The organism is Sphingomonas fucosidasi (genome assembly GCF_036663855.1).
Taxonomy (GTDB): domain Bacteria; phylum Pseudomonadota; class Alphaproteobacteria; order Sphingomonadales; family Sphingomonadaceae; genus Sphingomonas; species Sphingomonas faeni_B.
Map to the genome: position 1 here is coordinate 115,343 of NZ_JAXOJR010000003.1, position 115,343 is coordinate 230,685.

Genomic DNA, 115,343 nt, shown 5'->3' on the forward strand with positions numbered 1-115,343 from the left:
GCCCCTGGACATAATCCTTGGCAGCATTGACGCAGTCGAGCGCGATGACCCGGCCATCCTTAAGGTAGACGATTGAGAAGGACCGCCCGACGATATCGCCGCGCACCACGGTTTGGTCATACCCTGTCGACAGACCGACCGTTTGCAGCCGCAGGTCATATTGATTCGACCAGAACCAGGGCACCGCATGATAGGCGGTTGGGTTTCCGACGATCGTCCTGGCGGCAACATTCGCCTGATCATTGGCATTCTGCACCGATTCCACTCGTATGCGCGCGCCATCGGCAAAATGGTTCTCGTGCGCGGCGCAATCGCCGATCGCAAGGATGTCGGACAGCGTGGTCCGGCAATGCGCATCCACGTCCACGCCATTGCCACCCGCCGCGCCCGCCGCCAGCAGCGGCTCGACCGCGGGGATGATGCCAATGCCGACTATGACCATCTGCGCCGGTAGAATTTCGCCGCCGGCCAGCCGGACACCCGTCACATGGTCACCGGCTTCCTCAATACATTCGACCGTCACGCCCAACCGCACGTCAACGCCATGGGCCCGGTGCTCCGCTTCGTAGAAGCGCGACAACGGCTCGCCGGCGACGCGAGCCAGGACGCGCGGCAGCGCTTCCAACACAGTCACGCGCTTGCCGAGCTTGGTCAGGACGGCAGCCGCCTCCAGGCCGATATAGCCGCCGCCGACGACGACGACCGTCGTCACGCCGTCGAGTTCCCCGATCATCCGATCGACATCGGTCCGCGTGCGTACGCCATGCACGCCAATCAGATTATGGCCCGGACAGGTCAGCCCGCGCGGCGCGCCGCCCGCCGCCCAAATCAGCGAACCATAGCCGATCAGCGTCCCGTCCACGCATGTCACGCTATGCCCGGCCGGATCGACAGTGGCGACGCGACGGCCGAGCAGCATGTCGATTTTTCGATCAACCCAGAAGGCGCGCGGCCGGATCAGTATCCGTTCGAACGGCTTGTTACCCGACAGATAGTCCTTCGATAGCGGGGGCCGCTCGTAAGGCAGTTCGGTTTCGTCGCCGAGCAGGCCGATGGTGCCATTGAAACCCAGCTGGCGCAGCGCGATAGCCGCCTGCGCGCCGGCATGGCCAGCGCCGACGATCAGGATGTCGGATCTGGTCATGCTGTCACGATCGCTTCGACAGGGGCAGACAGGCAGCGTCGGCGACGGCAGGCGCCGCCTTGCCGGTGGATGATCACGCCCGCGTCGCCACGACGCCATGCGGATCGAGAATGAATTTCTGTGCCGCACCCTTGTCAAACACATCGTAACCGGCTGGTGCTTCCTCCAATGGTATGACCTTGGCGTTCACGATATCCGCGATGGGCAGGCGGCCATACAGGATCGCCATCATCAGTTGCCGGTTGTATTTGACCACCGGTGTCTGGCCCGTGTGGAAGGACTGGGCCTTCGCCCAGCCCAGACCGAACCGCAACGCCAGGCTCCCCTGCTTTGCCGCGCTATCGACCGCGCCCGGATCCTCGGTAACATAGAGGCCAGGGATGCCGATCGAACCCGCGGCGCGGGTGATCTCCATCATCTGGTTGAGCACCACCGCTGGCTGCTCTGCGCCGGTATGGCCCCGCGCTTCGAACCCGACGGCATCGATCGCGGCGTCCACCTCGTTGCTGCCAGTGATCTCGGCGATGATATCGCCCAGGCGATCGCTTTTCGACAGGTCGACTGGCTCGAAGCCGACCTTTCGGGCATGTTCAAGCCGTTCCTTATTGAAGTCGCCGATCATGACGACGGCCGCACCCAGTATCTGCGCCGACGCCGCGGCAGCAAGGCCCACCGGCCCGGCGCCGGCGACATAGACGACCGAACCCACTCCGACGCCCGCCTTTAACGCACCGTGGAAGCCGGTCGGCAGGATATCCGACAGCATCGTGAGGTCGCGGATCCGCTCCATCGCCCGATCCCGGTCTGGAAACCTGAGCAGATTGAAGTCGGCATAGGGCACCATGACATAGCGGGCCTGGCCGCCGATCCATCCGCCCATGTCGACATAGCCGTAAGCACCGCCCGCACGTGCCGGGTTCACCGTCAGACACACGCCCGTGTCCTGCGTTTTGCACGTTCGGCAGCGTCCGCATGCCACGTTGAACGGTACCGACACGATGTCGCCGATGTCCAGCATCTCGACGTCGGCGCCCTTTTCGATCACCTCGCCAGTGATCTCGTGACCCAACACCAGCCCGGACGGGGCTGTCGTTCGACCGCGCACCATGTGCTGATCCGATCCGCAGATGTTCGTCGTCAGAACCTTCAGAATCACGCCATGCTCGATCCGGCGCCCATCGGGTGCCTGGAACTTCGGATCGTCGATCGTCTGCACCTCGACCTGGTTCGGGCCAAGATACACGACACCCTTGTTGCTATCGCTCATAGTCCATCCTCTCGTTCGTCGGTGGCCAAGTGGTTAGGCGACCGCCTGCGCGTTGTCGGACGCCAATGCGCCGGCCGTTTCCTGGGCGATCACCCGGTTGATCATCAGCCGCGACCGGGCGCCGCCCGCGTCGATGTTCAGCTTCATCAGGCGGCGCTCGGGGTAGCGCTGGATATTGCGCTGCTGCATCTCCAGCATATCGAGGTCCTCGCTGAAGATCTTGCCTTGGCCTTCGCGGATAGAGTCGGTCAGCGCCTCGTCCGTGACGGCGAACTGGCGCGCCATGCCCCAGAAATACCAGTGCGAGGTCTCGGTTTCGGGCGTGATGAAATCGACCACGATGCTCGACGCCTTGTCGGCATTGTCGGCATCATACCCGCCCCGCCCTTCGAGCGCGACGCCCACCTCGATCATGACATGGCTGGGAAGATTGAACCGGCAGACCTGCCAGCGGTCGACGATCGCGTCCTCGGGCAACCCCGCCCCACGCAAGGCCATACGCCAGAATGGTGGCGCGCCGACACGGTCCATGATCCGGCTCGTGATGACCTCCTGATCCTCAACCCGGGTTTTTACCGATGCCTCGTCGATCTCCTTCTGGCCGATGCTGCTGGCGTGGACATAGGTCTCGTGGGTTAGGTCCATCAGATTGTCGATCATCAAGCGATAATCGCATGCGATGTTGAACAGGCCACCGCCATATGCCCAGTGGGGACTTTCCGCCCAGGCCAGGTGAGGCATCTTTGTCAGATCCGCCTGCGCCGGATCACCGGGCCACACCCAGATGAATCCGTAGCGTTCGATCACCGGAAAAGCGCGGATGGCCGGGAAGTTCTTGACGCGCTGGCCCGGCATGTTGTCGGCACGTCCGTCGCAGTTGAGCGCCAGGCCGTGATAACCGCACACCAGCGTTTCGTCGCGGACGAAACCCAGTGACAGGGGTGCGCCACGATGCGGACAGAAATCCTCCAGCGCCTTCGCCGTGCCGGCAGCGGTCCGAAAGAACACCATCCGCTCGCCGCAAATCTGTCGGCCGAGCGGCTTTTCGGTGATCTCCTCGGGCGTGGCGGCGACATACCAAGCGTTGACCGGCCAGGTCGCTGCGGCTTTCGTCGGACCGGGGGACACAGCTGGCTCCGCGACTGATGAAACGGGGTTCATGCGTTGATCCTTTCATCGTGCGATGGCGCGATGCAGGCGGGTTCGCGCTCGGCGCGCATTAGGCGGCGCAGCACCTGTCGAGCCTGGCGGGAACCGACATCGCTGGCGATGTCGACTAGCGGGCGATCAGGATCGGCGTTGAGGCGCAGTTGCTGTAACTCGAGCACCTCCTGATCCTCGCGAAAGGTGTCGGCCGTCTGCTGGAAGACCAGGTCCGATACGCCTTCATCGATCGCGTTCGTCGCGATCGACCAAATATAATGGGTTGTGCGCTCAGTCTCCGGGGTGATGCCGTGGAAGCCGATCATCGAAAAGCCGTGGTCGCGCTGGCCATCATAAGCGCCCGTGCCGGCATCACAGGCCCCGGTATGGATCAGGATGCGACCCGGACGGAATTCGACTTCCTGCCAGCGGTCGATCTTACCCGGAAACGTCATCGCTGCCTGGTACGTCGCCGGCGGTTCGGATTCGGGCATGTGGCGGACCACCCGCACGGTGTCGCCGTCGCGCGAGGCATGCGTCTTGGTGCCGAAATGAAGCGCCGGATTGCCGCCGATCGTGCGGGCATGGATGTAGGGAAGATGCGATAGATCCATCAGGTTCTCGATCAACAACTCCCAATTGCCGTTCACCGCATAATGATGAGGACGCCAGCGAAACTGCGGGTCTGCGTGCCAGCCGTGCCGCGGGATATCCGACGGGTAAGCCAGCGCGGGGTCCCCCATCCATATCCACAGCAGCGCGTCCTGCTCGACCAGCGGATAGCGTCGCACGCGGGCGGTCGACGGGATCTTGTCCTGGGCCGGAATATGTTCGCAGATCCCCTGGGTGTTGAACTCGAGTCCATGATAGCTGCACCGGATCCGCTCCCCGGCCACCATCCCGAAGCTGAGCGGCAGCGCCCGGTGACAGCAACGATCCTCCAGCGCGCACGCCTCGCCTGAGTTGGTGCGGAACAGAACGATCGCCTGGTTGAGGAAGGTCCGCGCAAGTCGGTCGCCTGGAGCAAGCTCTGACGGCCAGCCCGCGACATACCATGAATCGTAGAGGAAGCCGTCCTGTTTGCTGGCAGTCACGTTCGGCATTTCTCTCTCCCGTCTCGCGGTGCCGTTTGCCGGCTAATATTTGGAGATTAGCAGCGATCGTCGCCATAAGCATGACGCGCCAGGTCAATAGTAAGTATAAGCAGACGATATGATGAACCTCGACCTTAACCTGCTTCGCGTAATAGATGCGATGTTCAAGGAGAATACGGTTTCCGGCGCGGCGGCGACTCTGGGCATGTCTCAGCCAGGCGTCAGCCTAGCGCTGCGGCGGCTGCGAATTTATTTCGGCGACGAGCTTTTCATCCGCCAGGCCGGCGTCATGGTCCCGACCGCAGTGGCCGAGCAGCTGCGCGATCCCATCGGCCGCGCCATGGTGACAATCCGCACGGAAGTGATACCCGCGACCCCGTTTGTCGCATCATCGTCGGATCGCTGCTTCGTCCTGAGCCTGTCGGACCTTGGCGACCTGTCGTTCCTGCCCGACCTAGTCGATCGCTTCCGCCAGATCGCACCCGGTACGTCAGTCCGCTCGGTCGCGGTCGACCTGCCCGAGCTGGTCAAGGGCCTCGCGGACGGGACGATCGATCTTGCCCTCGGCCACCTTATCGGTTTCGACAGCCGCAACTACTTCGAGCAGACCTTATTCGAACAGCCGTTCGTCTGCCTCGTGCGTACCACCCATCCCCGGATCCGCGACACCCTTTCGCTCGACCAGTATTTACGGGAAGAACATGCAGTGGTCGCCCAGGACGGGCGCAGCCAAGACGTTTTCGAACGGCGGATCGGTGAATTGGGGCACCATCGGCGCATCGTGTTGCATTCGCCCCATTTCATGAGCGTTCCGTTCCTGGTCGCGCAGTCCGACATGATAACCGTCGTGCCATTGGCCGTGGCGCGTATCTATGCGCGATTGCTGCAGCTCAAAGCCTTGCCGCTCCCGTTCGACGTTCCCGCTGTGGAACTGAAGCAATTCTGGCACAGCCGCGCGCACACCAATCCTGCAAGCGCGTGGTTGCGCCGGCAGGTCGCGAACCTGTTCGTCGGGCGTGATCCGACGCGCAATCCCAACTCGCGGTTCTGGTCGAACTTTCTCCCTAGGGAATAGCCGCTAAGTAAGTACCCGATCGCCGTCACCTCATCTTCGTAAGGGCACCCTCCGATTCAACTCATTGCCCGAGGTGATCCGGCGCGTCGTGACGATGTACGTGCGCTTTCCGCTGTCAGTGCGCGACGTCGAGGACCTGCTGTTCGGGCGCAGCATCGACATCCGCCACGAGACGGTGCGCTTCGGGTGGAACAGGTTCGGACCAATGTTCGTCCGCGACGTCCGCCGTCAGAGATTCAGTCGATGCGCGGCTTTCGCCACTGGCTCTGTTCCCTCGACGGGATGCATTTGAGGCGCAATCGCAAGATGCTCTACCATTGGCGAGCAGTGGATCGCCGGGATTAGTCCTCAAGTCCTTCGTCACCAAATAGCAGCGACACTCACGTGCCCGGGTTTAACCATGCAGATCCGCATGGGGGGTCATTTCCGCATCGCCTCGATCGCAGCTCGAGCGAGCCTCGACAGCGGAATGCCTGCAAGAGTCCGAACACCGATGGATCGGGTGATTGGCGCGTCGATAAGGCGGATCGCACGCAACACCCCGATTGAGATCTCCGCGCCAGCGACATCGTTAGGAAGAATAGTTACGTGGTCGCCGCCGCGCACGATGGCCTTGGTTGTGAGCAGTGAGTCACACCGGACGACTACGTTGGGAAGGGGCACGTTTGCAGCCATGAACAATGCGTTGAGCTGACGTCGGAAGGCCCCGGCCGCGTCGGGTAGAACCCAACGTAGATCGCGGGCTGCGTCTAGCAACATTGCGTCTGGCAATTCATGGTTCGCTGGTCCTACGATCAGGGAAAACGGATCGCTCGCGATCTTGGTTTCTTGGATATCGTCCGGCGGCGCCTCGATCCCGACGGTCACCACAGCGATCTCGATCTCGCCCCGGCGCAGCAGTTCCTGGCATTCGGAATCGGAGCGTTCGAGCACGTGGACGCCGAACGTTCGCCCGGCCCGCGTCAGCCGATTGATCGCGTCTGGAACCAGACTGACCAGAGCGCCCGGTGTTCCCCCCACGCGCAACGGTCCCTCGACGTGATCGCGAGCCAGCGTAACGTCTTCGGCGGCGTTGCGCAGCAATACTTCCAACGCCTCGGCACGATGCAACAGGGCGATACCCGCCGCCGTCAGCATAATCCCCGACCGGCTTCGCTCAAACAAAATGCCGCCGGAAGCGCGTTCGAGTTGGGCGATCGTCACAGACACCGCCGGCTGCGAGATGTTCAGTTGCCGGGCTGCGGCACTGATTGACCCTTCACGACAGACGGCGAGGTAGGTTCGAAGGCCGCGCGGGTCTATCGCCAAGACAAATCATCCATACCGAATAATTGTGGATGTAGAAAGAAACACTATTTTACGTTTTTGATCAAGAGGCCCATTCCCATGTCAAGCTGGCTAACCGGCGTGGAGGGATGGCTTGACCGAGGCAATGGATAAAGACGTAGATTTTGACGTTGCCGTCGTCGGCTGCGGCCCAGTCGGCGCTTTGGCGGCGAACCTGCTTGGACGCTTTGGCCTGAAAACGGTCGCGATCGAGCGAGCGGCCGAGCCCTTCCCCTTGCCGCGTGCCGTTCATCTGGATCATGAGATGATGCGGCTGTTCCAAGCCGCTGGCGTCGCCGAACGCGTGTCCCCGGACGTGCGCGATACCGACGGGCACCTCCATATCGGTGCCGACAACGGCGTCATCCGATACATGGGCACGGTCGGACGGCCCCGCCCGTTCGGCTGGTCCAACGACTATTTCTTCTATCAGCCCGAACTGGAAAACCACCTGCGCGGTGCCCTGGCCGAACTCCCCACGGTATCGCTGCGTCTGGGGACTGAGGTCGTCGGCCTGTCGCAGGACGACGACGGCGTCACGTTGCAGATACGCGATGCGGCCGGCGATGCGGTAGCGCGCGCGCGATGGGTCATCGGTTGCGACGGCGCGCGCAGTACGGTGCGAAAGTTGCTGAACGTCGCGCTCGAGGACCTGGATTTCGAGGAGCCGTGGCTGGTGGTCGATGCAGAGGTCGACGGCGCGGTACGCTTTCCGCCGCTGACCGGCGTTCCCGACGACGCCAATCTTCAAAAGCTGTCGGTCATGATGTGCGATCCGGTTCGCCCGTGCACGGTCGTACCGGGTCGGGGCAATCACCGTCGCTGGGAATTTATGCTGCTGCCGGGAGAAGACGATGCGACGATGATGCAACCGGAATCGGTGTCCCGACTGATCGATCCGTGGCTTTCGGGCGTACCGCACCGGATCGTCCGGGCGACGACGTACCGGTTCCATGGCCTCGTCGCGAAGGCCTGGCACGTCGGCGGCGTATTTCTGGCCGGAGATGCCGCGCACCAGACCCCGCCGTTCTTCGGACAGGGCATGTGTCACGGAATGCGCGACGTCGCCAACCTGGCCTGGAAAATTGATCATGTCGCGCGCGGCGCGGCCCCTCTGGCGTTACTCGACACCTATCAGCAGGAGCGCGATCCGCATGTCCGCGCCGTAATTACCGCTGCGGTCGATGCCGGTCGGTACATCTGCATGCTCGACGCCGCCGCCGCGGCGGATCGCGATGCCGCCATGCGAAAGCGCGAAGCGAATGGGGCAGCGACGTCCACCGCCGCCGACCTGATCCCGCCGATCCGCGACGGCGTGGTCGCCGGACCGTCGGTCGGGGAGCGATTCATTCAGCCGCGGATGGGCGACGGCCGGCTGCTGGACACTGTGACCGGCGGCGGCTGGCGGCTGTTCACGACCGGCTCGCCCGCTGGTGCCGGATTGCCGGATGCTATCCACGCATTCGACGTCACCGCCCTTGATGACGGCGGCGCGGTTCAGGCCTGGCTCTCAGCGCGCAATGCTACCGCCGTGCTGGTGCGGCCCGACTTCTACGTGTTCGGCCTTGCCGCCGGTGACCTTACGGCGTTGATTGGCGAATGGTCCCATCGCGTGATCGGCAGCGTTCCGATCGGGGTCGCGGCATGACCCTTGTGTTATCCCTCGCCGATGCGATCGTGCGCGGCGCGCTGGCGGAGGCGGTGCGGCGCGGGGCACGCCCTATTGCGGTCGTCGTGGTCGATGGCGGCGGGCATATCGTCGCGGCTGCGCGACAGGACGGCGCAAGCTTCCTGCGGATCGATATTGCCTGCGGCAAGGCGCAGGGCGCGATCGGCATGGGCAACGATACCCGCGTGCTCGCCGAGCGCGCCGCGGCCAACCCCGTATTCTTTAACAGCCTGTCAGCGGCGACCGGCGGACGCATCGTTCTCTCGGCGGGCGGGGTGCTGGTGCCCGACGACCGGCCAGACGCTGCGCCAATCGGCGCGATCGGCATCAGCGGCGACACGTCGGACGTCGACGAGGCCTGCGCCTTTGCCGGACTCGACGCGGCGTCGAATATCTTGAGGACTCCAGCATGAGAACATTGTCATGAAATATGCCAGTTTTCGCCGCGCGGACGGGACGGCCAGCTTCGGCATCGTCGACTGGGACGCCATCGTGGACGTCGGCGGTCCGACCGGTGGGTCGCTGTGCGCGGCACTGCGCGCCGGATCGCTGCCGGCCGCAAGTGACGGCGACCGCCTGCCCTTGGCGGAAGTGCAGCTGTTGCCGGTCGTCACCGACCCGGCCAAGATCCTTTGCGTCGGCCATAATTACGAAAGCCATCGGCAGGAAACCGGACGTGCCAAGGTCGATCATCCGTCGATCTTCACTCGCTTTGCCGACACGCTGGTCGCGCACGCCACGCCGATCGTCCGTCCGCGCGCCTCGACCGATCTCGACTATGAAGGCGAGCTTGCGATCGTGATCGGCAAGGGGGGACGTGCGATCGCCGCCGAGGACGCGCTGGCCCATATCGCCGGTTATGCCTGTTTCAACGACGCATCGGTGCGCGACTGGCAGTGGCACACGTCGCAGTTCACGCCGGGCAAGAACTTTCCAGCGACCGGTGGCTTCGGCCCCTGGCTGGTGACCCAAGACGAGGCGGGCGATCTGTCCGACGTCCACGTCGTCACGCGCGTGAACGGTACAGTGATGCAGGATCAGCCGATCCGCGACATGATCTTCTCCATTCCCGCCATCGTTGCCTACGTTTCGTCATTTACCCGACTCGAGCCGGGCGATGTGATCGCGACCGGCACCCCCGGCGGCGTCGGCGCGAAACGCCAGCCGCCAGTTTGGCTCAGGCCCGGCGACATCGTGGATATCGACATCGGACCCGTCGGCACGCTCAGCAACACCATCATCGACGAAAAATAACCGCGGGCCTGAATGGCACCGCAGGCGATGATAAAAAAGGGAGAGGATCATCATGAAGACGTTAGCGATTTTGTTGGCAGGGGCGAGCGTTGCGGCGCTTGCCGCACCGGCCCATGCTCAGACCACGGCACCCGTGACGGACAGCGCCACGACCAAGACAGATCCGGCCCAGATCAATCCGGCTCAGACCGATCCGGCGGCACCGGCCGCGACACCCGAACAGGACGGATTGCAGGACATCGTGGTGACGGCACAGCGCCGTGCCGAGAATCTGCAACGCGCCGCTGTCGCCGTCGCGGTACTGTCGAACGACGCGCTCATCGACAAGAACGTCACCTCGCCTGCCGGCATCAGCCAGCTTGTTCCGGCGGTCAACATCCAGCCTGCCGGGGGCAGCGCGACGACCTTCTTCGTGCGCGGTGTCGGCAACTTCGCGGTGAACGGATACACCGATCCTGCCGTCGCGTTCAATTACGACGGTGTCTACGTCGGACGCGCCAGCTCGACCGGCGGCCTGATCTACGACTTGCAGCGGATCGAAGTGCTGAAGGGCCCGCAGGGCACGCTGTACGGCCGCAACGCCACGTCGGGCGCGATCAACGTTATTCCATCTCGCCCGGAAATTGGCCGTACTGGCGGTGGCCTGTCGGTGTCCTACGGCAATTACGATACGCTGACGGCGCAGGGCAACGTCAACCTCGCAATGGGCGACAGCGGTGCGCTCCGCATCTCGGGTCTTCGGTCGAAGCGTGACGGCTATCTCAGCGACGGAACCTCGGACGAGGATCTGTACGCGGTCAGGATTCAGATGCTCGCCGAACTGACCGACACGCTGACCGTGCGCGTCGCCGGCGACTATTCTCACGCCGGCGGCAAGGGGACCGGGTCCAGCTACGCCTTCGGGTACGCCTACAACGCCCCGACGGGTGTCTTCGTGACGACTCCGTCGGGGTTCGACGTCGGGACTGGCCTGTTCGACCCGGCTGCACAGGCCTACCGCCAGACACGCTTCATCGGCCTGTCCGGTCGTCGCGCCGCGCCGCTCGATCGCGAGCCGTACCTCAACAACAACTTCTACGGTGCCAATGCCGAGGTGACGTGGAAGACCGGCGTCGGCACGCTGACCGTCATCCCCGCCTTCCGGTCCGGCAAGCTCGACCAGATCTTCACCGTGCCCGCGTTCGAGGCCTATCTTCAAGAAGACCAGTCACAGTACAGCGTCGAAGCACGCCTGGCGGGCGAACGGGCTGCCGGTTTGTTCGACTATGTGCTCGGCGGGTTCTTCTACGACGAGCAGGTGAAGGGGAACTACACCTTCAATCAGCAGGGGCTGGCACCGTTCCAGAACTTCGTGTCGTCGACCAAGGCACGCGCGGCGTTCGGCCGGCTTACCGCGCATGTCACCGACACGCTGCGGCTCGTCGGCGGCATCCGGTACACCAGCGAGGACAAGCGGTTCGACGGCACGGCGGATTTGATCCAGGTCGTCTGCACCACCCGCGTCAACGGCGTGCCGAGCTGCCCCAACGCACCGCTGATCCCGACGGTCGACGACCCGTCGCAGGTCGGCTTCGCGAACCCCGCGGTCGGTGGCGGTCCAATCCCGATCGGCACGACGGGTGCTCTAGCGCAGCGCGTCATCACCGAAGTCCACACGCCGCTGTCGACCAACCGGGTCAACTACCGTGCCGCCATCGAGTTCGACGTCGGGCCGCGGTCGCTGCTCTACGCCAGCTACGAGAACGGGTTCCGCTCGGGCGGCTTCTCGCTGTCGGTCGGCAAGGAAACCTACCAGCCCGAATTCATCGACGCCTACACCATCGGCATGAAGAACCGGTTCTTCGACAACAAGCTGCAGCTCAATCTGGAGGCGTTCTACTGGAAATATCGCGACCAGCAGGTGACGCATGCCGGCATCGACGCCCGCGGCATCCAGGGCAATTTCACCGAAAACGTCGGTCGCTCGACCAACAAGGGGTTCGAGGTGGAATCGCAGTTCCTGCCGCTGCGCGACACCCTGCTGGCGGTCAACGTCCAGTATCTCGACGCCAAGTATGACAGCTTCGTCTATCAGGTTCCGGTCGGCACAGCGCCGCCCTATACCAGCTGCGCTGTGTCCCGCGCGACCCCGACCGCGACGCTCTACACGATCGATTGCTCGGGCAAGCAGGCCTATCAGTCGCCCAAATGGACCATCAATCTGGGCGTGCAGCAGTCGTTTCATCTGGGCGAGACCGAGATCACTTTGCGCGGCGATACGCAGTACAAGTCCAGCCGCGTGGTGGGGTTTGAATACCTGCCGTTCCAGACGATCGGTGCCAACTGGCTCAGCAGCGCGCAGCTGACGATCAAGCCTGCCGGCATGCCGTTCTCGGTCGCCGCCTATGTCCAGAACATCGAGGGCGATCAGATCCCCGTCGCCTCGAACGCCTGGGGTCTGGGCGGCGTCTACACCTACAACGTCACGCCGCCGCGGACCTATGGAATGCGCGTCAGTGCGAAATTTTGAGGTGCCGAATGTCCCGCTGGAAGGAGCCCCCGCAATGAACGCGACCATGGTCTTTCGTCGTCGGCCGTCCCGCCTGATGTCGGCGCTGCTGCTTGCCGTGGGCGCATCGGCCTGTGCCACGGCCCAGGTGCCAGCGCGCACCGGGGCCTCCGGGTCGGCCTCGTCCTCGGTATTGTCGTCAGCACCGGCACCGGCACCCGCTCGCGGCACCACCCTGACGCTGCTGGGTACCGGCGGCGGTCCGGGTGGCCTGGTGGATCGTGCGGGTATCGCCAGCCTGCTCACGGTCGACGGCACGAACTATCTGATCGACGCTGGCGAAGGCGTCACCCGCGAACTTGCCCGCGCCGGGGTACCCGAAACGGCAGTGTCGACCGTGTTCCTGACGCATCTGCACGACGATCACACCGCCGGCCTGCCCGCCCTCGCGACGTTCGCCTATACCCTGCGCAGCAAGGGGCTGGCCGTCATCGGCCCGATGTCGACCAAGCGGCTGACCGACGGCATCCTCGCCTATATGCAGCCGAACGCCGACATCCGTCGGGCCGAACGCCGCCTGCCCGATCCGGCTACCATAATATCCGGACGCGACGTCGGGCCGGGGCCGGTATTCGCCGATGCCAAGGTGACGGTCACTGCGGCCGAAAACACCCATTTCACCGCGTCGACCCGTGATAAGGCAGCGGCCCGATCCCTCGCCTACCGGTTCCAGACGCCGGACAAGGTCGTCGTCTTCACCGGCGACACGGGGCCGAGCGACGCGGTCGATGCACTGGCCAATGGTGCCGACATCCTGGTGTGCGAGGTCGTCGGATCCGCGGACATCGCCAGCGTGCCGGTCGACGTGCGCGTGCACATGCTCGAGGAGCATCTGAGCGCCGCCGAAGCGGGCAAGCTGGCTACCCGGGCGGGGGTCAAGACCCTGGTGCTGTCGCACCTGCGCACTATGACCCCGGCGGATTTGGCCGAGGTCAAACGCCATTTTGCCGGTCGGGTCCTTATCGGTGCCGATCTGCAGCGTTTTTGAAAGTGATGATGATGACACGGACATTTTCCCGCCTTCTTACCGCGACCGCCGTACTTCTGGCGCTCACGCCCGGCATCACGGCGGCACAGTCAGCGCCTCCGGTCGCACGCGCCGGCGTCGATCGGCCCCAGGGTGACAAGCGCTACGCCTGGGTCACGCTGGGAACGCAGGGCGGCCCGATGCCGAGCCTGACGCGCAGCGAACCCGCCAACCTGCTGGTCCGTGGCGGCGCGGCGCATCTGATCGATGCCGGGGACAATGCCATGACGCGCGCGATCGGCGCGGGTGCGACGTTCCAGACGTTGCAGACGATCTGGCTGAGCCATCTGCACTTCGATCACATCGGCGGCATGTTCGGCGTCCTGGGCCTGCGGAATCAGACCCGTACGGTTCGTCCGCTTACCATCTATGGCCCGCCCGGCACCCGGCAGCTTGTCGAGGGTCTGTTCGCGGCGATGACGCCAAGCGCCGAGGCAGGATTCGGCATCCCCGGCGAAAGCGAAGTCCTTCCGTCGACCGGAATCACGATCATCGAACTGAACGGCGGCGAAAACATCAAGGTCGGTGACATGACGGTGCGCGCGGTGCGCAATTCGCATTATTCGTTTCCCGCCGGCAGCGACATGGACCGCCGGTTCGCGTCGCTGTCCTACCGATTTGACCTGCCTGACCGATCGATCGTCTACACCGGGGACACCGGCCCGAGCGCGGCGGTCGAGCGGCTGGCCAATGGAGCCGACCTGCTGGTAAGCGAGATGATCGACCTCAAGACCACGCGCGATAGGATTTCCGGCCGTGCTGGCATCACCGATCCACGGACCCTGCAACAGATGGTGGAGCATCTGACGACGCACCACCTGACCACGCAGCAGGTCGGCGAACTGGCCGCAAAGGCCGGGGTCAAGCGGGTCGTGCTGACACACTTCGCGGGCGGCACCTCGGCTGATCCCAACGGACCCGGTGGTTATGCCGAACAGGTCAAGCAGACGTTCAAGGGCCCGGTCGTGGTGGCCGCGGACATGGACCGGTTCTGACGCATGACCCGCAATGAGGGATGCAGCGATGGACGCTAGGACCGGCGGCATGACCGCCGCACCATCCGGATCGTCGGGGTCGCGCGCGGCGGCACCCTTCGCCGTGAACGCGTGGTACGTCGCCGGTTTTTCGACCGAAATCGATGCCGGGGCGCTCGTCGGGCGCAAGATCGTCGGGCTCCCCGTCCTGCTGTTCCGCCAGGTGGATGGCCGCCCCGCGGCGATCGGTAACCGCTGTCCTCACCGGTTTGCGCCGCTGAGCATGGGAACGTTGTGCGGAAACAGCGTGCGCTGCGCCTATCACGGGCTTGCGTTCGACGCATCGGGCCGCTGCGTGCACAATCCGCACGGCTCCGGGGCCCTGCCGGCGTCGCTGTCCGTCCCCGCCTATCCCGTCGAGGAGCGCTGTGGCCTCCTCTGGGTCTGGCCGGGCGACCCCGCCAGTGCCGATCGTACAACGATCCCGGCGTATGACGGGCTCAACCCCGCCGGGTTCCACATCGGTTTTGGCTATATCCACGGCCGCGCCAATTACGAGTTGATGAGCGACAACATCCTCGATCTCAGCCACATCGAGTTCCTGCACCCGAGCCTCGGCACGCCCGAAGTAAGCCGGGCGAAGGTTGAGGTCACGCAAGGCGACGGCACCGTCACGACGACGCGCCACATGAAGGACGAGATGCTGCCCGAGGGCATTGCGCGCGTCTACCGCGTGGGCGGCCGGCGGGTGAACCGCTCGCTTCGCGTAACGTGGTATGCCCCGGCGAACCTGGTGCTTACCGTGACGGTCGACACGGCGGACGACGCCGAACCGTGGCAGTCCGGGTCGCAGACGCTGCACCTATTCACACCGGAAACGACGTCGAGCAGCCATTATTTCTTCGTCGCTAGCGTCGCTCGCGATCGGGTCGACGCCGAAACCGCAAGCCTGTTCTTCGCAAACCTGCAACGCGTGTTCACTACCGAGGACAAGCCGATGATCGATGCGCAACAAGCGATGATCGGCGACGCCGATCTCAGCGACCTCAAACCAGCGTTGCTGCCCGTCGACAAGGCGGCGGTGCTCGCCCGTCGCGAACTGGCCCGACGGATCGCCGCCGAGCAGGCGTTGCCGCGAGCAATGCCGTGAACAGCGGCTACCGCAGCACGCTGGCCGACATGGGCCGCGAAATCGGACCGGCGATGATGCGCGACGTGCATGCGCTGTACGACGAAGCTCAGCGCGACCTGGCCAACAGGTACCCGGCAACCGAGACGGATGTCGCCTATGGGCCCGATCCACGTCAGGTGATGGACCTCTATCGCCCCTCGTCGACGCTCGGGGCCGGCGTCCCAGTGCTAATCTTCGTCCACGGCGGCGGGTTCCGGCGGGGTGCCAAGCGCAACCCATCTCACCCGTTCGAGGCCCATATGGGCAGCTTTGCCGCGACGCACGGAATGCTTGGTGTGGTCGTCAACTACCGGCTCGCGCCCGACCACGTCTTTCCCGCCGGTGGCGAGGATGTCGGGCTGGCGGTCGACTGGCTGCGCGAACACGCGGCTGCCCGCGGTGGGGATCCCGACCGCATCGTCGTAATCGGCACCTCGGCCGGTGCCGCGCACATCGCGACGCTGTTGCAGATACGCGCGTCGGTGCCGATCGCCGGTGCGGTGCTATTGTCGGGACTGTACGGAATCGAGCCCTATGTCGATGCCGAACGCGACCTGCTGTACTACGGGGTCGATCCCGCGGGTCATGCCGCGACCGTCAGTGCCGATGCGCTGGCCCGGACCGACACGCCGCTGTTCGTCCTGTGCGCGGAATATGATCCACCCCGCTTCCAGGCCGAGTTCATCGGCCTGCTGGCGCGCTTCGCGGCGCTGGGCCGGCCGCTTCCCCCCGCGATGGTGGCCGCCGATCACAATCACTTCTCGCTGGCGATGCATATGGGAACGCAGGACACGCGGGTCGCCGACGCCGTCCTTCGTTTCATCGACGACCGCTGCGCTCCCATCACGACTGGACAAACCGCGTGACAGACTTTCCCATCGAAATGCTGCGATCAGTCGATTTCCACGTTCCCGACGTGGATCGTGCCGTCGACTTCTACACGCGGGTCTGGGGCCTCGACCTGGCGGACCGTTCCGGCGGGTCCGCATGGCTCCGTGCAACGGGCAGCGACTGCCATGTCCTCGCACTCCACGGCGGCGACGCCGCCTGCCGGTCGACGACCTACCGCGCCGCCCCCGCCGCCGATCTCGAGGCCCTCGCATGGCACATGGCCGCCGCGACGGGTTCGACGGCGCGGGCCATCGGTCCGATCAACGATCATGGCGGCGGCATCGGCTTCGCCGCGCGGGATCGGGTGGGTCGTACGGTGCGGGTGGTCCAGCACGACGATCGCGCCACGCCTCTACCCGGCGATCAGGGGCGGCCCGAGCGGCTGGCCCACGTCAACATCAACAGCGACGACGTCGCGCGCGACATCGGCTTCTATGTCGAGGGGATGGGCTTCAAGCTCACGGACCGGTCAAAGATGATGGGTTTCGTCCGCACCAACAGCGACCATCACACGGTGGTGATCGCCGACGCGCCGGTCAACACGCTCAACCACGTCGCCTTCCTGCTCCCGAGTTGGGAAGGCGTGATGATCGCCTCGGGGAGGATGGTGGACCGGGGCGACCCGATCGGCTGGGGTCCGGGGCGGCACGGGCCGGGCGACAACGTCTTCGCCTATTTCGTATCGCCCGACGGCTTCGTCGTCGAACATACGGCAGAGGTGCTCCAGGTCGACGACGGCTACCGCGTCGGGGGCCCCGAGGACTGGACATGGCCACCCGGCCGCACCGACCAATGGGGCATCTGCCCGCCAAAGACCGGCGCGTGCAAGGCGGCACAGCTCGCCATTCCGTTTGCCGATACCCATGCTGGAGACAATTGACATGACCGACACCCAGAGCCAGCCGACGACCACAGACCTGACCGGTCGCCTACCCGGCGCGGCCGTGCCCTATGTCGTGCGTTACGGCGAGGGGCTGCGCCATAATGCCGCGGGCCAGATCGTCTATACGCTCGCCGGAACCGACGAGACCGCAGGCGGCTTCGGCGCGATGCTCGGCGAGTTGCCGTCAGATCGCCAGCCGATCCCGCTGCACTATCATGAACGCGAACACGACACGTGGTTCTGCCTGCGCGGCAAGATCCAGGTGTGGTGCAACGAACAGAGCCGCGTGCTTAGTCCGGGCGACTTCGCGTATGTGAAGCCGCGCGATATCCACGCCTACCAGAGCTTGGCACCGCGCAGCAGTTTCTTCGGCATCGTGGCCCCCGGCGGTTGGGAACGCTTCTTCGTAGAGGCTGGCGAAGTGTGGGGCATGACCGCGCTGCCACCCGAAGGCCACCCGTTCGATTTCCGACGCATGGGCCCGGCGATGGCGAACAACGACGTTCACCCGGTGTCCGACGCGACGTACGCCTCGGCGACGCCGATCGGTCCGGACGATCAGGCCCTGCCGAACGGGAACAGTTCGTATTTCCTCGACGCGGGGCATGGGACGCGGCGTCACCTGTTGGGTCATCTGGTGACGTCGATCATGACGGGGGACCAGTGCGCCGAAATCGCCGATTTCCGGCTTGTCGAAGGGCCGTCGGGCACCGCGATGCCGACGATGTCGCATAATACGACGACGACCTTCCTGTTCATGCTGGCGGGCGAAGTCGTCGTCACGCTGGACGGGGTCGAACACCGCGTCCACGCCGGCGACGGGGTGAACATACCGGCGGGCACGCGGTATGCGACCCGCATCACCAGCGGCACGGCGCGTTGGCTCGCCTGTTCGGCCAATGGCAATGGCGGACGGATCTGGGATCACGGCATGCCGACCAGCGCGTTCTGCTTCACCGGCACCTGCGACATCCCGACGGAACGCGAACGGCTCGCTGGTGCTTCAGGTCTCGATTGCACGATCGAGCCATGAGCACCCAGGTGAACGGCAGTGCGGCAGGTCCGGCGCAGCATACCGCGCTGCGTCGCCATGTCGCGAAGGAGACTGCGATCGCCGCGGTCATCAACGCGGCGCTCAGTCTGGCGTTCACCTATCTCATGTTCGGAGGTCAGGCGCGTGTGCCAGTCGGCGGGGCGGCCGGCCTGGTGTTCGATGCCGCACCGCAGACGTTCATGGTAACGCTCATGAGCCTGCTGGTTCCGCGTTTGCTGACCCGCAAGAAACTTCTGGCCGGATGTGGCCTGGTCCCGGTCCTTATCGCACCGCCGGGGAAGGCCGTAATCCTCGGCACGTCGGTCGGCTGGGCGGCGATCGTTACTGTCGTGGCGGTTGGTCTGCAGGCCGTGCTGCTGCCACGGCTGGGGCCGGCGGAATGGTCACTGGGATCGGTTTATGTCTTTAAGACCGGCTATGGCGCCCTACTGGGCGCGCTGGTCGCGGCATTCGCCGTCACGCACCTGATTATGCGCGTCTCCCCGATCGACGCTGTGCATCCTAGGAGCGTACAGTGATGCCGGGAACTGACGCCGGCTACAAGACGGCTGCCCGGCCGCTTTCGATCGGATCCCTCTTTTCCGACCGGGTCGAAGCGTTTCTCGACGGGCGCGTTGGTATACCCGGGTTCGATGCCCACATCTCCATCGTCGAGGCGCAGACGCTGTTCCGAACGGTTCTGCGGGATGGAACCTACGATGTAGCCGAGCTGTCAATGTCCTCGCACATTGCCGCGGTGGCGGCGGGGCGACGCGATTATGTCGGCCTGCCGGTATTTCCATCGCGCAGTTTTCGACATTCCAACCTGTACGTGCGCAGCGATCGGGGAATCACCCGCGCGGCGGACCTAGCGGGACGGACGATCGGCCTAATCGATTTTCAACAGACCGCGGCGCTGTGGATTCGCGGAATTCTCGCCGATGATCACGGCGTGCCGCGCGAGAGCGTGCGCTGGGTTGCGGCGGGATTGCACGCCCCCGTTCTCGACGACCGCGCGCCGGTGACAGTAGGGCACGGCATCCGGCTCGAACGGTCCGCATCCACCCTGGACCAGTTGCTGCGCGACGGCCTTGTCGATGCGGTTATCAGCCCAACCGCCCCACGCTGCCATGCCGATCCCGACGTACCAGTAACTCGTCTTTGGCCCGATTTTAAGAGCGAGGAACTCGCCTGGTGGCACCAAACGGGCATATTCCCGATCATGCATGTCTTGGTCGTCAAGCGTGCGCTGCTGGACGCGCACCCTGGGCTTTCCAACCTGCTGTTCCGCGCATTCGACGAGGCGCGGCGATTGGCGGCGAATGATATCGTAACCCGTGACTTCCCTAAGATTATGCTGCCGTGGATCACGACCCATGCAGCACATGTCCGCGCCGTATTCGATCATGATCCGTGGACCTACGGGATCGAGCCGAACCGGGCCGCGATATCGACGATGCTTCGGTACGCCGTGGCTGACGGCAGCGTACGCGACGGGTTGCGTATCGAACAACTGTTCGAGTGACGTCTGTCTCCTTCGCGGCAGCACTAAGATTGAGGGTACGATGAAGAGCAAGATCTACGACAGCCCCGCCGCCGCGCTCGACGGACTGCTGTTCGATGGCATGACGATAATGTCGGGCGGGTTCGGCCTGTCGGGCAACCCCGAAAGCCTGATCCCTGAGATCCGCGCGAGCGGCGTGCGCGACCTGACCGTCGTCTCGAACAATGCGGGCGCGGACGGCTTCGGCCTGTGGATGCTGCTCGAGACGCGGCAGATTGCCCGGATGATCGCGAGCTATGTCGGTGAGAACAAGCTGTTCGAGCAACAATATCTTTCGGGCGAGCTTGCGCTGGAGCTAAACCCGCAAGGGACGCTGGCCGAACGGATCCGCGCGGGCGGTGCGGGCATCCCCGCCTTCTACACCAAGACGGGCGTCGGCACCGTTGTCGCCGAAAGCAAGCCGATCGAGACGTTCGAGGGCGAGGACTATGTCCGCGAGACATGGCTGCGCGCCGACCTGTCGATCGTCAAGGCGTGGCGTGCGGATCCGGTGGGCAATTTGATGTTCCGCAAGACCGCGCGCAACTTCAACCCCAACATGGCGACCGCGGGCAAGGTGACGGTGGTCGAGGTCGAGGAGATCGTACCCGCCGGGTCGCTCGATCCCGACTGCATCCACACGCCCGGCATATATGTCGACCGCATCGTGCTGAGCACCATCAACGAGAAGCGGATCGAAAAGCTGACACTTCGCGAGGAGGAGACCGTTCGATGAGCTGGAATCGTGAGCAGATGGCGGCGCGTGCCGCGCAGGAGCTGCAGGACGGGTTCTACGTCAATCTGGGCATCGGCATACCTACGCTCGTGGCGAACTACGTCCCCAAGGGGCTAGATGTAACGCTGCAGTCCGAGAACGGGATGCTCGGCATCGGGCCGTTCCCGACGCGCGACGCGGTCGATCCCGATCTCATCAATGCGGGCAAGCAGACGATCACCGCGCTGCCGACGTCTTCCTTCTTCTCCTCGGCGGACAGTTTCGCGATGATCCGCAGCGGCCACATCGACATGGCGGTGCTCGGCGCAATGGAGGTCAGCGAGGGCGGCGACATCGCCAACTGGACAATCCCGGGGAAGATGGTGAAGGGCATGGGCGGCGCGATGGATCTGGTCGCTGGAGTCAAGCGCGTGGTGGTCGTGATGGATCACGCCAACAAGGCGGGCGTGCCCAAGATCCTGCATGCCTGCACGCTGCCGCTGACCGGCAAAGCCTGCGTCGACCTGATCGTCACCGATCTGTGCGTCATGGCCTGCGACAAGCCGGGGCTGCGACTCGTCGAGCTCGCGCCGGGCGTCACGCTCGACGAGGTCCGCGCCAAGACCGGGGCCGACTTTGCGGTTGCCGAAAGCATCGCGGCATGAGCGGCGTCGTCCCCTATTCGCGCGACGATGCGGGCGCACCGCCATCACTTTTCGCGGACTATCGCTCGACCGTCCTGCGCGCGCCGAGCCAGCCGCCGATCCGCACGCCGCAGACGCTGACCGAGACGACCGGGCCCAGCGGCGCCTGGGATCGGCTGATGGGGTCCGCGCTCGCCGACCTCACCACCCAGCATCGCGGCACGCCGATCGGCCAGCGCATCGTCGTGTCGGGTCGCGTGCTCAACGAACAGGGCCGGCCGGTGCCCGACACCGTCATGGAGATCTGGCAGGCGAACGCGGCGGGACGCTACGTCCACGTCCGCGATCAATGGGATGCGCCGCTCGATCCTAACTTCACGGGTGCGGGCCGGGTGGTGACCGACGCGGAGGGGCGCTATCGCTTCGTCACGGTCCGCCCCGGCGCCTATCCTTGGGGCAACCACCGCAATGCCTGGCGCCCCGCGCATATCCATCTGTCGCTGCTCGGCCCTGCGTTCGCGACCCGGCTGGTGACGCAACTCTATTTCCCGGATGATCCGCTGATCGAGATCGATCCGATCGCCAATGCGGTGCCGATGCCCTATCGCCAGCGGCTCGTCAGCCGGTTCGACATCGCGACGACGATGCCCAACTGGGCGCTCGGCTATCTGTTCGACGTCGTCCTGAAAGGGCGCGAGCAAACTCCGTTCGAAGATGATCATCATGACTGATCTCGAGGCGCTGCAACCCGGGTCGCGCCGGGACAATCAGGATCCGGCTATCTTCGGCCAGACCCCCAGCCAGACGGTCGGCCCGTTCTTCCATTACGGCCTGCCCTGGAAGGGCGGCGCGGATCTGGTCGGCAAGTCGGAGATGGGCGCACGTGCCGATCTGTTCGACGAGCAGCACTGGGTGCTCAACCTGTCCTCTCCGACCGGCACGCCGCAGGGCGAGGTAATCGAGGTCGCGGGCCGAATCCTCGATACCGAGGACATGCCGGTGGTCGATGCGATGGTCGAAATCTGGCAGGCCAACGCGGCGGGACGCTACAACAGTCGGGACGATGGGCGCGACGATGTGGCCATCGATCCGCACTTCATCGGTTTCGGCCGGGCCTCCACCGATGCGGAGGGCGTGTATCGCTTTTGCACGATCCTGCCGGGTCGCGTGCCCGGCCCGGGCAACGCGCTCCAGGCGCCGCATCTCGCGGTCTCGCTGTTCGGGCGTGGGATCATCAAGCGGCTCGCGACTCGAATCTATTTCGAGGGTGCCTCGGGCAACGACGACGATCCGATCCTCGCCTGCGTGCCCGTCGATCGCCGCGGCACGCTGATCTCGAAACGCCGCGACGACCGCGTCTGGTGGCTCGACTTGCGGCTCGGCGGCGACGACGAGACGGTGTTCTTCGACCTGTGAGCCTGTTGCGCACCCGCCCGGTCGCGACGCCTGCGATGATCGCGGTGTTCGACGACGCCGCCACGATCGCCGAAGCTCTCGGCTTCGAAGCGGCGCTGGCGGCTGCGCAGGCGGCGGAGGGGGTGATCTCGACGGAGGCGGCGCAGGCAATCGCGTCCGCGGTCCACGGCTTCGTGATTGATCCGGCCGAACTGGCGGAGGCGGCGGCGCTTGCGGGCACCCTGGCGATCCCGTTGATCGCGCGATTGCGCGCCTCGTTGCACGGCGACGCCGCCGAGGCGCTTCATCGTGGCGCGACCAGCCAGGACGTCGCGGAGACCGCCTTGATGCGCCAGGTACGGCAGGCCACGCGATTGCTGCTCGACGATGTAACGCGGATCACGGCAGCTCTGACCCCGCTCGCGCAGGATTGGGCGCAGACGCCTGCGATCGGTCGCACCTTGTTGCAGGATGCGCAGCCGATCGGCTTTGGCCTTCGGATCGCGCAGTGGCACGCGGGCATCGCCGCCGCTGCGCGCCGGGTCGAGCGCGAAGTCGCGTCGAGCGCGGCGCTGCAATGGGGCGGCGCGGCGGGCACGCGTCCAGGTCAAACAGACAGCGCGGCAGCGGTCGCGCGGCGGCTGGCGGCGGCGCTCGAACTGGCGGATGCGCCGCCTTGGCACGCCCGCCGCGAAGGCATCGCCGGGATCGCCGCCGCGCTCGGCATCCTGATCGGCGCGCTCGCCAAGATGGCGCGCGACGTCGCGCTGCTGTCGCAGAATGCGATCGGCGAGGCGCGCGAGCCGGCGGTGGCTGGTCGCGGTGGATCGTCGGCAATGGCGCACAAGCGCAACCCGACCGGATGTCAGGTCGCGCTGTCAGCCGCGATCCGCGCGCCGGGGCTGGTCGCGGGCATCCTCGCCGCGATGTCCGCCGAGGAGGAGCGCGGCATCGGCGGCTGGCAGGCGGAGGGGCCGATGCTGGTCGACCTGTTCCTGCTCGCGTCGGGAGCGGCGGAGGCGATGGCGGTGGTCGCGCAAGGTCTGAAGATCGACGACGCGGCAATCGGGCGCAATCTGGCCGCGGCGGGGCAGGGCAATGATATCGCGGACAGTGTTGCGCTCGTCGTTGCGCTGCTATCGGAAAAGGATTGACGTCGTGCCTTTCATAACGCGTGACGGCGTGCGCCTGTACTGGAAGCTGGACGGCGGCGATGCCGCGCCGCCGCTCGTGCTGCTCAACTCGATCGGCACCGACATGGCGCTGTGGGACGGGTGCGTGCCTGCGCTCACCGGCCGGTTCCGCGTGCTCCGGTTCGATACCCGCGGACACGGTGCGTCGGACGCGCCGGCCGGCGATTACGACTTGCCCATGCTGGCCGCCGATGTCGTCGCGGCGATGGACGCCGCCGGGATTGCGAGCGCGGCGGTGGCAGGCGTGTCGCTCGGCGGCATGATCGCGATGCAGATGGCGCTGGATTTTCCTGGGCGGGTCACCGCAATTGCGCTAATCTGCACCTCGGCGACGATGGATGCGGCGGTGTGGACGGATCGGGTCGCGGCCGTGCGCGCTGGCGGCACTGCCGCAATCGCGGATCTCGCGATTGGGCGGTTCTTGTCGCCGGGCTTTGTGCGGACGCATCCCGCGACTGCGGCCGGCCTGCGCCGTGGCCTGACGACGATGGCCGCGGACGGCTATGCCGGCGCCGGCGCGGCGATCCGCGACATGGCGGTGATCGATCGCCTGTCCGGGCTGTCGCTGCCGGTGCTCGTGGTGGCGGGCGACCGCGATACGTCGACACCGTTCGCGGGGCATGGCGAGCGGATCGCCGCCGCGATCCGCCACGCGCAGGTCGTCCATCTCGACGCCGCGCATCTCGCGCCGGTCGAGGCGCCGGGCGCGCTGGCGGCGGCGCTGATCGCTTACCTCCAGCCCGATGCGAACGCCGATGCGTCCGGCATGCTGTTCGAGGCGGGGCTGCGTAATCGCCGTCGCGTGCTCGGCGATGCCTGGGTCGACACGTCGCTCGCGGCGCGAACGCCGTTCAATGCCGATTTCCAGGCTATGATCACCCGGATCGCCTGGCACGAGATCTGGGGTCGCCCCGGGCTCGACGATCGCACCCGCCGGTTGATGGTGGTTGCGATCACCGCGAGCCTTGGTCGCTGGGAGGAGTTTGCGCTGCACGTCCGCACCGGGCTCGTGCGCGACGGCTTCACGCGCGACGAACTGAAGGAAGTGCTGATGCAGACTGCCATCTATGCCGGCGTGCCCGCGGCCAACACCGGTTTCGCGGAGGCCGGCCGCATCATCGCCGACCTCGACTCTTCCTCCGATGGGAATTCCTGATGCCCGACGCTTTCATCTGCGATGCGATCCGCACCCCGATCGGTCGGCTGAACGGCGCGTTGTCGACGATCCGCGCGGATGATCTCGCCGCGCTACCGATCAAGGCGCTGGTCGAGCGCAATGCCGGGGTCGACTGGGCGGCGGTGGAGGATTGCATCCTTGGCTGCGCGAACCAGGCGGGCGAGGACAATCGCAACGTCGCGCGGATGGCGACACTGCTCGCCGGGCTGCCCGTCGACGTGCCCGGCGCGACGGTCAACCGACTCTGCGGGTCCGGCCTCAACGCGGTCGGTATCGCCGCGCAGGCGATCCGCAGCGGCGACGCGGCTCTGATGATCGCAGGCGGTGTCGAGCAGATGACTCGCGCGCCGTATGTGCTCGGGAAGGCTGCGGGCGCGTTCGACCGCACGCAGAAGATCGAGGACACGACGCTAGGCTGGCGCTTCGTCAACCCTGCGATGCGCCACGCGCATGGCGTCGATTCGATGCCCGAGACCGCTGAGAACGTCGCCAAGGAATGGCAGGTCAGCCGCGAGAAGCAGGACGCGTTCGCGCTCGCCAGCCAGCAAAAGGCGGCCGCCGCACAAGCATCCGGCCGCTTCGCCGCAGAGATCGTGCCCGTCAGCCTGCCCCAGAAGAAGGGCGAGCCGGTCGTCGTTTCGAAGGACGAGCATCCGCGCGCGACGAGCCTCGAGGCGCTGGCCAGGCTCAAGCCGGTCGTCCATGCCGACGGCACCGTCACCGCGGGCAATGCATCGGGGCTCAACGACGGCGCCGCGGCGATGCTCGTCGCGTCGGAGGCGGCCGCCGCGCGGCACGGGCTGACCCCGCGCGCGCGGATCGTGGCGATGGCGGTGGCGGGCGTGGCGCCGCGGGTAATGGGCGTCGGCCCGATCCAGGCGGTGCGCAAAGCATTGGCGGTCGGCGGGATCGGCATCGACCAGCTCGACCTGATCGAACTGAACGAGGCGTTCGCCGCGCAGGCGATCGCGGTGCTGCGCGATCTGGCCGTCGACCCCGCCGACTCGCGCGTCAATCCCAATGGCGGCGCGATCGCGCTGGGCCATCCGCTTGGCATGTCGGGCGCGCGCATCGTGATGACCGCGACCGAGCAGCTTCACCGCAGCGGTGGCCACTATGCGATGGCGTGCATGTGCATCGGCGTGGGACAGGGGATCGCGATGTTGATCGAGCGGGTCTAATCAGGCCGCGAACGCTACGATATCCCGATCGACGCCTGTTAAAGCCCGATGTCGATGCGGGGAGCGCGCGACCCCGGCTGCTGATTGACCGGACGATCGCCTAGAACGAGGTGCCCGTCCTATTGCGCGACACCGATCACAAGGAGATTGAGATCATTGACTGACTATCCGAAAGACGATCGCATCCCAGACGTACCTGTGAGCGACCGTTTCGACACTCTAATCGTCGGAGCCGGCCATGGCGGCGCACAGGCGGCGATCGCGCTGCGCCAGATCAAGTTCGAAGGCAGCGTCGCGCTGCTCGGCGAAGATTTCGATCTTCCCTACGAACGCCCGCCCTTGTCGAAGGATTATCTTGTCGGAGCGAAGACGTTCGAGCGGATCCTTATCCGTCCGCTCGGCTTCTGGCCCGAACGTCGGATCGACCTGCTGCTCGGCCGCCGCATCGATGCGGTCGATGCCAACGGGCATATCGTCACCCGCGCCGACGGAACCATGATCGGCTATAGCACGCTGATCTGGGCGGCGGGCGGCCACCCGCGTCGGCTGGCGTGCGAAGGCGGCGATCTCGAGGGGTCCACGCGGTGCGCACCCGCGTCGACGTGGATCAATTGCTGAACGAGCTAGACTATGCCGCCCGCATCGTCGTCATCGGCGGAGACTATATCGGCCTGGAAGCCGCCGCCGCTCTGCCCGAGTTCAGTAAGCAGGTGGCCGTCGTCGAGGCGCTCGACCGCGTCCTGGCACGGGTCGCCGGTGAACAACTGTCGTGTTTCTACAAGGCGGCACATCGCGCGCATGGGATAGATATCCTCCTGGCGACGGCGGTTTCCTCCCTCGAAGGCAACGGGCGCGTCACCGGCGTTCGGCTTACCAACGGCGACGTACTGCCGGCCGATATTGCGCTCGTAGGCATTGGCATCTTCATCGGCGCAGATCAGGCTGAGTTGGAGCGTGCGGACGTTGTGGATGCGCGCCAGCGTCTTGCTGCGGGCGTCCGCCATGTCAGCCGCCCAACACGCCGGTCAGTTCGGCGACCGTGTCATTCAGCAAGACGTTTTCGTCAGCGCCCTGGCGGATATATTCCATCACCGTGGGGTGGCCCGGTAAGGTACAGCTTTCAGCAGATGGTCGAGGAACTCCCAAGCCGTCCGCCTGTCAGCCTTATCGACCGCGAACTTGCTGGGACGGTCAATGCCGACGAATAAGTAGAGCGCGCCTTCGGCGGTCTGAACCTCGGCGATATTCATGTAGAAGAGGCCGATGGGGTAGCGCTTAAAGCGCTGACGCTTTGGTTTGTCGCTCTCGATGTCCGGCAGGCGGAAGATGACGTGCCGCGGCAAGCAGCGGTGCAGCGCTGACCGTGTCAGATGCAGGATCGTCGGCTGCAACGCATAGAGGCGATCGTCGAGCGGCAGTAATATGTGACGCCGGAATGCAATGACCCCTGCCTCCTTCGGTTAGGGTCGTGGAGTGAGGGCCTTCGGCCCGGTCTTCAGCTCCTCAACCGTTGCCCGCTTGCGCCATTTCGCCACCGTCTTCGGGTAAATCCACACCTCTCGGCTCAGCGCCGAGAGCGAAGTTTGCGATCAAGGTATTGCTGCTCGGACGGCGTTGCTTGGTCGTGGCGCTCCCGTGACGTACTTGTGCCATACGGCTTCCTTCCGTTCCAACGAAAAAATCGCACCATCAAACCGTGGGATAAAACACCTATGCCGCTATTGAGTGAGGTTCGGACTTTATAATATCTGCGACCGCACCTTCCAACGAACTGACATATCGGTCCGCGCCCAATACTTGCTGGATCGAAGTATCGCTGAGGGCTGCCTCCCCTTGTGGCCACAGGCCGACAACAATACGCGCGGTCGGAGCACGCGCGCGCAACCGTCGAACGAGGTAACGGAGCTTTGCCGGTGAGCCGGATACCTCCAGGTAGGAGACTGCGATCACATCGACTCCGGCAAGGTCCAACGTCTGAACGTTATCCCTTGAGACCGCGCTATTGGGGACACGCCGTGCTTGCACCCCCTGTTGGCCAAGCAACTGCGCAAGCATTGCGGTCACGGCGTCATCGAACGGACCATGCCCGGCAACGCAGGCAACCGTTTGGGCCGGTATCGTCCTATCAGATTCTGTTACTGCTAGCGTAGGCTGTAGGTCCTCGATCACGGACATCATCGATTTGGTCATCTGATCTGCGCCAGCCTGGTCGATCGTCCCACGCGCCTCATCCTCGACCGCCAGCTTCAATCCCTCGAGCACGACGCCGTCATAGTATTCTGTAAGAGAGCGGTCAGCGAGAAGCATCTCGGCTTGTGCCAAAGCCTCGTCCGGGTTCCGCGCCAGGATGCGCTGGTAGAAGCTTTCAACAGGTGTCAGCGCTGGTCTGTCACCCAGGAGGACGTCGAAGAACTCGAGGCTCTTCACATGGCGCCCCATGACCACCAGACATAGCGTCAGCGGTGTGGACATGATCAGCCCGATCGGCCCCCAAAGCCACGTCCAGAAGATCGCCGATACGATCACCGATACGGGCGAAAGGCCTGTCGAGTGGCCATAGAGCAATGGTTCGACGACGTAACCGGTAAGCGGCTCAATGATTACAAAGAGCGCTACGACTTCCAGCGTCATGCCCCAGCCTGGATCCACGGCCGCACCAAGCGCCGCAGGAGCCACTGCTGCCAGGAACGGCCCGATATAGGGTACGAAGCGCAGCAGCCCCGCCATCACGCCCCACATGGCCGGCGATGGTATGCCGATCAGCCATAGACCAAGGCCGATAACGACACCGAAGCACGTGTTTACGGCCAGCTGGGAAAGGAAGTACTTGCTGAGGCGCTGACCGGCGTCATCGATAGCACGCGTCGTGCGATGCAGGTCGCTCGATCCGAACACACGGATAAAGCGATCGCGTAGATCCTCCTTCTGCATCAGAACGAAGATCGCGACGATGAGTACGATGACCGTCGTTTCCAGCGGGCCTAGGATAGGTTCGAGAACCGTACGTGCGATCGCAAACGGCGACGTGCTGCCTTGGACGACTTCCACCGGAATAGGGCGGCGTTGGTCGGACGCTGTCACAACCGACGGTGTTGCCAGCGTTGGCGGCGCGGCACGTGGCCGGGCAGTTGGTCGCGAGCCCCCCAGTTCCTTCGTGATCGAGGCAAGGCGTGCAACAGCAAACCCCTGAACCCCCTGAACCTTGGCTTCGATGGTGCGGGCATATTGCGGCGCGTTCACAGTCAGCGACGCCGCCTGACTGCCGATGAGCGCGCCGAACAGACCCAGGAGACCCAGAGCTGCCATGACGGTCAAGATCACGGCAGGCGCCCGCCAAAGGCGCAGACGCTGTAACAGGTTCACGACGGGTGACAGAACGAACGAAAGCATCACCGCCAGGGTAATTGGTATGAGTACGTCTTGACCGAAATACAGGGCGGCAATGACAAGCGTACCGACCGCTACGCCGGCCAGCGTCTTGAGCTCTGGCGCTGAGGCTGATCGGATTTGTGCCGCACCAGGATTATCCGCGGGTGACTCGCGACTACCGGTCACTACATCGGTGTAGCCGGCTATGTTGTCAGGACTGCTCATACGAAAACCTTCTTGCCGGAGCTCGCGTATCGGTCACGTCGAGACCCGGCACGAGGTATTGCACAGTATCGCTATCCCGATGTCGGGACAGACAAAACCGAGAGGTTCGCGTCATGACGCACCTCTCGGATGAGAACACTATCGTCCAATGACGGACTTAAGACTTGAGCGCTTTCGCCATGTTGAGATGCGCTGCAACCGTAGGCGCCAAGCTCGCCGCGAACGTTTTCAACTGGGGCACGTCACCGGTTGCGGCATAACCCTTGAGCGTATCGAGCGTCTGTTGATGGCCCGCGACCTGGGCAGCTGCATACGCGGTGTCGAAATCAGCGCCCTGCTTGGTCTTCAGATCAGCAAGCTTCTGCTGCTGCTCGGCATTGAGCGCCGGGTTGGGCGTCAGGGCTGGCGAGAGCGTAGCCGTCAGAGCTTTCAGCTTGGCAGTCGAACCCTCATGGGCCGTGATCATCTGGCCAGCGAACTTCTTCACTGCAGCAGATGCACCGTTGGTTACGGCGAGCTTCGATGTCTCGATCTCGTATGCGTCGCTTGCAGCGGCCATGTTTACGAAAGCCTGGCCACCTGAGGCGGGTGTTGCCATGGCATCATTGGAACCAGCGGCGTTCACGTCCGTGGCGGTCGTGTTGGCATAGGTGCTGTTATCGACGGCGGTCGTATTTTCAGCCTTTTTGCCGCAGGCAGCCAAGGAGAGCGCTGCTACCGATACCAGTGCCAGGGTCTTCATAGTCATTATCGTCTCCATTCGGTCGTTCGTTGCTGCCAAGTCAACGCGTGCCTCGATGGGACCGTTCCACCCTTGCAACGAACTTCGGACCGATCGCAGGGCGTGTTCGTTCAACCTGTCTGCCGGCACCGCTGCCGGCCTTATCGGGACACGGCAATGAGCATCTTCAGCACGATCATGACCAAGGTTTTCCATCATAACGCTGCGCCCGCGGCTGCGCCAACTCAGGCTCCTGCCGCTGCACCCCAGGCGGCGCCACAGGCGGCGCCGGCTGCTGCCGCTCAGCCCGCCCCAGCAGCGCCTCAGCAGTCTGTCGATGTCGGTGCGGTCCTCAACGAGATGGCATCGATGAAAGATGGCGGCGGCAACTACCAGAGCTCGATTGTTGATCTCCTGAAGCTGCTCGACCTGGATTCCAGTCTGACAGCTCGCAAGGAACTTGCCAGCGAACTGAATGTCCATGCTGCAGACGACGGCTCTGCCGAACAGAACATCGCCCTTCATAAGGCTGTGATGCAAAAGCTTGCCGACAACGGCGGTATAGTTCCAGACAGCCTGCGCAATTAAGCGAGTCGGTCCGGAGGGAGCTGTACAAGCTGCAGCCCCCTCCAGATTTAGTTCGCCGTACTTACCCTTTGCGAGAATGATGAACAACATCATTCTCGCCCTTAATGCGCGGGCCCCGTTTCCGGAGGCGAAGTTGCCACCGTTCCCTGAGCAGCCTGTGCCGGAAGTGTCTGGCTACCGCGCGGCGGACCGTTTGGATCTTTTTGCAGGCTCTGAGCGACAAGCCAGCAAATCGTGATCACCAGCGCTACGATCATGATGAAGATGATGATCGCTACGGGGCCAGCCCGCTTGTTTCCTCGTCTCTGCACCGTACGCGTTCCTCAGAAATGTCAGCAGTCTCAATGGCATGCGGGCCGGCGATGCCGCGATCTGTTCCCGTCGTTCAAACCACCCGTTAAGCCAACACGGCAGCCTGATGGCGAACGGCGTTATCGACGCTCCCCAAAGACCGAGCCGAGAATACCGCCCAATCCGCCGCCAAGACCGCCACCGGGCGCTGCGCCCGCGGCTCCAGCACCGCCAAGGTTGCCAAGTACCGATCCAAGAATCCCACCAAGGCCACCCTGCTGTCCGCCGGAGCGCCCGGTCAGATGACCGACCACCAGCATGACCAGAATCGGCAGCATCTGCTTCAGCAGCTCAGGCGCCAGCCCGCTGCCTTGCGCAGCGTTGTTGGCGACTTCACGGCTACCGTCTTTCGATCCGAAGATACCGCCGAGAAGCTGATTACCTTGATCGATTTGCGTCGGCTCGTTGCCCAGCACATTGGAAGCAAGGTCCGCACCACCAAGTTCGTTTGCATGAGCATCCACTTGCGCCGTGTTGTTGCCCATGCCGCTAAGAACGGCGGGCAACAGGGCCGCGGCACCACGCTGAGCTTGATCACGCGGTATGCCAAGCTGAGCAGCAAGGGCATCGATGCCGCCATCTGGCAGTAAGTCGTTGAGGTTCATGTCAGCTTCCTTGTTTGATGGGTACCAACAGATGTCGGCGCCCATGGGTCCGGCTACCACTGCTTGGGCTTAGCCTTGGATTGGCAGGTCTTTTCAAAGGCGCGGCGCTCACTCAGCCATTTCGGTCGTACGAGAGCGGGGCGGTCGTCCCGAGAGCCAACTAAGCCCTCCGCCGATGGCCAGCAGCCCTGCCCCCATGATAGCCTTGTCGCGACGTCGCAGGAGAACGAGCCCGCCCGTAACGATGATGGACGGCACCATGCCGGCTCTGCCGAGACCTGCTATGCGCGCTACGCGCACGGCGATGCGGCTGGCCGCGTATTCCCTTAGTGTAGACGGCGTAGGCGGTGAGGCACGGGATACTTCTTCGTCACTGGACGAAGCCTGCGGGCCCGGTCCTGGCTGCGGCGCTACGTCGGGTCCGGACGCTACCGTGTCGGCCGCGTATGCACCGCGATCCCCCAGCGATTTGCTCGCTCCCTTGGTCGTGTCCTGCGTCGTCTGGCGTTCCAGTTCGCAATTGAACTCGGCGCCGAGCAACAGAATGTAGGCAGACAAATACAGCCAGGTCAGCAGAACGATCGCCGCGCCGAGCGATCCGTAGGTCGCATCGTAGCTGCCGAAGTTTGTCACGTAGAACCCGAAGCCCAGGGTAACGACCAGCCACAACACCGTCGTCAGTACCGAGCCGGGCGTCAGCCACGTCCACTTGGCCTCGTCTCGGTTTGGCGCGTAGCGGTAGAGCGTTGCAGCAGCTGCAGCGCCTATTCCGGCCATGACAATGCACGAGACGACCTTGCCCCCCAGAAGCAGCACGGCAGGCGCTGAGGGAAACAGCGTATCCAGACTTCCCATCGCCGCAATGGCGATGATCGCGAAGATCGCGATGAGGACCGCGCCGGCAGTGATGCCGAGCGCGATGAGGTTCAGCCGAATGAAGCTGCGTGTTTCCTCCTCGTCATAGGCGATGTTCAGCGAGGTGATGAGCGCGGTTGCGCCCTTCATCGCGCCGTACAACGCGATGGCGAGCGCAAGGAGGAGGCCGAACCCCTTCTTGCCGTCCGACGTCGTGACGACGTTGGCCAGCTGTTCACCGATGAGCTTGGCTGCATCGGTCGGCATGACCGAGGTCAGCGACTGGACGTTCTTCATGACCGTCTCAGGCGTCGCAACCAAGCCATAGCTCAGAACTACAGCGCCAAGCATGGGCACCATGGCGAGGACGCCGCAGAAAGCCACACCGGAGGCTACCAGACTGATGTTATCCTGGCCTGCCTCCTTCCATGCTCGAAGCGCAATGTCCTTCCAGCCTTTTGCCGGGATAGCCCAGGGACTGCCGGCATCGTGCCCCCTTGCGTCCGTCTTGCTCGTCTCAGTCATGCCTCGTCCCTTTACGCGTTTCTTGCACCTGGCATGCGATCGCCGTTTTCTCGGTAGACGCCAGTTTCGATACGATCCCTGATACGGGTTGCCTCAAGCCCCCACGGCTGGCGGCGCATCCTTGTCTGGATCTCGCCCATGTTGCTGATCGAGGAGACGCATGACTGGCGTCACCGTCAGCCCGTGCAGAACGATCGAGAACAGCACGACCAGTCCGAGAAGGCCCCAAAGGCGCTCAGCGGCATCCACGTGGATGTGGCTCAGCCCGTACGCCAGATAGTAGATCGATCCGACGCCGCGAATGCCGACGAAAGCGAGAGTCAGCTTCTCAGAGCGATCCGCCCGGTGACCGAACAGACCGATAAGGCCTGTGATCGGCCGGATGACCAGCAGGATCACGAGCGCGATGGCCACATCGGTCAGCGAAACCGACGCCAGGAGCCCGCTGACCAGCGCACCGCCAAACAGCAGCAGCAACACCATCATCGCCAGTCGCTCGATCTGCTCGGTTACGTCGTGCATGTCGTGATGAAAGTCGTGGGTCCGGTGCGTTCCCCGAAACGTCAGTGCTGTCACGAACACGGCAAGGAAGCCGTAGCAATGGATGAGTTCGGTAAAGCCGTAGGAGATGCAGGTCGCCGCCAGCGCGATCAGTCCGTCACCGGTCTGGGCGAGCTTGGTCTGTGCCGGGACATGAAAGGTTACCCACCCAAAGGCGCGGCCGATCAGCCATCCGGCACCCACGCCAGCACCGATCTCCCACAGGACCCGGTAACTCAGCCATTCGCCCAACACCGACTGATGTGTCCCGGCCGCGGCCGCCAGCATGATGGCGAGATGGACGAACGGAAACGCAAACCCATCGTTGAGCCCGGCTTCTGACGTCAGCCCGAACCGTACCTCGTCTTCGTCCTCACTCTTGGGTGGGCCGACCTGGATGTCGGCTGCGAGAACAGGATCCGTCGGCGCGAGGCTTGCCGCAAGCAGCAGCGCGATTGCCCATGGCAGTCCCATTCCCCATGCCGTCACTACGGTAATCGCAAGAATGCCTAGCGGCATTGTGATGGCGAGAAGCCGCCATGTAACCGCCCAGTCGCGCCATCGGAAAACGCGGTCGATCTTCAGGCCAGCGCCCATCAGCGCGATGATGACAACGAACTCTGTAAAACGTTCGGTGATCTCGGGGTGGAGAAGCGGCAGCGGCTTCAGCGTGACTTGCGGGAGCGAAAACAGTGCAGCACCGAGCGCGATGCACACGATTGGCAATGATAGCGGCAGCTTGCGGAGAGCCAGGGGCAACCACACGACAAGCGCGGTAAGCAGGCCAAAGCCGGTAAGAACAAGGATATATGTATCGGGAAACCCGGAAGCGGCGATCATTACGGGTTTTCCCGGTAGGTAACGAAATTTTGCCGCAGCAGCGCGCGCATCAGTCGACGTGAAATATTGCGCGAGAAAGGAGCGATGGCACTGCCACCGCTCCCAATCAGCTTACGAGCGGTCCGGGCCCTTGCCCTGCTCGATCTCGCCGCGACGTTCCTGTTCGACACCGTCGCGCTTCAGGCTCTCATTGCCGAACACGCTGCCAGCAGCCTGCTTGACGTTTCCAAGCGCCTCGTCGGCTATGCCCTTGGCCTTGCTGCCAGTGCCGTGATCGTTGCCGTAAGAACGGACGCGCGAAGAACCGTGGTCGAGATCACGGCGACCGTAGATCGACGACGTATTGGTTGGTGCCATGTCATCGCCAGACGTTGCAAACGCCCGATCCGGCGAAGCATCGAGACCATAGCTGGCAGCGGTTGCCGCAGCCTCGGCCGGCGCATAGTCCCAGCCCGATGACTGCCAGGATTCGGCGCGCTCGTCGATATCGACCGTGTTGGCTTCTTCAAGGATACTGACGGCTTCACCGACCGCATCGTCGTCAACGTCCGCCGTCAGGAGGTAACCGCCACGGCGGACGCCTTCTTCATAAGTATGACGGTCGTGGTCCGGCAAGAACGCGTTCTTGATCGATGCCCAGATACCGCGATCTTCATGCGTCGAGTGTGCGGTGTCGCTGTAACCGTCGCTGGACTTGTCATGAATGCGGATATGATCCGCATCGACGCGCGACTGCTTCAACCGCTCCTGTGCGGCTTCGGCATCGCTACGGTCATCAAATAACGCGGTGATGGTACGGGTCATAGATAGTCTCCAGATATGTCAATTAATTAGCGCGAGGTCACGACCAGCTCGGTGCGACGGTTCTCGGCCTGACCAGCCGTCGTCGCGTTGGTGTCGACGGGGTCTGCCTCACCGCCAGAGACGGTCTCGATGCGCGCGGCATCGATGCCCTGTGCGACCAGGCCGACTTTGACAGCGTCGGCGCGTGCCTTGCCAAAAGCGACATTGGCGGCTGCCGGCCCGCGAGCGTCGGCGTAGCCTGCGATGCGGACATGCGTATTACCGTACTGCTTGAGAACGGTAGCAATGGTCGCCACCTCCTGCGCGTCGCCGGGGCGCAGTGTGCTCTTTGCCGTATCGAAGGTCAGCTGCTCGAACTGGAATGTCCGCGGCGCAGCTTCGGTCCCACCCAGGTAGCTGCCAAGGCCAGGGGTACCGCCAAGTGCTGTTGCAGAGGCTGCACCTGGCGTCGTCGCTACGACTTCGGTCGGCGTCGGACTGGGCGCCGGTGCAACGGCGACGGTCTCGTCATGACCGCAGCGGCTTAGCGCCAAGAGCAACGCCAGGACGCCTGCCGCGAGCGCGATCCAGGCAAGCCAATTGGTTTTCTTCTTTTCGATGTGGATCGATCGCGGAGGCGCTCCGTCGGTTTTTTCTGGATCAGCCATTCTATTTCCCTCCTACCGCTGATGCGGCCCTGATTTGGTACCGACGCGTAACGACCAGAGCCGTTATTCGGGTTCCGCTTTTTCGGACCTATTGCTCCAAATCTATACGATATTGCGTAAGACGATTTTTGATTTTGGAGGGGGCGTCAAACCTTGGCAGTCCAAATCATATATCTCGCACCGGATTATCAGATATACCCAATATCAGAAAACAGATGCCGCATATTGATCTCGCGCAATACTGGCTCCTAAACCATTTTAATCACTTACCTTAGTCGCGAATAGACTTAGAGATTTTATCTCATTCAGTATTGATGCTTAGCAGTACAAAATATTGTCGCTTAAGAATGCATTGCAAAAGGAACGATGACGGCGATGAAATCGCTAATGCCTTCGAAGCACGATCGAAGGATTACGATAATGTTCATGCACAACAAGCGGCTGCAATACACGGTGCGTGTCGCAGAACCCAACCCGGTACTCGCATCGTTGATGCTCGAGCAATTTGGTGGGGCCGATGGCGAATTGGCGGCAGCAATGCGGTATTTTACGCAAGGCCTGGGTGAACTTGACGCGGGACGCAAGGATTTGCTGCTCGACATCGCGACGGAAGAGTTGAGCCATCTTGAAGTCATCGGCTCGATCGTTGCGATGCTCAACAAGGGTGCCAAGGCACAGCTTGCCGAGGCGTCGATGAAAGAGGCCGACCTCTACATGTCGATGACGTCGGGCGGTAACAGCCACACCCAGTCGCTGCTGTATGGCGGCGGTCCATCGCTGACCAACTCGTCCGGTGTTCCCTGGACTGCGGCATACGTCGACAGCCGCGGCGATCCGAGCTGTGATCTGCGCTCCAACATCGCCGCCGAAAGCCGCGCGAAGATCGTCTACGAGCGCCTGATCGCAATCACCGATGATCCCGGCATCAAGGATGCGCTCGGCTTTTTGATGACGCGCGAAGTCGCGCATCAGAAGTCGTTCGAGAAGGCGTTGTATGCGATGGAAGACAACTTCCCGTCGGGCAAGCTGCCTGGGATCGAGAAATATGCGAACCTGTACGTTAACACGTCGCAGGGTGAAGGCGACACGTCAGGCCCGTGGAATTCGGGCGATCAGTGGGAGCGTATCGACGATCTCGAGCAAACCATGCCGATCGACGAAGGTGATGGCACGGCATCAGTAAAGCTTACCAAGGACGATCAGGCGGTTGCCGATAAGCTGGCAGCACGAACTGCTTCTGATCCGTCAAGCGATCCGGAAACGGGCGTTGACCTTGGTGCAGGGCCAGGTGCCGGACTTATCACGGGCGAGGACCTTGGCGGCGCCAAGGACATTGCCGAAGCTACGGCGATGGCAAAGGCAATGTGACGGAGCGGGCCGGCATCGTTCGGTGCCGGCCCGACTGTTTTGCGTAGCGACGTCATTCTAGTTCGGCCGGGGCACGCATATTTTCTCTAGTCGCGAGGCAACACTACAAGCGGGCGATGCAACCAATCCGGCACGAACGCAATGTGAACTAGCGGTGCTCGTGTTATTTATAACGAAACGTGCGGCGGGACAGAAAATTAGCCGATCCGTTACATCTTGGGGGTTCAGCCGATAACGCGAATACGAGCTCTATTTGGTTAGCGTACTTGGCGACTAGAACCCCCTTACCCATAGCAAAGAATTCGTGCCTGCCGCCTATCAACGTATTCTCCCTGACCTTCTCGCCTGAGCTCCATAGGTGCTGCTTGACCTAGGTCATTTACCGATCAGAACCGGCCCGACAATCCACTCCGTCGGTCAGCGTAAGCTTCGTAACCGGTGTTCTATCGCAGAAAAATTTCGATGTGAAAATTGCATGGAACTCCCTCTTCATCTCAAACGGTATGCGGGAGCAATGTGGAGCTGACAGTGACCGACCTATCCCGCCGCAGCTTCACAGCTTGCCTATGGACTGGAAACATCGACCAATGACGGTAACGGACTTGAAGGGTGGCCAATCCCTTCGTCCCGGTGTTCGCCTGCTGCGTTTCAAGATGCCTACCCAGTCGTCTGGTCGGATCGGGCTATGGGCTGCGTTATCGTCCCGAACGGTCCGTAGCGCTTTACGTGACGATTTCGGAATCGCCGCGAGCTCGATCGCGTTTGCTGCCTTTTTGGCGATGATCCCGCTCGCAGGCGTCATTGCGGGTGTTTACGGCATGGTGGTTCCACCGACCGCCGTCGCCGACAATATGAACAGGATCGTCGCCATCCTTCCGGTCAGCGCGCAGCATTTGGTGGCCGCGAACCTAAACCGCGGACTCGTCAGCGGTCGCGGCGGGATCTTGACGCTAATATTGTCGCTCGGCATCGCTTTGTTCAGCGCACGTCGTGCGGGACGGTCGCTGCTTCACGGGATCAACCTTGCCTATCGGATCAAACGCGAGCGTCGCGGACTGCGTCGACAACTGGTGTCGACGATCGTAGTCCTGGGCTGCGCCGCGCTCGTACTGACCGCGCTTATCTCGCTGTCCATCCTCACTTTCCTCCAGAGCTATGTTCCCGACGGACTGCCAGGTGCCCGGTTAGCGTCTGCGATCACGCTGTTCGGTTCGCTGACGCTCGGCGCAGGTGGCGGTCTGATCGTGCTCTATCGCTATGCCCCGGCGTCGGAGGCGGTTCCGTGGCGCAGCGCCCTGCCCGGCACGATCGCCGGCGTCGCCCTGTGGCTGACCGCGACAATGATGTTTCGCGCCTATGTCGCGCGGTTCGCGCGCTTCGACGACACCTATGGCTCGCTGTCCGCAGTCGTGGTGCTGATGCTCTGGCTGATGGTGTCGGCCTGGGCCCTTCTACTCGGTGCGCGGCTTAATGCCGAAGCCATGCGCCATGCCGGCGAACACATAAAGGAACGTGCTGAATGACCGACATCCCCGTGCAGGAACGCTATCGCAACCGCCTGCTCGGCATCATCACGGCGATTCTGCTGATCGCCGCGCTGCGGATCGGCTTTGCGGTCATCATGCCGATCGCGTTTGCTGCAATCATTGTCGCCGCGCTTTGGCCGCTAAAACGCTGGCTGGCGCGGTTCATGCCCTCCTGGATCGCCTATACGCTGACCCTCCTGGCGCTGGTCACGATCCTCGGCGCGTTCGCCGCGGCGGTGTACCTTTCGGTCGGCCAGGTGATCGGCGCGGTTGCGTCGCAATGGGCAGGTCTTGAGCGCGGATATAACCACCTCGCCACTTGGGCGGCGGATCGCAGCGTGCCGATCGCCGGGACGATTAACCGGCAGCGGATCACGATGCTGGTCCAGATGCTGGCGAGCGGCGTCTACGCCTTCGTCACCTATGTCGGCTTTATCGGGATCGTGGTGATGCTCGGCCTGCCCGAAGTACCGCGGCTGCGGCGCAAGCTGTACGAGATGTTCGAAGGCGGTGCGCGACGGGACATGCTCGAAGTCGGCGAGGAGATTTCCGGCCAGATCCGCCGCTATCTCGGCACCACGCTTGCGACCAGCATCCTGACCGGCGTCGCATCGTCCCTATGGTCGTGGATGACGGGGCTCGAGCTGGTACTGGTCTGGGGTATCCTGAACTTCCTGCTCAACTTCGTCCCCGTCATCGGCAACATCGTCGGCATCATCCCTCCTGTGCTCTTTGCGTTCATCCAGTTCGGCGGGTGGCAGATGCCGTTACTGGTGTTCGCAGGATTCGTGGTTCTGCAGATGACGATCAGCAACGTCGTCTACCCGATCCTGCAGGGCAAACAGCTGTCGCTGTCGCCGCTCGCGATCATCGTTGCGATGACGTTCTGGAGCTGGGTATGGGGCATCGCCGGCGCGCTGATCGCGGTGCCGTTGACCGCGGCGATCGTGATGATCTGCGGCCAGTTCGATCGCAGCCGCTGGATCGCCAAGCTGCTGTCGTCATGATGATCAGAGACAACAACCGCTTAGAGGAGGCATCATGAGGCAATGGTCATGGATCCTGAAGCGGATCGTCCGGCAGATCTGGTTCCGCGCAGGAATCATTAGTCTGCTCAGCGTCGCGCTGGCGATCGTCGCTGGCCTTGTCACGCCGTATCTACCCTACACCTTCGATGCCGATATCGGGCAGCGATCGGTCGGTACGATCCTCCAGATCATGGCCTCCAGCATGCTGGCGGTCACGACCTTTTCCCTGACCGCGATGGTCAGCGCCTATTCCTCGGCGACGCAGCTCGCGACACCGCGCGCGACCCAGCTGATGGTCAGCGACCCGACATCGCAGAACGCGCTGTCGACCTTCCTCGGTGCCTTCGTGTTCTCGATGGTTGGTATCGTCGGGCTGAACACCAGCGCCTACGGCCATGACGGCCGGATCATCCTGTTCGCGGCGACGGTACTGATCATCCTGCTGGTGGTCGGCACGTTGTTGCGCTGGATCGGGCATATCACCGCCTTCGGACGAATGGCCGACGTGATCGACCGCGTCGAGGAGGCCGCTACCAACGCCATGCAGGAATTTGCCGCGCATCCGTATCTTGGTGGGCGGGCTCCTGTCGCCATCCCCGCCGACGCCGTGGCGCTGAGTGCTCCACAGACCGGCTATATCACGCATATCGACGTCGCCGCGCTCGGCACCATCGCCGACCGCCACGGTTTGACGGTCTATGTCGACGTCCTGCCCGGCGCGATGATACACCCCGCGCGGACGCTTCTGCGGGTCAAGGGGGAGGGGAACGACGCGATCCGGTCCGCCATGATCAAGACCTTCACGATCGAGCGACATCGCTCGTTCGATCAGGACCCGCGGCTGGGCCTGATCGCCTTGTCCGAGATCGCGAGCCGTGCGCTGGCCCCTGCGACCAACGATCCGGGCACGGGGATCGAAGTCCTCAATGCCTTGCTTCGCGTGTTCCTGACGCTTCGGCCAAGCGCAGCGAACGTCGAGGACGCGGTCGCAACCCATCCGGTCCACATTGGCATGCCGACGATGGACGATATGCTGACGGACGCGTTCGGGCCGATCCTTCGCGAAGGCCTTGAGGAGATCGAAGTATCTTTGCGGCTGACAGCTACGCTGGCGGCGCTGCACGCGAACCTGCCTGATTCGCAGGCTGCGATCGAACGCTGGGCGCACCGCCACGAAAAGCGGGTGACGACCACCATCACGGATCCTGACGATCTGACGGCCTTCGATACGGCTTACAGGAAGCTCTGGCGTGCTTGAGGCTGGGGCATAATCCCCGATTGCCGGGCAACCCCTTCGAAATACGGCGTCACCAGCAGATGCGGCATTGCCAGTGCCGCGATGCCGGCAAACAGCGAACGCATGCCCGAAGGGTCCCATCGCAGCAGCAACCCGCCCACGATCCCCACCAGCGTCACGGCCGCGACGAGGACCGGAGCCGTGGTACGGAGGTACGCGGTGGTCGTGACGCACTGCAAGCGATCACGACGCTCTTTCGTCTGTGGCACCGCGTGCAGCACGAGGAACCCCACCGAAAACCCGACGAGCGGGGGTAGAACCAGAAGTGCCGTCGTTCCAACCAGGAGACGTCGATCGTGACGCGCCATGCCGATGATCGCGAGGCAGCCGGCGGCTATGCCACCGGCAATCGCCAGACTGCTGACTATGGTCGGCAGACTTGACGCTTGAACGCCGGCAGAATGTAGAATGCGGGTCAGGCTCGCCGCATGCAGCGTCGCAGGGGTGGCAACCAGGCTTATGCCGCGGGCCATCCTCTCGAACGGCCGGTTTGCCGGGGCATCCTCAAGGCCGAAATGGACTGCGGATGCCAGCAGGAATGCGGGAAGTGCGATCGCGGGATCGACGATCTACCACCAGAGACAGACCAGTAGCGCAGAGACGTACAGTGCCAGGAATGTCGGGCGTCGCTGGTGCTCGATGATTTCAAGATCGCTGGCGCCGTGCACTATGCCGACGATGCCGACCGCCATGGCTGCGAACCCAAGCTGCACGGTGAGCGAGCACAATGTTGCGATCAATGCCGCCCCGAAAAGGAGGCCCCAGCCAAGGGCCGGGGCGCGTCGTGTCATGCCCGGCAGCCGCGGTCGTCGGCATGCTGCGCCAACGCCTTGTCGAGATTGGCCGCCGCGTAGAACGCGTAGACGACCTTCGCGATGACATCCATGATCAGGAATGCCCAGACCGATGCGGGATCAGTGATCAGCTTTAGACCTTCCGGCCCGACCAGGAAGACGATGGGATAGAGGAACCAGATCACGGTCAGGAAGATGAGCTTCTTGGCGTAAGCCGTGCCCAACGCCGCACCGCGGTTGACGGCCTGTGACCGCAACGGACCCCAGAGCAGATACAGCACGCCGAGAAACGCGACGCAGGACCATCCGTACCAGATCCATTTCGCCAGCGTTGGGGCGGCAAGCGACGATATCAGGCCTGTGACGATCATCAAAACATCGAGGACGATTACCGATGTCAGATACCCGCTGACTTCACCGGTCTTTCCGTGCTCGTGGAACGCCAGCAGCACCAGCCCGGACAATAGTATCGGCGTCGTTACCGACCAATCGACATAGCGTGCGAGATAGGTCGCCGAGCCGTCGCTGTTGATCAGCGTGCCGATCCCAAAGGCCATTGCGAGATACGCGGTTGCCGCGATGAACGGAACGCTGGCGTGCAGGAGCGTATGATGACCCGACGGATGCGTCTTCTTACCCGTCGCGTATATCGCCAGCGCCGCGACCGACATCACGCTGAAGCCGATCAGAAAAGCGGTTTGATCCACGAGGGAGCCCCCTATCATGAGGACGACCCGGCGCCGACCTTAAGCCCCTAACATCGCTCACATGTTTTGGGTCCTAGCTCGCGATAAGTTCATGGATGCGTCATGTTTGGCGACGTCGAGACAGACTGAAGCTTACGCCTTCGGGAAGTGCACAGCCGCACGAAGCCCTGGCGCATTGTCACTCAGCTTCAGCGAGGCGCCATGAACGCGGGCGGCGACCCGCGCGATGCTGAGACCAAGGCCACTGCCTTCGGAATGACGGCTGGTGTCGAGCCGAGCGAAGCGCGTCATGGCATGCTCGCGCTGGTTGGCCGGTATACCCGGTCCCGTATCCGCCACGACGAGCGTGACCCCATCGAGCCCGCGCGAAAGCGTCACCCGGATCGACCCGCCGGGCGGCGTGTACTTGATCGCGTTGTCGAGCAGATTGGCGACGATCTGCCCCAACAGCGAACGAACGCCGCCTACCGTCACCAGCGTGGTTTCGATCGCAAGGTTCAGACCATGATCGTCTGCCAAGGGTTCGAACAACTCGACGGCCTCGATCACAATCGCCGTCAAATCGACCGGAACGAACTCGCTGGCCATCGTCGTCTCCGCCCGGGCCAGTCGAAGCGTATCGTCGATCGTCCGGAGCAAGGCATCGAGATCTCCGCGCATATCCGCTGTCGCATCATTTTGATCCCCGCCAAGGGCCGCAAGCTCGATGCGGGACCGGATTCGCGTCAGCGGCGTCTTCAGATCATGAGCAAGCGCATCGGTCGCGGTTCGCAGCGAATCCACGAGGCGTTCGATCTCCGCAAAGCTATGGTTCAGTGTCGCTGCAAGGCGGTCATATTCATCGCCTCGCCCCGTCACGGGCAAGCGCTCGTCCAGATGCCCGGCGCGAAAACGATCGCCGGCGGTGCTGGCTGCATCGAGGAAGGCAAGCCCGCGCCGGCTGTACCAGAAGCCGAACAGCAGGCCGATCACGCCGGTAGCCATCAGCGACCAGGCAAGTGCGGAGATATAACGATCGCGCAGCAGGCGGCGATCGTCCGAAAGGCTGCCGACGAGCAGTCGATAGTCGTTGCCGAGAAGAACCGTCCGCGCGGAGACCTGTCGCTCGATGACCGTGCCCCGCGTCGTCGCGACCTGCGTATTGAACGTACGATACCCGGTACGGTCGATTTCACTGGGCCATTTTGCCAGGTTTCCCGCGACCGGCTGGCCCGAAGCGTCGGTCATGAGATAAATGAAGTCTGTAACGCGCGGGCGCCCGACCGAACGGGACACGGACTGTGCGACGGCAAATGGCCCCTCGCTCTGATATCGCTCGATAAGCCCTGCCGTCTCGTCGTCGACCGCTGCCTGCGCGCGGGCGTCGAGCAGGCGTACCGTCTGGACATATTGTACGCTCAGGGCGATCCCGGTCGCGATCAACGCGATCAGCGTGATCCAGAGCGCACCGCGCAGAGCGGCTGTCGACGGCCAGCGCATCGTCAGACAGCATCCAGCCTATAGCCCGAGCCGCGGACGGTTCGGATCATCGGACTATCGTCTGGACCGTCGATCTCGGCACGCAGGCGGCTGACATGGACGTCGACGACGTTCGTCCCCGGATCGAAATTGTAATCCCAGATCGCCTCGATCAGCATCGTCCGCGTCACCACCTGCCCGGCATGGCGAGTCAGATAGTCGAGCAGCTGATACTCCTTGTTGAGCAGTTCTATACGTCGGCCGTTGCGCATGGCCGTGCGGCCGAGCAGGTCGAGCGTCAACGAGCCCGTCTGGCGGGTACCTTGCGTCGCGTCGGTGTCGCTGTGGCGACGGACTATCGCCTCCAGGCGCGCAACGAGCTCGCCAAACGAGAAGGGCTTGGCCAGGTAATCGTCGCTACCGGCCTGAAGGCCCGCGATCCTATCGTCCACCTGCCCCAGCGCAGATAGAAGCAGTACCGGCGTCCGATCTCCTTTCGCACGCAATGCCTTCAGCACCGACAGTCCATCGAGCTCGGGCAGGTTCCGGTCGAGAATGATCGCGTCATATCGGCCAACGATTGCCGCGGTGAGGCCATCGACGCCGGTGGTAGCGTGATCGGACACGTGGCCAAGCTCCATCAGCCCGCGGCGAACATAGTCTGCGGTCTGTACATCGTCTTCGATCAGAAGCAGCTTCAAGGTCGGACCGTTCCATTCGAGGTGTCAGGGAGCGGACGCGTGTACCGCCCCCCGGTTCCATGGGCTCAGGACTGGCCTATCGCTTCGCCTGCGATGCGCAGGTTTAGGGAAACCTCGCCACCGTCACGCAGCACCTGCGTCGGAACGATCGAACCTATCCGAGCCTCCGCTACGGCGCGGGCAAGGTCGTGCCCGTTATCGACCGGCTTCGATCCGAAGCGCCGAACGACGTCGCCACGTTGCAGGCCAGACAGCGCTGCTGCTCCGCCCTCTTCGACCTCGGCGATCAACGCGCCCTTGGTGGCGTTCGAACCCATCTCGCTCGCGATCTCCGGTCTCAGGTCCTGTAACGAGACGCCAATCCTGCCGCGCGAGACGTGGCCGGTTTGCGCAATCTGAAGCGCGACCTTCCGCGCCATGGCGGCAGGTATCGCAAACCCAATGCCCACGTTGCCGCCAGTCGGGGAGAAGATCGCGGTGTTCACACCGACGACCCGGCCCGCGCTATCGAACAGCGGACCACCCGAGTTGCCGCTGTTGATCGCAGCATCGACCTGCAGAAAATCGTCATAAGGCCCCGCCCCGATTTCTCGCCCACGTGCCGATACGATGCCTGATGTCACGGTGTTTCCAAGGCCGAACGGACTGCCAACGGCAAACACGCTTTCTCCAACGCGAATATGGTCGCTGTCGCCCCATTTGATTGGGGTGAACTTACCCTGCCCTTCGATCTTCACCACAGCGAAATCGATCTTGGGATCACGCCCCAAGACGCGACCGGCGAACTCGCGGCCGTCCGACATCTGGACGGTGACGCGGTCGGCGCCGTTGACGACATGGTTGTTCGTGATGACGAACCCGGATGCATCGACGATGAACCCCGAGCCTAGCGATCCGCGCTGCGGGGCTTGCTGCTGTTGCGGCGCCTCGGATTGCCCACGGCGATCTTGCATGCCGAACCCGAACAGCTGTCCTAGTCGATCGGCCAGTTCGCTGTCATCCGATCCGAACTGCGTCGGTTCGAATTGCTGCTCCTGCGCCGATGCGGGTTTGACCTGTATCTGAACGACGCTCGGTCCGACGGCTTCGACCATGTCCGCCAGCGAGGCGTGGACACCGGTCGCCGCCACGGCAACGGGGCCGGGTGCGGTGAACCGCTCGGCGATGCTGGTGCGACCGTCGTCCGCGGCGATCGCCCCGCCTGCGACACCGACGAGTGCCGTGGTTCCCAGAGCGACGGCAGCGATCAGCGGGCGTACGGTCAGGCGACGGTTGAGTATCACGGTCTTTGTCCTTGTCCTGTGAGGATATGCTCCCTTTGGAACCGGACGATGAGCGCCGCCTGTTGCGAATATTAAATCGGTGTAACGTTAAAGCGTCCATCGGAGCTGTGACTGGAAGAATTACGGGCTACTCGCTTAGCGCCGCGAACCCCAAGACACTGTTCACCATAAACACCAAACTGCCCTTTAACCGCTACGCTTCTCCGAACAACTCGCGCTGGGACTTGTCCAGCTCCTCGGCATAGCGTCGTCGAACGTGAGATTCCGACAGGACGCCAAGTACATCGCCATCTTCTGTGACAATGGCCATTTCGTCTGCACCCGCTACGTCGAAGGCGGACATAACGGCCTTTATGTCGGCGTCAGGTGACAAAACCTCTTCCCGGTGGATCGCTAGCGTACCGACCAGATCGGACAACGCGACACCTTCGGCAAAGGCGCTGGCGGTCTGGACCACGCCGGCGTAGCGATCCTGCTCATCGACCACGACGACGCGACTGGTCGATCCCAAAGGAAACAGGCGGCGAAACTCGGCGACGGTGATCCGTGCAGAGGTCGGCCGTTCCACCTTTCGCATCATGCGTCCGGCGGTCAGCATCCGGACCCAGCCTACGTCGCGGGCACTCTTGATCGTCTCGCCACGAAGGTGAAGCCGCCAAGTTGAAAACGAGTAGCCGAACGTCTCGCGGACAATGGTGGAAGACACCAGCGACGCGGCAATCGTTGCGCCAGCGAGCGAGAAATCATGCGTCGCCTCCAGCACGAGCATGGCCATCGTCATTGGTCCGCCAACGACCGCGACCGCCAGTGCCGCCATTCCAACCAGCGCGGCATTCTCAGGGCCGACCAGCGTTTGACCGGCAATCCACCCTAAACCGCCTGCATAAATCTGGCCGAGCAGGCTGCCGAGGAATAACGAGGCAAAGAACAGCCCGCCGCGAAAACCAAAGCCGAGCGAGATAACCGAAGCGGTACTCTTCATGATCAGAATAGCGGCAAGGATCGTGAGAGGGACACCATATTCAAGGTCGATGTGCAGGGCACCGTGGCCTGCGGAGAGGACCTGCGGCGTCAGCCATGCGAAAGGGATCAGCAGCACGCCCCCGATGATCGGCCGCCAACCCATGCGGACGGGTATGCGGCGTGTCAGTGCCTCGACCTCGGCAACCGCACGCATCAGGAGGATGCCGAATGCCGCGGCGACGGCGCCAAGACCGGCGTAGATGAGGTAATGGTGCGTCTGCACATGTTCGGCAACAGTCGCGTTGACCAGATACGGCTCGGCGCCGAACGCTTGAGCAACGAGCACGCCAGACAGTGATGCCGCGGCGACGGGCGCGATCGCAGCGGGCGTGTAAGCGCCAATGACGATCTCGAACGCGTAGAACGCGCCGGCCAACGGTGCGCCGAAGGCTCCTGCGATCGCGGCCCCCGTGCCTGCGCCAACCAGTATCCGGAGGTCGGCACGTCGCAGCCGGAACCATCCGCCCGCGATCGAGGCGACGACACCGCCAAGCTGGGCATAAGCCGCCTCAAGCCCCACCGATGCGCCGAAACCATTTGAGATTATCGTCTGACCAGAGATGACGAGGCTGTCGCTCCTCGACATACGACCGCCATGCAATGCATTCGCCTCGACGGCGTCGACCATGTGTCGCGTGCGCGCCTTCGTGATCCAGGAGAAGAGGACCAGCACAATACCGCCGAGTGGCAAAGCGAGCAGCGCAAACAAAGGTATTGCCGGAGTCGCGCTCAATCGCTGACCGCTCGGAAGAGCAAAAAGCAGATGTTGGATCGTCCGTGCTATCGCGCCCTGAACGACGCTCAGCAAACCGGCAGCACCACCGATCGCGACCGCCAGCAGGATCAGGACCGCTTCGCTCGCGCGCAGACGCTGGCGCATCCATGACGTCGCCGAGCGTATGGCTGTAACGTCCACGCTCACGAGCCTCTGGTCCGAAACACCGCGTTGCAATTCACTCGGAGTCACGCAGTAGCGCGGCGAACAGGACCAGAGCGATGGCGCCACTCAGGATCCACAGGAGCAGGGAACCGATCCACGTCGTCGCCCATCCGGCACCGGTGATGCTCGCCAGCAACACAACGATGAGCAACGGTACGAAGAGAGGAGAGCGAGGCAGACGCATGGCACCGGTTAAACCCAAGTCATCGTCCCGGCTAGGCCGATCTCGGCGGTCGAGATCTCGCGGGAGACGGATTCAACATCCTGGGCCCAGCCGAGTGCGTTGCGGGTCGAAGTCAAGCTGATCCGGTTCCGCTTCACGGATTGGCGGTTACAAGACCCGAAAAGGGAAGTGTCGTTGTCATTTGAATTGCTCTGTCGCCGTGCTGGCATCGTTGCCGGTCTATCTGGCCTTGCGGCGTGTGTCTCTGCCGGTCGAGAGCCTGTCTCGCCCGCATCCGTACCAATCACCGTTCAGACGACCACCCCCGCTCGAACATCGCCAAAGCCGGTTCCATTCCAAGCCCAACCATCGGCCGACCTGCTCAACGCTGTCCAGGCGTTGGGCGCCAGCTTCAAGGGTGAGGTTGGCATCAGCGTCCGCGATATCGACGAGGGTTGGGTTGTAGCCTGGGAGGGGGGATAGCCCGCGCCCGCAGCAGAGCGTGAGCAAGTTCTGGATTGCCATCGCGGTCATGGATGCGGTCGACCGGGGCCGGTTGTCACTCGGCGATCCGGTGACGGTCACAAAATCCGATCTTACCGTGTTCCACCAGCCGATCCGGACGCTAGTCGGCCCGGGCGGCTACAGGACGACGATCGGCGAGTTGCTGCGTGGGGTGATGACGCGTAGCGACAACACCTGCAACGACGTACTTTTGTGGCGCGTCGGCGGCCCCGCAGCGATCAACCGCATGCTCGGTGAAGAGCAGATAGCGGGCGTCAAGTTCGGGCCAGGGGAGCGGCAGTTGCAGGCTCGTACGGCGGGACTGGAATAGGCTGGTGGCTGGGGGTTCCTCCAGGCGCGTGCAGCCATGACCTATGTAGTGCGCGACAAGGCGCTGCGCAGGTATCTTGCGGCGCCGCCCGACGGCGCTTCTGCCAACGGCGTGACTCTGGGGCTGTCGCTTTTGACTCAGGGCAAGCTGCTAAGCTCACGCTCGACCGCCGCGTTGCTGACCTTGATGCGCTCCAGCAAGACCGGCCCGCTTCGTCTGAAATCGGGCCTCCGCCCCGGCTGGACGCTCGCACACAAGACGGGGACGGGCCAGGACCTTGGCACCCTGTCGACCGGGTATAACGACGTCGGATTGCTCGTCGCCCCCGACGGGCATCGCTATGCAGTTGCCGTGATGATGCGAACACCCGGCAACCTATACCGGTACGGATGCGGCTGATGGGCGACGTGACACGGGCAGTAGTGGCGGCTGCGGGCCGGTGATCGTGGAATGCTGCTGATTTGCGCGTTCTGGCTCGGCTAATCGCTAGTGATCAGCAGCGCCCACGGTGGTAACGTTCCAGGTCGCGAGCGTCTTACCCGTGCGGGGGTTGTCGATCGCCACCTCGTCCATCGTTACGCCAACAACGCAGATCGGGCGCTGCTCGGCCCCGGCAGGCTGACGACAGAACACCGGCCCCTGCCCCGGTATATTGGCGATCCGACCGGCGATTCGGATCTGAAAACCTTGCTCCGGCTGAAGTTCGTCAGGTTGCATGCGGAAGACCGTTTCATACGGCTTGCCGATCCGCTGCCCCTGTCGCACGCCGTCGCCGTCGCCGTCGAAGAATTGGGCGATCGCCAACGTCTGCCCCGGTAGCGTCACTGCATCCGTTCCAGCTGGTGCGGGATTATCCTGCATTGTTGGACAGGCCTCACTCCCCGTCCAGGGTCGGGGAATCCAGAACCCCTCGACGGCAGCCTGTGGGGTCGCGTGACCCAGAGCGTCGAGGATGTCAGTCCTGGTCCAAACGACCGGAGCGACGTGAACGCGTAGCGCCTTGGCCGTCTCGTCATAATGCCAGCGCATCGCGGCATCGCTTCCCGCATCGGCCGGTCCCCGACAACCGAACGGAAGCCGGAGTTCGAAGCGTTGCCCAGCAGTGTCGGCGATAGCCTTGGGCATGGCTTGCCCCGAGGCGACCGCATCTGCCCCCAGTGCTGCGAGCCCCATGATATCGGCACGGCCCAACACCGGATTGCCAGGCGTCGGGGGCGCGACCGGTTCGCGCGCAACTACAGGAGCGGCGGCCACCGGTTTGGCGGCAACCGGCTCGCCGCTGCGCGGTGACGTTCCGCGCCCAATGAGAAATCCGGTCCCGCCAACAGCTAAAGCGGCAGCAATACCGCCGGCGAGAGCAAGACGACTTTTCCGCAAGGTGGGCTCATCCATGACCGACCGATAGCAAAACCGGTCAAATTCGCATACCCGGTTGCAATGCCTACGACCCACATCGCAATGGCCATATTGCCCTGCCGTTGCAGCGCCTTCGTCTCGCGGAGGCATGCATGACAGTCGATCAGGTCCTGACCCTGGTCGTCCTGGTCGCAGTCGTCGCGGCGCTGATCTGGGACAAGGTGCGCTCCGACGTCGTGGCACTGAGCGGCGCTGCCGTCCTGCTGATCACAGGTGTCGTGCGCCCGATCGAGGTGCAGGGCGCCTTTGCCAGCCCCGCGATCGTCGCGCTCGCCTCATTATTCGTCATCGCCTATGCGCTCGAACTGTCTGGTCTGCTCGATTGCGCGATCGACGCTGCGGTGAAGACGTGCAAACGCCTGGGATCGGCTGGCATCTGGCTGATGCTGGGCGCGATCGGTGTGGTATCCTGCTTCCTCAACAGCACTCCGATCGTCGTTCTGGGGGCACCGGTGGTACGCGACGTCGCCACCGCGTTGAAACTGCCACCCAAACGCTATCTGATGCCGCTATCCTACATCACGGTTCTGACAGGCTGCTGCACGCTCATCGGCACGTCGACCAACCTGCTGGTCGACGACATGGCCCGAGTGGCGGGACAACCGCGCTTCGGCATGTTCGAGATCACGCCGGTCGGGCTACCGATGGCGCTGGCGGGCGGCATCTACCTTTTCCTGTTCTCGGGCAAACTCATGCGCGGCAGCCTCGCTGACCCGGCGACGGTCGCATCAGCGTGCGAGATCGATGTGCCGGGCGCGCAGGTGGGCGACTCGTCGCTGTTCGCGGAGCATCGTCCGTTCCAGCCCGTAAAGGCGACGATCGCTCTCGGAGTCTTCGTCGGTGCGATTGCGATTGCCGCGGCAGGGCTTGCGCCGATCGCCGCTTCCGCCCTTGCAGGTGCTGTGTTGCTGATCCTGTTGCGAGTCATCACCGCGGACGAAGCCTATGGCGGCCTGCGGCCGCAAATCCTGATCCTGATCGCCGGCATGGTCGTGATCGGGATGGCGATGGAGCAGAGCGGTCTCGCCGCCCAAGCGACCGGGGCACTGGTCGGATCGATGCAGGAGTTCGGCCCGCTGACCGCGCTGATCGTGCTCTACGGCATAACCATGGTGCTGACCGAATTGCTGTCCAATGCCACAGTTGCTGTGCTGGTTACACCGATCGCGGTGGCGCTGGCGGAAAGTCTTGGCGTCAATCCGCGCCCTTTCCTTGTCGCGGTGATGATGGCGGGCAGCGCCGCGTTTGCGACGCCGTTCGGTTACCAAACGAACGTCATCGTCTATCAGATGGGCGGATATCGCTACATGGACTTCGTGAAGGTCGGCTTGCCGCTCAACCTCATCACCTATGCCGTTGCGATCACAGCTATCCAGATGTTTTTTCCCTTTTGAGCGGGTGACATGCGGATAGTCCTCGCCATCTTGATCTTTGCCGGTTTGATGATCTTCGTTACTGGACTTGGTATCTTCGGATCCAACAAGAGGTGGATCAGGATCTGAGCTTCTCTGCGAGTCCAGATACTTGCAGGCTGGTGCTGACTGGCGGCCCGCGGCTCCGGTTGAATATTTACGTGGGCCGCAGCATTGTCGTGCTATGCGCGAAAGCCGAAGCGTCCGGTCCGCCGGGGTAAACATTCTTTAATAGAGAAGCGTTCCCGTCCTACGGATCTCGATCAGACTTCATCTCGCCGCTGGATGCTTCATGTATATATTTGAAGCTGATGCCCGATCATGTGCATCTGACGACCGTAATGGATTGCGACACGCTATGAGACAAAGGTTGCAAACGCAAAACGGCTGCCCTCATATCGCTAGCGGAATCCAGTGGACCATCGGTGCTTATTTCAGCCAGGCGAACGCATCGAACTCGCGTGCGAAGACAGTGCGGGCAGCACGCTTGTAAACTTTGTGCCCAGCGTCGCCGTTGGTAAGGACCACGACCGCCGCGCCCGACGCGAGGTCCACGACGAACAGGTTCGCGACGCCGTCGTTGGCACCCCAGTGCCAAGCGAAACGCCGCCCGGCACCACTCTCCATCCCCCAGCCCAGACCCCAGTCGAGCGTTCCCTTCACCCGAATTGTCTTCGTCGAAAGTGCCGGGTAGCGCTGCGCGAAAGCCAGGAATCGCGCATAGTCGCTGGCGGTGGTCCACAATCCGGCGGCCATGTTGGGCGTCATGAATATGGGCATCGCCGGTTTGCCAAGTGCGATGGCCGCCTTCTCCCGTTCGTCTAGCGTCCAACGCTCGACTGGCTTCGGCAGGCCGGCATCGCGACGCATCGCATAGCCCGCTGGGCCTTTGTCGACGAGTACACCACCGCCTCCGTCGTGCGCCCACGCGACTGCCGGCTCGCCGCCCCGCGCCCATCCATAGGTGCTTCGGCCCATTCCTGCGGGTCGCAGGACCCGCGTCTCCACCACACGAGCGGCGGTCTGGCCTGAAACTGCCTCGACCAACCGGCCGAGGAGGACAAAACCCTCGCCTGAGTAGCGGAATCGCGTGCCGGGAGGGAACGCGGCAGTTAATGGCTCGCCCGCTTCGTCGCGCCAATTGGGCAGGCCGCTTGAGTGAGAGAGCAGGTGGCGAGGCGTGATCGACCGCGTCACGCCATCGTCAGTGAACGCGACATGCTTGGCCACCGGTCGATCCAGATCGATCAGGCCCTCCCGCACCATGTCGTGGACCGCGACCGCCAGAACCACCTTTGACAGCGATGCCGCTTCGAACAGAGTATCGGGTGTCGCAAGTACCGCATTTGCCTTTGCATAGCCGACCGTACCGGAAGAGATCGTGCCGGAGTCGTCCAGCATTGCCCAGCTCGCACCCGGTACGGACGCCAAGTCTATCCAGGTCGGCAAGTTGGCAAGAGTGCCGGACGTCGTTGCCGTTGCCGCACCCGCCGCAACGGCCATGGCGAGCGTCCCAAGGCACGGGGCAGCGAGCATTGTCCGCCTGGACACCAAATCCATTCTCAAACTCCCGTCAGCAACCTGCTCATCGGCATACAGGGGCGACGCGCCTAGGCTAGCCAAGACCACCGCCGCGATAAACCTTTGAATGATCCGCGTCGGCGGCGATCCGGAGCAGATGCCGATCCCTAAGTTGCGACTTCAGCAAACCGGCCATCCGTTCATGTTAGCTGGGGCGCTCGCTTACGCGCGGCGATCGAAAACCGCAGCTGAGGCCCGTGAATAGATGTAACCGGTGGTGCAGCGGCAACATGACAAAAATTAAAATTGCTAGTGTTGAAGCACACGTCGATAGAATCCGCAAAGACTAGATAAGGAGATATTATGGCAATCGGTCGGTGCGTAGTGGTGAGTGGCGCGGAGAGCGGAATTGGCGCCGCTTGCGCAATCGCGTTTGGTGCACTGGGCGACCGGGTCGTGGCGCTATTCCACGATGCTAATCATGACGGGAGCGACACAGTCGCCAAGGTAAAGGCGGCCGGCGGCGAGGCCATTGCGGTCCAGTGCAACGTCGGCGACGAGGCATCGGTGGAGGCGGCCTTCGCGGCTGCGGAGCGGGCGTTCGGGCTCGCGACCGTGCTCATCAACTCCGCCGGGATCAACATGGCGGGTGTACCGGTACGGCAAATGACGATGCCACAGTGGCAGCGCATGCTGAACACCGACCTGACCGGCGCATTCCTGACCTCACGCCGATTTGTACGCGCCCGGCCCGCGAACACGCCCGGCTCGATCATACACATCTCGTCGATCCACGCCTATGCGGTGCGAGCCGGCGGCGCCGATTACTGCGCGGCCAAGGGCGGCCTTACCAATCTGATTGAGACCCTCGCGATAGAGGAAGCGCCTAACCGCATCCGCGTCAACGCGATCGAGCCTGGCATGATACTGACACCGATGAACGAGCGCGCCAGCACCGATCCGGTCTATCGCAAGACGCTGGAACGCAACATCCCGATGGATCGGGCGGGAAGACCTGAGGAAGTCGGCGATCTCGCCGTCTTTCTCGCCTCGGACAAGGCGTCTTACATCACTGGCGCGCGGATCGTGATCGACGGTGGACTTTCGTTGATGCAGGCGCTCGGCGCGTGATTGGGGGCAAGCCTACGCAACCATTCTCGATCGCCGGCGCTACTGGCCAGTCGGAGATCGCGCCTGGAGTGCCGATCGTCCGCTCGCGCCTGCCCGCCGACAGCGTGACCGGGGACCGCAAGGTCCTAGTCTATCCGTCGTCGGGATCGGTCGACTTCAACGTGCAGGAACTGCAGGACATTCAGGTCGTAGGCCCGCCGTCGCTGATGGCCCGTGACCTGATGAGCCCGTATGTCTGGTTGGAGCCGGACGGCCAGTTTGGCATTATGGTACGCGCTGTGACGCGTCCGGGCAAGCCGATGACCGACACCGGCATCATCTGGGCCGGCTGGAGCGATGACGGTGTAAATTTCGCTATGCTTGACCAACCTTCCATCCTGCCTGGCAGATCCAGCGAAAAGGATGCGGGCGGCGTTGAAGATCCTACTGTAATTAAATTGGAGGACGGCAGCTACGTCGTCTATTACACCGGCGTCGAGGCCGACATGGCACACGGCGAGATGTTCTACGCCGCCGGGCCGAGCGTCGATAAATTGATTAAGACTGGCGTTGCGCTTGCTTCTACAAAATCGCTCGGCAATACAAAGGAAGCCACGGTAGATCGTGAAAAGGACGGGCGGTGGAGCCTGTTCTATGAATATGCTGCCGACGAGGCCAGCCGCGTCGGCCTGTCAATCGGCCCTAAGGTAGATGGGCCATGGGATGAGCAGCCGACACCGTTCATGCCGCGTGAGGACGGGTGGGACAATTGGCACTTATCGACCGGCCCAATGCTTCTCGACGATCCGGAAACCCCGGTAATGTTCTATAACGGCGCGACGCATGATGCGCGCTGGCGGATCGGTTGGGTGGCGTTCGACCGTAAGCTGACCCGCGTCGTCGACCGGTGCATCGAGCCGTTGATAACCCCACCGCCGGTGGCAGACCGGACGGCGAGTGACATCGCCTTTGCCGCCTCCGTCACCAGTCGCAACGGCGAGATCTGGTTGTACTATTCGCTCGAGGATCGGCGCCTATCGCGAGCCCGGCTCAAGCGGAGCTAAATGCCTATACGCCGAATTGGTCACGGTGAAACGCTGTCCATAGGTGGCGCATAGAGGAGGAAGCTGCTGTGCGGCAGTGGTGGTGATGAGGTAGAGCGCTTGCACTGACGTTTGGTCCACCGACCGCGGGGGCAGACGATGGATGCCTGAAAAAAAGGAACGTTATCATGGCGTCCCTACCCACCGAATAGTCCGTTACCCACTGCGTCAGCGCATGCTCGACGACATGACGATGCGTTCGTACCCAGCACGACTATGTCTGCCACCTTCTCGCCTTTACGGCTTTCCTGCGACGCTCGCCGCTTGACGGCCACCGCGACAGCCCACGAAGTACGGTGCTTCCAGCTTTACCGGCGCGAGCAAGGTGACGGGATATCTGTCATCGGCACCACATTATCGGCGCTACGCTTCCTAGAAGCAGTGACGCTTGAACAAAGGTATTTGTCGCGCAACCTGTTCTTAGCCCCTTCTTCCCCAAGCTGCCCGACGTACTGAGCGTTGAGTAAGGGAAGCGGCTGCTCGAAGCGGCGCCGAGCATCAAGTATTGCCCGGAACTGGGGTGGCGTACGGCACCCATTTGCAAGTGTCGGAGGTCGCGCCTCTTGGGGCTGACGACATCGAAAGCAAACGCATGCTGGTCCGCATCTAGGAGGGGAAAGGGCGAAAGGACCGCGCCACGATGCTATCGCCGCAACCGCTTGAACTGCTCCGGTCTGACGGCGCTGGGGGAAACAGCGCTCCGTCCTGTTGCCGTGCGGCTGGCTATTTCAGGGCGCAGCTCCACCGACTCTATTTTGACGCGCCGATTCCACCGTGTCGTCTGTAAGGTGACCGACCGACGCAGCCGGAGCCCGGAAGCGCGTCAGCCCGTACACGCTACGGCATAGTTTCCACCCACCGCTTGAAGAGGACGTCGTCATCCGCTTCCTTCAGGTTCTGCTCAGGCATAAGCTTGAAACGACCGCGTTTTACAAAAAGTTCGCCATCCGGTCGATACATGCGGTGACCGGTTCGCTCGACGGGTAGATTGCACTGACGAAGGGCAAAATGCCCACGAATACTGCACGGCGGAGGGCACAGAGCAGCAAAGACCTGCAAAAATAATTTAATCTCGGGTAAGCCTTAATAGAGGCTGCTTGAATAGCAGTGTTCGGCTTCAGACACTTGTCACCCCGTCATTCGCCCGCGGAGGTTGAACAGGACTACCAGCGTACCCGACACCATCAGCGCGATGATGAGCGTGGAGAAGAGGATCAGCTGCAGGTCGTGGTGCGACGAGCGCTTGAGACTGATATGGAGGAAACAGCGGAACTGGACCGCCATCTGGACGAGCCCCAGCGCCAGCGCCGTCCCGAAGATCGCGCGCGCGTCGAACGACGGCCAGCGCACCATGGCAAACGCCGCCACCGTCAGCACGAGCGACAGGCCGTAGCCGACCGCATAGGTCCGCAGTTCGCGGGTCCGGTCGCTCATCCGATGTTCCCTTGCAGATAGACGACCGAGAAAATCGCGATCCAGACGATGTCGAGCAGGTGCCAGAACAGCCCAAGCCGTAACAGGTTGATCCTGACCCGCGCATCGAGGCCGTAGGCGCAGACCTGCCCGACCATCACGACCAGCCAGAAGCATGCGACCGCAACATGCAGACCATGCAGCCCGACCAGCGCGAAGAACGCCGACAGGAAGCCGCTGCGCATCGGATACGCACCGTGCGCGAACATCGTCGCGAAGTCGTTCGCTTCGAGCGCGAGGAAGACGAGGCCCAGACCTAGCGTCGCGCCGAGCCAGCCGAACAGCACGCGGCGGGGTTCGTCGTACTTCATCGCGATCGTCGCGCAGCCGAACGTCGCGCTGCTGGTCAGCAACAGCAGCGTCTCGACGAATGCCGGCATCAGCTTGAACTCGGACGCGGGCGTCGGGCCGCCGACGGTGCTCGCGATCATCGTGCCGTAAGTCGCGAACAGCAGCGCAAAGATCACCGCGTCGCTCATCAGGAATATCCAGAAGCCGAAGATCGCGTTCTCCGCCTGGTCCTGCGTCAGCGCGCCGGTGTCGCCGAGGTTGAGACCGGCATGCGCCAGTTCGGGTTCGCTCACGCCACGATCTCCGCAAGGCCGCGATTGACCGCAGCGGTCTGAAGCTGGCGCGGGATCGCGGGCGTCGCCCGGACGCGCTTGAGCCAGGCCTCATGCTCGCGTGCGACCTCTGCGGCGGGAATGGTCCGGTGCTGGTCGCGACCGAAGCTGCGTAGGACGACCGCTGCGACGATCACCTGCAGCGCGACGATGGTCAGCCCCCAGATTTCCCAGATCAGGCCGAACGCTGCAACTGCGGCGGCAAGCCCGATCACGACGCTGGTCGCGCTGCCCTTCGGCACGACGATATCCTCGTACGACGGCGGCGAGGCATATGGGTCCGGTTGGCCCTCGTCATGCTTGTGATCGTAGAATGGGTTGCGCCCGTCGATCAGCGGCAGGACCGCGAAGTTATACTCGGGCGGCGGTGCGCTGACCGACCATTCGAGCCCGCGGCCATCCCACGGGTCGCCCGCCTCGACCTGCGTCTTGGCACGGTCGCGGATGCTTACCCACAACTGAATGCCGAGCGACGTCAGTGCCGCGAGCAGGACGAACGCGCCGACGCCCGCGACATACAGCCACGGCCGGAACGACGGTTCGAAGATCGCCTGCGTCCGCCGCGCCATCCCGCTCGCGCCGAGCACGTAGAGCGGGAAGAAGGCGAGATAGAAACCGACCACCCAGCAGGTGAACGCGATCCGCCCCCAACGCTCGTCGATGCGGAACCCGAACGCCTTGGGGAACCAGTAATGATAGCCCGCCAGCATCCCGTACAGCAGGCCCGGGATCAGCATGTTGTGGAAATGCGCGACCAGGAACAGCGTGTTGTGGACGAGGTAATCGAGCGGCGGCATCGCCAGGATGATCCCGGTGAAGCCGCCCAGCACGAACGTCATCATGAACGCGATCGCGTAGAGCATCGGCACGGTGAAGCGCACCTCGCCGCGGAACATCGTCCAGATCCAGTCGTAGATCTTGACGCCTGTCGGTACGCCGATCGTCATCGTCGCGATCCCGAACGCCGCGTTGACGTTGGCCGACTGCCCCATCGTGAAGAAATGATGGACCCACACGGTGAAGCTCAGCACCGCGATCGCCATCGTCGCGATCACCAGCGAGGTGTAGCCGTACAGATCCTTCGTCGAGAAGGTCGACACGACCTCCGAATACACCCCGAACGCGGGCAGGATCAGGATGTAGACCTCGGGATGACCGAACAGCCAGAACATGTTGGCATAGTTCATCATGTTGCCGCCGAGGTCGTTGGTGAAGAAATGGAACCCCAGATAGCGGTCGAGCGCGAGCAGCAGCGTGGCGACGGTCAGCGGCGGCATCGCGAAGATCATCAGGATCGACGTGCACAGGCTGGTCCACGCGAACATCTGCATCCGCATGAACCGCATGCCGGGCGCGCGCAGCTTGTAGACGGTGCAGGCGATGTTGATCCCCGCCATCGTCGAGCCGATCGACCCCAATGTCACCGCCCATATCCAATAGTCGACACCGACTCCGGGACTGAACGCGCGCTCGGTATAGGGCGGATAGCCGCTCCACCCGCCGGTCGAGAATTCGCCCACGACCAGCGACGCCATCATCAGTCCGGCAGCGCCGATCGTCAGCCACAGCGCGATCGAATTGGCCCAGGGAAACGCCATGTCGCGCGCGCCGATCTGGAGCGGCAGGACGTAGTTGATCATCCCCGTCAGGAACGGCATCGCCATGAAGAAGATCATGATCGAGCCGTGCGTCGAGAATAGCTGACCGAAATGGTCGGGCGACAGGAAACCGGGGTTCTCGATCGCCACCGCCTGCTGCATCCGCATCAGCACCGCCTCGACCAGCGCGCGTGACAGCATCACGAACGCGACGACGATATACATGATGCCGATCTTCTTGTGATCCAGGCTGGTGAGCCACTCGGTCCACAGATACCGCCACTTGCCATAGCGCGTGAGCAGCGCCGCGACGACGACCGCGCCGACCACCACCAGCGCGCCCGCGAACGCGCCGATGATCTCGCTGATCGTCGGGTTCTCCCACGCGCGCACGAACGGCAGGTCCTGCCAGCCGAACCGGCCTAGCACGGCGGGCCATAGGAGAACGGAAACGGTCATCGAACGGCCTTCTGCGAGGAATGGGGCGGAAGGGAGTGGGTCATGCCGCCGGTCGTCGCCACCACGTGCTCGAACAGGTGCGGCGTGACATGCGCGAACTCGACGGGGTGCGTGATGATCGACCGTGCGGACAGCCGCCGCCACGTCTGCGCATCGAGCGTGCGATCGCCGCGACGTGCCGCCGCCGCCCAGCGATCATAGTCGGCCGGCGACACCGCAACGACGTCGAACTTCTGCTGCTGGAACCCGGCGCCGTTATACTGCGTGTTCTCGCCGCGGAACCGCCCGGGCCGGTGCGCCTGGATGTTCAGCTCGGTCGTCATGCCGCCCATTGCATAGATCTGCCCGGCGAGTTGCGGGATCAGCATCGACTGCATCACCGTGCCGCTGGTGAGCTTGATATGCACCGGCCGCCCGGCGGGAATGGTCAGCCGATCGACCGACGCGACGCCTAGGTCGGGATAGACGAACACCCATTTCCAATCGAGCGCGATCGCCTGCACCTCGACCGGCGCCGCGCCCGGCAACCGCCGATACGGATCGTCGATCTGCGTCCAGTGCCACAGCAACAGGGCGAGCCCGATGACGATCCCGGCGGGCGGGATCCAGATCAGCCCTTCCACCCACCACGAGAAATTCCACTTCGGCCGGTATGCGTCGCTGCGGTTGGACAGCCGGTAATGCCACGCGAACAGCGGCGTCAGTAGCAACACCGGCCCGGCGACAAACAGCAGCACGATCGACACGGTAACGAACAGGTCGCGCTCATGCCCGGCAACCGGTCCCTGAGGATTGAAGAACCCGTGCGACAGCGCGGTGCAGCCCCCGAGTCCCGCCAGGATCGAGAGCGGCGCCAGACGCGATGTTCTCCGCTTCAACCGAACGACCACATAGCCCCCTTGTCGCACCGCCGGCCGTCGTTAGCTGCGGAGGCGCTAACGTCCTTAATTGCAGACCAGCCACCCCATGAATAGCCGTAGAAGGCTTTCCCCTAGCTACACGAAGAAGGTTACGCGACTTGCTCGCTTTCGCTGGTCACGTACAGAGTAAGCATAAGCCAACATGTAGTTCCCACACCGCGTCCCGAGCGCACCGTGCGCGCCAACGGTGATGACGCCAGAGCGCTGCCCGTCCCCGCCCCGGAACGCCATTAGCGTCGTTTGCTCTAGAGACCAAAAACCGCGCTTCCGAGACGATCTTGCCAGTCCGCGGGTCGAGCGGGACCAGATACTCGTTGGTAGTCGGGACGATCAAGGCGAGCCTGCCGGCAGAGACAATTGATCTACCAAAATTTTAGAACGCCGATCTTGGTCGGCACGCGCAGATGCGATCCGAACAGACCGGTATTGCGCGCCGTACGGAGTACCTCGCGCCGCAGAGCCTTCTTAGGCTTCTGGTCTACTGCCGCAGATGCCCCCAAGGACGGCGCGTTACACGGCGCTTCGAAGATATCGATCCAAGCCAAAACCACTATGACGTAAGGCGTGTTGCGCTGCGTCTACCCCAGATGTTCTCGTCACGCGCCCCGCCCGTATAGGATTGCATCGGCCGCAAGCCGACATTCGAAAACGCTTTCTGCGTTCTTAACACCGGTAGTTCGTAAGTCTGTATCACCGGGACAAGAGGCGTGATTAGGATATTTACTTGCTGCGGTGGGAACCTATTTTTTCGGAAACTTATTTTCTTTCAGAGTTATCTGCAACTATCACGCCAATTCAGGGATAATTAGAGTATAGTAATGTAGATGGCGCTCCTTTTGTATTATTCAACGCAATAATGTATCGATACAATTCGAACTAAATCTGCAGGCAGATTGAGCACAAAGTGATCAGCCATTATGCCCAATCACTGTCCTTTAAGTACTTGCGCGAGACGTACGTCTAAACGCAACCCTAAAACGATTGCGGACGGGATATCCGTTTCACGGGTCGGTGCGAATATCGGATCTGGATTGATGACATACTGAATGTTGGGAAGTATCCTAACACCGGGCATGGCTGCAAATCCATAGTTTATCTCGCCGATGATCTCGTTCGATTTCGGCGACCCCGTCCCACCGGCCTTCGTACGCAGATCGCGGAGATAATCGATCTGCTGATTGCTGAAATGCGTGTTGGTGACCAGGAAGCCTACCGTGTCCGCATCGCGGTGTTTGAACGTGCCGGTCTTGACGAAACCGGCGGAGGCGAACCAGTCGAGCTGGGCGACGTTGCTGACATTGTAGAAGACCCGCCCGAACAGCGCGAGGTTACGCGTGCTCTTGCCCGCGGCGCGCTGGATCGTCTGGTCCGCCATCGCATACAGACCGACGCGGTTGCCACCTTGTGCGACGCGAGGGAGCCCGGACACTACGGCGGAGGCGCCGTTGCGATCGTAATACGGGCTCTGGCCGCCATCGGTGTTGATATAGACACCCGCCTTGTAACGCCGCGGCAGCCGTTCGTCCGCAAACGTCGTCTGATACCCCACTTCGTTGGCGATGAGCACGCCTGTGCCCTTGCCCAGCGAGAAGTCGAGGCCTCCCTTGCCCTTAAGATTCAGGTCGTTGTCGTATTCGAACACACCGGTCTGAACATACCACCGCTTGTCGATCGCGTACCGCGCCTTGGCGGTCCAGGACGAGTTGGGAAAGGCAGTGATGCCGATGTCGCTGATGCCGCCATACGCCGTGAGGCAGCTGGTGTTGCTCATGAACACGCAATTGAACGGTGAATTGTTGAAATAGCTGTTCACCGCGGCACGCCCGACGAGGATGTTGAGCTTGCCGAAATCATGCTCGATATTGAACTGGGTCAGGCGCGGGCCGGCGACGGGTCGCCAGGTCTGCTGGAAGCTGATCGAGTTGCCGATCGAATCGCGCCCGAGGCTGTCCCCGCTGAACCAGGCGCCCTGGATATGGACCTTGGTATCGGACAGCCCGATCAGCTTTTCGAGATCGATATCCGCCGCGGTCGAGACCCAGTGCGATTCCGCACTGCCTTGGCGAATGCCGCCGACCGGGTTGGCGGCGACGTTGCCGACGACGTCGAGCGCCAAGTCGACGCCCGCGGCCTTGAGTGCCCGCAATTCCTTGCCGACCGTGTTGTCGCGCTGGAACCGCGCGATGCCGGTGAGCGTCGCGGTGTCCGCCGGGATCTGCTTGGTGTTGGGATAGAACACGGGATGACGAGGCGCGTCGGGCTTTGCCTTAGTCGTGTCCGTGTCCGTGTCCGTGTCCGTGTGCGTGCCGGTGCCCGTCGCCCTCGTCGACGCGTCGGCCGGCATGGTCGGGGCCAGAGGCGGTTGAGCCTGCGACGGCTGGTCTTGGGCCATTGCGGCAAGCGCGACTGCGAGAGCGATGGACATTACGGTCTCCTACCCGGCCGCGTACGCCGCGGCCGGCTGTTAACGTAAGACGAGGGGCGCGCGGCGATCTGGGAATCGCCGCGCGGTGTTTCAGGCGGCGACCGGGTATCTCGCCCGCAGCCGCGCATTGCCGATGGTTGCGGCGAGCGTGCGCTCGTCGAGCTTGCCTTCCCACTTGGCGATCACGACCGTGGCGAGCGCGTTGCCGATCAGGTTCACGAACGTCAGCCCCTCGGCGAGGATGCGGTGGATGCCGAGAATGAGCGCGATGCTGGCGACCGGGATTGTACCCGTCGTGTTGAGCGTCGCCGCGAGCACTACGAACGCCGCACCTGCGACCCCCGCCGCGCCCTTCGAGGTGAGCAACAACACCGCGATCAGCCCGAGCTCATGCCATAAGGTAAGATGCGTGTTCGTCGCCTGCGCCAGGAACACCGCGACCGTGGTCAAGTACAGGCAGGTGCCGTCGAGGTTGAAGGAATAACCTGCCGGGATGACGAAGCCGACGACGCTCTCCTCGCAGCCGACCTTGCGCATCTTCTGGATGAGCCGTGGCAGCACGGTTTCGGTCGACGTGGTGGCGGCGACGATCACGATCTCGTCCCACAGATAGCCGAGCAGTCGCCACAGGCTGACTCCGCACCAATGCGCGATCCCGCCCAGCACGACCGCGGTAAACAGGCCGCAGACGACGAAGAACTCGATGATGAGCTCGCCGAGCGACCAGAGCGACGCCGTGCCGAACTGCCCGACCGTGAAGGCGATCGCACCGAACGCCCCGAGCGGCGCGAAGTACATGATGTAGCCGATGATCCGGAAGAACCCCTGCGAGGCGCTGTCGATCAGCGTGTAGACGGGCTTGCCGCGCTCGCCGATTGCCGCGATCGCGATGCCAAACAGCACGGAGACGAACAGCACCTGGAGGACATGGCCTTCGGTCAGCGCGCTGGCGAAGGTGTCGGGAATGATGCCCATGAAATAGCCGGTGATCGACTGGTCATGCGCCGTTGCGACATAGGTTTTGATCGAGGCGGTATCGATCGCTGCGACATCGATGTTCATGCCCGCGCCCGGCTGCCAGAGATCGACCATTACCAAGCCGAAGATCAGTGCCAGGATCGTCACCGCCTCGAAATAGAGGATCGATTTCAGTGCGACGCGCCCAACGCTTTTCATGTCGTTCATGCCGGCGATCCCGTGGACGACGGTGACGAAGATCACGGGCCCGATCATCATGCGAATGAGCTTGATGAAGGCGTCGCCGAACGGCTTCATCGCCACGCCGGTCGCGGGCGCGAAATGGCCGAGCAGGATCCCGAGCACCGTCCCCGCCAGCACCTGGAACCAGAGCTGGCCGAATACGCCGAACCGGCTCGCCTGCTTGGTCGTCTCTCCTAGGTCCGTCATCGATTTTTCTTTCGTTGTGACGTGTCGGCGGTCTCAGCCGAATAGATATCCGTCGAACAGCTTGCGGGCGGTGCGGAGCATGGCCGCCCCGACGACGTTGCCGTTCTCGTCCAGATCGATCACGCAGCCGGTCGCACCGCTGGGATGCTCGACGTCGAGCGATTTCGATTGCCCGTCCGGCACGACCGTGAGGCCATGCGCCGGCGACCCGTCGATCAGGCAGGCGGTCGCGACGCTGACCGCGCCCAGCACGCCGATCGAGGCGTGGCAGCGATGCGGAATGAACGATCGCACGCTAATCGCACCGCCGTTACGCGGCGCGGCGACCAGCATCAGTTTGGGTACCGACTGTTCGGTGACGTCGCCCAAGTTCATCAGCGGCCCGGCCTTCAGTCGGATCGCCTCGATCCTCGCCTTCAGCGTCTCGTCCGCGTCGAGCGTCGCGCGGTCCTCATAACCGGCGATACCGACATCGGCCGCGCGCAGCACGACGCAGGGCATGCCATTGTCGATCAGCGTCACGTCGACGCCATCGATGACATCGACTGCGTTACCCGTCGGCAGCAACGCCCCGCAGCTAGATCCGGCGATATCGGCGAAGGCAAGCGGAATGGGTGCGGCCTTGCCGGGAACCCCGTCGATCCGCGCATCGCCGTCGTAGGTTACGACGCCGCCGGGGGTCTGGACCGTCGCGGTGGCTAGCTTGCCCGTATTGACCATGAAGATCGATACGTCCGTCTTGCCGTCCCTCGCCTCGACCAGACCGCGTTCGATCGCGAACGGGCCGACCCCGGCCAGCATGTTCCCGCAATTCTGCGCATCGCTGACGATCGCCTGGTCGACGAACACCTGGAGGAACAGATAGTCGACATCGGCGCCGACTTCGGTCGAGCGCGACACGATCGCGACCTTCGACGTCAGCGGGTCGGCACCACCCATCCCGTCGATCTGGCGCGGATCGGGCGAACCGAACGCGCGCAGCAGGAACGCGTTGCGCAGGGCCGGATCGGCGGGCAGGTCGGCGGCAAGGAAGAACCCGCCCTTCGATGTGCCGCCACGCATCCACATCGCGGGGACGGCGTTCGGGTGCTCAGACATATTTCAGCCCCTTGGCGGCAAGCCGCTCGCGCATCGCATAGATGTCGAGCCCGAGTTCGCCGCTGGCCATCCGGTCGCGCTTCTCCGTCTCGCGCGCCTCGCGTGCCTGCGCCTCCGCAAGGACCGCTGCCGCATCCCCGCGGCGCACGACGCAGATGCCGTCGTCGTCGGCCACGATCACGTCGCCCGGCTCGATCCGTTCGCCCCCACATACCAGGGTCACGTTGACCGATCCCAGCGTCTCCTTGACGGTGCCTTGCGCAAAGATCGCCTTCGACCAGACCGGGAAACGCATTTCGGTGAGATCGCGGACGTCGCGAACGCCCGCGTCGATGATGAGCCCGCGGCAGCCGCGCGATATCGCCGAGGTGGCGAGCAGGTCGCCGAAATAGCCGTCATCACACGGTGACGTCGGCGCGACCACGAGGATGTCGCCATCCTTCACTTGTTCAATGGCGACGTGCATCATCCAGTTGTCGCCTGGCGGAACCGAGACGGTGACCGCAGACCCGGCGATCCGCGCGCCCGCATAGATCGGACGGAGACGGCTGCCGAGCAGGCCGATCCGGCCCTGTGCCTCGTGCACGGTGGCGACGCCGACCTTGGCGAGGCCGTCGATGACCGACGGTTCAGCACGTTCGATATGAGTGACGACGCTGGGCATCTCTGATCCTCGATCCTTTTTTCGTTACCCTCCCTAGGAACCGTTGATAGCGCAAAGGCAAAACGGATTTGCGCACAGGGCATAAGCTGTGCTGAGGTCTGAGCCATGCCAAATCTTCGCGAACTCAACCTGCGCCATTTCGATGCTGTCGCCACCGCGGCACGCCTGGGAAGCATCAGCGCGGCCTCGCAAGCGATGAACCTGTCGCAGCCTGCGCTCACGCAAGCCGTTGCCAAGGTCGAGGCCGTGCTTGGGCACAGGCTCCTGGACCGGCAACCCGGAGGCGTGGTCGTGACCGAGGCCGGACGCCTGATGACCGGCCGGATCGAGCATGCGCTGGCGTATGTCGCGCAAGGCGGGCGAAGCGTTCGGCGCGGGGCCCGCCTGCCGCCCCTGCCCAACGTCGAACGGCGGATCACGCTCGGCCAGTTGCTTGCGCTGATGGCGGTCGACCACGCGGGCAGTTTCGCGCTGGCAGCCAGGCATACCGGATTGTCGGAGCCCGCCGTTCACCGCGCGGCGCGCGATCTCGAACAGTTGCTCGAGGTGCCTCTCCTGGCGCGGCAGGGACGAACCGTCCAGCCAACCGCGGCGGCGATACGATTACTGAGATTTGCTCGACTGGCACACGCGGAACTGAAATCCGGCTTCGACGAACTCGCGGCACTGCATTCGGAAGGCGCAGGACGGATAACGGTCGGTGTCATGCCGTTGGCGCGCGCGATCCTGCTGCCGCAGGCGCTCGCACGTTTCGCGCGCCTATACCCGCTAGCCTCCGTCGATGTCGTCGAAGGGCCCTATATCGAAGTGCTCTTGGCGCTGCGCGAAGGCGCCATTGACGTGGTCGTCGGGGCGATGCGCGATCCGCTACCCGTGGCCGACGTCGTGCAGGAACCCTTGTTCGACGATGACCCCGTCATCGTCGGCCGCAAGGGGCACCCCCTGCTGGGCGAACCGGGCTTCGTCTTCGAACGCCTATTGGATTTTCCGTGGGTCATCGCCGCGCCGGGGGCTCCCGTACGGCGCCGGTGGGAGCAGATGTTCAAGGAGCAGGGGCTCGAGCCGCCACGGCCGCGGATCGAGTGCGGGTCGGTGATGGTGGTGCGAGGGCTGATGCTCGAGGACGACTGGCTGACGCTCATGTCCCGCGACCAGTTTCTGCTCGAGGACCGCGCTGGACTGCTAAGCGAGATCGCCGGAGCCGGCTCGTCGCTTCGCCGGCAGATCGGGATGACGACGCGCAAGGATTGGCGACCGACCCGCCTTCAGCGGGAATTCCTGAGCATCTTCCGCGCCGTATGTTCCGAATGGACCTCAGGAAAAGCAATGGATGGACAGCCGTTTCGATACGCCTAACAGGCACCGTGCGGTTAGATACCCCGAATCACGTCGCCGACAAGGCGGACGCCAACCCTCGCCATCTGGGACCGCAGCCATGATCATCGACTGCCACGGCCACTACACAACCGCTCCCGCCAGCCACAATGCGTGGCGGGACAAACAGGTCGCGGCTATCGGTACCGGCGGCGACATAGACCCGGCCTACCCCGCCATATCCGACGACGAGATCCGCAAAACGATCGAGGCGAACCAGCTGCGCCTGCTGCGCGAGCGCGGTGCCGACATGACGATTTTCTCGCCGCGCGCCTCGGCGATGGCGCCGCACGTCGGGAGCGAGGCGGTCGCGCACATCTGGGCCCGGCGCTCGAACGACCTGATCAAGCGGGTCATCGACCTGTATCCCGAGACCTTCGCCGGCGTCTGCCAGTTGCCGCAATCGCCCGGCATCTCGATCGCGCATTCGATCGATGAACTCGAGCGTTGCGTGACGGACCTCGGATTCATCGGCTGCAACCTCAATCCCGACCCGTCGGGCGGAAAGTTCGATTCCCCTCCGCTCACCGATCGGGCGTGGTATCCGTTCTTCGAAAAGATGGTTGAGCTCGACGTTCCTGCGATGATCCACGTCTCGGGCAGCTGCAACCCGGCGATGCATGCGACCGGCGCCTACTACATCGCGGCCGATACGATCGCGTTCATGCAGTTTCTCGAAGGCGACCTCTTCCGGGATTTTTCGGACCTGCGCTTCATCATTCCCCATGGCGGCGGCGCGGTCCCCTATCACTGGGGACGCTACCGCGGCCTTGCCGACATGCTGAAACGCCCCCCCCTTGCCGAGCACGTCATGAAGAACGTGTTCTTCGATACCTGCGTTTATCACCAGCCGGGCATCGACCTCCTGTTCAAGGTGATCGACGTCGACAACATCCTGTTCGGGTCCGAGATGGTCGGCGCGGTACGCGGTATCGATCCCGAGACCGGCCAGTATTTCGACGATACCAAGCGTTATGTCGACGCGCTGGACATCTCCGACGCCGACAAGCGCAAGGTTTTTGAGGGCAACGCCCGCCGTGTCTACCCACGGCTCGACGCGCAGCTCGTCGCACGGGGGCTGTGATGTCCGAGTTCACAATGGATCCCGCCTGGATCTGCTACCACCCCGCCCCCAGCCAGCCCACCTTCACCGTGCCTCCAGGCGCGGTCGATGCGCATTGCCACGTGTTCGGGCCAGGCGATGTGTTCCCCTACGCGCCGGAACGGAAATACACGCCGTGCGATGCCGGCAAGGACCGGCTGTTCGTGCTACGAGACCATCTCGGTTTCTCGCGCAACGTGATCGTCCAGGCGACCTGCCACGGAGCGGATAATCGAGCACTTGTCGACGCCCTGCGGACCGCCGGCGACCGCGCTCGCGGCGTCGCGACCGTTCGCGATACGGTAAGCGATGCAGAACTCGCCGACCTTCACGCGGCCGGCGTGCGCGGCGTACGCTTCAACTTCGTCCGTCGTCTCGTCGATCCGAAGCCCGACGCGTATTACCGCGCGATCATCGACCGGATCGCTTCGCTCGGCTGGCACGTCGTGATCTATTTCGAAGCCGCGGATCTCGAAGAGCGCTGGGACTTCTTCACGTCGTTGCCAACGATCGTCGTGGTGGACCACATGGGTCGCCCCGACGTGACGCAGCCCGTCGACGGCCCCGAATTCGGCCGGTTCATCCGGCTGATGGCCGAGCACGACAACGTCTGGACCAAGGTGAGCTGCCCCGAACGCCTGTCGAAGGTCGGTCCGCTTGGCTATGACGACGTCGTGCCCTTCGCACGCACGCTCGTCGAACGTTTTCCCGACCGCGTCCTGTGGGGTACCGACTGGCCCCACCCCAACATGACGACGCACGCACCGGACGATGGTGCGCTGGTCGACATCATACCGCGGATCGCCACCAATGCCGCGCTTCAGCACAAGCTGTTGGTCGATAATCCAGTGTGCCTCTACTGGACTTAGCCGGCCGGCAGGATCAGCTCACGCTTGATGATGTGGTTCGGCATGAGACGCTTCTGGACCTCCGATACCCGCATCACCTGATCCTCCCGCGCCCATTCCGCCACCGCCACCACCACTTGCTTTGGCTCCTTCGCTTCTTCCGCCAGCGTTCTTAGCCCCTCCTCCCGATGACGCCGGCCGTGTCGGGCCTTGCATCGGTATCGCGAGGTCTTTCGGGATGGGATCGAGGTCGAGGGCCTCGCGAACGAAATTGCGGAGCGACACTACGAGATCGTGGGTGTGCAACGGATGCCCGGCTACCAGTTCTCGAACGGCTTTGTCGGCAAGCCTGACATGCTCTTCCGTACCCAGAAGAATGATGTCGGAAAGTGCGGCTTCGACCGCGTCGCGTATTCGCCGCGTGCGGTCCGATTCGACGCTGTCTCGGCGCTGAGGTCGAGCTGTGCCATCGGCTCGGCAGGTGCAGGAGGATCGAAGCTTCTGAGGTCGCGTTTGTGCGTCGGATCGACGGTTAGATCGCCTGTGAACGATCCACCCAAAACCTTGTACGCCGCGATCAAGGTGCGCAAACGCTCGTTGATCTGCCGGTTCATTCGCTCGCGGCGCTGCTGGAACGCCATCTGCGTCAGCAGTCGGATACCGACACCGAGCAGCGTGACCAAGGCAAGTCCGAACAGAGTCGCCAGATGGCTCTGCCAAGAACTAAAGTCCAGATTTTGCAAAACTTTGAATCCTTATTAGCATCCGTTGCGCCGATCCCTGACAGAAAGTGAGATTGCTCGAGCTCTTATAGCTCAGACTGGAATTATAACCCACCGGTAGCTGCGAATGTGTGTTGTTAGTGTGAGCACACATGATTGCTATACGGCTTAGCCTACCATGCGATGTTCGCGGCGCCGGTAGTCCAGCCGGTATACTGTGGTTTTCTGATCCGCAGAGGAGTGTAGGCCAAGGGGATTATACAATATTAATTACCGGTTGGACTCTAAGAGAATGGAGGCAAACAACCTGCGCTCTTGCGCGAGCGCAGAGCCAACATGACGGTCATCTCGCCGCGCGCCGCCATCGCGCCGCATGTCGATAGCGAAGCGGTCACGCATATATGGGCGCGCCGCACTAGACATTACGAACTCGACCAAGCGCAAGGAATTCTAGGGCAACACGCAAGCTTTATCTGCGACTTGACGTGCTACTTGCCGGACGGGCTATAAAGCGCTGTTACGATACATAAGGAGGGCAGTGCAGTCCCCGTGGACTGATGGTGAAGATCTCACATCCGGTTTCGGTAATTCCGACCGCATGTTCGAACTGGGCGGACAGCGAGCGGTCCCGAGTTACCGCCGTCCATCCGTCGTCAAGCAGTTTCACGTCGGGGCGACCCAGATTGATCATCGGCTCGATCGTAAATATCATGCCGGGTCTCAGTTCCGGCCCCGTCCTGGGCTTTGCAGCGTGCACCACATCTGGCGCGTCGTGATAAACCCTACCAACGCCATGCCCGCAAAAATCCCGTACGACGCCGTAACGATGCTTTTCAGCATGGCGTTGAATGGCATGGCCGATGTCGCCTAGGCGGTTGCCCGGGCGCGCCTGTGCGATCCCGAGCATCAGGCATTCATAAGTCACGTCGATCAATCGCCGCGCGCGCAGGGGAACGTCACCTACTAGGTACATACGGCTCGTATCGCCATGCCATCCGTCGATAAGGACGGCCAGGTCGATGTTTACGATGTCACCCGATTTAAGGATTTTGTCGCTTGGAATGCCATGGCAAACCACATGGTTGACCGAAACGCAGGTGGTGTGAGCGTAACCCTTATACCCGATGTTCGCGGGAATCGCGCCAAGGGCAATTGCTGCCTGTCGCGCGGCATCATCCAGTTCGCGGGTACTCACGCCAGGACGGACCAATGCGATCATTTCGTCCAGCACAGACGCAGCGGCGCGGCCGGCCACGCGCATGGCCTCGAACGCCTCGCCACTGTGCAGCTTGATCGTTCCGTCGCGATGATGCTCGGTGTCGGGACTGATCTCAGTATATTTCATCATCGTCCCTCTATCGCCATGGCGGCTCGATGTGCCAGGCAATATCGCTGTCCGCCTGTCCGTCAGGCATTTCTTTAAAAACGCACCGACGAGTACAGCCCGAAATAATTGCCATATGCGCCGCCCCGGGTAGATAGCGAACGGCTGGGCATGAAGTAACTGTCCTGCAAGCCGAATTGCAGATTCTTTGTAGCCTGCCACGACACGTCGACTTCCATCGCCGCGCCGGTGAACTTGCTCCCCGCATAGGGCGCGAACGAGGCCCCGACCGGACCAATGTATACGCCGTCGTCCTCGCGATTGCGCCAATAGAACTGTGCACCGGATACCAACGTGATCGTCTTCGCTGGCTTCAGCGTCAGGCTCGGGTTGATGTTCATCATGTTCGAGTAATTAAACAGGACGCCTGCGTTGAGCATTTGATAGCGCGGGAACGGGGCGACAAATGTCCCAACCGTCCCGTCGCTCCTGTCTCCGTCCCCGCTGAAGATGTTGGCCTTTATCCCGAGACGGGGAGCCATTGCTACCGCGAGGAAAGAGTACCCGGTGTCGAGCATCACCGCCCAGGCGCTGATCTTTTTGGCTCCAAAGGTGCCCGACTGATACGTCCCTTCAAGATCGAAATCGACCGTGCGGGTCCGTTTCCAAGCACGCGCGCCCCAGCTGTTCCGGCTTTCCTTCGCCACCCCTTGCGCGTTAAGCGCGGTGCCCCGGTTCAGCCGGAACCAATAGGCATCGATACCAACGCCAGCCGGTCCTTTGGGTGTGCTAACGTAAACGCCGTTGAACGTCTGATCATGGGCGGGGCCGTTATTGAAGATACGACCGTAAATCTGGACAGGCCTGACCGCGAACGTGTCGACGGAAATCTTCCCAGGCAGGATGTACGTTGCGCGAACGCCCTGCTGCAGTACGCGCTGGTTCACTCCGTCGCGGATCGTCACCAGCTTGCCATTGCCTAGCGGCATTTCGAAACGGCCTGGCCGAACCGTTAATTTACCGTCGCCCAACGGCACGGTCAGGTCAACAAAGGCTTGCTCGATATCCAGCGGTCCACGGTTCGGTGGCGTTATCAACCTCGCACCGAATTCTCGATTGTCTCCCAGTTCAACAAACGCGCGAACGTAGGGGCCGACATGCAGGTCGGCCAGCAACCGAAGTCGTAACTGCAGCGGATCATTGGCATCGTTGGCGCGCAGCCCGGCATTCTGGTGATCCCAGGCAGTATAATAGGTCCGGATCTCTCCCCCCAGTGTCAGGTAGCTCAAGTCCGATCCGAGGGGGATGTGCTTGATTTTGTCGAGCAACGACGCGTTGCTTGCAGGAGGCGCTGACCAATCCTCGGTCCATCGGATCGCCTGTGGAAGGCGTGGCGTGCCGGGCTGGCCACCGGGTGCGGCCACCGCAGCCCTGCCCTGGGACTTGGGAGGGCGAACGCCCGGCTGGGTCTGGCTTCCCAACGGGCCGCCAGCGGCATCCTTCTCGGTGCCGACCGGGGGAACGGACTGGGCAAAGGCAATGTCCGGAAGTGCCACCGCAGCCATCGCGCAGGTCAGGCACACAAGCCGCGACCTGGTCCGGCCAATTTCTTTCTTCGTCATGGGACGTTCCCCGATGTTGTATATAGGCATATCAATCGCTCCGACGCGGGTCAGCTGACCGAGACGCGCGGCACTCGGTAACGAAACTCTCGGCAGGTCTGGCTCTGGCCGGCTATCAGGACGCCGCAGGCATCAGGCGACGGACAGCAAAATTTTTGACAGCTTGTCTGGTATGTCCACCATGACGTCGTGACCACATTCCGACGGTGCGAGCGGGATAGCCTTCCATGACGGATCCTGCTGCGCATGCGCCAGATAGCGATCAAAGGTCGGCATCGCGTATCCGACTGCCCGGACGTAGGTCTTCTTGGCGATCCGTTCGCGTGCGCCCGACAAGACGATCGGCTGCATAGCCACGCCCGTTGGCTGCGGCGTCATTTTGGACTGGACCCATGCCGCCTTGGCCAGATCTTTGATGCCGAAGCCTTTCACCGGCGGAACGGGGCGCCCCGCCTCACCGCGTGCGATCGCCTCTTTCAGAGCCTGCTGAAATTGCGGCGCGTTGAGATCGATCACCCGCTGCCCATTATCGGGCAGAAATGCGTCTAGGAAGACGATCGAGTTGACCTTGTCGCCAATTGTTTCAACCGCACCCGACACCGGCCACCCGCCATAAGAATGGGCCACAAGCACAGCATCATCGATATCCTCCCATTTGAAGAGGTTCACGATATCGTCGATATGCGTCTGCAGGGTCAGCGATGACGACAGCAGGTGCGATCGATCCGCCAGGCCGGTCAGTGACGGGGTGTAGACCCTGTGGCCCTGCGCTCGTAAAAGCGCCGCGACATCCCGCCAGCACCAGCCGCCGTGCCACGCGCCGTGAATAAGAACGAAGGTCCGGGAGCGTGCCAATACTTTCGAGGCAGCCCCCGTAGCCTGCATTGCACCAGTCGTGGCCAAAGCCGCACCCAAGGCGGATTTGATGAGAGTTCGCCGTTCCATGGTCACTGCTTTCCTAGCTTCATGATGTTTGCGCGGGCAGATGGAAGGTTATTTCGCCACGGGCGGACGGATCGTCACCGCCGAACCGACATCGATCTGCATCAGGTCGGTCCCGACGACGACGTTCCCGTTCGGCCAGTGCGACAATGCCCGCTGTTTCAGTGCCGCGTCAGTGTTCGTCGCATCCTGCGGACCAGGCCGGGAAATGTGGGAGAACACGGCCAGCTTGGGCTTCGCCGTCCGGAAGACGTCACCAGCCTCCTCAGCGCTGGTGTGGTGCGCGATGGAAGGACGTGCCCAGACGTCATTAACGTGACTGGCGGCAATGATGCTGACCTCGTGTACCAGCAGGTCTACGCCGGTGGCTTGGCGAATGACTTCCCGATCGTACCGGGTATCACCGGACAGCACGACACTATGGCCGTTGTAATCAATACGATAGCCAACTGCCGGCTTGATCGACTTGCCGTGATCCACGGTAAATGCGGTTACGCGGACGCCGTTTCGCTCGAAGACGACTCCGTCCTTCGTGAACTCGTGAACCGCCAGCTTTTCCGCCTGCTCGGTCACCTCGTTATCGTCGCGACGGATCTTTAGGTCCGGGCCGAACATGGTTTGCATGCCCGAGGCAACTTGCGAGATCCCGACCGGGCCGTAAAGCTGGAACGGGGTCTTGCGATCGTTCTGCGGAGACGGCAGCAAGCTGGTCGTCCAAAGGTCGCCCAATCCGTTGATATGGTCGGAATGGAAGTGGGTGATGAACGTCGCATCGATGCTGCCCAGCTTCACACCGAGTTGCGAAAGGCGGATCGTGTTTCCGCGCCCGGCATCGAAGATCAGATTAAGGCCTCCGGCCTGCACCAGCGTCGAGTAGCCGAAGCGGTTGGGATTGAGCGTGGGCGTGCCGGTGCCCAGCAGCGTGACCAAGATATCGCCGGACTTCGCCGCCGGTGCCTGGAGGGTTGCACCGGGCGCTGCCGAACTCGGCGCGCACAGGAAAAGACAGCAGATCGTGGCCAAGGTGTTGCGCATGTTGATATCCAATCGATATGGAAAGGTTCGCTGGGCTGGCTGGAGGGCCAAACTGTCGAGTAAGCCGCGCCGCGGGCGGTTCGTCGTTCCGCCGTCTCACGCGACGGCACTTTCACGATACTGTACAAAAGCCAGTGCGACGCCGCCAAGCGCCATGCCGCACGCCATCAGTATGGCGACGAAGCTGAGCGGCGACCCGCTCGCGAACAGGAGCCCCGCGACAATCGGTCCGAGTGCCGCACCAGCGCGACCCATGCCGATCACCAGTCCGGTGCCGCCCGCTCGCAGTGACGCGGGAAAGGACTGCGCGATCACCGCATACAGCCCCGCTGTCGCACCGTTTGCGAAGAACCCGCCAAGGCATGCGACGGCCGAGAGGCTGGCCAGCGTCGTGAAGCCCTGTCCAAATGCGCCGATCGCCACTGCACCACAAAACATTGACACGATCACGAGCATGCGAACGCCGAACTTCTGGGTCAGTAAGCTGAGGGTAAACGCCCCGGCAGCACCGCCGACATTGGCCCAAACCAGAACCTTGCCTGCCGCGGCCGCGGGGAAACCCATGTCGACGACGATTTTCGGAATCCATTTCACCAAAAAATAGAAGGTCATCATATGCCCGAAATAGGCGACGGTCAGAAGGATGGTGACGCTGGCGATCTGCGGCGCGAAGAACTGGCCGAAGCTGAAACGGCGCGGCTCCCCATCACGCGGCGGAAGAGCGTCGAGCGCGGGGCGCCCCTGCCGCAACATTGTCCGGTTGATCTTTTCCAACGCACCGGTGGGCCGCTTGTGCAGCAGGAACGCAATCGTTTCGGGCACCAGCCACAGCACGATCGGCACGAACAGCGCCGTCATGGCTGCACCAAACTCGAAGACCGACTGCCAGCGTCCGGTCGTCGCCAGCAACTGTGCCGCGACCAGCCCGCCGAGGATTGCTCCCATGGGATACCCGCCGGCCATGATCGCAACGGACAGGTTGCGTCGGCGAGCGTTGGCGCATTCCGCGACGATTGCGTTCGTCGCCGCCAACATGCCTCCGATACCAAGCCCGGTGAGCAGGCGATACACGGACAGGATACTAACACTCTGTGCAGTCGAGGCCAGGAACATGCCGCTCGCCATAACGACCAAGCAGGAGAGAATAGTCGGTCGACGGCCGATCCGGTCAGCCACCGCGCCCAATACGAAGGCACCAAATCCCATTCCGATCAGTTCGATGGACAGGACAAGACCTAGTGCAGCGCGATCGATACCCCATTCCGCAGCGATGCCGGGCGAGGCGAAGCTGATGGACAAGACGTCGAAGCCGTCCAACGCCGTCAGTGCCGTAGCGACCGCGATCGCGATGACCTGCCGCATGTGCATGGGTTCGTTGGCGATCTGGACCCGGGGATCACGCGGCGATGCAGGATCGGAGCGGTGGCTGGTGTCGGGCTCGGACATTGGTTCAGCCCACCTGCCGTGGCAAAACATTACCATCGTGCACGGGCGTCGACCGAGAAGCTGACCCCATCATGTATCGAACGCATCCTGAAATATCGAAACTGCGCATCGAACCTCTCACTGGTGAAGCCCGCGGTGCTTGCCGCCAGGTCTGTTCCCCTTCGACCTAACGAGCCTGAGGGCATTCGACTTATGCTTTTACCGCCCTGAGCTATAATCCAAGTGGATAGGCCGAGTTGCGAAACGGGTATACCGCTGGCGAGGAGTGTTATACGACAAGCCCTGCCGCGCCGCTTACATAACCTGCATAGGATGGGAGAGCGATGTGACGGAAACACTGGTATTGTTGCCTGGTCTTCTATGTGACTCGGTCATCTGGAAGCATCAGGTCGAGGCTTTGGGTGCGACCTATGACGTGCGGATAGCCGACCTCACCGGTTATTCGTCGATTACCGACATGGCGGCATCGGTTCTGCAGGCAATGCCGCCTATGATATCGGTAGCGGGCCATTCGATGGGCGCACGGGTCGCGATGGAGATGGTCCGGCTCGACCCGACCCGAATTGCCCGGCTTGCTCTGCTCGACACCGGCATCCACCCGATGCGCGGGAGCGAGGTGGAACGGCGCCACGCGCTGGTCGAACTCGGCGCTCGTGAAGGGATGCGGGCCGTGGCACTGGCCTGGCTGCCCCCAATGGTCGCGAAAGGCGCGTTCGATGCCGATCCGTCACTGCAGGACGACTTGTTCGCGATGGTCGAACGCATGACGCCGGCGATTCACCGCGGCCAGATCGAGGCATTACTGCGTCGGCCGGATCCCCGCGCGATCCTGCCCGGGATCCGTTGCCCGGTTCTGGTCGGCGTCGGCGAGTTGGACGCATGGAGCCCGCCGGAACAGCACCGGGAGATCACCAACGCCATTGCCCATGCGCAATATGTCGTTTTTGCAGGCAGCGGACACATGGCGCCGCTGGAAGCACCGGAGCAGGTATCGCGCGCACTCGCGGCATGGATGGAGATGCCCGTAGCAATGGAGATGACGCATGAATGATGCCGCCCGGATGTCGATCGAGCATGCCTGCGAGCGGCTGATTCGTCGCTTCGCCTTACTGAACGATGCGCACGACCACGATGCGATCGCCGCGATGTTCACGGAGGACGGGAGCTTTGCCCGCCCGACCGATCCGGACAATCCGGTACGTGGCCAAGATGCGATCCGAGCCTTCTTCCGTGATCGCCCTAAACGCGAAACTCGGCACGTGATCGCCAATACGGTCGTCGACGTAGAGTCGCCAACCGCTGCCCGGGCTGTGAGCTACGTCGTTCTCTATACCGGCGAGCAGGGCAAAACGACGCTCGTTGGCGAATTTGTCGACACGCTATCGCAGGATATGGCGGGCACTTGGCGGCTCGCAAGCCGCACCGGGTCATTAGCCTTCACCGGCCATACGACCTAAGACTTCAACGAAAGACGGATCCGCCATCGCAAGACTGGCATACCAGAATGAGGATACCATTATGGCAAGAATTATCGGCGGCATCGGTACGTCGCACGTTCCGACCATCGGGGTCGCTTACGACAAGGGCCGGCAGACGGACCCTGTCTGGGCACCGCTGTTCGACGGCTACAAGCCGGTCGCAAAATGGCTCGCGGAGAAGAAGCCGGATGTACTCCTTTTCTTCTACAACGATCACGCCAGCACGATGTTCTTCGACCTCTACCCCACCTTCGCGCTGGGCATCGGCGAGCGTTTTCCGATCGCGGACGAGGGCGCGGGGTTGCGCAACCTGCCGGACATTCGCGGCAACGTCGATTTCCAGGCCCATATCGGTGAAGCGCTCGTAAACGACGAGTTCGACATGGCGTTCTTCCAAGACCGCCCGATTGATCACGGCATCGCATCCCCCCTACCCCTCCTCTGGCCGCATGACCCCGATTGGCCGGGCATCGTCGTGCCCATCGCGATCAACGTCCTGCAATATCCGCTGCCCACCGGACAACGATGCTATCGACTGGGACAGGCGGTACGCCGCGCGGTCGAGAGCTATCCGGAAGACCTGAGCGTCGTCATCGTCGGCACCGGCGGCTTGTCGCATCAGATCCACGGCGAGCGTGCGGGGTATAACGACACCAAATGGGACATGAAGTTCCTCGAACTGCTGCGGGACACGCCCGAGGATCTGCTTGACCTCCGGCATGCGGACTATGTCCGGCTCGGCGGGGCCGAGAGCGTCGAACAGATCATGTGGTTGGCGATGCGCGGTGCCCTGCCTGCCCATCTGGTCGAAGTTCACCGGAACTATTACCTGATGACGACGACCGCGATGACGGTGGTCGCCTACGAGGAAGCAGAGGCGGCACAACAGGCTCCGACCGACATGCTCGCGCAGACAGAAGGCTAACAGCGATGTTCACGCAAAACCCGCAAACGGTCGGCATCGAGGATTTGACGGGCACCTACGTGTTCGACCTGCGCACCTGCAATCGCACGTTGCTGTTCAACCGCTTCTTCTGGAACATGATCCGGCCCGAATTCCGGCAGGCGTTCCTCGACGACGAGGAAGCGGCGCTGACTGCGGCGGGCTTGTCGGAAGCCGAAAAGACGTTGGTCCGTGCCCGAGACTGGCTGGGGATCGTGCAATATGGCGTCAACTTCTTCGTGCTCGAAAAATGGGCACGGGTGGTGAAGCGGACCAACCTCGAGGTCTATGCCATCATGCGCGGGGAGACGTTGGAGGCGTTCATGGAAACGCGCGCGGTACCGCACGCGCGCTGACGTCGCCGCCGCGCCGCCATAGCGGCGCGGTGGTTCCCTTCGCGAGTGGCGGCGTTACAGTCGGGTATGACACGCCATCTCGAACAACGACTAAAGATCCGGCACCTGCGCGTGATCGAAGCGCTGGACCAGCACAAGAGCCTGTTACGTGCGTCGAAGGCGCTGCGCGTCAGCCAGCCGGCCCTCAGCCGCACTTTGCAGGAGGTCGAGGACATCGTGGGGGGGACGATCTTCGAGCGTCATGCGCGCGGTGTACGTGCAAACGCGATGGGCCGGTTGCTGGCGCAGGGCGCGCAGCGGCTGCTCGGCACCATGCGCCAGATGGAAGTGGATCTCGGAGAGCTGTTCCTCGATCGGAAGCGATCGATCCGCGTTGGGGCGCTGCCAGTTGCAGCACACGGTCTGCTGCCCGCCGTCCTGGCGCATGCCAGCAGCGAGGCAGGCCAACTGAGCATCGAAGTGATCGAGGGCCTGACCGACCAACTGATACCATCGCTTTTGTCCGGCGACGTCGATATCATTGTCGGACGTTTGTACGAGCCGCCCACGCCGGACGGGCTGATCCGGCGCGTGCTGTACAGCGAGCCGATCTCGCTCGTCGCACGCTGCGATCACCCGCTGTTCGAGCTGGAAGCGCCGACGAACGAGGACTTGCAACGGTTCAAGATCGTATCACCCGCGGTCAGCACGCGTGTCGAACAGGACGTTCGCGCCACCCTGTCGTCCATTGGCTTGCAGGCGGATGGGTCGATCCGGTCAACCTCAGTCGGTTTTATGCGCGAACTGTTACTGGCAGGAACCTTCGTGTCCGCCATGCCCCGGATACTTGTCGCCGGCGACTTGTCCCGTGGGCTGCTTCGGATCGTGCCGATTGCACTGCCGCCCGGCAGGCGTATCGCTGGCGTGATCTATAGAGACATCTTAGGCGAAGCTGGCACCTTGCTGCTGTCCGAGATCCGGCGCGAGCTAGAGCGCTTGGCGCAGGACGGGATTGTTGATCTTGCTGGGCCGGATTGACGCCCTTTCCTAGAACAAGAGGGTCATTCCATCAACGTTTAAAGGCTTCGTCTGACGTCCTCCCCGTTCGGACGAGCCAGTGGAATTGGTCAGATGTTCGAATGCAACAATGAAAAGGCCTGGTCACTACCGACCGGCGTGCCTGGGTCGCCAAGAACTGGTCCCTCCCATTCAGGCGGCCTATTTCAACGTCGCAAACGGTTACAAATCGCGACCATTCCACGCCCTTCGGGGACAAGTCTGCGACATCCTGGACCTAAATAGGTCATCCACGGCGGCAGGCGTCAGAACTCGAGCTAGGAGAAATTCCATGAAGAAGTTTATCTTGATGGCAGTTGCAGCTTCGCTGGTCCCAGGCAGCGCGATCGCCGCCTCGCAGCAGCATCAACCGGCTCAGCGACATACGACGGTTCAGCAGAAGGTGGTTGCCAAACAGGCACCCCAACGCACGCAGTATCGCAGCGATTGGCGCAAGGGTGAGCGTTTCGACAGCGGTAAGGCGCGCAACTATCGCCAGATCGACTACCGTAAATATCGCGGCTTAAAGGCTCCGCCGCGCGGCTACCGCTATGTCCAGTCGGGCAACGATGCCGTGTTGGTGGGCATCTCTACTGGGATCATCGCCGCTATCTTTGCAAATGCGGTCGGATAACGGCCGAGGAACTCTGTAAGATAAAGCAAAGCACCGTTGACGAACGTTTGCGCCGCGGCACGGCGGCTCATTCCCGAAGCGCGATATCGGGTTGCCGCTAAGCGGCAACATTCGCGACAGCCGGAAGTCGACCGAGACACACTGGCATTCTGCTTTGCCGCCGTCTTGCTACTCGCATCATTCGTTGTCTCATGTGGCCCAGGTATATCTTTAGACGTTCAGTTCCGAAATTCGGTGGCGCGCTAGACTGGAAGGGCCGTACGCTACAGCCCCTTCAAAGCTACTCCGCTTTGTTGGGGCATAGCGAACACTTTGAGGAGGATGCCGGGGTGCTGCAAGCGCGGCAGTGGAAGAGAGCTGCCTTTGCGGGCAAAGTGAGCGACTCTTTGAGATGCCCGTGGGGGCCTCAACGTGCTGCCTGCCTGTGGTGACGCCCTTTCCGGTTTGATGCCCGCATAGCCTTGTGGCCGCCCTGGAACCAGAAGGTCCAGGTTGCCAGCCCCCCGAGCATCGCGAGAGAGAGTCTGGAGATCGTCATGACCAGCCGGTAGAGCACGCCGCCCACTTCCGCCGCATGAAGCGGAAACAGCATGTTGTACGCCCGAGCCTGACCAGGAAGCCCGAGCGTATCGCGTGCCGCGACGATGCGCCCGGTGTCGGGCGCAAACCAGATCCCTGTTCGGCCGCCCGGCACCCATTCGGCCCGCTGCTTCATGCGCAGGACGATCGTCGCGTTGCGCCCGCGGGGAAGCGAAAGACTGCGTATCTCGGCGCGGGGGAAGCGTGAGCGCGCTGTCGAGATCATGCCCGCCCAATCAAGACTGTCCGCTACCGGCCGCTTGGCCACCTTCGGTCCCGCCAGCATCCGTGCGACCTGCTCCGGCGCTCCGGGGCCGAAGGCAACCGCCGTCAGCGGACGAAAGATGAGCAGGGTGCCGGTGATGAACGACAGCAGCAGCAGCGGCATGACGATGATGCCTAAGTCGCGGTGGTGGCGCACGATTGCTGGACGGCTCATGCGCCTGGGCCACAACCTGAATGCAAACGTCCGGCGGTACGCCACCATAGGATCGTTCCCGTCACGACCAACCCGATCCCGACCAGCGCGGCGAACCCCGCCACCGTCTCGCCGCTATCGCCGGCCAGCAGGTGGCGATGCAGGTCGAGCAGCCACAGCTCGGGCCGCTGCCACTCTGCGGACCAGCGCGCGACAATATGACCGGCCTGGTCGGTGTAGGCGCCGGCATCCTCCTTGAACGCCAGCCGATGGAGGCCGAAGTCGCGGGCGGCATAGGTGATGACGCTGGGTCTCGCAGCTGAATCGCTCATCAGGCGAGCGGTCGTCTGTGCGACCCGCGCGGTCGCCTGGTCCTGCGCGTCGCCGACGTGCGGGAGCATTATCCAGAGGCGGCGATGACTCAAAAGTGCGCCAGTAAGCCCGACGACCGTCAGGACCACCCCGATCAGGCCGCTCGCCCACCGATGCAACAGCTCCACGGCGCGTAGCGGCGTGGCCCTCACGGCGCCTTGCGCCCGGTCGCCGTGCGCCCGGGACCGCAGCTGCGCGTGCCCGCGGCGGCCCAGTGCAATGAGGCATCGAACAGGCGCCGGCCATTGTCGGTCATGTGGCCGAACGTGTTGTTCTCCAGCCCGATGAAAACGCGTCGCGCCGGCGCGGTGTAGTCATAATCCATCGTCGCGCCTCGTTCGTACCCAAACAGCATCGCCTTGTCCGGCTCGCCTGGCCGGACCATGACGATATCGGCGCCAAGACCGGGCTTGCCCCATCCGGCAGGCTGACGCGCCTCCGTCCAGGTCGTCATGCCGGCCGGAATGCCACCGGCCAGCGGATGGGGCGCGCGGACGATCCAGGCGTAATGCCCCGTCTCCACCTCGCCGAAATCGGCATCAAGACGCATGCCGGTAAACCGCAGGTCGTCAAGAAGATCGTTTTCCCATGTCAGCAGCGGCACGCCCATATCGCGCCATTGCGAAATGGCCACGCGATCGGCGGTGTAACGGTTCGATTGCACCGTGGAGGACATTACGACGAGATCGAATCCGCAGGGGTCGGGCGCGTTCGCCAATCCGTCGCTCGTCGTGACGATGTAGCCCAGACCGTTAAGGTGGGCGATGACGCCGGGGTCGGCCGAGCCCCCAGGCGGATCGGCGCGCATGAGGAACAGCACCCGCTTGGCGGCGCCCTCGGGTGCCGCGGCGACGGGGGTGCCGGCGCTCAGCATCATGGCAAAAGCGGCAAGGAACGTGCGCAGCATCAGAAACTCCCGCTCAGGCCGGCAAGGAACGTGCGCCCGGCAGCGGGCGTGACCTGCGCGCGCGATACCGTCGACTCGATATAATGATCGTCGTTCAGGTTCTTGACGTTCAGCGTCAGGCGGATCGTTCGGCTCATGCTGTACCAAGCGCTGGCGTCCAGGCGCGTATAGCCGCCGAGCGAAAAGGAATTCTCCAGATCGCCCTGTCGATCGCTGGCGGCGTAGATGCCGCTGCCGATGCCGAACCCCTGCAGGGTGCCGTGGTCCGGCTCGAAGGTCAGCCACAGGCTGCCGCTCCATTTCGGCACGCCGATCAGGCTGTTGCCGGTCGCGTAATCGGTGGACTCGATGACCTTGGCATCGGTGTAGGTCCCATTGGCGATCACCTTCAGGCTGGACGTGAACGATCCGGCAACGTCAAGTTCCACGCCGCGCGACCGCTGCCGCCCGGCATTGATGTTAAAGCCAACGTTGTTGGGATCCTGCTGCGTCACGTTGTTCCGCGTCAGCCGATAGAACGCGAGCGTCGCCGACAGGCGCTTCCCAAACGCGTTGGCCTTGAGGCCCGCCTCATACTGCTCGCCGGACTCGGGAGGAACCGGCTCGCCGGTCAACGTCGGCTCGGGCTTGGATTGGAACGATCGGGTATAGTCCGCGAACAGCGACAGTGTCGGGACGGGCTTCCAGACGATGCCGACACGCGGCGACCAGGCTTTGTCGTCTGACGCATATTGCGTGGTGCCAAGGTCGGACTGGCGGGCATGATCGAAACGGATACCGGCCAACAGGTCGAACCGGTCGCCGATCGCGATCTGGTCCTGTAGATAGGCGGAGTTCGCGCGCGCACGAACGGTTCGGTCGGCGCGGGGCACGAAGGTGCCCGGACGGGCACCATAGACCGGATCATCGATGTCGATCGCCGCCAGCGTCGCCTGCGCAAAGGTGCGGAACCGGTAGGACTGCACCCGTTCGAGGCCGAAGACGACGGTATGGCCGATCGGCCCGGTCGAAACCGTGGCGACTATATCGGCCTGGAAGTCCGAACTATGGTTCTGCTCGTGCTGCTCGACCGCGGTGCGGGTGATCGTCCGGGCGCTCGTAACAGCGTTGGTGGTCACGGTATTGCCGTTGTTGATCCCGAAAAGATCGAGCTGGCCCCGATCGTAATGTCCGATCTGGCGGACGGTCAGCCAATCGGCCAGCTGGTGCTCGAACCGGTAGTTGAATTCGGCGCGATGCGAATCCGTCACCGCGAACGCCTCCCCCAGGAACCGCTTGCGCGGCAGGTCAATCCGGTAGCCTTCCGCGCCATCCGGTGTCGCCACTATCCCCCGGTCCGTCTGGTTGTTCTGGTGGGCATAGGTTGCGCTGGCGATCAGCCGGGTGCGAGCACTCGGCTGCCAAAGGAACGAGGCCGAACCGAACTGTCGCTTGAAGGGCACGAAGCTGTCGCGAAAGCCGTCGCCATATTGCACAGCACCGATCACGCGCACGGCAAGCGTCTGTCCCCGGTCGATCGGACCGGTGACATCCGCCTGTCCACGAACGAAATTGTCGCTGCCGCCCTGTATCGAAAAGTTCATGCCGGGCGTGAACCGCGGCTGCTTGGTGACGATATTGATGAGGCCGCCCGGATCGCCGCGTCCGTACAGTACCGAAGCCGGTCCCTTCAGCACCTCGATCCGCTCCACATTGGCGAGATCGCGGAAGCTGTCGTTCGTTTCCACCGCAGGGCTCAGCATGATGCTGTCGATCGCGTAATAGGACGACCGGAACCCCCGGATCGTGAAACTTTCGGAGCGATTGCCCGCGGTCGTTCCGGCCTGGATACCGCTGACGTTGCGCAGCGCGCTGGTCAGGTCGATGATCTGCTGGTCGTCGATCACGTCGCGTGGAACGAACTGGATCGATTGCGGCACGTCCATCAGGTCCGTGCCCGTGCGTGTTGCGGTCGTCAGTTCGTCGATCCTGTAATCCTTGCCGCGTGTGCCGAGCACGACGATCTCGGACGCGGTGACGTTCTGCGGCTCCTTGTCGTCCGCCTTCGCGAGAGCCGCAGCCGGGGATGCAAGAAGGGCTACAGTGACAGCGAGCGCCGGCGCGCGGCCTCGAAACGAATGCAACGGATTCACAAACTACATGCCCCTTTGATAGGCGAGATTTTGTCAACGGTCACGTTGGTCGATGCCAAGTGATCCGGACCGTACCCGCTGTCGGCCGCCCCCTCCCCGTGAGCTGAACTGTCTGCCTGCTGATGCCACACCGGGTACCGGTACTGATAACGAGTTGCAATAGCTAATTGGATCTCCGTTTGGACCACCATCGGCCGTCTGTCGGAAAAGCGGCAAGGTGCCTCAATCTGCCGGCGGGGTCTTCGTTCACGCTGGGGGAATGAAGACAGCTGTCGGCTTGCGGGATGCAAGTCACTCACGGACATTGAACGGGCGCTTGTCGAACGGCAGCTTCGCAGCCGAAAGCCCGCTTGCTGACCTTCACGGCATGCCCTCGACTACAACGTTCTGCTGTTCAACTCTTGCATGGACGATCTGGTTACGAGCAAACCTTCCGGTGGCAGCTGACAGGAGGCAATTTTTGCGAGGGTTGGATTTTACATCATGGCAGAGCCTGCTGGCGACGCTGGCAAGCCTGGCGTTGGTGGCGCTGGTCGGAGTGGGTATCCGGCTGGTCGCGCAAGTGACGATCCAGCAACGTCGCGAGCGTGCGAACCGGCAGATCAATGAGCGGCTTCGCACCCTGATCGCCGCCTACAAGGCGCTTGGCGGCTCGTTTACCGGCGATCTCGCTGTCGATCCACGGCATCTCCGGGACGTGCGTCAGGCCAATCAGCCTTCGGAGGCGCTTGATCTGTCACAGGCCGCCGTTGCAGGCTCCGATCGGGCGCGTCGTATTCGGGATGCGGTCGAAGCCGCATTGTCCGACATCGTCCTGCTGGGCACCGATGAGCAGGTGCGTCTCGCGAGCACCGCGGCCGGCGAACTTGTCAGTGGTCGTCCGGTCCGCACGCACGAACTCGTCGTGTCACTCAGGGATTTCATTCGCGAAGCGCTCGATCTCGATCCGATCCCCGCCAGCATCGTCATCCCGCCGCAGGGACCGGTACGACCCTCGGCGTCGGGCGGCCGGGGCAAGGCGGAAGGCGCGGGAAGCGAGCGTGGAAACGGCGGTGGCGGTGGCGGCGGGGGCGGCGGGGGCGGCGGGGGCGGGATGGGTAGCGGCGTGCCGCTAGCAACCGATGACCGTGCCCAGCTGTAGCGGAAGGTGTCTGGTCCCAGTGGTTGATGGTACAACAACCACGAGCGAGTGGAAGGAAGCGCTATGGGCCAAGTTTTACACGGAAGCGCCACGACGACAGAGGTCGTTCCCCGGATCAAGTCCGGGGCGGGCTAGCGATACAGCATAGTCAAGAGAGCCTGAGGGCGTTGGCGAGGCGCCAAGGGCGTCAACCAGAAGACTGTCGCCAAGTGGCGTAAGCGGTCCTCCACGGCCGATCTGCGGACCGGGCCCAAGGAGCCTCGGTCCACGACGCTGACGATCGAGGAGGAGGCCGTGGTAGTGGCGTTCCAGCGTCACACGCTGCTGCCACTGGACGACTGTTTGTACGCGCTACAGACGACGATCCCGCATCTGACGCTTTCGCTTTGCTCCTCCGAGACACCACGCTTCCTGCACCGCTTGAGGCTGAACGCGGCATAAAGGTAGCTGCACATCAGCGTGTGTTCGACCTCGGCGGGTTCGGCAAGCAGATGCAGGAGTTGTTCGCACGATCCGACGACGATCTCGGGTTCGTTGGCAGTAGCGTTCATGGCGTGTCACCTAACTGCGCCATACACCCCTGGCGAGGCCTCAGAGTGGCCCTTCAACGCGCCGTAGTCGCCCTCCTACCATTCAGCTGCTGGGTGCTGTGGAGCGACGTGCTAGGCGACTACCCGACAGGCAGCGATTCGGCGCCACCGATCCACGCCGGAGCCCCTTGATGTGCTTGGCGCGATCCGAGAGCCCGTCTTTATGACTTATTGTCGCCGACAATCCCCAACGCCTGATAGTGTTTGTGAAGCAAGTTCAACGCTGGTGTCACGAGCACGCCGTGCATTAGAATCGACGCTGCAATGATGAGCCCGAGCGTACCCACAGGCTGTACTCGGATTGGAAATCGCCGTGGTTGAAGCCGTAGCTGAGGTAGTACACTGAGCCCAGGCCGCGGATCCCGAAAAACGAGATGATCGCCAGCTCCCAGCTTCGGCCGCTTGACGCCGATCAGGCTGATCCAGCCTGCGAGCGGGCGGATAACCAGCAGCATGATCGCCGCGAACGTGACTTCCTCAACGCGCAGACGATCGAGGTTGCGGGCGGCTACATGATCTAGCCGCAGCCTATGGCAGGTGCAGGCATGAAGCACTGCCCCGCTACCGGGACGAGAGGGCGAGCTTCACGCCGAACAGGATGAAATCCCGCCGGTCATCCTGTCCAGCGCCCGGACCACCGCTGGCCGACACAGTTGCCCATTAAAAGGGGCGGTCGCTGCGATCAGCATGGTGAACCACGCTGTTCCGATCGTGACGTGTATGAAGGCAAGGGCGAAGGAGAACGCCGCGACGTTGGAGACGGCAGGCACGAACTGCGGCAGGAAGGTTGCGTAGAACACGCCGATCTTCGGATTGAGCAGGTTCGTGAGAAAGCCTCTCCGCATCGCTTCGCCACGACGGACGGGGATTGGCGGGCTGACAGTGTCGTCCATAATCCCGTTGCGGGGTCGCAGCAGCAGGTTGACCCCAAGCCAGAGCAGATAGGCCGCGCCCGCCCATTTCAGGACGGTGTAGGCCAGCGGCTAGCTAAGTTGACCAAGTAAGTCCCTGCGACACGCGACGTTGTCCCCTAAATCAAATCCTTGAGGACGATCGTCACATTACGCGTTCCCGAAGCGTTTTTAAGAGAGAAGGTAACTTTAGATTCGGTTGGGGAATTCCGCAGGCGCTCGCGCAGCTCGAGAGTCGGTATTGCGGAAGCAGCCGCACCGTCGACGGCGGTGACGTATTCACCGACCTGGATGCCCGCCATCGTTGCAGGCCCCCCGGGCACCAGGCCCGCTACCACGAAGCCCTCGGGTGCTCGCCGGATCGTCATCCCGGAACGATCGTAAGTGCCTATATCTGAAATCCGACCCACGGCAGGCTTGAGGTACATAACGCGCCGCGCATAGTCGAACGTGACGACGAACCGCTTGAGCAGCCTTGAACCCACGTTGCCTTCGAAGTCGGCGACTCCGAACCCTCCCTTGACGGATCGAGACAGCTCGGTAACCACGTGTTTCACCTCGATCTTCCCCAGCGTCATAGCGCGGCCGTCGACGACGGACAGTGCGATCGCGCCGCCGACGCCACTGCCGCCACCGGTCGTATTGACCCGGACTGGATGACTCTCGATCAAGCCCTTCGCATCGACGAAGCGTTTCATGAGTGTCAGTTCCTGACAGGACCCGGTGTCGATCGCGAAGCGTGCGGGGTGGCCCTCGAAGGTACCCCGTACCAAAGGGATATGCCCGTAGAACTCGAATGGTACCGGCGTCCCTGCCGATCTCGGGTCGAACCTTTCAGGTGCGATGAGAGACATGATCTCGGCACCGTAGTCGATCCTGGTGACGAAGCGTCGAGACACCTCATTCCCGATAACACCCACGGGCCTCACGACCTCAAGCGAAGGTTCGGTGACGTCAAGCACGTGGACAGTTTGTCGACGCAAGGACAGTCCGCCGATCCCCAAATTGATCCCGCTTCCATAGCCCGTCTTGACCACGCCGGCGCCCGGACCATGCCCCGGCACACTGCCTACGATCGGTAATTTCAGCTGTTCCATCAGGGTGGGGTCAACGATGTCCGCACCCCCGCCATCGAAGAGGAAGGTGAAAGGCCCGCGGCCATTCACGCTGACATCTCCGTAAATGCAGTTGCGCACCATGCGAATGGGAAAGGTGGTCGAACCTTGATGGGGCGGGAAGCCTGCATCCACATAGCTTGTCCGAGGTGCAGCGTATGCTGCCGCGCCACGACGCTTGACGGTTCTGCCTGATCGCAAGGTATAAACCTGCGCATATTCTGCGCCCGATCCGTCATCCATCGTCATCTTACCGGGAATAATCACGCCGGAAACGCGGCGATAGTCGCCGTAGGTCGTCGTCATGGCGGTGCGGTAAGGCATGGCCTCGACGATGCGGTAGAGCTGGTGCGTACTGCGGTCGAACCATGCCTCGAAGCGATCACCGCCCTTGGGCAGAACCTGTAGCACGTCGTAAGTTGCGCCGTTCTCGATACGCCGGGCGAGCGGCGTCACACGCGCACCGCCGCGATCGGGGCGGTACCACATGCCGGCGCGGCGGTAGGCCGCGTTGACCGCCAGTCGAAACGCTAGGCCGCTCGGCTGCGATACCACGGCGCCAGAAACGTCGCTGTTCCAGGCCAACCGCCCATCGAAGCCCTCTACTTCTCGAACAAGTCCGGCCGCCAGACTATGGACGAAAATACCGCTGGAAAGGTCGAAGCGGTCAACCGCGAGGCCTTTCAGGCCTTGTCCCTCATAATCGTAACGTATCTCAACTGCCCCTGCCCCCTGGCCGCCCTGCGACGACAATCCCGCCTCAACAAGCGTTTTGGTCACATCGGGAAGGTCCATTTCCGCAGGGGCCGCTCCGGTAAGCAGTGGCAGGAATAGCGCCGACCCGAGGCCTAACGAGCGCTTTGTCAACCCAAGAGCGGTGCGATGAAATATGTACTGCAATCCCATCGGTCCTATGAAATGAGAATTCAGGTTTTGGGGGCATGGCGGCGTAAGCCGATATCAGCTCACGCTTAACGGTGTTTCAGGAGGGAAAAAAGCGCGATCGCGCGGGTGTTTCTGTTCGACGAGGCCTACCGCTTTCTAGAAAGCAACCAGCAGACCGGCAAGGTCGTCGTTCGACTGTAGGGCCACGTTCATTGGAGGGCTCGCCCGTTTCCCGCAAACGAACGCAGACTGTGCGAAAACTCGCGGGCCGATTTCGGGGAGCCCGCTGCGTAAGCAGACCTTCGATCAGGTGCCAAGGGAGTGGAAAAAAGCCCTGTTTTGGCCAAAAGTGGGATGGCTGTTTTCGGTTGCGATCCCCTTGCCAAGTTGGAAACAGGAACGAACCTTTTTTTGCGCTCCTGGTCTGCTTGTACGCTGCTTCCGGGAAGCGCACGCTGGTGCCAACGATGGAGAAACAGCTCGCCCTGCCGCGGTGCCAGAGTCAATGAGCCAACCTCCGAAAACACTCGGGGTGGCTGGCCCCCTGGGAAAAGCACTAGCTCTTCTCGCGGTACCGACGCCGGTACCGTCGGCAGGTAACGCCCAATGATTACCCGAGCTCGACAACTCGGTTTCAGGCCTCGGCCTTCATCGCGCGGACGTCGGCGTACAGCGTCGGCCCGGTGGGGTGCCAGCTCAGCCGCTCGCGCGTCAGCGTGTTGGACGCCGACATGTCCTTGGATGCGAATGCTGCGAGCCAACCGAAATGCGCGCTGGCGTCGTCCGCGCTGACGGACTGCACGGGCACGCCAAAGGTCTTGCCGATTGTCTCGGCGATTTCGCGGAAGCTGATCGCCCCCTCGGCAGTCCCGTGATAGCGTGCGCTGGCTTCGTTGCGCTCCAGCGCAAGCCGGTACAGGCGAGCAGTGTCGGAGACGTGCGCTGCCGACCAATTGTTGGTGCCTTCGCCGACATAGGCCGAGACACCTTTCTTCCAGGCAAGCTTAATCACGTCGCTGATAAGGCCCTGTTTGCGCGTGTCGTGGATTTGCGAATTGCGGATCGCGATGACGTGGATGCCGCGCTCGGCGACGGCCTCTCCAGCCAGCTCGGACGCGACCCGCGGATTGAGGCTATGGACCGCGAAAATGTCTTCCGACGCCGGTTCACCGGGCTTGGCCGATCCCATGGCGGTGCTGGACGTGATGATGAGCGGCTTGGTGGTGCCCTCCAAGCCGGCGCCCAGCGCCTCAATCACGCGAGCATCCTTCTGGCAGTTGGCGACGAAGTTCGCGAAGTCATGGTCAAAAGCCGTATGGATCACGCCATCGCAAGAAGCAGCGCCTCGCGTCAGGCTGTCGAGGTCGTCGAGATCGCCACGATGCGGCTCAGCCCCAGCCTCCACCAGTGCCTCGGCGCCGGCGTCTGAACGAGTCAGGCCCAGCACATGGTGGCCAGCTGCCAGCAACTCAGGAACGATGTGAGAGCCGATGAAGCCGGTCGCACCGGTTAAAAACACGCGCATCAAAATTCTCCATTGAAGATTGATGCCTGATCAGCGCATTCGATTTCCAGGAAAAGTAGTGACATTTTCCTATTATAATCAACAACAGGATGATGATGGCGGTTCTCCCTGACAATCCTCTTGGCCTGTATCTCCGGGATCGCCGCACCCGGCTCGATCCTGGAGCGTTCGGCTTTTCCATTCAGCGACGTCGCACGCCGGGACTGCGCCGGGAGGAGGTCGCACAACGCGCTAACATCAGTCCGACCTGGTACACCTGGCTTGAGCAGGGTCGGGGCGGCGCGCCGTCACCCGACGTGCTGAACCGCATCGCAGGCAGCCTTATGTTGACCGAGGCCGAACGGGAGCATCTGTTCATGCTCGCGCTCGGCCGTCCGCCGGAGGTCCGCTACAAGGCAACGGACAGTGTGACGCCTCGCCTACAACGCCTGCTCGACGGGATGCTCGCCAGCCCCGCCATCATCAAGACCGCGACCTGGGACGTGGTGGCGTGGAACCAGGCAGCGGCGTTCGTCCTGACCGATTACGGGGCGCTACCGCTGAAGGAGCGTAACATTCTGCGGCTTGTCTTCGGTAATGACCGGGTGCGTCGGGCGCAGGAGGATTGGGAAAGCACCGCCCGTTTTGTGGTCGGCGCATTCCGGGCCGACGCTGCGCGCGCCGGTGCCGTGTCGGAGGTTGGCCAGCTCGTCACCGAGCTGTGCACGACCAGCCCCGAGTTCGCAGTGCTATGGGCAGACAACGACGTGCGCTTCCACGGCGAAGGCGCCAAGCGGCTGCGCCACCCCGTCCTTGGTGCAATCGAATTGGAATACTCCGGCTTCGCGGTCGATGGTCGCCCAGACCTAGGCATGATCGTCTACAACCCGGTAGAACCCGACGTGGCCGATCGCATCCGCTCGATGCTTGCGGGGTAGTCAAGAAACGTCGGTGCCTCCTGCCGGTTATGCCTGTGTCGGCATCGCAAGGAAAACGAGCGGTTTTCTCGTGGTCGGGCGATCCCGGTCCGGGCACCCCAAAACGATCAGAAAACCTGTTAGAAAACCAGCGCCATCTTGTACCATGCGTCTATGGCGGCGTGATCGACCCGGCCCTGCCCGGAGATCAAAGCGGCTACGCCGCTGAAGCTACACCACGCGGTGGGACACGCTCGTAGCCAGCAGTTGCCCTCGACCGAATACAGGCTCCAGTATGCCTTTGATTCCGTATTGTGCCGTATCGCTGGGCGGCATGTACGCTTCACCATTGGCAGATTCTAACGGACGAAAGCTGGTTGAAAACTAGCGGGTCACCGATCGTGTAATTACCCACCCCCTTGCGGCTGAGCGAAATCACTGATTCAAAGGGGTCATGGGACGTCCCGATCTCGAGCGCCTGAGCCGCGAGGAGTTGATCGAACTGGTGCTGCGCCTGCAGCGCCCTGCGAAGACGTCGCGGACATCGTCGAAGCCGCCATCGACCGACCGCAAGGAGCGCCGCGATGCATCGCGGCCCGGCGGTGGAAAGCCAGGGCATGAGGGACATAGCCGGATACTGAGCGAGGCATTCGATCGCGCGATCGATCATCGTCCAGACACCTGCACCGGCTGTTGCGCGGCGCTGCCGGCCGATCTAGCCGCCGAGACGGTCAGCGAGCACGACACGGTCGAACTGCCGCCAATCACGCCGGTCGTGGAGCGCCATAGGCGTCTGGCGGTTCGCTGCCCATCGTGCGGGATGCGCGTGACCGCCGCGCTCCCGGACGCGGCGAAGGGGACGCCGTTCGGCGCGCGGATCCATGCGATCGCGACCTATCTGAAGAACTTCCAGGCGTTGTCCTACGAACGGCTTCAGGGAGCGTTTGCTGATCTGTTCGGTCTGACGATCAGCCAGGGCGGTCTGATGAACATGCTCCGCCGTGCGCAGGCGCATTTTGCAGGTGGCCGCGATGACGCCATATCGAAGCTGCGTCAGGCAGGTGTGGTCAGCTCGGACGAGACCGGGGTGCGCATCGAAGGCAGCAACGCGTACCACTGGGTGTTCCGGTGCGACCAGGCCGTCGTGCACACCGCCGCCCCGACCCGCGACGCGATCGTAGTGCGCACCATGATAGACGGGCATCGCCCCGACGTCTGGTGCTCCGACCGCTATGCTGCCCAGCAGGGTCATGCCGATGCGCACCAAGCCTGCCTCGCCCATCTCGCGCGTGATGTCGCTTATGCGCTCTAGAACAGCGAGGACTTCCTGCCGATGCGGCTCAAACTATGGCCGAACAAGGCGTTCGGACTGGCGCAAGGCATCAGCCGTCTGGCGCCATCAACGGTTGCCACAAGACGACGCCCGCTCGAACGAACCATCAACGACATCATCACGACGCCTACGTCGTGCGAACTGACGATGAAGCTCCGAAACAGGTTCGCCCGCGCCAGGGGTAATTGCTCACGGGGGTGGCGGAAAAGGTTGCGGCGGGCGTGGGTATCTGATTCACCCTGCAGATGCCGTTTCCTTCGCGCTTTGGTCTGAGTGACGCTGACAAGGATGCGCTGCTGGCGCAGCAGCGGGATATGATCGAGCGGCTGGTGGCTCGGATCGCAGAGCTCGAAGCACTCGTAGGCAAGCCTCGCAAGACGTCGGTCAATTCGCATATCCCACCGTCGAAAGACGGGATTGGTCGTGACAGGAAGCGGCGCAAACTATCGGGTGGGCCGCGCCCTGCTTCGGAAGGCAAGACCCGACCGCTGACGGAGACGCCGGACAAGACCGAGCGCCGGATTGCAGATGCCTGCGGTCATTGCGGGACGGATGTGTCGAGCGCTTCGCAGCGCTGCCGGCATCGCTACGATCATATCGACCTGCCACCAATCCGGCCGGTCGTAACGCGGGTGGAGCTGTTCGGTGGTCGCTGCGGGGGCTGTGGCCGACGCTACCGCGCCGAGGCTCTGGCAGGGATGCAGCCGGGTACGCCGTTCGGGCCCGGCATTCGCTCGCTGTTGGCCTACCTGCACCACAGCCATCATGTCGGGTTCGAGCGCCTGTCGCGGCTTGCGGCCGAGATGTTCGGCCTGACCATCTCCGAAGGCGCTATCGCCAACATCTTCAGGCGCATGGGTCAGGACATGGCCACCGCGACAAGCGCGATCGGTGAGAAGCTGCGCAGCGCGCGGATCATCGCCTCGGACGAAACGACGACGCGGACCAACGGCGTGACCCAGTGGCAGTGGGTGTTCATCTCGGACCAGGCAGTGCTGCACAAGGTCGCCCCCAGCCGGGCACGCCGTGTCGCCGCAGAAATGCTCGGAGATCACCGGCCCGACGTCTGGGTGTCCGACCGCTATGCCGGCCAACAGGATTTGGCCGGGGCGCATCAAGTCTGCCTCGCCCATGTTTTGCGCGACGTTCAGTATGCCATCGACAGCGGCGACACGATCTTCGCGCCAAAGATCCGCGACCATCTGCGATGGGCGATCGGGGTCGGGAGGCGACGACACAATCTCAAGGACAGTACTTTGGTGAGCTACGCTGCAAAAGCCGATCTCAAACTGTCCCGGCTGATGCATGCGCCTGTCGCGCACCCTGCCGGCAGGGCTCTGCTCAAGCAGATCAAGGCCTGGCGCACGAAGTTCTTCGTCTTCCTTACCAATCGTGACGTGCCCGCCACCAACAACATTTCCGAGCGCGAGATCCGCCCTTCGGTCGTGTTCCGCAAGGTGACCAATGGCTTCCGCTCGGACTGGGGCGCCCAGATCCACGCCGGATACCGCTCCGTCACCGGGACCGCCCGCCTGAGCGGCAAATCTGCGCTCGCGGCCGTGCGCGACCTTGTCGATGGCAAGTTCGCCGTCGCCTGATCAGGTCACCGCGCGCCACCCCCGTGAGCAATTACTCTCGCTTAATCCTTGACGCTTCGCGGCGTCGCTCCTGACGGCTGGGCCGCACAACAGTGTTCGCCAAAGCAGCAAATTCACTTGTCAAAGCGAGTTTAGTCGGGATGCCATCAAACATGGGTACTCACTCCGTTAACGTCTTCATGGTTATCAAATCGCCTGATCGCGATGCGTTCCTTGGTCCGTCAGGAAAGACAATTTCGCCACAACGGGTTTTCAGCGAGGCTCGCTTATTGAAGCCTCACGTGGGTTACACATAGATGGCCTGACTGCCTCGGAAAGGCCTCATGACCCCCACCCCCATACACGCCTACCGTGTTCAACTTGTGCCGCTACCGATGGTCATCAATGCCGATGGTCTGCCGGTCGCCAACTCGCACGTCGTCGAGATCATCTTTCCAGGCGACGTGATCGAGACCGCGCTTGGCAAGGTGAACACGATCGTCGGCCCAGGCGTTGCCAAGATCATTGTGGATGAGATGACGTTACGCGGCGTGCCCGTGTGCTGAGCAGGCAAGGGCGTGATGCACGCGGCGAATGTCGGCTTTACCATCGCCGATGATCCAGGCGATAGAGCAGCAGCCCATTCCACGTTCACGTTAGCTTAGTCGCTGGGCGTTAACAGGGCACCGGTAGCTCAAGGGAGCCGGATGCGCGCGATTGGACAGTTCATTCTCAGTGCCAGATTTCACCGTGGCGTTGCTCGCGTTGTCGTCTCGCTGATCGCTGTGCTTGTCCAGGTGAACGTCGCTAACGCGGGGTGCATGGCTGCGCCAACGCAGGAGCTTCGGCGGTTCACTGAATTAGCAGGCCGCGACCCAGCTGCGGTTCTGGCAGCGACCGAGCGCGATCACCGCGGGACAATGGACGCGTTGCGTTTCGGCTGGCGTCAGGCTGCGCGCGCTGAAGCCTATGATGTGCTGTCCCGTCCTGCAGATGCGCGCCGCATCGCCGAGCGTATGCTCATGCGGGATATGAAGCCAACTTCCCCGCTTCAGGTCGAACTCCTTGCCCGTTACGCCATGAACGGCTTTAGCGCCGACGAGATTGCAGCAGCCAGGCGGGCGGTAGAGACGGCAAGGCAGCGTCAGGCGCGGGGATCGGCAGCTGACGCGTGCCTGCAGATTGCACTTGGCGAGATGCAGCGCATGCAGGGCGCGCCGGAACGCGCCGTGGTTCATCTTACACAAGCGTATCGCATGACCTCGGATCCCGACATGGAACAGCAGCACATATTGGCGACCGAGAAGCTGGCCCGCGTGATGGACTGGGCTGGCGACCACCGTCAGGCGATCTCGCTGGTTGAGGAAGTCATTGCCCGGGACCAGGCACGAGGGCGAAAGATGGCGCTTTCGAACGATTACTATTTTCGCGGAACGTTCAATCTTGGCCGGGAAGCGTACCACGAAGCGCTCGTCGACTTTGAACAGGCGCGTGCGCTTGCGCCAAGCGATGTTGACCCGGTCGGCGCAGCCTTCCTCGATCTCCAGACCTGCGCGACCCTCATTGCAATGAATGTCTTCGATCGCGCCAAGTTGCTGTGCCAGCAGGCCGAGAAGAACTTCAGCAGCCGTGGCCAGCTCGGAGCAGGACAGGCACAGCTGCTTCTGGCTCAGATCGCCGCGCGCGACGAGCCGGCGCTTGCACTTGCCATTCTCAATCGGCTGCTCGCGAGCGACGACGTTCTTTCGTCCTTCGCGTCTGCGCCAAAGGCCTATCGATTGCGATCCGACGTCAACCGGAAGCTTGGCAGGACCGGTGCCGCCTACAGCGACCTTGATGTTTACGTCCGCGCTACTGACCGGCAGAGAGCGTCCGAACAGATGAGACAAAATGCTGTCCTGCGGGCAAGCCTGGACGCAGACCGTGCAGCGGCCCGGAACCTGGAGTTGCAGCGAAGCCTGGCCTTCTCAAAGGAAAGAGAACGCGAGCAGGCGAAGCGTTACACCATGCTGTCGCTGTCGGCGTCGATCGGTGCCGTGTTGCTGCTCGTCATCCTAGGCATGGGGATCTATCATCGCCGCAAGCTGGTGCAGATCTCAAACACCGATCCCTTGACGGGCCTGCGCAATCGGCGCTTCATCAATGAGCACGAGGGGTCTTACGTTGGAGATCATGCCAGGACGGGACGGTCACTTACGGTCGCCATCATCGACCTGGACCACTTCAAATTCATCAATGACACCTACGGGCACAGTGTTGGCGATGAGGTCCTTATCGCCTTTGCGAGCTTGGCGCGTGGTGTCCTGCGCCAGGATGACGTGATCGCACGTTGGGGTGGCGAGGAGTTCATCGTTATTTCCCCTAATACCACCCGGGTCAAAGCTGTTGATGCACTTGAAAGGCTCCAGTCAGCATTGGCATCTGGGATCACCACAGCAGTTGGCCGTGTTTCTGTCAGCTTCAGCGCCGGCGTGGCATCCTTCCAAGGCACCGAGAGCCTGCAGGCAATCGTCCGACGTGCAGATGAAGCTCTATACAGGGCAAAAGAGACCGGTCGTAATCGCGTCGAACTAGCCGGTAAGTAGGACTATGCGGATCGGCGCCGTCGGCAGGCTGAAGGCCCTGCCAATCCCGATGCGGCAGGCCTTTAAAAGGCGGCCCGAGTACAAGACCCGCGACGCAGCTATCTCCACCTTATCTGTGCGATGGCCGCAGCTGGCGCGATATCATGGACGCGACCGGATACAGCCTTACACTGCTCGCCAAGATCGCACGCGAGCGCCGTTTCAAGACAGAGCCAACGTGGCCGATGCGGGCGGCTGAGCCATACGCGTCTACCTGATCTGTTCATGCAGGCTCTCGACTTCATATTGAGGTGTCCAGTTTCGATGTTATAGACTCCGCTTGAACAGGTTTTCGCACCAAACCATATGCCCGCTGAGGTATACCGTCATTGACACGGCCCTCGGTTTGGGATCTCAAACCCGTTCAAGTAACAACCCAATCCCCTGCCCCACGCCGATGCACATGAACGCCATCGCAAAGCGGCCGCCTGTACGATGAAGTTCCTCGACCGCGCTCATCGTGATCCGCGCGCCCGACATGCCAAGCGGGTGGCCGAGCGCGATTGCACCGCCGTTGCGGTTGACGCGCGGGTCGTCGGACGGATCGATGCCGAGATCGCGCAGCGTTGCGATCGCCTGGCTGGCAAACGCCTCGTTCAGTTCGATCACGTCGAGTTGGTCGAGCGTGATGCCACCCGATTTCATCAATTTGTGCGCGGCTTCGATCGGTCCCGCCCCCATGATGCGAGGCGCAATGCCCGCCGCTGCCATCGCCACGATCCGCGCACGCGGGGTAAGTCCGTACCGCGCCGCTGCGGCTTCCGACGCGATGAGCGTCGCGGCAGCGCCGTCGTTGAGGCCGGACGCGTTGCCGGCTGTTACGGTGCCGTCCGCCCGCACGACCGGCTTCAGCCTAGCGAGCGCCTCAAGGCTGGTTGCCCGTAGATGTTCGTCGGCGAAGAAGACGATCGGATCTCCCGTCTTCTGCGGAATCGTGACAGGCACGATCTCGGCGGCGAACCGTCCGCTCGCCTGCGCGGCGGCAGCCTTTTCCTGGCTGGCAAGCCCGAAGCGATCTTGGTCCTCGCGGCTGACATACCATTGATCGGCGACGTTCTCGCCCGTTTCCGGCATTGAATCCACGCCATAAGCATGCCGCATAGCCGGGTTGACGAACCGCCAGCCGAGGGTCGTGTCCTCCAGCTTCTGCGCCCGATCGAAGGGGCTATGCGCCTTGCCCATGACATAAGGCGCACGCGTCATGCTCTCGACACCGCCCGCAATCATGAACTCCGCATCGCCGCTGCGGATCGCCCGCGCTGCCGTGCCGATCGCGTCAAGGCCCGAACCACACAGGCGGTTGATCGTCGAACCCGATACCGTGTCGGGCAATCCTGCAAGCAGCACGGCCATACGCGCGACGTTGCGATTGTCCTCGCCCGCCTGGTTCGCACAGCCGAGGATCGTGTCGTCCACAGCGCCCCAGTCTACACCGGGATTGCGATCCATCAGCGCCTTGATTGGGATGGCGGCGAGGTCGTCGGCGCGGATGCTGGCGAGCGAACCGTTCAACCGGCCGATGGGCGTGCGGATCGCATCGCAGAGGAAAGCGTCGGTCATGAGTTCAATCCTTGTCGCTGCCGGGGTCGAGCTCGGCAATGATTTTGCCCGCTTCTGCAAAGGCGGTGTTGGCGGCAGGCACGCCTGCGTAGACGGCGGACTGCATCAGCACTTCCTTGAGTTCCTCGCGCGTGAAGCCGTCGCGCATCAGCCCGGTGCGGACGTGGAGCGCGAACTCCTCCCAACGGCCGAGTGCCACGGTGATGGCGAGCACGATGAACCGACGGCTGCGGTCGTCGAGCCCCGGCCGCCCCCAGATCTCGTTCCAGGCGATCCGCGTGATCATCGCCTGGAAATCGGCGGTGAAGTCGGTCCGCTTGGCGAGCGACGCATCGACCCACGCATCGCCGAGCACACGGCGCCGGTTGAGCAGCCCCGCTTCGAACAGCGTATCCGCGGCGTCTTGGGTATCGGTCGGCGCCAGAAAGTCGCGAAGCGTGGCAGCCAGCGCCGCGGGCGCCTCGATCGGCGCAAGATGTGCGGCGTCGAGATGCACGACAAGCGCCCCGGGCACGGCCGCCGCGATATGTTCACCGTGCCCTGCAAACGGCGTCGAGGTGTCGCGATCGCCCGCGACGATCAACGTGGGTACGGTAATCGCCGGCAAACGCTCGACCAGCACCATGTCGCGGATCGCAGCGCCGCAACCTGCATAGCCAGCATCGGCCATCGCGATCAGCCCGCGACGTACACTTTCTGCCGCGCCACCATGCGTCGCCATGAAACGCGGCGAGAGGAACCGGCCCATGGCCATGTTGGCGATGGCCGCCGTACCCCTTGCGCGTACCACCTCGATCCGGTCGCGCCACGCGCCCGCATCCATCGTTGCCGAGGTGCAGACGAGCGCCAGCGCCATGACCCGCGTCGGGTGAGTCAGCGCCAGCTCCATTGCGATCATCCCGCCGAGCGATACGCCGGCGACGGCTGCGGTCTGCACCCCAGCCGCGTCCATGACGGCGACGACATCATCGGCCAGCATTGTCAGGCTATAGTCGTCATCCGGCGCATCCGACGCACCGTGCCCGCGCGTGTCTATCCGCAACAGGCGAAAGGCGGGCAGCAGGTGCGGGATGCTAGTCTCCCACAAGGCCATGTCCGTGCCGATGGAATTGAGCAGGACCAGCACGGGCAGGTCGAGTGCGCCGTCGAGCTTCCAGTAGAGACGCACGTCCTCGCGGGTTGCAAATGGCATGTGTTATCCTTCGCGTCCGGCGGCGAGCGCACGGACGATGGTCGCGCTTTCGCCGATGTCCGTGCCGATACCGGCGTTTGCCAAATTGCGCGCAATTGCCACTTCGTCGATCTCGAGCCCCTCGGCGACAGTCGCCATCGCGTCTGCCGCACCGGCCGCAAGCAGGAACAGATCAGCCAATACGGGACCTTCCGCCTGCCAACCACCCAGACCGCGTTCTTCCTCCTGCGGAAGGCCAGCAAGGAGGGTCGCTGCGAGCCCCGGCGCGCGCAGCGCAGCCGAGAGCGCGATCTGACAACCGGTCGGGTTGCGCTTATGAGCCATGGCCGATGATCCACCGCGGCCCGCAATCGCCGGCTCACGCGCTTCGGCAACCGTGTTTTGCGACAGTAGCGCCACGTCGCGCGCCATCTTGCCGATCGCGCCGATGGCGACGGCCAAACTGGTGCCGACGGCGGCGATGCCGACCCGGCGCGCGTGCCATGGCTCACTCACGGCAAGACCGAGCTCATTTGCCATATGCGAGGCGATCGCCAGGCCTGCGCCGTCGAGCCCCGCCCGCGCTCCTGCGGCGCCTCCAAGCTGGATCAGCGCATGGTCCTCGACATCGCGCCGTAGTCGCTGGACGGCATCGGCGACGCCGACCATCCAGTGCGCGATCCGAAGACCGAACGCGACGGGCAACGCATCCTGCAACAACGTGCGCCCAACCGCAGGTGTTTCGGCATGACGCAAGGCCACACGACTAAGGGCATGGACGATTCGGTCGAGGTCCGTAAGTACCAGCTTGGCTGCCGCCCGCGTCTGCATCATCAATACGGTGTCCGCGACGTCCTGGCTGGTCGCGCCCTTGTGGACCGCTGCTCGGACATCCCCGCTCAATGACGCACGCAGGCGAGCAACCAGGGGTATGGCCAGCGTGCCTGCCAGCGCCGACTCTTCGGCCAACGCAGCGGGATCGATCGCGATCGTTATGCATGCATCGACGATCGCGGAGGCGAGCTCCTCCGAGATTATCCCCTCCGTCGCCTGGGCGCGTGCCAAGGCGCCTTCGAATGCAAGCGCATGGGCAATGGTGGCGTCGTCGTCGAAGACGGCCAGCATCGCCGGCGTCGTTGCCGTGCGAGTACGGAGCAAATCAGTCATTCGTGATCATATCGTAAAGAAGACCGTCTCTGCATCGCCTTGCAGCCGGATGTCGAACCACCAGCGCCCATCGTCACGCCGGCGGGCAATCAGCGTCCCGCGACGCTCTTCCGGAACAGCGCTCAAGACCGGATCTTCGTCATTACCTTCGCCATCGGCGAAATACAGCCGCGTCGCGAGGCGTTTGATGATCCCACGCCCGAACACCGACACCGCCAGATGCGGCGCTTGCAGCGTGTTGCCCGGCCCCGGCACACGCCCCGGACGAATGGTGCGAAACCGGTAAATCCCGTCCCCATCGACCGAGGTGCGGCCGAAGCCGATGAAATGCGGGTCGATCGGCACCGTCTCCCGTTGATCGTCGACGCACGCATAGCGACCGGCGGCGTTGGCCTGCCATATCTCGATCATCGCATCGAGGATCGGCACCCCCTTCGCATCAAACACCTGCCCCGCGATCTCGATCACCTCGCCCTCGGGCGGGCCGGTCGGCGATGACAGATTAAGGACATAATGCTTCTCGCCGAACAGGTCGGTGCGCGCGCCCATGTCGGACTTGCCGACGAGATCGGCGCCGCCTTTCCACGGCAGGCCGTAGTGGAAGAAGGGCCCGACCGTCTGCCACGGCGTCTGCCCGAAAATGGCGGGATCCTGATTGTCGATCCGTAGCGCTGTCTCGCGATCCTCGACGGCAGTCTCGGCGAGGATCTCAGCGGGGATCTCAATGGTCATGGTCGTGATCCTCGAACGGCGTCTCGTCGCGCCCCTTCAGGACGATATCGAACAGATAGCCGAGTGCCCATGAAGGCTTAGTGCTCTTGATATCGAAGCGCCCGACCATCCGCTGGCGCGCGGGCATCGGTATGGCGTTGGCGATCGGATCGATCTCGATCAGAGGATCGTCCGGGAAATACATCTGCGTCACCAGCCGCGTCGCAAACGCGGGGCCGAACAGCGACAGGTGGATGTGCGCCGGCCGCCACGCGTTCATGTGGTTGCCCCAAGGGTACGCGCCGGGCCGTATCGTGACATAGCTGTACCGCCCCTCGTCATCGGTGACGACCCGCCCTGCCCCGGTAAAGTTCGGGTCGAGCGGCGCATCCCAATTATCCGCCGAATGGACATAGCGCCCCGCGGCATTGGCCTGCCAGATCTCGATGACGGTGTTGGCCACCGGGCGTGCGCGATCGTCGAGCACGCGCCCCGAGACGATGATGCGCTGCCCTTGCGGCACGCCCGGATGCTGCGCGGTCAGGTCGATCCCGGAGTGTCCCACCATGAGGCGATCCCACGCGCTGGGACCGGTCGTCTCGGTCAGCGTCGGCGGGATTGCGATCAGCGGTTGGCGCGGGCTGCGATCGACCGTCGAGCGATAGTCGGGATGCAGCGAAGGCGACAGCCCCGCCTCCTCCGCCGAATAAGCGATCACGTCGGTCATGCTGCATTCTCCTGCTCGAAGGCGCCCGCGTCGAACGCCGCACCGGTCTTCGTCCGTACCTCGTCCAGCGTTACGCCCGGCGCCAGTTCGACCAGCGTCAGACCGCCCGCCTTCTTGTCGCAGGCGAGCACGCACAGGTCGGTGACGATCAGGTCGACCACGCCCTTGCCTGTCAGCGGCAGCGTACACGCCTCCAGGATCTTGGGCTCGCCCGCCTTGTTGGCGTGATCCATCACGACCACGACTTTGCGGACACCGGCGACCAGGTCCATCGCGCCGCCCATCCCCTTCACCATCTTGCCCGGAATCGTCCAGTTGGCGATGTCGCCCGCGGCGGCGACCTCCATCGCGCCGAGTACCGCCATGTCGATATGCCCGCCGCGGATCATCGCAAAGCTGTCCGCGCTCGAAAAGAAGCTGGACGTCGGCAGCGCGGTGATCGTCTGCTTGCCCGCGTTGATCAGGTCGGGATCGGCCTCGCCCTCGTACGAGAATGGCCCCATCCCGAGCATGCCGTTTTCCGACTGCAGCGTGACGTTCACGTCGTCCGGAATATAGTTCGCGACCAGGGTTGGAATGCCGATGCCGAGATTGACGTAAAAGCCGTCCTGCAATTCGCGTGCGGCACGCGCGGCCATCTGTTCCCTGGTCCAGCCTCTGATCTGATCGGCCATCATGCCGTCTCCCGCTGGCGCACGGTCAGCTTCTCGATGCGCTTTTCGTTGATCGTCGACAGGACGATGCGGTCGACATAGATGCCGGGCACATGGATGCAGTCAGGGTCGAACGCGCCCGCCTCGACGATCTCCTCGACCTCGACGACCGTCGCCTGGCCCGCGGTCGCCATGTTGGGGTTGAAGTTGCGCGCGGTCTTGCGAAACATCAAATTGCCCGCGGGATCCGCCCGCCACGCCTTGATGATCGACAGGTCCGCCTTCAGCCACGTCTCGCGGACATACTCCTCGCCGTCGAAGGTCTCGACCGGCTTGCCCTCGGCGACGACCGTGCCGACGCCGGTCTTCGTGTAGAATGCCGGTATGCCCGCGCCGCCCGCGCGAATGCGCTCGGCAAGCGTCCCTTGCGGCGTCAGTTCCAGTTCCAGTTCACCGCTCAGATACTGCTGCTCGAATAGCTTGTTCTCACCGACATAGGACGAGATCATCTTCGCGATCTGGCGACTTTCCAGCAGCATCCACAGGCCGAACCCGTCCGCGCCCGCATTGTTGGAAATTACGGTCAAACCCGTGACGCCGGCAGCACGAATTTCCGGGATCAGGCTTTCGGGGTTACCCGATAGTCCGAAGCCACCCGACATAACGGTCATGCCGTCGAACAGCACACCGTCGAGCGCGCTTGCCGGGCTGTCGTAGATCTTGCTCTTCATGCTGCCTCCAGGGGAAGTCCGACGTAATTCTCGGCCAGCGACCGCTGCGCTGCCTCGGAACCGCGGATGTAATCGAGTTCGGCGATCTGGATCCGGCGATCGAACCCGTCCATCGTCGGAAACCGGTGCGTGACGGACGTGAACCACCACGAGAACCGCTCCGCCTTCCAGACGCGGGCGAGTGCGCGGGCGGAGTAGCCGTCGATCCCGGCGTCCGATCGATCGTCGTATTTCTCGACCAGCGCCTTGGCGAGCATCGTCACGTCCGACACAGCCAAGTTCATTCCCTTCGCACCGGTCGGCGGAACGATGTGCGCCGCGTCGCCCGCAAGGAACAGCCGCCCCCAGCGCATCGGCTCGGTCACGAACGAACGGAGCGGCGCGATCGACTTTTCGAAGGACGGGCCACGCGTCACCTTCGCGCCAAGCTCTGGGCCAAGTCGCAGGCACAGTTCGTCCCAGAAGCGATCGTCGGACCAGTCGGCGATGTCGTCGTCTAGCGCGCACTGCACATAATAGCGGCTGCGCGTGGCGGAGCGCATCGAGGCCAGCGCGAAACCGCGTTCATGGTTAGCATAGATGAGTTCATGATCGACCGGCGGCACGTCCGCGAGAATGCCGAGCCAGCCGAAGGGATAAACGCGCTCGAACGTCTTGATGACGTCTGCCGGGATCGCGCCGCGACTTACGCCGCGATAGCCGTCGCAGCCGACGACATAATCGCAATCCATTGTGTGTCGCACGCCGCCCGCCAGCCACGACACGGACGCCCGCTCCCCGTCGAGTCCGTCTAGCGTAACGTCCGCAGCGTTCCACACGATCGGCAGGTCGTTAGCCTCCGCCGCGTTAAACAGGTCGCGCATGACTTCCTGCTGACCGTAAACGGTAACAGTCGATCCGCCCGTTAACGCTTCCATGTCGATGCGGAAGAGTCGGCCGTCCAATGCCAGATTGGTGCCGCCGTGGACCAGTCCTTTCCGTCTTAGGCGATTGGCCAAACCTAGACGATGCATCAGGTCGACGGTGACTTGCTCAAGCACGCCCGCCCTTACGCGTCCTTCTACGTAGGCGCGGTCACGCCGCTCCAAGACTACTGCGTCGATGCTGTTGCGCCGCAGCAAATGAGCAAGGAACATGCCCGCCGGTCCAGCGCCAATGATCGCAACCTGAGTGCGCACCTTGTCTTCCATCCTCTCGATGACGGTTCAATCCGCCCTCATCAGAAACTGCCCAGGCACGGCCTCGCGGACCATGCCATCACCAGCCGAACAATTGGATCTTTCAACGGAAGTGGTATGATTGGCGACATGTCCATCCAGACGATTCCGAGCTTCTACTTGTACGGCGAACCCCACCGTGCGGTTGATGACGGGTTCGTCCACGTCGAACAGTTAGACGACCGTTCTCGGCCGAGCGAATGGACGATTCGTCCACACGCCCACGCTGATCTGGTACAGATGTTCCTGATCACGTCGGGCGGCGGGTCGATGCAGGCGGAAGACGCCCCGATGTGCTTCGATGCACCTGCACTGCTGTTGATCCCGGCGGGCGTGGTCCACGGTTTTGGCTGGACCAGCGAGTCTTCTGGTTCGGTACTGACGCTGGCCCGGACGCATCTCAAGGATCTGATCACACGTCACCCGGATCTCGCGCCGGTGTTCGATCGGCCGCAGTCGCTGACGCCGGACGAAGCCGCAGTCACGCGGCTCTCCTACTGCATGTCAACGCTGCGACAGGAACTCGCTTGGTCCGCCAAAGGCCATCACGTCGCGGTGGAGGCAGCCCTGCTGGCGATGCTTGTTGTCGTTTTGCGAATGCTGCCTGCCAGTGGCACCGTCGTCACGCCTGATCCCGGCCAATATGCGGGACTGGTCGCTCGCTTTCGCGCTCAGATCGAAAATCGCTTCCGTCTACGCGAGAGCATCGCTGTGCATGCCAGCGCGCTTGGCACTAGTGAGACCAGCCTGCGCATGGCCTGTAGCCGTATTGCTGGTCGTTCGCCTGGGGCCATGCTCGACCAGCGCGCCATTCTCGAAGCTCGACGCTCGCTGCTCTATTCTAACTTGTCGGTAGCGGAAATTGGCTATGCGCTCGGGTTCGCTGATCCCGCGTACTTCACGCGCTTCTTCTCGCGGAACTCCGGTCAGTCCCCCACGCAATATCGGCGACAGCCCAGACAGTCTTAGCGTTCTGAATGCAGCTCGACGACACTTTGATCGATCGCCCCAAATGCCGACCCGGCCGACATGCGAACATGGTCCCCGAAATGGAGGAATGGCCTAGGCGTGCGCTCCTCGATCACACCGATGGCGCGCTTTTCCGAAATGCAGGTCGAACCTACGCTCGCATGCTCCGGATTCGAGACGGTGACTGAGCCATTGATCGTGCCTGCGGGGAGATCACGAGTTCGCGCCGCATGCTCGATCAACTCGTGAAATCCGAACAACATGCCACTGCCGGACGGATTGCCCAACCAGCCCCCGTTGACCTCGACTGTGGGTGGCAGGTGGACGCGACCTTCTTCCCAAGCTCTCCTAAAAGCGTCCGACGTCACCGCGAAGGGTGCCAGCGAGCACGCCGGCTTGGCCTAGACCCGGCCAAAACCGGTCTTCATTTCCATCGGCGCAATGGCACTCAGCGACCAATCGTTGATAAGGACGATGAGCTGCACGTCTGCCAGCGCATCATTTGCCGTGCATCCCATTGGCACGTTACCGGTAATGACACCGAACTCACCTTCGAAATCGATGCCGTCGTTCTAAAATGGGAAATTTGAACGCGGGTTGGACAGATCCTGCCTAGCCCTTGGCATTCAATTGAAGGTTCCCGCCGGTCGGAAGGGAAAAAAGTAAAGGTAAAGAACCTGAAGGTAGAGCATATCCGGCAGGACCGCGTTAGGAGATTGGACGCCGGAAAAACTGGCGTCGGGCGGCCTTTCCTCCCACGGCGCAATCTTCTTCGTGCTTTCGACGACACCCCGATGCGACGGTTTCCTCGTCCATTTTTGGACGTTAAGAGGGATAGCAGACTGCCCGCGAGACGAACAGATAACGGATTGCAGGACAGATCAGCCTGCCTGACCTTTCGCACCGCTTGGATAGTTTTCAAGGCCGCACTCTGTCTCAAAGTGTCTCAACAGGATACGCCATTTAGACATGTTCATTGAGTGCGCTGACAGTCTGAAATCGATGTCGTCCGGTAGGGTATACCTACAAAGCACATCGCATGACCTCGCATGGCTCGCCGGCAAATCACGGTATGCGGCCGATTACGGTCGGCAGGTTCTGGAAAGTGAGCAGCGACTAGGTCTCGTTGAAGCCACACCCCCCAGCCGACAGCTCGCGACCAACTCACGCCGTTGGCTGGTCGCGTAGTGACGCTAGCTGACGCCGAGTCCTGTCACTTGCCTGAAATCGCTCAATTACGCTGCAATCACCCCGTTGGTGCCATTTCGACGGCCGGAACGCTTAGTCAGGATCCCTGGCGTCAGATCATTTTAACGTTCCAAGGACAACTCGTCTGGCCGCAGGGATAAGCGTACAAGCGAGTGCTCGTGAGGCGCGCTAGAAGTCGATTTTCCCATATTGGAGATCAGCCGTGCCCGTGACTTCAAGACGGACGAATAACCCTTCGGGGGTCGCGACATTGCCATCAATGACTACTTTGGCGATCTGCCCGTCCAGGAACAAACGTCCGGTCAATTCACGGTTGACGGTGTCAGCGGCGGCGCGGTTGCGAACGCTGGAGGGTGAGAACTGACGATTGAAGAAGCTGCTGGCAGAGGCGGTGCTGGACGTTTCGGCGCTGAAGGATCTGCTGAAAAAACTGACCTGGTTTGCAGAGCGCCATGCTGCGGTGGAGAAGCTGATGGCCGACCACGGCTTCTCCGAGCGTCGCGCCTGCAGGCTGATCGGGGTCAACCGGTCGCCGTGGCAATATGAGCACTTCGCGGAAAGGACGATGCTGTCCGCGTGCGGACGCGCGAGATCGCCAAAGAGCGTCGTCGGTTCGGCTACCGGCGGTTGGCGATCATGCTCAAGCGTGAGGGAGAAAGCATGAGCCTGAAGAAGGTTTACTGGCTGTATCGCGAGGAGCGACTGACAGTGCGCAAGCGTCGCGGTCGCAAGCGAGCGCTGGGACCGCAGGCGCCGATGACCATACCACAGTAGCCCAACCAGCGCTGGTCGTTCGACTTTGTGTCGGATGCCCTGGCCTGCGGCCGGCGGCTCCGCTTGCTCAACGTCGTTGACGATTACAGCCGGTAATGCCTGGCGTGTATCGTCGACACTTCGCTGTCAGGCCGCCAGGTCGTCCGCGATCTGACTGCCTTCGCCGAACGTCGTGGGCTGCTGTGCATGGTGGTCAGTGACAACGGGACCGAGCTAACCAATCACGCCGTTCTCACCTGGTGCCAGAACACCGGGGTCGAGTGGCACCACATTGCGCCGGGAAAGCCGCAGCAGCATGGCTTCGTCGAAAGCCCTAATGGTCGCTTGGCCGACCGGCTGAGCGACACGCACGCGGTTGTGCGCTTCGACGGTTTAGGCGCCGGGAGCCGGCATATCCCCGGTACCTGGCAAGCCGCACGATCGTTCACCTCGCGAACACGCTCGCTGCGCGCGGCCTTTGCGACCTCCTGCTTCCATCGAACCAGGAGGAGGCGCTGCTTGGCGGGTTCCGGCTCCGCCTCAAGGATGCGGTGATCGCGGTACGGCGAACCGGCCCGGAGGCAGGCGGATCCCTCGTGCTCGACGCCATCGACCACCGCGATCGCCGCGCGCGACACCGGCGCGAACTCGTTCGCTTATACGCCTCGGCCGCATCAACGCTGGAATACGAGGCAGCCGTAGACGACTTCGTCGACCTTGGAGGTAATGAGATCATCTCCAAGGTCGACGCATACATGCTCTACGAGCATCGCAATGAGGCAGCAAAGCTTCCGACCGCGACGCCTCGCGGCGACCGGTCCACGCAGGGTACTGCGCGCGTGAAGAAGCACGAAGCCACTTCGCCGAAGTGCGCTGCGCCGAGCCACAAGCCCGTTGAGTTAGCCGCCGCCATTAGCCATTCGTCGGCGCATGCGATCGAGATCGAACAGGGGAACCGCAGGGTCGTAGCGGCCGTCTAGAATGGCGGTGAGATACGCGCCCGCGTTGCGAAGATATTCCTGCTCATCGTTCGCGGCGGCACGAATGGCGGGCAGGGCGGCGCGCGCGTCGGATACATAGGTCAGCGCGTTGATCGCTTGGAGCCGCACTGGCGTCGGATGCGACGGGGAGAGGAAGTCTGCCAGCACCGCTACCGCCCGCTGGGGCTCGCTGAGCCCGGCCAGTGCCTCTGCCGCGACAATGCGTACCTGAGGCGACGGATCGGCCTCCATCGCGCGGCGCAGGTCGGGCGCGGCATCGGCAGCGCGCGTACCCAGCACGAGTAACCCGGTCGCTGCCCAATAGCGGATGATCCCGTTGGCGTGCCCGAGCCTTGTCCGAAACAGCGCCAGCTTGCGTGGGTCGCGCCGCGCCGCCGCCGCGCCGAGCGCCATTACCGTCTTTAGCGGATACGCGCCAGCCGCCCGGCTTGGCAACCAGCCCTCCGCCGGATCGCCTTCGGGGATAAAGCCGTTGTCGTGAATCGCGATCATGTGGGCGTCGAGCGCACGGCGCATCGCGACCATACGCGGTATCTGCGCCGGATTACCGACGAGGCTGTTCACCTCGTCGGGGTCGGTCGCAAGATCGTAGAACTCCTCGAACGCCCGCGGTCGGAAGAACCGGTCCTGCACCGCGTCGAGCTGCCCCGCCCGGTGCAGCCGATCCCAGTCCTGATAGCCCCTGGCGAGCCAGGCGAAGGCTTGGTTCTGTCCGCAGGGACGATGCGGCATGTAGTTGCGGATGTAGCGATAGCGCCCGTCGGTCACCGTGCGGACGAAATCATAGCGCTCGTCCATCCGGTTGCGCATGCCGAACGCATAACGCTGCGGCGCGCCAGCGTTATGTCCGAGGAAGGCGGTACCTGCCATCGTCGCGGGCTTGGGCACTCCGGCGACCGACAGCAGCGTCGGTGCCAGGTCGATGAAGCTGACCGGCGCGGTCACCGTCGACCCCGGTACGGATGGGGCGAGGTGCGCCCATTTCGGCGGCACCCGCACGATCAGCGCGCAGCGAAGTCCCTCGTCGTAGCAATAGCGCTTGGACCGCGGCAGCACGCCGCCATTGTCAGAATAATAGAAGACGATCGTGTCGTCGGCGAGCCCGTCGGCTTCGAGTTCGGCCAGCCGGGCACCGACCTGCGCGTCCATCGCCTCGATGAGGTTATAGTAACTAGCGTAGTCCTGCCGGATCCCGGGCGTATCGGGCAGATAGGCCGGCAGTTGCACGTCGGCCGGGCCGACCCGCCCCGGCGTCGGCTTGAACAGCATCGATTCGTGCGTCGTCATGTAGTTGAAGACCGCCATAAACGGCTTCCCCGCGGGCCGGCCGCGCCAGTGCGCTGTCGGACCCTGCGTGTCCCAGATGCGCCGCGGATCGACGTCGCAATTATAGTCAGTCTTGGCGTTGTTGCTGCAATGATAGCCCGACTGCCGCAGATATTCGGGATAGGTGCGCAGCATCGCCGGAAGCTTCGCCTCGGCGCGCATGTGGTTCGCGGGCGCGCAGCTTTCCGGATAAACGCCGGTCAGGATGCCGAACCGTGACGGCGCGCAGACCGGGGCGTTGGAATAGACGTTGCGGTAGAGGATCCCCGATCGCGCCAGGGCATCGATGTTCGGCGTATGTGCCAGGGTATCGCCATAGGCTCCGATCAGCGGGTTATTGTCCTCACTGACCACCCAGAGGATGTTCGGCCGCGGCCCCCTGCCCGTCTGCGCACGGGCGGTCGCGGCCAGCGTCGCGGCGGCCCCGGCACCAGTGAGGATATGGCGGCGGGTTGGTTGATGCTTGGTCACTTCTGCGTACCCCGGTTCGGAACAAACGATTTGTCTGCGGCGGATGCCGCGGCCTTGGCGATGCTGTCCGGAAAGATGTCGTTCATCTTGGACGGCAGGTTTGGCCGCCTGTACCATCCCGGCGGAAAGTCCGCCGCGTGCGGCCCATCAACAGCGCGCCACGTCACGCCCGAACTAGTCTTTTCGGTATAGGGCACGACATGACGACCCTGCGTATTGCCAAGCTGAGCAAACAGCGCGTGGCGCAGCGCGATTTTCCGACTCAGATAGGCGGGATCGTCGATGAGGTTGTGCATCTCGCCCGGGTCCCGATCAAGGTCGTAAAGCTCCTCGATATCCCACACGCCGTGGTATTGGATGTACTTCACCCGGTCGCGTTCGATCGCGAAGGTCGTCGGCGTCATTGGGAAGGTCCATTCCCAATAATATTCGTAGACGAAGTCACCGGGCTTCCAATCGGCCGGCGTCACCTTGCCCTCGGCCAGTGCCAGCCAGCTGCGACCTTCCATCTGCTTGGGCTCCGGGACATGCGCGACATCGAGGAAGGTCGGCGCAAGATCGAGATTTCGGACCACCGCAGGATTGGTCACGCCCCTCGGCACCATGCCCGGCGCATACACCACCATCGGCACGCGCACCGACGGTTCATAGGCGTTGCGCTTGTCGATCAGTCCGTGATCGCCGAACAGGAAGCCGTTGTCCGAATAGAACACGATCATCGTGTCCTTCTCGATTCCCGCCTTTCTGAGATAGGCCAGGATACGGCCCAGACTTTCGTCGACCGGCGACAGCGTGCGATAGATGTCGCGGACCTGCTCCCTGAGATCGCGGTCGGTGTGATAGGGAAAGTCCGCGCCGTGCCAGCTGTTGCGCTGGTTGCGCACCCACATAGGCTTGCCTAAATTGTTTTCGGGCGTGTTTGCCATGCTGGCGGGCAAAGCGATCGGCAGGTCGCGATACAGGTCTTTGTACCGGTCGGGCGGCAGCGGGTCGGAATGGACCGCCTTGTGACTGAGGTACAGGAAGAAGGGCTTCGACGGATCACGTTCTTTCTCCAGCCAGCCCATCGCATAATCGGTCAGTTCGTCGGTGATATAGCCGGTACGTTTCACCGCGCGACCGTCGACGTTGAGCATCTGGCGCTGGCCGGCCGCGACCTGTTGCGGCGAGAGCTGCTCGGTCGGAAAATAGGTGCCCTGCCCCTTGAAGCTGACCCATTTGTCGAACCCGGCACGCGGAGCGTCGGTGTCGTTGCCCATGTGCCATTTGCCGAAGAAGCCGGTCTGGTAGCCCGCCTGTTGAAGATAGCTGGGGAAGAAGACGAGGCCTTTCTCGGACGAATTGTTGTTGTCGATGACGCCGTGGTTCCGCGCGCTCTGGCCCGTCAGAATCGTCGCCCGGCTTGGCGAACACAGAGACGAGGTAACGACCGCATTGGGGAAATAGACGCCGTTCTTCGCGAGATGGTCGATATTGGGCGTCTGCAACCCCTTGGTCAGGAAACCCATCGCGTCATAGCGCAGGTCGTCAACCAGCACGAACACGATGTTCTTCGGCAGGGCGGGTGCGGGCGGTGCCTGGGTCTTTGCCCAGACGGGCATCGACAGCAGCGCGCAGGCGGACAGGACGACGGCACGCGGGAACGAGACACGATTCATCTATGGTCCTTTTCACGGATAACGCAGCGGAAGCCGATGTGGCTCGTCGCGCTGTCGATCGCCTGGGGATGGCGGGCGGCGGGGCGATAGCGGCAACAATAGTTCGACGCGCACAGGTGCGAGCCACCCTTCAGCACCTTGCGACCGATCCGCACCTGCGGCATGGCGGGATCGCGGCTAGTCCGCTCCGCCCCCCCGCGGGGATCGGCAGGAACGCAGCATGCCCCCTTGAACGCCTTTTTTGGCACTTGCGGCAGGGACCACCAGTCGGTCGTCCACTCCCAGACGTTGCCGATCATGTCGACCAACCCGTAGCCGTTTGCGGGATAGCTGCCGATCGGCGAGGTGCGCTCCCACCCGTCGAGCAACTGGTTGGCGTACGGGAAATTGCCCTGCCAGTAGTTGGCGAGCATCGCCCCGTCAGGTGCAAGCTCGTCGCCCCAGGCATAATCGGCCCCCTCCAGCCCGCCGCGGGCGGCATATTCCCATTCGGCCTCGGTCGGCAGCGCCTTGCCCGCCCAGACCGCATAGGCCTCGGCATCCTGCCAGGCGACGTGGACGACCGGATGGTCCCAGAGGTCGTCGAGGTTGCTGTCGGGGCCGTGGGGGTGGCGCCAGTCGGCCCCATAAGCGAACTCCCACCAGCGATGGACTTCGCCGAGATTGACCGGACCGGGGGTGCGGCGGAAGACAAGCGAGCCGGCGCGCATCGTCTCCGGCGACAGGCCGGGATAGTCCGCGGGATCGAGCGGCCGTTCTGCCAGCGTGCAATAGCCGGTGCTTGCGACGAAATCGGCGAAAGCGCGGTTGCTGACTGGGGCTTCGTCCATCCGGAACGCTCCGACCCGTACCAGGCGCACCGGTGCCTCCTCCGGATAGAAGCGGTCCGACCCCATCGTGAAACGGCCGCCGGGCAGAGGGTGCATCGCTGTTGCCACCGTTCAGCGCCGTCGCGTCATGGTCAGCCGGTAGCCCCGCGGATAAAGCGGGTCGAGGCTGTCATCGGGAAGCGCCGGATTCTGCGCCGCGACCGCGGCCATCGATGCGGGCAGCTCGAACGGAAGGCGACCGCGCGGGATCGCCCGGCCGGTCAGCACGTCGAGCAGCGCGGCGTCGCTCGCGCCGAACAGGCCTACGATCGACGCCACCTTGTCGCGGATGTTGGTAAGGATCGGAGGGCGGTCCATGTCGACCGCCACGATCACCGGACGCCCGGACGCGGCGGCACGCTTGATCGCCTCATAGCCCGCGTCGCCATCACGGAAGTCGAGCCGCCCCTCGTTTTGCCGACGACCGAAGAAGTGATGCGGGTGCAGCGTCTCGAACGGCGTCGCGGTACGGACGATCGCCACGTCGGCGGCGTCGGGCGTGGCCACGACCGTCA

General features: G+C 63.0%; 104 protein-coding genes and 7 pseudogenes (2 of these 111 running past the window's edge). 53 read left to right on the forward strand and 58 right to left on the reverse strand.

Annotated elements, in window-relative coordinates; genetic code table 11:
- The 4 genes from U1737_RS07025 to U1737_RS07040 form a co-directional block, all read right to left on the reverse strand.
- On the reverse strand, positions 1 to 1,144 hold the 5' portion of the coding sequence (locus U1737_RS07025; protein WP_332796146.1) for an NAD(P)/FAD-dependent oxidoreductase. The gene continues 98 nt to the left of window position 1, outside the view; 1,144 of the gene's 1,242 nt are visible here — the first part of the coding sequence; it begins with the start codon at positions 1,142 to 1,144; the stop codon falls past the left edge of the window.
- Positions 1,145 to 1,217: 73 nt separating this feature from the next.
- Positions 1,218 to 2,411: a formaldehyde dehydrogenase, glutathione-independent gene (gene fdhA / locus U1737_RS07030; RefSeq protein WP_332796147.1), complete on the reverse strand. Its 1,194-nt coding sequence runs from the start codon at positions 2,409 to 2,411 to the stop codon at positions 1,218 to 1,220.
- A 33-nt stretch (positions 2,412 to 2,444) separates the two neighbouring features.
- Positions 2,445 to 3,572, reverse strand: coding sequence for a Rieske 2Fe-2S domain-containing protein (locus tag U1737_RS07035; protein ID WP_332796148.1), 1,128 nt, complete (start codon positions 3,570 to 3,572; stop codon positions 2,445 to 2,447).
- The gene (locus U1737_RS07040; protein ID WP_332796149.1) at positions 3,569 to 4,657 is read right to left on the reverse strand and encodes a Rieske 2Fe-2S domain-containing protein; all 1,089 of its coding nucleotides are present in this window, start codon (positions 4,655 to 4,657) and stop codon (positions 3,569 to 3,571) included. Before U1737_RS07040 ends, U1737_RS07035 begins: the two co-directional genes overlap by 4 nt.
- Positions 4,658 to 4,766: 109 nt before the next feature.
- Here U1737_RS07040 and U1737_RS07045 point away from each other — a divergent pair, with 109 nt between their 5' ends.
- Together U1737_RS07045 and U1737_RS07050 are read left to right on the forward strand one after the other, a co-directional pair.
- The gene (locus U1737_RS07045; protein WP_332796150.1) at positions 4,767 to 5,723 is read left to right on the forward strand and encodes a LysR family transcriptional regulator; all 957 of its coding nucleotides are present in this window, start codon (positions 4,767 to 4,769) and stop codon (positions 5,721 to 5,723) included.
- A gap of 64 nt (positions 5,724 to 5,787) precedes the next feature.
- Positions 5,788 to 6,015 (forward strand): hypothetical protein, encoded by a 228-nt coding sequence (locus U1737_RS07050; RefSeq protein ID WP_332796151.1) that lies wholly within the window; start codon positions 5,788 to 5,790, stop codon positions 6,013 to 6,015.
- A gap of 128 nt (positions 6,016 to 6,143) precedes the next feature.
- Here U1737_RS07050 and U1737_RS07055 read toward each other — a convergent pair whose 3' ends face one another.
- Together U1737_RS07055 and U1737_RS07060 are read right to left on the reverse strand one after the other, a co-directional pair.
- Positions 6,144 to 7,031 carry a LysR family transcriptional regulator gene (locus tag U1737_RS07055; protein ID WP_332796152.1) on the reverse strand — a complete coding sequence of 296 codons (888 nt, stop codon included), beginning with the start codon at positions 7,029 to 7,031 and terminating at the stop codon, positions 6,144 to 6,146.
- 61 nt (positions 7,032 to 7,092) lie between these two features.
- Positions 7,093 to 7,311 (reverse strand): hypothetical protein, encoded by a 219-nt coding sequence (locus U1737_RS07060; RefSeq protein ID WP_332796408.1) that lies wholly within the window; start codon positions 7,309 to 7,311, stop codon positions 7,093 to 7,095.
- Here U1737_RS07060 and U1737_RS07065 point away from each other — a divergent pair.
- The 20 genes and pseudogenes from U1737_RS07065 to U1737_RS07160 form a co-directional block, all read left to right on the forward strand.
- On the forward strand, positions 7,213 to 8,697 hold the full coding sequence (locus U1737_RS07065) for a bifunctional 3-(3-hydroxy-phenyl)propionate/3-hydroxycinnamic acid hydroxylase (protein WP_332796396.1): 1,485 nt from the start codon (positions 7,213 to 7,215) through the stop codon (positions 8,695 to 8,697). The two genes, U1737_RS07060 and U1737_RS07065, sit on opposite strands and share 99 nt — an antisense overlap.
- Entirely contained in the window at positions 8,694 to 9,131 is a 438-nt protein-coding gene (locus tag U1737_RS07070; protein WP_332796153.1) for a GlcG/HbpS family heme-binding protein, read from the forward strand. Before U1737_RS07065 ends, U1737_RS07070 begins: the two co-directional genes overlap by 4 nt.
- 10 nt (positions 9,132 to 9,141) lie before the next feature.
- Positions 9,142 to 9,972 carry a fumarylacetoacetate hydrolase family protein gene (locus tag U1737_RS07075; RefSeq protein WP_332796154.1) on the forward strand — a complete coding sequence of 277 codons (831 nt, stop codon included), beginning with the start codon at positions 9,142 to 9,144 and terminating at the stop codon, positions 9,970 to 9,972.
- A gap of 52 nt (positions 9,973 to 10,024) precedes the next feature.
- Positions 10,025 to 12,481 carry a TonB-dependent receptor gene (locus U1737_RS07080; protein WP_332796155.1) on the forward strand — a complete coding sequence of 819 codons (2,457 nt, stop codon included), beginning with the start codon at positions 10,025 to 10,027 and terminating at the stop codon, positions 12,479 to 12,481.
- Between the two features lie 34 nt (positions 12,482 to 12,515).
- Complete coding sequence (locus U1737_RS07085; protein ID WP_332796156.1) at positions 12,516 to 13,508, forward strand: MBL fold metallo-hydrolase; 993 nt, start codon at positions 12,516 to 12,518, stop codon at positions 13,506 to 13,508.
- Between the two features lie 11 nt (positions 13,509 to 13,519).
- On the forward strand, positions 13,520 to 14,542 hold the full coding sequence (locus U1737_RS07090) for an MBL fold metallo-hydrolase (RefSeq protein ID WP_332796157.1): 1,023 nt from the start codon (positions 13,520 to 13,522) through the stop codon (positions 14,540 to 14,542).
- Between the two features lie 49 nt (positions 14,543 to 14,591).
- Entirely contained in the window at positions 14,592 to 15,671 is a 1,080-nt protein-coding gene (locus tag U1737_RS07095) for a Rieske 2Fe-2S domain-containing protein (RefSeq protein ID WP_332796158.1), read from the forward strand.
- A complete protein-coding gene (locus U1737_RS07100) occupies positions 15,668 to 16,558 on the forward strand; it encodes an alpha/beta hydrolase (protein ID WP_332796159.1) in 891 nt (296 codons plus the stop codon). Before U1737_RS07095 ends, U1737_RS07100 begins: the two co-directional genes overlap by 4 nt.
- Complete coding sequence (locus tag U1737_RS07105; protein WP_332796160.1) at positions 16,555 to 17,463, forward strand: VOC family protein; 909 nt, start codon at positions 16,555 to 16,557, stop codon at positions 17,461 to 17,463. The genes U1737_RS07100 and U1737_RS07105 overlap by 4 nt, the downstream gene beginning before the upstream one ends.
- Position 17,464: 1 nt before the next feature.
- Positions 17,465 to 18,499, forward strand: coding sequence for a cupin domain-containing protein (locus U1737_RS07110; protein WP_332796161.1), 1,035 nt, complete (start codon positions 17,465 to 17,467; stop codon positions 18,497 to 18,499).
- Positions 18,496 to 19,038, forward strand: coding sequence for a hypothetical protein (locus tag U1737_RS07115; protein ID WP_332796162.1), 543 nt, complete (start codon positions 18,496 to 18,498; stop codon positions 19,036 to 19,038). Before U1737_RS07110 ends, U1737_RS07115 begins: the two co-directional genes overlap by 4 nt.
- Positions 19,038 to 20,024 carry a substrate-binding domain-containing protein gene (locus U1737_RS07120; RefSeq protein WP_332796163.1) on the forward strand — a complete coding sequence of 329 codons (987 nt, stop codon included), beginning with the start codon at positions 19,038 to 19,040 and terminating at the stop codon, positions 20,022 to 20,024. The genes U1737_RS07115 and U1737_RS07120 overlap by 1 nt, the downstream gene beginning before the upstream one ends.
- 40 nt (positions 20,025 to 20,064) lie before the next feature.
- A complete protein-coding gene (locus U1737_RS07125; protein WP_332796164.1) occupies positions 20,065 to 20,778 on the forward strand; it encodes a CoA transferase subunit A in 714 nt (237 codons plus the stop codon).
- On the forward strand, positions 20,775 to 21,422 hold the full coding sequence (locus U1737_RS07130; RefSeq protein ID WP_332796165.1) for a 3-oxoacid CoA-transferase subunit B: 648 nt from the start codon (positions 20,775 to 20,777) through the stop codon (positions 21,420 to 21,422). Before U1737_RS07125 ends, U1737_RS07130 begins: the two co-directional genes overlap by 4 nt.
- Positions 21,419 to 22,132 (forward strand): protocatechuate 3,4-dioxygenase subunit beta, encoded by a 714-nt coding sequence (gene pcaH / locus U1737_RS07135; RefSeq protein ID WP_332796166.1) that lies wholly within the window; start codon positions 21,419 to 21,421, stop codon positions 22,130 to 22,132. The genes U1737_RS07130 and pcaH (U1737_RS07135) overlap by 4 nt, the downstream gene beginning before the upstream one ends.
- Positions 22,125 to 22,817: a protocatechuate 3,4-dioxygenase subunit alpha gene (gene pcaG / locus U1737_RS07140; RefSeq protein WP_332796167.1), complete on the forward strand. Its 693-nt coding sequence runs from the start codon at positions 22,125 to 22,127 to the stop codon at positions 22,815 to 22,817. The genes pcaH (U1737_RS07135) and pcaG (U1737_RS07140) overlap by 8 nt, the downstream gene beginning before the upstream one ends.
- Complete coding sequence (locus tag U1737_RS07145; RefSeq protein WP_332796168.1) at positions 22,814 to 23,950, forward strand: lyase family protein; 1,137 nt, start codon at positions 22,814 to 22,816, stop codon at positions 23,948 to 23,950. Before pcaG (U1737_RS07140) ends, U1737_RS07145 begins: the two co-directional genes overlap by 4 nt.
- A 4-nt stretch (positions 23,951 to 23,954) precedes the next feature.
- Positions 23,955 to 25,145 carry a bifunctional 3-oxoadipate enol-lactonase/4-carboxymuconolactone decarboxylase PcaDC gene (gene pcaDC / locus U1737_RS07150; RefSeq protein ID WP_332796169.1) on the forward strand — a complete coding sequence of 397 codons (1,191 nt, stop codon included), beginning with the start codon at positions 23,955 to 23,957 and terminating at the stop codon, positions 25,143 to 25,145.
- Positions 25,145 to 26,347 (forward strand): 3-oxoadipyl-CoA thiolase, encoded by a 1,203-nt coding sequence (gene pcaF / locus U1737_RS07155; protein WP_332796170.1) that lies wholly within the window; start codon positions 25,145 to 25,147, stop codon positions 26,345 to 26,347. Before pcaDC (U1737_RS07150) ends, pcaF (U1737_RS07155) begins: the two co-directional genes overlap by 1 nt.
- A gap of 198 nt (positions 26,348 to 26,545) precedes the next feature.
- A pseudogene (locus U1737_RS07160) lies at positions 26,546 to 27,270 on the forward strand (NAD(P)/FAD-dependent oxidoreductase); the annotation flags it as partial.
- 183 nt (positions 27,271 to 27,453) lie between these two features.
- Here U1737_RS07160 and U1737_RS07165 read toward each other — a convergent pair.
- The 3 genes and pseudogenes from U1737_RS07165 to U1737_RS07175 form a co-directional block, all read right to left on the reverse strand.
- Positions 27,454 to 28,000: pseudogene (locus tag U1737_RS07165) on the reverse strand (transposase family protein); the annotation flags it as partial.
- A 57-nt stretch (positions 28,001 to 28,057) separates the two neighbouring features.
- Positions 28,058 to 29,941, reverse strand: a complete 1,884-nt coding sequence (locus tag U1737_RS07170) for an AI-2E family transporter (RefSeq protein ID WP_332796171.1) — start codon at positions 29,939 to 29,941, stop codon at positions 28,058 to 28,060.
- A 157-nt stretch (positions 29,942 to 30,098) separates the two neighbouring features.
- Entirely contained in the window at positions 30,099 to 30,689 is a 591-nt protein-coding gene (locus U1737_RS07175; protein ID WP_332796172.1) for a DUF4142 domain-containing protein, read from the reverse strand.
- A 150-nt stretch (positions 30,690 to 30,839) separates the two neighbouring features.
- Between U1737_RS07175 and U1737_RS07180 the strand changes: the two genes are divergently transcribed.
- Positions 30,840 to 31,250, forward strand: a complete 411-nt coding sequence (locus tag U1737_RS07180; protein WP_332796173.1) for a DUF3597 family protein — start codon at positions 30,840 to 30,842, stop codon at positions 31,248 to 31,250.
- A 79-nt stretch (positions 31,251 to 31,329) separates the two neighbouring features.
- Positions 31,330 to 31,488, forward strand: coding sequence for a hypothetical protein (locus U1737_RS07185; RefSeq protein WP_332796174.1), 159 nt, complete (start codon positions 31,330 to 31,332; stop codon positions 31,486 to 31,488).
- Between the two features lie 193 nt (positions 31,489 to 31,681).
- On the opposite strand, the gene U1737_RS07190 is transcribed toward U1737_RS07185, so the two are convergent.
- The 5 genes from U1737_RS07190 to U1737_RS07210 form a co-directional block, all read right to left on the reverse strand.
- Positions 31,682 to 32,206 carry a DUF937 domain-containing protein gene (locus U1737_RS07190; protein WP_332796175.1) on the reverse strand — a complete coding sequence of 175 codons (525 nt, stop codon included), beginning with the start codon at positions 32,204 to 32,206 and terminating at the stop codon, positions 31,682 to 31,684.
- Between the two features lie 108 nt (positions 32,207 to 32,314).
- Complete coding sequence (locus tag U1737_RS07195; RefSeq protein WP_332796176.1) at positions 32,315 to 33,586, reverse strand: YihY/virulence factor BrkB family protein; 1,272 nt, start codon at positions 33,584 to 33,586, stop codon at positions 32,315 to 32,317.
- Positions 33,587 to 33,679: 93 nt separating this feature from the next.
- Complete coding sequence (locus U1737_RS07200) at positions 33,680 to 34,966, reverse strand: cation:proton antiporter (protein ID WP_332796177.1); 1,287 nt, start codon at positions 34,964 to 34,966, stop codon at positions 33,680 to 33,682.
- Positions 34,967 to 35,077: 111 nt separating this feature from the next.
- Positions 35,078 to 35,707 carry a CsbD family protein gene (locus tag U1737_RS07205; protein WP_332796178.1) on the reverse strand — a complete coding sequence of 210 codons (630 nt, stop codon included), beginning with the start codon at positions 35,705 to 35,707 and terminating at the stop codon, positions 35,078 to 35,080.
- An 89-nt stretch (positions 35,708 to 35,796) separates the two neighbouring features.
- On the reverse strand, positions 35,797 to 36,417 hold the full coding sequence (locus U1737_RS07210) for an OmpA family protein (protein ID WP_332796179.1): 621 nt from the start codon (positions 36,415 to 36,417) through the stop codon (positions 35,797 to 35,799).
- Between the two features lie 420 nt (positions 36,418 to 36,837).
- Between U1737_RS07210 and U1737_RS07215 the strand changes: the two genes are divergently transcribed.
- From U1737_RS07215 to U1737_RS07230, 4 genes are all read left to right on the forward strand, one after another.
- Positions 36,838 to 37,785, forward strand: coding sequence for a manganese catalase family protein (locus tag U1737_RS07215; RefSeq protein WP_332796180.1), 948 nt, complete (start codon positions 36,838 to 36,840; stop codon positions 37,783 to 37,785).
- 464 nt (positions 37,786 to 38,249) lie between these two features.
- Positions 38,250 to 39,308, forward strand: coding sequence for a YihY/virulence factor BrkB family protein (locus U1737_RS07220; RefSeq protein ID WP_332796181.1), 1,059 nt, complete (start codon positions 38,250 to 38,252; stop codon positions 39,306 to 39,308).
- Complete coding sequence (locus U1737_RS07225) at positions 39,305 to 40,318, forward strand: AI-2E family transporter (protein ID WP_332796182.1); 1,014 nt, start codon at positions 39,305 to 39,307, stop codon at positions 40,316 to 40,318. Before U1737_RS07220 ends, U1737_RS07225 begins: the two co-directional genes overlap by 4 nt.
- A gap of 34 nt (positions 40,319 to 40,352) precedes the next feature.
- On the forward strand, positions 40,353 to 41,597 hold the full coding sequence (locus tag U1737_RS07230; protein WP_332796183.1) for a DUF2254 domain-containing protein: 1,245 nt from the start codon (positions 40,353 to 40,355) through the stop codon (positions 41,595 to 41,597).
- Here the strand turns inward: U1737_RS07230 and U1737_RS07235 are convergent.
- From U1737_RS07235 to U1737_RS07265, 7 genes are all read right to left on the reverse strand, one after another.
- On the reverse strand, positions 41,573 to 42,205 hold the full coding sequence (locus U1737_RS07235) for a Brp/Blh family beta-carotene 15,15'-dioxygenase (RefSeq protein ID WP_332796397.1): 633 nt from the start codon (positions 42,203 to 42,205) through the stop codon (positions 41,573 to 41,575). The genes U1737_RS07230 and U1737_RS07235 overlap by 25 nt on opposite strands.
- Positions 42,206 to 42,427 carry a hypothetical protein gene (locus tag U1737_RS07240; protein WP_332796184.1) on the reverse strand — a complete coding sequence of 74 codons (222 nt, stop codon included), beginning with the start codon at positions 42,425 to 42,427 and terminating at the stop codon, positions 42,206 to 42,208.
- Positions 42,424 to 43,137, reverse strand: a complete 714-nt coding sequence (locus U1737_RS07245; protein ID WP_332796185.1) for a bacteriorhodopsin — start codon at positions 43,135 to 43,137, stop codon at positions 42,424 to 42,426. Before U1737_RS07245 ends, U1737_RS07240 begins: the two co-directional genes overlap by 4 nt.
- Positions 43,138 to 43,269: 132 nt before the next feature.
- Positions 43,270 to 44,616, reverse strand: coding sequence for a sensor histidine kinase (locus tag U1737_RS07250; RefSeq protein WP_332796186.1), 1,347 nt, complete (start codon positions 44,614 to 44,616; stop codon positions 43,270 to 43,272).
- Positions 44,617 to 44,618: 2 nt separating this feature from the next.
- A complete protein-coding gene (locus U1737_RS07255; RefSeq protein ID WP_332796187.1) occupies positions 44,619 to 45,296 on the reverse strand; it encodes a winged helix-turn-helix domain-containing protein in 678 nt (225 codons plus the stop codon).
- Between the two features lie 65 nt (positions 45,297 to 45,361).
- The gene (locus U1737_RS07260) at positions 45,362 to 46,579 is read right to left on the reverse strand and encodes a trypsin-like peptidase domain-containing protein (RefSeq protein ID WP_332796188.1); all 1,218 of its coding nucleotides are present in this window, start codon (positions 46,577 to 46,579) and stop codon (positions 45,362 to 45,364) included.
- Between the two features lie 193 nt (positions 46,580 to 46,772).
- The gene (locus U1737_RS07265) at positions 46,773 to 48,482 is read right to left on the reverse strand and encodes a chloride channel protein (RefSeq protein WP_332796189.1); all 1,710 of its coding nucleotides are present in this window, start codon (positions 48,480 to 48,482) and stop codon (positions 46,773 to 46,775) included.
- A gap of 755 nt (positions 48,483 to 49,237) precedes the next feature.
- On the opposite strand from U1737_RS07265, the pseudogene U1737_RS07270 reads away from it, so the two are divergent.
- Positions 49,238 to 49,939: pseudogene (locus tag U1737_RS07270) on the forward strand (serine hydrolase).
- 87 nt (positions 49,940 to 50,026) lie between these two features.
- Here U1737_RS07270 and U1737_RS07275 read toward each other — a convergent pair.
- Positions 50,027 to 50,932 (reverse strand): hypothetical protein, encoded by a 906-nt coding sequence (locus tag U1737_RS07275; RefSeq protein ID WP_332796190.1) that lies wholly within the window; start codon positions 50,930 to 50,932, stop codon positions 50,027 to 50,029.
- Between the two features lie 116 nt (positions 50,933 to 51,048).
- Between U1737_RS07275 and U1737_RS07280 the strand changes: the two genes are divergently transcribed.
- Complete coding sequence (locus tag U1737_RS07280) at positions 51,049 to 52,350, forward strand: SLC13 family permease (protein ID WP_332796191.1); 1,302 nt, start codon at positions 51,049 to 51,051, stop codon at positions 52,348 to 52,350.
- Between the two features lie 447 nt (positions 52,351 to 52,797).
- Here U1737_RS07280 and U1737_RS07285 read toward each other — a convergent pair whose 3' ends face one another.
- Complete coding sequence (locus U1737_RS07285) at positions 52,798 to 53,928, reverse strand: serine hydrolase domain-containing protein (protein ID WP_332796192.1); 1,131 nt, start codon at positions 53,926 to 53,928, stop codon at positions 52,798 to 52,800.
- 324 nt (positions 53,929 to 54,252) lie between these two features.
- Here U1737_RS07285 and U1737_RS07290 point away from each other — a divergent pair, with 324 nt between their 5' ends.
- Together U1737_RS07290 and U1737_RS07295 are read left to right on the forward strand one after the other, a co-directional pair.
- A complete protein-coding gene (locus tag U1737_RS07290) occupies positions 54,253 to 55,020 on the forward strand; it encodes an SDR family NAD(P)-dependent oxidoreductase (protein ID WP_332796193.1) in 768 nt (255 codons plus the stop codon).
- Positions 55,017 to 56,063 carry a glycoside hydrolase family protein gene (locus U1737_RS07295; protein WP_332796194.1) on the forward strand — a complete coding sequence of 349 codons (1,047 nt, stop codon included), beginning with the start codon at positions 55,017 to 55,019 and terminating at the stop codon, positions 56,061 to 56,063. The genes U1737_RS07290 and U1737_RS07295 overlap by 4 nt, the downstream gene beginning before the upstream one ends.
- A 1,167-nt stretch (positions 56,064 to 57,230) precedes the next feature.
- Here the strand turns inward: U1737_RS07295 and U1737_RS07300 are convergent.
- From U1737_RS07300 to U1737_RS07335, 8 genes are all read right to left on the reverse strand, one after another.
- A complete protein-coding gene (locus U1737_RS07300; RefSeq protein ID WP_332796195.1) occupies positions 57,231 to 57,536 on the reverse strand; it encodes a cytochrome o ubiquinol oxidase subunit IV in 306 nt (101 codons plus the stop codon).
- Positions 57,533 to 58,159 (reverse strand): cytochrome c oxidase subunit 3, encoded by a 627-nt coding sequence (locus U1737_RS07305; protein ID WP_332796196.1) that lies wholly within the window; start codon positions 58,157 to 58,159, stop codon positions 57,533 to 57,535. Before U1737_RS07305 ends, U1737_RS07300 begins: the two co-directional genes overlap by 4 nt.
- Positions 58,156 to 60,255 (reverse strand): cbb3-type cytochrome c oxidase subunit I, encoded by a 2,100-nt coding sequence (locus tag U1737_RS07310; protein ID WP_332796197.1) that lies wholly within the window; start codon positions 60,253 to 60,255, stop codon positions 58,156 to 58,158. Before U1737_RS07310 ends, U1737_RS07305 begins: the two co-directional genes overlap by 4 nt.
- Positions 60,252 to 61,145, reverse strand: coding sequence for a cytochrome ubiquinol oxidase subunit II (locus U1737_RS07315; RefSeq protein WP_332796198.1), 894 nt, complete (start codon positions 61,143 to 61,145; stop codon positions 60,252 to 60,254). Before U1737_RS07315 ends, U1737_RS07310 begins: the two co-directional genes overlap by 4 nt.
- A gap of 955 nt (positions 61,146 to 62,100) precedes the next feature.
- Positions 62,101 to 63,600 carry a carbohydrate porin gene (locus U1737_RS07320; protein WP_332796199.1) on the reverse strand — a complete coding sequence of 500 codons (1,500 nt, stop codon included), beginning with the start codon at positions 63,598 to 63,600 and terminating at the stop codon, positions 62,101 to 62,103.
- 90 nt (positions 63,601 to 63,690) lie between these two features.
- Positions 63,691 to 65,007 (reverse strand): C4-dicarboxylate transporter DctA, encoded by a 1,317-nt coding sequence (dctA, locus tag U1737_RS07325; protein WP_332796200.1) that lies wholly within the window; start codon positions 65,005 to 65,007, stop codon positions 63,691 to 63,693.
- Positions 65,008 to 65,040: 33 nt separating this feature from the next.
- Positions 65,041 to 66,105 carry a 4-oxalomesaconate tautomerase gene (locus tag U1737_RS07330; RefSeq protein WP_332796201.1) on the reverse strand — a complete coding sequence of 355 codons (1,065 nt, stop codon included), beginning with the start codon at positions 66,103 to 66,105 and terminating at the stop codon, positions 65,041 to 65,043.
- Complete coding sequence (locus tag U1737_RS07335) at positions 66,098 to 66,769, reverse strand: 4-carboxy-4-hydroxy-2-oxoadipate aldolase/oxaloacetate decarboxylase (protein ID WP_332796202.1); 672 nt, start codon at positions 66,767 to 66,769, stop codon at positions 66,098 to 66,100. The genes U1737_RS07330 and U1737_RS07335 overlap by 8 nt, the downstream gene beginning before the upstream one ends.
- Positions 66,770 to 66,874: 105 nt before the next feature.
- On the opposite strand from U1737_RS07335, the gene U1737_RS07340 reads away from it, so the two are divergent.
- From U1737_RS07340 to U1737_RS07350, 3 genes are all read left to right on the forward strand, one after another.
- A complete protein-coding gene (locus U1737_RS07340; RefSeq protein ID WP_332796203.1) occupies positions 66,875 to 68,125 on the forward strand; it encodes a LysR family transcriptional regulator in 1,251 nt (416 codons plus the stop codon).
- A gap of 79 nt (positions 68,126 to 68,204) precedes the next feature.
- The gene (locus U1737_RS07345; protein WP_332796204.1) at positions 68,205 to 69,227 is read left to right on the forward strand and encodes an amidohydrolase family protein; all 1,023 of its coding nucleotides are present in this window, start codon (positions 68,205 to 68,207) and stop codon (positions 69,225 to 69,227) included.
- Positions 69,227 to 70,114 carry an amidohydrolase family protein gene (locus tag U1737_RS07350; RefSeq protein WP_332796205.1) on the forward strand — a complete coding sequence of 296 codons (888 nt, stop codon included), beginning with the start codon at positions 69,227 to 69,229 and terminating at the stop codon, positions 70,112 to 70,114. Before U1737_RS07345 ends, U1737_RS07350 begins: the two co-directional genes overlap by 1 nt.
- A gap of 296 nt (positions 70,115 to 70,410) precedes the next feature.
- Here the strand turns inward: U1737_RS07350 and U1737_RS07355 are convergent, their stop codons facing one another.
- From U1737_RS07355 to U1737_RS07380, 6 genes are all read right to left on the reverse strand, one after another.
- A complete protein-coding gene (locus U1737_RS07355; RefSeq protein WP_332796206.1) occupies positions 70,411 to 70,836 on the reverse strand; it encodes a hypothetical protein in 426 nt (141 codons plus the stop codon).
- Between the two features lie 496 nt (positions 70,837 to 71,332).
- Complete coding sequence (gene map / locus U1737_RS07360; RefSeq protein ID WP_332796207.1) at positions 71,333 to 72,163, reverse strand: type I methionyl aminopeptidase; 831 nt, start codon at positions 72,161 to 72,163, stop codon at positions 71,333 to 71,335.
- Between the two features lie 71 nt (positions 72,164 to 72,234).
- Complete coding sequence (locus U1737_RS07365) at positions 72,235 to 73,761, reverse strand: alginate export family protein (RefSeq protein WP_332796208.1); 1,527 nt, start codon at positions 73,759 to 73,761, stop codon at positions 72,235 to 72,237.
- 132 nt (positions 73,762 to 73,893) lie between these two features.
- Positions 73,894 to 74,706, reverse strand: coding sequence for an alpha/beta fold hydrolase (locus tag U1737_RS07370; RefSeq protein ID WP_332796398.1), 813 nt, complete (start codon positions 74,704 to 74,706; stop codon positions 73,894 to 73,896).
- A gap of 48 nt (positions 74,707 to 74,754) precedes the next feature.
- Positions 74,755 to 75,738, reverse strand: a complete 984-nt coding sequence (locus tag U1737_RS07375) for an MBL fold metallo-hydrolase (RefSeq protein ID WP_332796209.1) — start codon at positions 75,736 to 75,738, stop codon at positions 74,755 to 74,757.
- Between the two features lie 96 nt (positions 75,739 to 75,834).
- Entirely contained in the window at positions 75,835 to 77,184 is a 1,350-nt protein-coding gene (locus U1737_RS07380; RefSeq protein ID WP_332796210.1) for an MFS transporter, read from the reverse strand.
- Positions 77,185 to 77,509: 325 nt separating this feature from the next.
- Here U1737_RS07380 and U1737_RS07385 point away from each other — a divergent pair, with 325 nt between their 5' ends.
- From U1737_RS07385 to U1737_RS07410, 6 genes are all read left to right on the forward strand, one after another.
- Complete coding sequence (locus tag U1737_RS07385) at positions 77,510 to 78,235, forward strand: alpha/beta fold hydrolase (RefSeq protein ID WP_332796211.1); 726 nt, start codon at positions 77,510 to 77,512, stop codon at positions 78,233 to 78,235.
- Positions 78,236 to 78,245: 10 nt separating this feature from the next.
- On the forward strand, positions 78,246 to 78,641 hold the full coding sequence (locus U1737_RS07390; protein ID WP_332796212.1) for a nuclear transport factor 2 family protein: 396 nt from the start codon (positions 78,246 to 78,248) through the stop codon (positions 78,639 to 78,641).
- A 61-nt stretch (positions 78,642 to 78,702) separates the two neighbouring features.
- Positions 78,703 to 79,587, forward strand: coding sequence for a gallate dioxygenase (locus U1737_RS07395; RefSeq protein WP_332796213.1), 885 nt, complete (start codon positions 78,703 to 78,705; stop codon positions 79,585 to 79,587).
- A 5-nt stretch (positions 79,588 to 79,592) separates the two neighbouring features.
- Positions 79,593 to 79,961 carry a hypothetical protein gene (locus U1737_RS07400; RefSeq protein WP_332796214.1) on the forward strand — a complete coding sequence of 123 codons (369 nt, stop codon included), beginning with the start codon at positions 79,593 to 79,595 and terminating at the stop codon, positions 79,959 to 79,961.
- A 66-nt stretch (positions 79,962 to 80,027) separates the two neighbouring features.
- Positions 80,028 to 80,978 (forward strand): LysR family transcriptional regulator, encoded by a 951-nt coding sequence (locus U1737_RS07405; protein ID WP_332796215.1) that lies wholly within the window; start codon positions 80,028 to 80,030, stop codon positions 80,976 to 80,978.
- 310 nt (positions 80,979 to 81,288) lie between these two features.
- Positions 81,289 to 81,630 carry an RcnB family protein gene (locus U1737_RS07410; protein WP_332796216.1) on the forward strand — a complete coding sequence of 114 codons (342 nt, stop codon included), beginning with the start codon at positions 81,289 to 81,291 and terminating at the stop codon, positions 81,628 to 81,630.
- A 406-nt stretch (positions 81,631 to 82,036) separates the two neighbouring features.
- Here the strand turns inward: U1737_RS07410 and U1737_RS07415 are convergent.
- The 3 genes and pseudogenes from U1737_RS07415 to U1737_RS07425 all read right to left on the reverse strand — a co-directional run bounded on the left by U1737_RS07415 (position 82,037) and on the right by U1737_RS07425 (position 86,029).
- Positions 82,037 to 83,151, reverse strand: a pseudogene (locus U1737_RS07415) (PepSY-associated TM helix domain-containing protein).
- Entirely contained in the window at positions 83,148 to 83,906 is a 759-nt protein-coding gene (locus U1737_RS07420; RefSeq protein ID WP_332796217.1) for a hypothetical protein, read from the reverse strand. The pseudogene U1737_RS07415 and the gene U1737_RS07420 overlap by 4 nt, the downstream one beginning before the upstream one ends.
- Positions 83,906 to 86,029 (reverse strand): TonB-dependent siderophore receptor, encoded by a 2,124-nt coding sequence (locus U1737_RS07425; RefSeq protein WP_332796218.1) that lies wholly within the window; start codon positions 86,027 to 86,029, stop codon positions 83,906 to 83,908. The genes U1737_RS07420 and U1737_RS07425 overlap by 1 nt, the downstream gene beginning before the upstream one ends.
- A 325-nt stretch (positions 86,030 to 86,354) precedes the next feature.
- Here U1737_RS07425 and U1737_RS07430 point away from each other — a divergent pair, with 325 nt between their 5' ends.
- Both U1737_RS07430 and U1737_RS07435 read left to right on the forward strand, forming a co-directional pair.
- A complete protein-coding gene (locus tag U1737_RS07430) occupies positions 86,355 to 87,179 on the forward strand; it encodes a hypothetical protein (protein WP_332796219.1) in 825 nt (274 codons plus the stop codon).
- A gap of 63 nt (positions 87,180 to 87,242) precedes the next feature.
- A pseudogene (locus tag U1737_RS07435) lies at positions 87,243 to 87,563 on the forward strand (IS481 family transposase); the annotation flags it as partial.
- On the opposite strand, the gene U1737_RS07440 reads toward U1737_RS07435, so the two are convergent.
- Positions 87,494 to 87,730, reverse strand: a complete 237-nt coding sequence (locus U1737_RS07440) for a hypothetical protein (protein ID WP_332796409.1) — start codon at positions 87,728 to 87,730, stop codon at positions 87,494 to 87,496. The pseudogene U1737_RS07435 and the gene U1737_RS07440 overlap by 70 nt on opposite strands.
- Positions 87,731 to 88,143: 413 nt before the next feature.
- Between U1737_RS07440 and U1737_RS07445 the strand changes: the two genes are divergently transcribed.
- Positions 88,144 to 88,290, forward strand: a complete 147-nt coding sequence (locus tag U1737_RS07445) for a hypothetical protein (protein WP_332796220.1) — start codon at positions 88,144 to 88,146, stop codon at positions 88,288 to 88,290.
- A 63-nt stretch (positions 88,291 to 88,353) separates the two neighbouring features.
- Here the strand turns inward: U1737_RS07445 and U1737_RS07450 are convergent, their stop codons facing one another.
- The 3 genes from U1737_RS07450 to U1737_RS07460 form a co-directional block, all read right to left on the reverse strand.
- Positions 88,354 to 88,749 (reverse strand): LysE family translocator, encoded by a 396-nt coding sequence (locus U1737_RS07450; RefSeq protein WP_332796399.1) that lies wholly within the window; start codon positions 88,747 to 88,749, stop codon positions 88,354 to 88,356.
- Positions 88,750 to 88,799: 50 nt separating this feature from the next.
- Positions 88,800 to 90,575, reverse strand: coding sequence for a PDZ domain-containing protein (locus tag U1737_RS07455; protein WP_332796221.1), 1,776 nt, complete (start codon positions 90,573 to 90,575; stop codon positions 88,800 to 88,802).
- A gap of 739 nt (positions 90,576 to 91,314) precedes the next feature.
- On the reverse strand, positions 91,315 to 92,205 hold the full coding sequence (locus U1737_RS07460) for an SDR family oxidoreductase (RefSeq protein WP_332796222.1): 891 nt from the start codon (positions 92,203 to 92,205) through the stop codon (positions 91,315 to 91,317).
- Between the two features lie 95 nt (positions 92,206 to 92,300).
- Between U1737_RS07460 and U1737_RS07465 the strand changes: the two genes are divergently transcribed.
- The 5 genes and pseudogenes from U1737_RS07465 (at position 92,301) to U1737_RS07485 (ending at position 98,596) form a co-directional block, all read left to right on the forward strand.
- Positions 92,301 to 93,122 (forward strand): helix-turn-helix transcriptional regulator, encoded by an 822-nt coding sequence (locus U1737_RS07465; RefSeq protein WP_332796400.1) that lies wholly within the window; start codon positions 92,301 to 92,303, stop codon positions 93,120 to 93,122.
- A 433-nt stretch (positions 93,123 to 93,555) separates the two neighbouring features.
- Positions 93,556 to 94,614 (forward strand): annotated as a pseudogene (gene tnpC / locus U1737_RS07470) (IS66 family transposase); the annotation flags it as partial.
- Between the two features lie 65 nt (positions 94,615 to 94,679).
- Positions 94,680 to 96,032, forward strand: a complete 1,353-nt coding sequence (gene tnpC / locus U1737_RS07475; protein ID WP_332796223.1) for an IS66 family transposase — start codon at positions 94,680 to 94,682, stop codon at positions 96,030 to 96,032.
- Between the two features lie 323 nt (positions 96,033 to 96,355).
- Complete coding sequence (locus tag U1737_RS07480; protein ID WP_332796224.1) at positions 96,356 to 96,577, forward strand: hypothetical protein; 222 nt, start codon at positions 96,356 to 96,358, stop codon at positions 96,575 to 96,577.
- Between the two features lie 141 nt (positions 96,578 to 96,718).
- Entirely contained in the window at positions 96,719 to 98,596 is a 1,878-nt protein-coding gene (locus tag U1737_RS07485) for a GGDEF domain-containing protein (RefSeq protein ID WP_332796225.1), read from the forward strand.
- A gap of 393 nt (positions 98,597 to 98,989) precedes the next feature.
- Here the strand turns inward: U1737_RS07485 and pcaF (U1737_RS07490) are convergent, their stop codons facing one another.
- The 8 genes from pcaF (U1737_RS07490) to pobA are packed head-to-tail and all read right to left on the reverse strand — an operon-like array spanning position 98,990 to position 106,476.
- A complete protein-coding gene (pcaF, locus tag U1737_RS07490) occupies positions 98,990 to 100,195 on the reverse strand; it encodes a 3-oxoadipyl-CoA thiolase (RefSeq protein ID WP_332796226.1) in 1,206 nt (401 codons plus the stop codon).
- Between the two features lie 4 nt (positions 100,196 to 100,199).
- Positions 100,200 to 101,387: a bifunctional 3-oxoadipate enol-lactonase/4-carboxymuconolactone decarboxylase PcaDC gene (pcaDC, locus tag U1737_RS07495; protein ID WP_332796227.1), complete on the reverse strand. Its 1,188-nt coding sequence runs from the start codon at positions 101,385 to 101,387 to the stop codon at positions 100,200 to 100,202.
- Between the two features lie 3 nt (positions 101,388 to 101,390).
- Entirely contained in the window at positions 101,391 to 102,533 is a 1,143-nt protein-coding gene (locus U1737_RS07500) for a lyase family protein (protein ID WP_332796228.1), read from the reverse strand.
- Between the two features lie 6 nt (positions 102,534 to 102,539).
- Positions 102,540 to 103,265 (reverse strand): protocatechuate 3,4-dioxygenase subunit alpha, encoded by a 726-nt coding sequence (gene pcaG, locus U1737_RS07505; protein WP_332796229.1) that lies wholly within the window; start codon positions 103,263 to 103,265, stop codon positions 102,540 to 102,542.
- Positions 103,255 to 103,971 carry a protocatechuate 3,4-dioxygenase subunit beta gene (pcaH, locus tag U1737_RS07510; RefSeq protein WP_332796230.1) on the reverse strand — a complete coding sequence of 239 codons (717 nt, stop codon included), beginning with the start codon at positions 103,969 to 103,971 and terminating at the stop codon, positions 103,255 to 103,257. The genes pcaG (U1737_RS07505) and pcaH (U1737_RS07510) overlap by 11 nt, the downstream gene beginning before the upstream one ends.
- Positions 103,968 to 104,648, reverse strand: a complete 681-nt coding sequence (locus tag U1737_RS07515) for a 3-oxoacid CoA-transferase subunit B (protein WP_332796231.1) — start codon at positions 104,646 to 104,648, stop codon at positions 103,968 to 103,970. Before U1737_RS07515 ends, pcaH (U1737_RS07510) begins: the two co-directional genes overlap by 4 nt.
- Positions 104,645 to 105,355, reverse strand: coding sequence for a CoA transferase subunit A (locus U1737_RS07520; protein WP_332796232.1), 711 nt, complete (start codon positions 105,353 to 105,355; stop codon positions 104,645 to 104,647). Before U1737_RS07520 ends, U1737_RS07515 begins: the two co-directional genes overlap by 4 nt.
- Positions 105,352 to 106,476 (reverse strand): 4-hydroxybenzoate 3-monooxygenase, encoded by a 1,125-nt coding sequence (gene pobA, locus U1737_RS07525; protein ID WP_332796401.1) that lies wholly within the window; start codon positions 106,474 to 106,476, stop codon positions 105,352 to 105,354. Before pobA ends, U1737_RS07520 begins: the two co-directional genes overlap by 4 nt.
- On the opposite strand from pobA, the gene U1737_RS07530 reads away from it, so the two are divergent.
- A complete protein-coding gene (locus U1737_RS07530) occupies positions 106,363 to 107,541 on the forward strand; it encodes a helix-turn-helix domain-containing protein (protein ID WP_332796233.1) in 1,179 nt (392 codons plus the stop codon). The two genes, pobA and U1737_RS07530, sit on opposite strands and share 114 nt — an antisense overlap.
- On the opposite strand, the gene U1737_RS07535 is transcribed toward U1737_RS07530, so the two are convergent.
- The gene (locus U1737_RS07535; RefSeq protein ID WP_332796402.1) at positions 107,538 to 107,924 is read right to left on the reverse strand and encodes a fumarylacetoacetate hydrolase family protein; all 387 of its coding nucleotides are present in this window, start codon (positions 107,922 to 107,924) and stop codon (positions 107,538 to 107,540) included. The genes U1737_RS07530 and U1737_RS07535 overlap by 4 nt on opposite strands.
- A 994-nt stretch (positions 107,925 to 108,918) precedes the next feature.
- The gene (locus U1737_RS20675) at positions 108,919 to 109,275 is read right to left on the reverse strand and encodes a hypothetical protein (protein ID WP_443027095.1); all 357 of its coding nucleotides are present in this window, start codon (positions 109,273 to 109,275) and stop codon (positions 108,919 to 108,921) included.
- A 48-nt stretch (positions 109,276 to 109,323) separates the two neighbouring features.
- Here U1737_RS20675 and U1737_RS20680 point away from each other — a divergent pair.
- From U1737_RS20680 to U1737_RS07545, 3 genes and pseudogenes are all read left to right on the forward strand, one after another.
- Positions 109,324 to 109,524: pseudogene (locus U1737_RS20680) on the forward strand (IS3 family transposase); the annotation flags it as partial.
- A gap of 186 nt (positions 109,525 to 109,710) precedes the next feature.
- The gene (locus U1737_RS20685; RefSeq protein ID WP_443027096.1) at positions 109,711 to 110,058 is read left to right on the forward strand and encodes an integrase core domain-containing protein; all 348 of its coding nucleotides are present in this window, start codon (positions 109,711 to 109,713) and stop codon (positions 110,056 to 110,058) included.
- Between the two features lie 41 nt (positions 110,059 to 110,099).
- Complete coding sequence (locus U1737_RS07545) at positions 110,100 to 110,483, forward strand: hypothetical protein (protein ID WP_332796234.1); 384 nt, start codon at positions 110,100 to 110,102, stop codon at positions 110,481 to 110,483.
- Here the strand turns inward: U1737_RS07545 and U1737_RS07550 are convergent.
- The 4 genes in view from U1737_RS07550 to U1737_RS07565 are tightly spaced (at most 15 nt apart) and all read right to left on the reverse strand, a layout consistent with a single transcriptional unit that may run on beyond the window.
- Positions 110,403 to 112,301, reverse strand: a complete 1,899-nt coding sequence (locus U1737_RS07550) for a sulfatase-like hydrolase/transferase (RefSeq protein ID WP_332796235.1) — start codon at positions 112,299 to 112,301, stop codon at positions 110,403 to 110,405. The two genes, U1737_RS07545 and U1737_RS07550, sit on opposite strands and share 81 nt — an antisense overlap.
- Complete coding sequence (locus U1737_RS07555) at positions 112,298 to 113,959, reverse strand: sulfatase family protein (RefSeq protein WP_443027097.1); 1,662 nt, start codon at positions 113,957 to 113,959, stop codon at positions 112,298 to 112,300. The genes U1737_RS07550 and U1737_RS07555 overlap by 4 nt, the downstream gene beginning before the upstream one ends.
- Positions 113,956 to 114,885: a formylglycine-generating enzyme family protein gene (locus U1737_RS07560; protein ID WP_332796236.1), complete on the reverse strand. Its 930-nt coding sequence runs from the start codon at positions 114,883 to 114,885 to the stop codon at positions 113,956 to 113,958. The genes U1737_RS07555 and U1737_RS07560 overlap by 4 nt, the downstream gene beginning before the upstream one ends.
- 15 nt (positions 114,886 to 114,900) lie before the next feature.
- A protein-coding gene (locus U1737_RS07565) for a glycoside hydrolase family 3 protein (RefSeq protein WP_332796237.1) crosses the window boundary here: on the reverse strand, positions 114,901 to 115,343 show its 3' portion. The gene runs 1,516 nt beyond the window's last position; the window shows 443 of its 1,959 coding nt (coding positions 1,517-1,959); its start codon lies beyond the right edge, outside the window; the stop codon is at positions 114,901 to 114,903.

Coding starts and splice junctions, on each gene's coding strand:
- fdhA (WP_332796147.1), bottom strand. CDS start 2,411: ATGAGCGATAGCAACAAGGGTGTCGTGTATCTTGGCCCGAACCAGGTC.
- U1737_RS07035 (WP_332796148.1), bottom strand. CDS start 3,572: ATGAACCCCGTTTCATCAGTCGCGGAGCCAGCTGTGTCCCCCGGTCCG.
- U1737_RS07040 (WP_332796149.1), bottom strand. CDS start 4,657: ATGCCGAACGTGACTGCCAGCAAACAGGACGGCTTCCTCTACGATTCA.
- U1737_RS07045 (WP_332796150.1), top strand. CDS start 4,767: ATGATGAACCTCGACCTTAACCTGCTTCGCGTAATAGATGCGATGTTC.
- U1737_RS07060 (WP_332796408.1), bottom strand. CDS start 7,311: ATGATCCAGATGAACGGCACGCGGCAAGGGGAAGGGCTCGGCCGCTCG.
- U1737_RS07070 (WP_332796153.1), top strand. CDS start 8,694: ATGACCCTTGTGTTATCCCTCGCCGATGCGATCGTGCGCGGCGCGCTG.
- U1737_RS07075 (WP_332796154.1), top strand. CDS start 9,142: ATGAAATATGCCAGTTTTCGCCGCGCGGACGGGACGGCCAGCTTCGGC.
- U1737_RS07080 (WP_332796155.1), top strand. CDS start 10,025: ATGAAGACGTTAGCGATTTTGTTGGCAGGGGCGAGCGTTGCGGCGCTT.
- U1737_RS07085 (WP_332796156.1), top strand. CDS start 12,516: ATGAACGCGACCATGGTCTTTCGTCGTCGGCCGTCCCGCCTGATGTCG.
- U1737_RS07090 (WP_332796157.1), top strand. CDS start 13,520: ATGACACGGACATTTTCCCGCCTTCTTACCGCGACCGCCGTACTTCTG.
- U1737_RS07095 (WP_332796158.1), top strand. CDS start 14,592: ATGACCGCCGCACCATCCGGATCGTCGGGGTCGCGCGCGGCGGCACCC.
- U1737_RS07110 (WP_332796161.1), top strand. CDS start 17,465: ATGACCGACACCCAGAGCCAGCCGACGACCACAGACCTGACCGGTCGC.
- U1737_RS07115 (WP_332796162.1), top strand. CDS start 18,496: ATGAGCACCCAGGTGAACGGCAGTGCGGCAGGTCCGGCGCAGCATACC.
- U1737_RS07120 (WP_332796163.1), top strand. CDS start 19,038: ATGCCGGGAACTGACGCCGGCTACAAGACGGCTGCCCGGCCGCTTTCG.
- U1737_RS07125 (WP_332796164.1), top strand. CDS start 20,065: ATGAAGAGCAAGATCTACGACAGCCCCGCCGCCGCGCTCGACGGACTG.
- U1737_RS07130 (WP_332796165.1), top strand. CDS start 20,775: ATGAGCTGGAATCGTGAGCAGATGGCGGCGCGTGCCGCGCAGGAGCTG.
- pcaH (WP_332796166.1), top strand. CDS start 21,419: ATGAGCGGCGTCGTCCCCTATTCGCGCGACGATGCGGGCGCACCGCCA.
- pcaG (WP_332796167.1), top strand. CDS start 22,125: ATGACTGATCTCGAGGCGCTGCAACCCGGGTCGCGCCGGGACAATCAG.
- pcaF (WP_332796170.1), top strand. CDS start 25,145: ATGCCCGACGCTTTCATCTGCGATGCGATCCGCACCCCGATCGGTCGG.
- U1737_RS07170 (WP_332796171.1), bottom strand. CDS start 29,941: ATGAGCAGTCCTGACAACATAGCCGGCTACACCGATGTAGTGACCGGT.
- U1737_RS07175 (WP_332796172.1), bottom strand. CDS start 30,689: ATGACTATGAAGACCCTGGCACTGGTATCGGTAGCAGCGCTCTCCTTG.
- U1737_RS07180 (WP_332796173.1), top strand. CDS start 30,840: ATGAGCATCTTCAGCACGATCATGACCAAGGTTTTCCATCATAACGCT.
- U1737_RS07185 (WP_332796174.1), top strand. CDS start 31,330: ATGAACAACATCATTCTCGCCCTTAATGCGCGGGCCCCGTTTCCGGAG.
- U1737_RS07190 (WP_332796175.1), bottom strand. CDS start 32,206: ATGAACCTCAACGACTTACTGCCAGATGGCGGCATCGATGCCCTTGCT.
- U1737_RS07195 (WP_332796176.1), bottom strand. CDS start 33,586: ATGACTGAGACGAGCAAGACGGACGCAAGGGGGCACGATGCCGGCAGT.
- U1737_RS07200 (WP_332796177.1), bottom strand. CDS start 34,966: ATGATCGCCGCTTCCGGGTTTCCCGATACATATATCCTTGTTCTTACC.
- U1737_RS07210 (WP_332796179.1), bottom strand. CDS start 36,417: ATGGCTGATCCAGAAAAAACCGACGGAGCGCCTCCGCGATCGATCCAC.
- U1737_RS07215 (WP_332796180.1), top strand. CDS start 36,838: ATGTTCATGCACAACAAGCGGCTGCAATACACGGTGCGTGTCGCAGAA.
- U1737_RS07225 (WP_332796182.1), top strand. CDS start 39,305: ATGACCGACATCCCCGTGCAGGAACGCTATCGCAACCGCCTGCTCGGC.
- U1737_RS07230 (WP_332796183.1), top strand. CDS start 40,353: ATGAGGCAATGGTCATGGATCCTGAAGCGGATCGTCCGGCAGATCTGG.
- U1737_RS07240 (WP_332796184.1), bottom strand. CDS start 42,427: ATGACACGACGCGCCCCGGCCCTTGGCTGGGGCCTCCTTTTCGGGGCG.
- U1737_RS07250 (WP_332796186.1), bottom strand. CDS start 44,616: ATGCGCTGGCCGTCGACAGCCGCTCTGCGCGGTGCGCTCTGGATCACG.
- U1737_RS07265 (WP_332796189.1), bottom strand. CDS start 48,482: ATGCGCCAGCGTCTGCGCGCGAGCGAAGCGGTCCTGATCCTGCTGGCG.
- U1737_RS07275 (WP_332796190.1), bottom strand. CDS start 50,932: ATGGATGAGCCCACCTTGCGGAAAAGTCGTCTTGCTCTCGCCGGCGGT.
- U1737_RS07280 (WP_332796191.1), top strand. CDS start 51,049: ATGACAGTCGATCAGGTCCTGACCCTGGTCGTCCTGGTCGCAGTCGTC.
- U1737_RS07285 (WP_332796192.1), bottom strand. CDS start 53,928: ATGGATTTGGTGTCCAGGCGGACAATGCTCGCTGCCCCGTGCCTTGGG.
- U1737_RS07290 (WP_332796193.1), top strand. CDS start 54,253: ATGGCAATCGGTCGGTGCGTAGTGGTGAGTGGCGCGGAGAGCGGAATT.
- U1737_RS07300 (WP_332796195.1), bottom strand. CDS start 57,536: ATGAGCGACCGGACCCGCGAACTGCGGACCTATGCGGTCGGCTACGGC.
- U1737_RS07310 (WP_332796197.1), bottom strand. CDS start 60,255: ATGACCGTTTCCGTTCTCCTATGGCCCGCCGTGCTAGGCCGGTTCGGC.
- U1737_RS07320 (WP_332796199.1), bottom strand. CDS start 63,600: ATGTCCATCGCTCTCGCAGTCGCGCTTGCCGCAATGGCCCAAGACCAG.
- dctA (WP_332796200.1), bottom strand. CDS start 65,007: ATGACGGACCTAGGAGAGACGACCAAGCAGGCGAGCCGGTTCGGCGTA.
- U1737_RS07330 (WP_332796201.1), bottom strand. CDS start 66,105: ATGTCTGAGCACCCGAACGCCGTCCCCGCGATGTGGATGCGTGGCGGC.
- U1737_RS07335 (WP_332796202.1), bottom strand. CDS start 66,769: ATGCCCAGCGTCGTCACTCATATCGAACGTGCTGAACCGTCGGTCATC.
- U1737_RS07340 (WP_332796203.1), top strand. CDS start 66,875: ATGCCAAATCTTCGCGAACTCAACCTGCGCCATTTCGATGCTGTCGCC.
- U1737_RS07345 (WP_332796204.1), top strand. CDS start 68,205: ATGATCATCGACTGCCACGGCCACTACACAACCGCTCCCGCCAGCCAC.
- U1737_RS07350 (WP_332796205.1), top strand. CDS start 69,227: ATGTCCGAGTTCACAATGGATCCCGCCTGGATCTGCTACCACCCCGCC.
- map (WP_332796207.1), bottom strand. CDS start 72,163: ATGATGAAATATACTGAGATCAGTCCCGACACCGAGCATCATCGCGAC.
- U1737_RS07365 (WP_332796208.1), bottom strand. CDS start 73,761: ATGACGAAGAAAGAAATTGGCCGGACCAGGTCGCGGCTTGTGTGCCTG.
- U1737_RS07370 (WP_332796398.1), bottom strand. CDS start 74,706: ATGGAACGGCGAACTCTCATCAAATCCGCCTTGGGTGCGGCTTTGGCC.
- U1737_RS07375 (WP_332796209.1), bottom strand. CDS start 75,738: ATGCGCAACACCTTGGCCACGATCTGCTGTCTTTTCCTGTGCGCGCCG.
- U1737_RS07380 (WP_332796210.1), bottom strand. CDS start 77,184: ATGTCCGAGCCCGACACCAGCCACCGCTCCGATCCTGCATCGCCGCGT.
- U1737_RS07390 (WP_332796212.1), top strand. CDS start 78,246: ATGTCGATCGAGCATGCCTGCGAGCGGCTGATTCGTCGCTTCGCCTTA.
- U1737_RS07395 (WP_332796213.1), top strand. CDS start 78,703: ATGGCAAGAATTATCGGCGGCATCGGTACGTCGCACGTTCCGACCATC.
- U1737_RS07400 (WP_332796214.1), top strand. CDS start 79,593: ATGTTCACGCAAAACCCGCAAACGGTCGGCATCGAGGATTTGACGGGC.
- U1737_RS07405 (WP_332796215.1), top strand. CDS start 80,028: ATGACACGCCATCTCGAACAACGACTAAAGATCCGGCACCTGCGCGTG.
- U1737_RS07410 (WP_332796216.1), top strand. CDS start 81,289: ATGAAGAAGTTTATCTTGATGGCAGTTGCAGCTTCGCTGGTCCCAGGC.
- U1737_RS07420 (WP_332796217.1), bottom strand. CDS start 83,906: ATGCTGCGCACGTTCCTTGCCGCTTTTGCCATGATGCTGAGCGCCGGC.
- U1737_RS07440 (WP_332796409.1), bottom strand. CDS start 87,730: ATGAACGCTACTGCCAACGAACCCGAGATCGTCGTCGGATCGTGCGAA.
- U1737_RS07445 (WP_332796220.1), top strand. CDS start 88,144: ATGATCGCCAGCTCCCAGCTTCGGCCGCTTGACGCCGATCAGGCTGAT.
- U1737_RS07460 (WP_332796222.1), bottom strand. CDS start 92,205: ATGCGCGTGTTTTTAACCGGTGCGACCGGCTTCATCGGCTCTCACATC.
- U1737_RS07465 (WP_332796400.1), top strand. CDS start 92,301: ATGGCGGTTCTCCCTGACAATCCTCTTGGCCTGTATCTCCGGGATCGC.
- tnpC (WP_332796223.1), top strand. CDS start 94,680: ATGCCGTTTCCTTCGCGCTTTGGTCTGAGTGACGCTGACAAGGATGCG.
- U1737_RS07480 (WP_332796224.1), top strand. CDS start 96,356: ATGACCCCCACCCCCATACACGCCTACCGTGTTCAACTTGTGCCGCTA.
- U1737_RS07485 (WP_332796225.1), top strand. CDS start 96,719: ATGCGCGCGATTGGACAGTTCATTCTCAGTGCCAGATTTCACCGTGGC.
- pcaF (WP_332796226.1), bottom strand. CDS start 100,195: ATGACCGACGCTTTCCTCTGCGATGCGATCCGCACGCCCATCGGCCGG.
- pcaDC (WP_332796227.1), bottom strand. CDS start 101,387: ATGCCATTTGCAACCCGCGAGGACGTGCGTCTCTACTGGAAGCTCGAC.
- U1737_RS07500 (WP_332796228.1), bottom strand. CDS start 102,533: ATGACTGATTTGCTCCGTACTCGCACGGCAACGACGCCGGCGATGCTG.
- pcaG (WP_332796229.1), bottom strand. CDS start 103,265: ATGACCATTGAGATCCCCGCTGAGATCCTCGCCGAGACTGCCGTCGAG.
- pcaH (WP_332796230.1), bottom strand. CDS start 103,971: ATGACCGACGTGATCGCTTATTCGGCGGAGGAGGCGGGGCTGTCGCCT.
- U1737_RS07515 (WP_332796231.1), bottom strand. CDS start 104,648: ATGATGGCCGATCAGATCAGAGGCTGGACCAGGGAACAGATGGCCGCG.
- U1737_RS07520 (WP_332796232.1), bottom strand. CDS start 105,355: ATGAAGAGCAAGATCTACGACAGCCCGGCAAGCGCGCTCGACGGTGTG.
- U1737_RS07530 (WP_332796233.1), top strand. CDS start 106,363: ATGCATCAGGTCGACGGTGACTTGCTCAAGCACGCCCGCCCTTACGCG.
- U1737_RS20685 (WP_443027096.1), top strand. CDS start 109,711: ATGGTGGTCAGTGACAACGGGACCGAGCTAACCAATCACGCCGTTCTC.
- U1737_RS07555 (WP_443027097.1), bottom strand. CDS start 113,959: ATGAATCGTGTCTCGTTCCCGCGTGCCGTCGTCCTGTCCGCCTGCGCG.
- U1737_RS07560 (WP_332796236.1), bottom strand. CDS start 114,885: ATGCACCCTCTGCCCGGCGGCCGTTTCACGATGGGGTCGGACCGCTTC.